118 protein-coding genes and 5 pseudogenes (2 of these 123 only partly in view) are annotated in these 114,960 nt (G+C 40.5%); 20 read left to right on the top strand and 103 right to left on the bottom strand.

All coding sequences use genetic code 11. The features are described from left to right. Positions 1–94, bottom strand: partial view of a class II fumarate hydratase gene (gene fumC / locus HMPREF9625_RS01450; protein ID WP_009535054.1) — the start only. 1,271 nt of this gene lie to the left of the window's left edge; the window shows 94 of its 1,365 coding nt (coding positions 1–94); the start codon lies at positions 92–94; its stop codon lies off the left edge, out of view. A 258-nt stretch (positions 95–352) separates the two neighbouring features. Here fumC and HMPREF9625_RS01445 point away from each other — a divergent pair, with 258 nt between their 5' ends. Together HMPREF9625_RS01445 and HMPREF9625_RS01440 are read left to right on the top strand one after the other, a co-directional pair. Further along, positions 353–916, top strand: coding sequence for a TetR/AcrR family transcriptional regulator (locus HMPREF9625_RS01445; RefSeq protein WP_009535055.1), 564 nt, complete (start codon positions 353–355; stop codon positions 914–916). 92 nt (positions 917–1,008) lie between these two features. Next, a pseudogene (locus HMPREF9625_RS01440) lies at positions 1,009–1,770 on the top strand (EFR1 family ferrodoxin). 36 nt (positions 1,771–1,806) lie between these two features. On the opposite strand, the gene HMPREF9625_RS01435 reads toward HMPREF9625_RS01440, so the two are convergent. Continuing rightward, positions 1,807–2,583: an EFR1 family ferrodoxin gene (locus HMPREF9625_RS01435; RefSeq protein WP_009535058.1), complete on the bottom strand. Its 777-nt coding sequence runs from the start codon at positions 2,581–2,583 to the stop codon at positions 1,807–1,809. A 373-nt stretch (positions 2,584–2,956) separates the two neighbouring features. Here HMPREF9625_RS01435 and HMPREF9625_RS01430 point away from each other — a divergent pair, with 373 nt between their 5' ends. From HMPREF9625_RS01430 to HMPREF9625_RS11615, 4 genes are all read left to right on the top strand, one after another. Next, a complete protein-coding gene (locus tag HMPREF9625_RS01430; protein ID WP_009535059.1) occupies positions 2,957–3,472 on the top strand; it encodes a hypothetical protein in 516 nt (171 codons plus the stop codon). Positions 3,473–3,480: 8 nt separating this feature from the next. Further along, on the top strand, positions 3,481–3,684 hold the full coding sequence (locus HMPREF9625_RS01425; RefSeq protein ID WP_009535060.1) for a helix-turn-helix transcriptional regulator: 204 nt from the start codon (positions 3,481–3,483) through the stop codon (positions 3,682–3,684). Between the two features lie 383 nt (positions 3,685–4,067). Next, positions 4,068–5,708, top strand: a complete 1,641-nt coding sequence (locus HMPREF9625_RS01420; protein ID WP_009535061.1) for a DUF438 domain-containing protein — start codon at positions 4,068–4,070, stop codon at positions 5,706–5,708. Next, complete coding sequence (locus HMPREF9625_RS11615) at positions 5,705–5,992, top strand: DUF4491 family protein (RefSeq protein WP_009537886.1); 288 nt, start codon at positions 5,705–5,707, stop codon at positions 5,990–5,992. The genes HMPREF9625_RS01420 and HMPREF9625_RS11615 overlap by 4 nt, the downstream gene beginning before the upstream one ends. An 87-nt stretch (positions 5,993–6,079) precedes the next feature. Here the strand turns inward: HMPREF9625_RS11615 and HMPREF9625_RS01410 are convergent, their stop codons facing one another. The 3 genes from HMPREF9625_RS01410 to HMPREF9625_RS11260 form a co-directional block, all read right to left on the bottom strand. Continuing rightward, positions 6,080–7,459, bottom strand: a complete 1,380-nt coding sequence (locus tag HMPREF9625_RS01410; protein WP_009535062.1) for a Sapep family Mn(2+)-dependent dipeptidase — start codon at positions 7,457–7,459, stop codon at positions 6,080–6,082. Positions 7,460–7,629: 170 nt separating this feature from the next. Next, positions 7,630–8,013: a hypothetical protein gene (locus HMPREF9625_RS01405; protein WP_009535063.1), complete on the bottom strand. Its 384-nt coding sequence runs from the start codon at positions 8,011–8,013 to the stop codon at positions 7,630–7,632. 18 nt (positions 8,014–8,031) lie between these two features. Beyond that, complete coding sequence (locus HMPREF9625_RS11260; protein WP_009537887.1) at positions 8,032–8,214, bottom strand: hypothetical protein; 183 nt, start codon at positions 8,212–8,214, stop codon at positions 8,032–8,034. Positions 8,215–8,380: 166 nt separating this feature from the next. Between HMPREF9625_RS11260 and HMPREF9625_RS01400 the strand changes: the two genes are divergently transcribed. Both HMPREF9625_RS01400 and HMPREF9625_RS01395 read left to right on the top strand, forming a co-directional pair. Beyond that, positions 8,381–8,653 (top strand): type II toxin-antitoxin system Phd/YefM family antitoxin, encoded by a 273-nt coding sequence (locus tag HMPREF9625_RS01400; RefSeq protein WP_009535064.1) that lies wholly within the window; start codon positions 8,381–8,383, stop codon positions 8,651–8,653. Then, positions 8,634–8,951, top strand: a complete 318-nt coding sequence (locus HMPREF9625_RS01395; RefSeq protein WP_009535065.1) for a type II toxin-antitoxin system RelE/ParE family toxin — start codon at positions 8,634–8,636, stop codon at positions 8,949–8,951. The genes HMPREF9625_RS01400 and HMPREF9625_RS01395 overlap by 20 nt, the downstream gene beginning before the upstream one ends. Positions 8,952–9,026: 75 nt before the next feature. Here HMPREF9625_RS01395 and HMPREF9625_RS01390 read toward each other — a convergent pair whose 3' ends face one another. The 10 genes from HMPREF9625_RS01390 to HMPREF9625_RS01355 all read right to left on the bottom strand — a co-directional run bounded on the left by HMPREF9625_RS01390 (position 9,027) and on the right by HMPREF9625_RS01355 (position 17,050). Beyond that, positions 9,027–9,845, bottom strand: coding sequence for a hypothetical protein (locus HMPREF9625_RS01390; RefSeq protein ID WP_242822660.1), 819 nt, complete (start codon positions 9,843–9,845; stop codon positions 9,027–9,029). Positions 9,846–9,915: 70 nt separating this feature from the next. After that, positions 9,916–10,503, bottom strand: coding sequence for an SMI1/KNR4 family protein (locus HMPREF9625_RS01385; RefSeq protein ID WP_009535067.1), 588 nt, complete (start codon positions 10,501–10,503; stop codon positions 9,916–9,918). A gap of 269 nt (positions 10,504–10,772) precedes the next feature. Continuing rightward, complete coding sequence (locus HMPREF9625_RS01380) at positions 10,773–10,955, bottom strand: hypothetical protein (protein WP_009537882.1); 183 nt, start codon at positions 10,953–10,955, stop codon at positions 10,773–10,775. A 126-nt stretch (positions 10,956–11,081) separates the two neighbouring features. Continuing rightward, a complete protein-coding gene (locus HMPREF9625_RS01375) occupies positions 11,082–11,939 on the bottom strand; it encodes an ADP-ribosylglycohydrolase family protein (RefSeq protein WP_009535068.1) in 858 nt (285 codons plus the stop codon). Positions 11,940–11,942: 3 nt separating this feature from the next. Next, the gene (locus tag HMPREF9625_RS01370) at positions 11,943–12,206 is read right to left on the bottom strand and encodes a hypothetical protein (protein WP_009535069.1); all 264 of its coding nucleotides are present in this window, start codon (positions 12,204–12,206) and stop codon (positions 11,943–11,945) included. A gap of 17 nt (positions 12,207–12,223) precedes the next feature. Then, complete coding sequence (locus tag HMPREF9625_RS01365; RefSeq protein WP_009535070.1) at positions 12,224–13,543, bottom strand: 5-methylcytosine restriction system specificity protein McrC; 1,320 nt, start codon at positions 13,541–13,543, stop codon at positions 12,224–12,226. Next, a complete protein-coding gene (locus HMPREF9625_RS01360) occupies positions 13,518–15,614 on the bottom strand; it encodes an McrB family protein (protein WP_009535071.1) in 2,097 nt (698 codons plus the stop codon). Before HMPREF9625_RS01360 ends, HMPREF9625_RS01365 begins: the two co-directional genes overlap by 26 nt. 30 nt (positions 15,615–15,644) lie before the next feature. Beyond that, positions 15,645–15,884 (bottom strand): hypothetical protein, encoded by a 240-nt coding sequence (locus HMPREF9625_RS11255; protein ID WP_154650191.1) that lies wholly within the window; start codon positions 15,882–15,884, stop codon positions 15,645–15,647. A 253-nt stretch (positions 15,885–16,137) separates the two neighbouring features. Then, positions 16,138–16,305 (bottom strand): hypothetical protein, encoded by a 168-nt coding sequence (locus tag HMPREF9625_RS11735; protein WP_242822662.1) that lies wholly within the window; start codon positions 16,303–16,305, stop codon positions 16,138–16,140. Positions 16,306–16,636: 331 nt separating this feature from the next. Beyond that, positions 16,637–17,050, bottom strand: a complete 414-nt coding sequence (locus HMPREF9625_RS01355; RefSeq protein ID WP_009535072.1) for a hypothetical protein — start codon at positions 17,048–17,050, stop codon at positions 16,637–16,639. Between the two features lie 205 nt (positions 17,051–17,255). Between HMPREF9625_RS01355 and HMPREF9625_RS01350 the strand changes: the two genes are divergently transcribed. Continuing rightward, entirely contained in the window at positions 17,256–18,281 is a 1,026-nt protein-coding gene (locus tag HMPREF9625_RS01350; RefSeq protein WP_009535073.1) for a DUF3137 domain-containing protein, read from the top strand. A 66-nt stretch (positions 18,282–18,347) separates the two neighbouring features. On the opposite strand, the gene HMPREF9625_RS01345 is transcribed toward HMPREF9625_RS01350, so the two are convergent. The 8 genes and pseudogenes from HMPREF9625_RS01345 to HMPREF9625_RS01300 form a co-directional block, all read right to left on the bottom strand. Continuing rightward, on the bottom strand, positions 18,348–19,064 hold the full coding sequence (locus tag HMPREF9625_RS01345; RefSeq protein WP_009535074.1) for a hypothetical protein: 717 nt from the start codon (positions 19,062–19,064) through the stop codon (positions 18,348–18,350). A gap of 2 nt (positions 19,065–19,066) precedes the next feature. After that, positions 19,067–19,735, bottom strand: a complete 669-nt coding sequence (locus HMPREF9625_RS01340) for an ABC transporter ATP-binding protein (protein WP_009535075.1) — start codon at positions 19,733–19,735, stop codon at positions 19,067–19,069. A gap of 223 nt (positions 19,736–19,958) precedes the next feature. Beyond that, positions 19,959–21,266 carry a sensor histidine kinase gene (locus HMPREF9625_RS01330; protein WP_009535076.1) on the bottom strand — a complete coding sequence of 436 codons (1,308 nt, stop codon included), beginning with the start codon at positions 21,264–21,266 and terminating at the stop codon, positions 19,959–19,961. A gap of 23 nt (positions 21,267–21,289) precedes the next feature. Beyond that, the gene (locus HMPREF9625_RS01325; protein WP_242822659.1) at positions 21,290–22,042 is read right to left on the bottom strand and encodes a response regulator transcription factor; all 753 of its coding nucleotides are present in this window, start codon (positions 22,040–22,042) and stop codon (positions 21,290–21,292) included. A gap of 374 nt (positions 22,043–22,416) precedes the next feature. Next, positions 22,417–23,370, bottom strand: coding sequence for a beta-galactosidase small subunit (locus HMPREF9625_RS01315; RefSeq protein ID WP_009535078.1), 954 nt, complete (start codon positions 23,368–23,370; stop codon positions 22,417–22,419). Then, positions 23,354–25,258 carry a glycoside hydrolase family 2 TIM barrel-domain containing protein gene (locus HMPREF9625_RS01310; RefSeq protein ID WP_009535079.1) on the bottom strand — a complete coding sequence of 635 codons (1,905 nt, stop codon included), beginning with the start codon at positions 25,256–25,258 and terminating at the stop codon, positions 23,354–23,356. Before HMPREF9625_RS01310 ends, HMPREF9625_RS01315 begins: the two co-directional genes overlap by 17 nt. A gap of 96 nt (positions 25,259–25,354) precedes the next feature. After that, a pseudogene (locus tag HMPREF9625_RS01305) lies at positions 25,355–26,023 on the bottom strand (MFS transporter); the annotation flags it as partial. A 1,089-nt stretch (positions 26,024–27,112) separates the two neighbouring features. Continuing rightward, positions 27,113–27,619 carry an EXLDI protein gene (locus HMPREF9625_RS01300; RefSeq protein WP_009535082.1) on the bottom strand — a complete coding sequence of 169 codons (507 nt, stop codon included), beginning with the start codon at positions 27,617–27,619 and terminating at the stop codon, positions 27,113–27,115. A gap of 728 nt (positions 27,620–28,347) precedes the next feature. On the opposite strand from HMPREF9625_RS01300, the gene HMPREF9625_RS01295 reads away from it, so the two are divergent. Both HMPREF9625_RS01295 and HMPREF9625_RS01290 read left to right on the top strand, forming a co-directional pair. Beyond that, positions 28,348–29,370, top strand: a complete 1,023-nt coding sequence (locus HMPREF9625_RS01295) for a hypothetical protein (RefSeq protein WP_009535083.1) — start codon at positions 28,348–28,350, stop codon at positions 29,368–29,370. Positions 29,371–29,394: 24 nt separating this feature from the next. Then, entirely contained in the window at positions 29,395–29,874 is a 480-nt protein-coding gene (locus HMPREF9625_RS01290; protein WP_009535084.1) for a hypothetical protein, read from the top strand. 222 nt (positions 29,875–30,096) lie between these two features. Here the strand turns inward: HMPREF9625_RS01290 and HMPREF9625_RS01285 are convergent, their stop codons facing one another. The 4 genes from HMPREF9625_RS01285 to HMPREF9625_RS01270 form a co-directional block, all read right to left on the bottom strand. Next, positions 30,097–30,933: an HNH endonuclease gene (locus HMPREF9625_RS01285; protein ID WP_009535085.1), complete on the bottom strand. Its 837-nt coding sequence runs from the start codon at positions 30,931–30,933 to the stop codon at positions 30,097–30,099. Positions 30,934–31,007: 74 nt separating this feature from the next. Beyond that, positions 31,008–31,571: a hypothetical protein gene (locus tag HMPREF9625_RS01280; protein ID WP_009535086.1), complete on the bottom strand. Its 564-nt coding sequence runs from the start codon at positions 31,569–31,571 to the stop codon at positions 31,008–31,010. A 110-nt stretch (positions 31,572–31,681) separates the two neighbouring features. Then, positions 31,682–32,329: a DUF6652 family protein gene (locus tag HMPREF9625_RS01275; RefSeq protein WP_009535087.1), complete on the bottom strand. Its 648-nt coding sequence runs from the start codon at positions 32,327–32,329 to the stop codon at positions 31,682–31,684. A gap of 328 nt (positions 32,330–32,657) precedes the next feature. Continuing rightward, positions 32,658–33,128, bottom strand: coding sequence for a GNAT family N-acetyltransferase (locus HMPREF9625_RS01270; protein ID WP_009535088.1), 471 nt, complete (start codon positions 33,126–33,128; stop codon positions 32,658–32,660). A gap of 368 nt (positions 33,129–33,496) precedes the next feature. Here HMPREF9625_RS01270 and HMPREF9625_RS01265 point away from each other — a divergent pair, with 368 nt between their 5' ends. Then, complete coding sequence (locus HMPREF9625_RS01265) at positions 33,497–34,132, top strand: L-2-amino-thiazoline-4-carboxylic acid hydrolase (protein ID WP_009535089.1); 636 nt, start codon at positions 33,497–33,499, stop codon at positions 34,130–34,132. 147 nt (positions 34,133–34,279) lie between these two features. Beyond that, the gene (locus HMPREF9625_RS01260) at positions 34,280–34,783 is read left to right on the top strand and encodes a hypothetical protein (protein ID WP_009535090.1); all 504 of its coding nucleotides are present in this window, start codon (positions 34,280–34,282) and stop codon (positions 34,781–34,783) included. Between the two features lie 74 nt (positions 34,784–34,857). Here HMPREF9625_RS01260 and HMPREF9625_RS01255 read toward each other — a convergent pair whose 3' ends face one another. From HMPREF9625_RS01255 to tnpA (HMPREF9625_RS01195), 13 genes are all read right to left on the bottom strand, one after another. Beyond that, the gene (locus HMPREF9625_RS01255; RefSeq protein ID WP_009535091.1) at positions 34,858–35,265 is read right to left on the bottom strand and encodes a type II toxin-antitoxin system VapC family toxin; all 408 of its coding nucleotides are present in this window, start codon (positions 35,263–35,265) and stop codon (positions 34,858–34,860) included. Then, positions 35,249–35,497, bottom strand: a complete 249-nt coding sequence (locus HMPREF9625_RS01250; RefSeq protein WP_009535092.1) for a type II toxin-antitoxin system Phd/YefM family antitoxin — start codon at positions 35,495–35,497, stop codon at positions 35,249–35,251. The genes HMPREF9625_RS01255 and HMPREF9625_RS01250 overlap by 17 nt, the downstream gene beginning before the upstream one ends. A gap of 209 nt (positions 35,498–35,706) precedes the next feature. Further along, positions 35,707–36,423, bottom strand: a complete 717-nt coding sequence (locus HMPREF9625_RS01245) for a lysophospholipid acyltransferase family protein (protein WP_009535093.1) — start codon at positions 36,421–36,423, stop codon at positions 35,707–35,709. 181 nt (positions 36,424–36,604) lie between these two features. Next, complete coding sequence (locus HMPREF9625_RS01240) at positions 36,605–37,330, bottom strand: TraX family protein (RefSeq protein ID WP_009535094.1); 726 nt, start codon at positions 37,328–37,330, stop codon at positions 36,605–36,607. Between the two features lie 57 nt (positions 37,331–37,387). Continuing rightward, positions 37,388–38,755, bottom strand: a complete 1,368-nt coding sequence (locus tag HMPREF9625_RS01235; protein WP_009535095.1) for an FAD-dependent oxidoreductase — start codon at positions 38,753–38,755, stop codon at positions 37,388–37,390. A gap of 226 nt (positions 38,756–38,981) precedes the next feature. Next, positions 38,982–39,752 carry a HEAT repeat domain-containing protein gene (locus HMPREF9625_RS01230; protein ID WP_009535096.1) on the bottom strand — a complete coding sequence of 257 codons (771 nt, stop codon included), beginning with the start codon at positions 39,750–39,752 and terminating at the stop codon, positions 38,982–38,984. A 96-nt stretch (positions 39,753–39,848) separates the two neighbouring features. After that, a complete protein-coding gene (gene ltrA, locus HMPREF9625_RS01225; protein ID WP_009535097.1) occupies positions 39,849–41,093 on the bottom strand; it encodes a group II intron reverse transcriptase/maturase in 1,245 nt (414 codons plus the stop codon). 517 nt (positions 41,094–41,610) lie between these two features. Next, positions 41,611–42,738 (bottom strand): metal ABC transporter permease, encoded by a 1,128-nt coding sequence (locus HMPREF9625_RS01220; RefSeq protein ID WP_009535098.1) that lies wholly within the window; start codon positions 42,736–42,738, stop codon positions 41,611–41,613. Beyond that, positions 42,731–43,618, bottom strand: coding sequence for a metal ABC transporter permease (locus HMPREF9625_RS01215; protein ID WP_009535099.1), 888 nt, complete (start codon positions 43,616–43,618; stop codon positions 42,731–42,733). The genes HMPREF9625_RS01220 and HMPREF9625_RS01215 overlap by 8 nt, the downstream gene beginning before the upstream one ends. Beyond that, on the bottom strand, positions 43,611–44,327 hold the full coding sequence (locus tag HMPREF9625_RS01210) for a metal ABC transporter ATP-binding protein (RefSeq protein ID WP_009535100.1): 717 nt from the start codon (positions 44,325–44,327) through the stop codon (positions 43,611–43,613). The genes HMPREF9625_RS01215 and HMPREF9625_RS01210 overlap by 8 nt, the downstream gene beginning before the upstream one ends. A gap of 15 nt (positions 44,328–44,342) precedes the next feature. Continuing rightward, entirely contained in the window at positions 44,343–45,344 is a 1,002-nt protein-coding gene (locus HMPREF9625_RS01205) for a metal ABC transporter solute-binding protein, Zn/Mn family (protein ID WP_009537974.1), read from the bottom strand. Positions 45,345–45,704: 360 nt separating this feature from the next. Continuing rightward, a complete protein-coding gene (gene ltrA, locus HMPREF9625_RS01200) occupies positions 45,705–47,099 on the bottom strand; it encodes a group II intron reverse transcriptase/maturase (RefSeq protein WP_009535102.1) in 1,395 nt (464 codons plus the stop codon). 637 nt (positions 47,100–47,736) lie between these two features. Next, positions 47,737–48,192: an IS200/IS605 family transposase gene (tnpA, locus tag HMPREF9625_RS01195; RefSeq protein ID WP_009535103.1), complete on the bottom strand. Its 456-nt coding sequence runs from the start codon at positions 48,190–48,192 to the stop codon at positions 47,737–47,739. A gap of 286 nt (positions 48,193–48,478) precedes the next feature. On the opposite strand from tnpA (HMPREF9625_RS01195), the gene HMPREF9625_RS01190 reads away from it, so the two are divergent. After that, on the top strand, positions 48,479–49,096 hold the full coding sequence (locus HMPREF9625_RS01190; protein ID WP_009535104.1) for a uracil-DNA glycosylase family protein: 618 nt from the start codon (positions 48,479–48,481) through the stop codon (positions 49,094–49,096). Here the strand turns inward: HMPREF9625_RS01190 and HMPREF9625_RS11250 are convergent. Further along, positions 49,093–49,197: pseudogene (locus HMPREF9625_RS11250) on the bottom strand (acetamidase/formamidase family protein); the annotation flags it as partial. The gene HMPREF9625_RS01190 and the pseudogene HMPREF9625_RS11250 overlap by 4 nt on opposite strands. A gap of 68 nt (positions 49,198–49,265) precedes the next feature. Next, positions 49,266–49,506: pseudogene (locus HMPREF9625_RS11045) on the bottom strand (IS256 family transposase); the annotation flags it as partial. A gap of 147 nt (positions 49,507–49,653) precedes the next feature. Between HMPREF9625_RS11045 and tnpA (HMPREF9625_RS11690) the strand changes: the two are divergent. Further along, positions 49,654–49,839 carry an IS66 family insertion sequence element accessory protein TnpA gene (gene tnpA / locus HMPREF9625_RS11690; RefSeq protein ID WP_408634634.1) on the top strand — a complete coding sequence of 62 codons (186 nt, stop codon included), beginning with the start codon at positions 49,654–49,656 and terminating at the stop codon, positions 49,837–49,839. Here tnpA (HMPREF9625_RS11690) and HMPREF9625_RS01185 read toward each other — a convergent pair. The 15 genes from HMPREF9625_RS01185 to HMPREF9625_RS01115 all read right to left on the bottom strand — a co-directional run bounded on the left by HMPREF9625_RS01185 (position 49,765) and on the right by HMPREF9625_RS01115 (position 65,966). Then, entirely contained in the window at positions 49,765–50,496 is a 732-nt protein-coding gene (locus HMPREF9625_RS01185) for a tryptophan synthase subunit alpha (protein WP_009535105.1), read from the bottom strand. The genes tnpA (HMPREF9625_RS11690) and HMPREF9625_RS01185 overlap by 75 nt on opposite strands. Beyond that, positions 50,496–51,644: an iron-containing alcohol dehydrogenase gene (locus HMPREF9625_RS01180; protein WP_009535106.1), complete on the bottom strand. Its 1,149-nt coding sequence runs from the start codon at positions 51,642–51,644 to the stop codon at positions 50,496–50,498. The genes HMPREF9625_RS01185 and HMPREF9625_RS01180 overlap by 1 nt, the downstream gene beginning before the upstream one ends. Positions 51,645–51,717: 73 nt before the next feature. Beyond that, a complete protein-coding gene (locus HMPREF9625_RS01175) occupies positions 51,718–52,509 on the bottom strand; it encodes a BtpA/SgcQ family protein (protein WP_009535107.1) in 792 nt (263 codons plus the stop codon). Beyond that, a complete protein-coding gene (locus tag HMPREF9625_RS01170) occupies positions 52,499–53,266 on the bottom strand; it encodes a nucleoside phosphorylase (protein ID WP_009535108.1) in 768 nt (255 codons plus the stop codon). The genes HMPREF9625_RS01175 and HMPREF9625_RS01170 overlap by 11 nt, the downstream gene beginning before the upstream one ends. After that, positions 53,263–54,207, bottom strand: a complete 945-nt coding sequence (locus tag HMPREF9625_RS01165; protein WP_009535109.1) for a carbohydrate kinase family protein — start codon at positions 54,205–54,207, stop codon at positions 53,263–53,265. The genes HMPREF9625_RS01170 and HMPREF9625_RS01165 overlap by 4 nt, the downstream gene beginning before the upstream one ends. Beyond that, positions 54,200–54,769, bottom strand: a complete 570-nt coding sequence (locus tag HMPREF9625_RS01160; RefSeq protein WP_009535110.1) for a cysteine hydrolase family protein — start codon at positions 54,767–54,769, stop codon at positions 54,200–54,202. Before HMPREF9625_RS01160 ends, HMPREF9625_RS01165 begins: the two co-directional genes overlap by 8 nt. 81 nt (positions 54,770–54,850) lie before the next feature. Further along, positions 54,851–55,753, bottom strand: coding sequence for an ABC transporter permease (locus tag HMPREF9625_RS01155; RefSeq protein WP_009535111.1), 903 nt, complete (start codon positions 55,751–55,753; stop codon positions 54,851–54,853). Continuing rightward, on the bottom strand, positions 55,741–56,835 hold the full coding sequence (locus HMPREF9625_RS01150) for an ABC transporter permease (RefSeq protein WP_009535112.1): 1,095 nt from the start codon (positions 56,833–56,835) through the stop codon (positions 55,741–55,743). Before HMPREF9625_RS01150 ends, HMPREF9625_RS01155 begins: the two co-directional genes overlap by 13 nt. Before the next feature lies 1 nt (position 56,836). Then, positions 56,837–58,375: an ABC transporter ATP-binding protein gene (locus HMPREF9625_RS01145; RefSeq protein ID WP_009535113.1), complete on the bottom strand. Its 1,539-nt coding sequence runs from the start codon at positions 58,373–58,375 to the stop codon at positions 56,837–56,839. A 49-nt stretch (positions 58,376–58,424) separates the two neighbouring features. Then, positions 58,425–59,612 (bottom strand): BMP family lipoprotein, encoded by a 1,188-nt coding sequence (locus HMPREF9625_RS01140; RefSeq protein ID WP_009535114.1) that lies wholly within the window; start codon positions 59,610–59,612, stop codon positions 58,425–58,427. Between the two features lie 26 nt (positions 59,613–59,638). Further along, positions 59,639–60,370, bottom strand: a complete 732-nt coding sequence (locus tag HMPREF9625_RS01135) for a GntR family transcriptional regulator (protein ID WP_009535115.1) — start codon at positions 60,368–60,370, stop codon at positions 59,639–59,641. A gap of 182 nt (positions 60,371–60,552) precedes the next feature. Next, complete coding sequence (locus HMPREF9625_RS01130) at positions 60,553–61,440, bottom strand: acetamidase/formamidase family protein (RefSeq protein ID WP_009535116.1); 888 nt, start codon at positions 61,438–61,440, stop codon at positions 60,553–60,555. A 52-nt stretch (positions 61,441–61,492) separates the two neighbouring features. Beyond that, the gene (locus tag HMPREF9625_RS01125) at positions 61,493–62,764 is read right to left on the bottom strand and encodes an ATP-binding protein (protein ID WP_009535117.1); all 1,272 of its coding nucleotides are present in this window, start codon (positions 62,762–62,764) and stop codon (positions 61,493–61,495) included. Positions 62,765–63,070: 306 nt separating this feature from the next. Continuing rightward, positions 63,071–64,348, bottom strand: a complete 1,278-nt coding sequence (locus HMPREF9625_RS01120) for an O-acetylhomoserine aminocarboxypropyltransferase/cysteine synthase family protein (protein WP_009535118.1) — start codon at positions 64,346–64,348, stop codon at positions 63,071–63,073. Positions 64,349–64,484: 136 nt separating this feature from the next. Beyond that, on the bottom strand, positions 64,485–65,966 hold the full coding sequence (locus HMPREF9625_RS01115; RefSeq protein WP_009535119.1) for a DUF2828 family protein: 1,482 nt from the start codon (positions 65,964–65,966) through the stop codon (positions 64,485–64,487). Between the two features lie 555 nt (positions 65,967–66,521). On the opposite strand from HMPREF9625_RS01115, the gene HMPREF9625_RS01110 reads away from it, so the two are divergent. Next, positions 66,522–67,598 carry a WYL domain-containing protein gene (locus tag HMPREF9625_RS01110; RefSeq protein ID WP_009535120.1) on the top strand — a complete coding sequence of 359 codons (1,077 nt, stop codon included), beginning with the start codon at positions 66,522–66,524 and terminating at the stop codon, positions 67,596–67,598. A gap of 112 nt (positions 67,599–67,710) precedes the next feature. On the opposite strand, the gene HMPREF9625_RS01105 is transcribed toward HMPREF9625_RS01110, so the two are convergent. The 17 genes from HMPREF9625_RS01105 to HMPREF9625_RS01025 form a co-directional block, all read right to left on the bottom strand. Then, positions 67,711–68,766 (bottom strand): hypothetical protein, encoded by a 1,056-nt coding sequence (locus HMPREF9625_RS01105; RefSeq protein ID WP_009535121.1) that lies wholly within the window; start codon positions 68,764–68,766, stop codon positions 67,711–67,713. A gap of 20 nt (positions 68,767–68,786) precedes the next feature. Next, the gene (locus HMPREF9625_RS01100) at positions 68,787–69,203 is read right to left on the bottom strand and encodes a YjdF family protein (RefSeq protein ID WP_009535122.1); all 417 of its coding nucleotides are present in this window, start codon (positions 69,201–69,203) and stop codon (positions 68,787–68,789) included. 531 nt (positions 69,204–69,734) lie between these two features. Beyond that, complete coding sequence (locus tag HMPREF9625_RS01090; protein WP_009535123.1) at positions 69,735–71,048, bottom strand: ATP-binding protein; 1,314 nt, start codon at positions 71,046–71,048, stop codon at positions 69,735–69,737. 207 nt (positions 71,049–71,255) lie between these two features. Further along, on the bottom strand, positions 71,256–71,867 hold the full coding sequence (locus HMPREF9625_RS01085; RefSeq protein ID WP_009535124.1) for a helix-turn-helix domain-containing protein: 612 nt from the start codon (positions 71,865–71,867) through the stop codon (positions 71,256–71,258). A 218-nt stretch (positions 71,868–72,085) separates the two neighbouring features. Next, positions 72,086–72,349, bottom strand: coding sequence for a SemiSWEET family transporter (locus HMPREF9625_RS01080; protein WP_009535125.1), 264 nt, complete (start codon positions 72,347–72,349; stop codon positions 72,086–72,088). A gap of 217 nt (positions 72,350–72,566) precedes the next feature. Continuing rightward, positions 72,567–73,538, bottom strand: coding sequence for a ketopantoate reductase family protein (locus HMPREF9625_RS01075; protein ID WP_009535126.1), 972 nt, complete (start codon positions 73,536–73,538; stop codon positions 72,567–72,569). Further along, positions 73,535–73,930: a hypothetical protein gene (locus HMPREF9625_RS01070; protein ID WP_009535127.1), complete on the bottom strand. Its 396-nt coding sequence runs from the start codon at positions 73,928–73,930 to the stop codon at positions 73,535–73,537. The genes HMPREF9625_RS01075 and HMPREF9625_RS01070 overlap by 4 nt, the downstream gene beginning before the upstream one ends. A 64-nt stretch (positions 73,931–73,994) precedes the next feature. Then, the gene (locus HMPREF9625_RS01065; RefSeq protein WP_009535128.1) at positions 73,995–75,224 is read right to left on the bottom strand and encodes an MFS transporter; all 1,230 of its coding nucleotides are present in this window, start codon (positions 75,222–75,224) and stop codon (positions 73,995–73,997) included. 1 nt (position 75,225) lies between these two features. Further along, positions 75,226–76,233: a CPBP family intramembrane glutamic endopeptidase gene (locus HMPREF9625_RS01060; RefSeq protein ID WP_009535129.1), complete on the bottom strand. Its 1,008-nt coding sequence runs from the start codon at positions 76,231–76,233 to the stop codon at positions 75,226–75,228. Further along, positions 76,230–76,835, bottom strand: a complete 606-nt coding sequence (locus tag HMPREF9625_RS01055; protein WP_009535130.1) for a TetR/AcrR family transcriptional regulator — start codon at positions 76,833–76,835, stop codon at positions 76,230–76,232. Before HMPREF9625_RS01055 ends, HMPREF9625_RS01060 begins: the two co-directional genes overlap by 4 nt. 318 nt (positions 76,836–77,153) lie before the next feature. Further along, positions 77,154–77,654, bottom strand: a complete 501-nt coding sequence (locus tag HMPREF9625_RS01050) for a hypothetical protein (RefSeq protein WP_009535131.1) — start codon at positions 77,652–77,654, stop codon at positions 77,154–77,156. A 198-nt stretch (positions 77,655–77,852) separates the two neighbouring features. Beyond that, complete coding sequence (locus HMPREF9625_RS01045) at positions 77,853–78,773, bottom strand: ABC transporter permease (protein WP_009535132.1); 921 nt, start codon at positions 78,771–78,773, stop codon at positions 77,853–77,855. 1 nt (position 78,774) lies between these two features. Continuing rightward, a complete protein-coding gene (locus tag HMPREF9625_RS01040; RefSeq protein ID WP_009535133.1) occupies positions 78,775–79,686 on the bottom strand; it encodes an ABC transporter ATP-binding protein in 912 nt (303 codons plus the stop codon). A 24-nt stretch (positions 79,687–79,710) separates the two neighbouring features. Beyond that, positions 79,711–79,881 carry a hypothetical protein gene (locus tag HMPREF9625_RS11245; RefSeq protein ID WP_154650190.1) on the bottom strand — a complete coding sequence of 57 codons (171 nt, stop codon included), beginning with the start codon at positions 79,879–79,881 and terminating at the stop codon, positions 79,711–79,713. 118 nt (positions 79,882–79,999) lie between these two features. After that, the gene (locus HMPREF9625_RS01035; RefSeq protein ID WP_009535134.1) at positions 80,000–80,434 is read right to left on the bottom strand and encodes a DUF3021 family protein; all 435 of its coding nucleotides are present in this window, start codon (positions 80,432–80,434) and stop codon (positions 80,000–80,002) included. Between the two features lies 1 nt (position 80,435). Beyond that, the gene (locus tag HMPREF9625_RS01030; protein WP_009535135.1) at positions 80,436–80,870 is read right to left on the bottom strand and encodes a LytTR family DNA-binding domain-containing protein; all 435 of its coding nucleotides are present in this window, start codon (positions 80,868–80,870) and stop codon (positions 80,436–80,438) included. Between the two features lie 88 nt (positions 80,871–80,958). Then, positions 80,959–82,110 (bottom strand): low temperature requirement protein A, encoded by a 1,152-nt coding sequence (locus HMPREF9625_RS01025; protein WP_009535136.1) that lies wholly within the window; start codon positions 82,108–82,110, stop codon positions 80,959–80,961. 144 nt (positions 82,111–82,254) lie between these two features. Between HMPREF9625_RS01025 and HMPREF9625_RS10980 the strand changes: the two genes are divergently transcribed. Beyond that, positions 82,255–82,845 (top strand): thioredoxin family protein, encoded by a 591-nt coding sequence (locus HMPREF9625_RS10980; RefSeq protein ID WP_009535137.1) that lies wholly within the window; start codon positions 82,255–82,257, stop codon positions 82,843–82,845. Between the two features lie 427 nt (positions 82,846–83,272). Here HMPREF9625_RS10980 and mgtA read toward each other — a convergent pair whose 3' ends face one another. From mgtA to HMPREF9625_RS00975, 9 genes are all read right to left on the bottom strand, one after another. After that, on the bottom strand, positions 83,273–85,960 hold the full coding sequence (gene mgtA / locus HMPREF9625_RS01015) for a magnesium-translocating P-type ATPase (RefSeq protein ID WP_009535138.1): 2,688 nt from the start codon (positions 85,958–85,960) through the stop codon (positions 83,273–83,275). 175 nt (positions 85,961–86,135) lie between these two features. After that, positions 86,136–87,626, bottom strand: a complete 1,491-nt coding sequence (locus tag HMPREF9625_RS01010) for an ABC transporter ATP-binding protein (protein ID WP_009535139.1) — start codon at positions 87,624–87,626, stop codon at positions 86,136–86,138. Continuing rightward, positions 87,623–88,351, bottom strand: a complete 729-nt coding sequence (locus HMPREF9625_RS01005) for an energy-coupling factor transporter transmembrane component T (RefSeq protein WP_009535140.1) — start codon at positions 88,349–88,351, stop codon at positions 87,623–87,625. The genes HMPREF9625_RS01010 and HMPREF9625_RS01005 overlap by 4 nt, the downstream gene beginning before the upstream one ends. 11 nt (positions 88,352–88,362) lie before the next feature. Beyond that, entirely contained in the window at positions 88,363–88,956 is a 594-nt protein-coding gene (locus HMPREF9625_RS01000; RefSeq protein ID WP_009535141.1) for an MptD family putative ECF transporter S component, read from the bottom strand. A 101-nt stretch (positions 88,957–89,057) separates the two neighbouring features. Next, positions 89,058–90,803: an ABC transporter ATP-binding protein gene (locus HMPREF9625_RS00995; RefSeq protein WP_009535142.1), complete on the bottom strand. Its 1,746-nt coding sequence runs from the start codon at positions 90,801–90,803 to the stop codon at positions 89,058–89,060. Beyond that, entirely contained in the window at positions 90,796–92,574 is a 1,779-nt protein-coding gene (locus HMPREF9625_RS00990) for an ABC transporter ATP-binding protein (RefSeq protein ID WP_009535143.1), read from the bottom strand. The genes HMPREF9625_RS00995 and HMPREF9625_RS00990 overlap by 8 nt, the downstream gene beginning before the upstream one ends. A 162-nt stretch (positions 92,575–92,736) precedes the next feature. Then, positions 92,737–93,342 carry a TetR/AcrR family transcriptional regulator gene (locus HMPREF9625_RS00985; RefSeq protein WP_009535144.1) on the bottom strand — a complete coding sequence of 202 codons (606 nt, stop codon included), beginning with the start codon at positions 93,340–93,342 and terminating at the stop codon, positions 92,737–92,739. 81 nt (positions 93,343–93,423) lie between these two features. Then, the gene (locus HMPREF9625_RS00980) at positions 93,424–94,635 is read right to left on the bottom strand and encodes a sensor histidine kinase (protein ID WP_009535145.1); all 1,212 of its coding nucleotides are present in this window, start codon (positions 94,633–94,635) and stop codon (positions 93,424–93,426) included. After that, positions 94,632–95,339, bottom strand: coding sequence for a response regulator transcription factor (locus HMPREF9625_RS00975; protein ID WP_009535146.1), 708 nt, complete (start codon positions 95,337–95,339; stop codon positions 94,632–94,634). The genes HMPREF9625_RS00980 and HMPREF9625_RS00975 overlap by 4 nt, the downstream gene beginning before the upstream one ends. 167 nt (positions 95,340–95,506) lie before the next feature. On the opposite strand from HMPREF9625_RS00975, the gene HMPREF9625_RS00970 reads away from it, so the two are divergent. After that, positions 95,507–96,235, top strand: coding sequence for an ABC transporter ATP-binding protein (locus HMPREF9625_RS00970; RefSeq protein ID WP_009535147.1), 729 nt, complete (start codon positions 95,507–95,509; stop codon positions 96,233–96,235). Continuing rightward, positions 96,232–97,749, top strand: a complete 1,518-nt coding sequence (locus HMPREF9625_RS00965; protein WP_009535148.1) for an ABC transporter permease — start codon at positions 96,232–96,234, stop codon at positions 97,747–97,749. The genes HMPREF9625_RS00970 and HMPREF9625_RS00965 overlap by 4 nt, the downstream gene beginning before the upstream one ends. A 446-nt stretch (positions 97,750–98,195) precedes the next feature. Here the strand turns inward: HMPREF9625_RS00965 and HMPREF9625_RS00960 are convergent, their stop codons facing one another. From HMPREF9625_RS00960 to HMPREF9625_RS00950, 3 genes are all read right to left on the bottom strand, one after another. Continuing rightward, positions 98,196–98,552, bottom strand: coding sequence for a VOC family protein (locus HMPREF9625_RS00960; RefSeq protein ID WP_009535149.1), 357 nt, complete (start codon positions 98,550–98,552; stop codon positions 98,196–98,198). Continuing rightward, positions 98,549–99,235 (bottom strand): MBL fold metallo-hydrolase, encoded by a 687-nt coding sequence (locus tag HMPREF9625_RS00955; protein WP_009535150.1) that lies wholly within the window; start codon positions 99,233–99,235, stop codon positions 98,549–98,551. Before HMPREF9625_RS00955 ends, HMPREF9625_RS00960 begins: the two co-directional genes overlap by 4 nt. Positions 99,236–99,409: 174 nt before the next feature. Beyond that, positions 99,410–100,336 (bottom strand): DUF1848 domain-containing protein, encoded by a 927-nt coding sequence (locus HMPREF9625_RS00950; protein WP_009535151.1) that lies wholly within the window; start codon positions 100,334–100,336, stop codon positions 99,410–99,412. Between the two features lie 405 nt (positions 100,337–100,741). Between HMPREF9625_RS00950 and HMPREF9625_RS11355 the strand changes: the two genes are divergently transcribed. Continuing rightward, positions 100,742–100,900 (top strand): hypothetical protein, encoded by a 159-nt coding sequence (locus HMPREF9625_RS11355; RefSeq protein ID WP_009535152.1) that lies wholly within the window; start codon positions 100,742–100,744, stop codon positions 100,898–100,900. 14 nt (positions 100,901–100,914) lie between these two features. Here the strand turns inward: HMPREF9625_RS11355 and HMPREF9625_RS00945 are convergent, their stop codons facing one another. From HMPREF9625_RS00945 to HMPREF9625_RS00870, 17 genes and pseudogenes are all read right to left on the bottom strand, one after another. Next, the gene (locus tag HMPREF9625_RS00945) at positions 100,915–101,904 is read right to left on the bottom strand and encodes a GNAT family N-acetyltransferase (RefSeq protein WP_009535153.1); all 990 of its coding nucleotides are present in this window, start codon (positions 101,902–101,904) and stop codon (positions 100,915–100,917) included. Between the two features lie 183 nt (positions 101,905–102,087). Further along, on the bottom strand, positions 102,088–102,891 hold the full coding sequence (locus HMPREF9625_RS00940; RefSeq protein ID WP_009535154.1) for an ABC transporter permease: 804 nt from the start codon (positions 102,889–102,891) through the stop codon (positions 102,088–102,090). Next, positions 102,884–103,783 carry a metal ABC transporter ATP-binding protein gene (locus tag HMPREF9625_RS00935; RefSeq protein WP_009535155.1) on the bottom strand — a complete coding sequence of 300 codons (900 nt, stop codon included), beginning with the start codon at positions 103,781–103,783 and terminating at the stop codon, positions 102,884–102,886. Before HMPREF9625_RS00935 ends, HMPREF9625_RS00940 begins: the two co-directional genes overlap by 8 nt. A gap of 278 nt (positions 103,784–104,061) precedes the next feature. Continuing rightward, positions 104,062–104,490 (bottom strand): hypothetical protein, encoded by a 429-nt coding sequence (locus HMPREF9625_RS11350; RefSeq protein ID WP_009535157.1) that lies wholly within the window; start codon positions 104,488–104,490, stop codon positions 104,062–104,064. Positions 104,491–105,027: 537 nt separating this feature from the next. Beyond that, positions 105,028–105,642 carry a superoxide dismutase gene (locus HMPREF9625_RS00925; RefSeq protein ID WP_009535158.1) on the bottom strand — a complete coding sequence of 205 codons (615 nt, stop codon included), beginning with the start codon at positions 105,640–105,642 and terminating at the stop codon, positions 105,028–105,030. A gap of 44 nt (positions 105,643–105,686) precedes the next feature. Next, positions 105,687–105,908: a hypothetical protein gene (locus HMPREF9625_RS11435; protein WP_009537929.1), complete on the bottom strand. Its 222-nt coding sequence runs from the start codon at positions 105,906–105,908 to the stop codon at positions 105,687–105,689. A gap of 489 nt (positions 105,909–106,397) precedes the next feature. Continuing rightward, positions 106,398–107,387 (bottom strand): GNAT family N-acetyltransferase, encoded by a 990-nt coding sequence (locus HMPREF9625_RS00915; RefSeq protein ID WP_009535161.1) that lies wholly within the window; start codon positions 107,385–107,387, stop codon positions 106,398–106,400. Positions 107,388–107,423: 36 nt separating this feature from the next. Next, positions 107,424–107,594, bottom strand: a complete 171-nt coding sequence (locus tag HMPREF9625_RS11600) for a Fic family protein (RefSeq protein ID WP_334290485.1) — start codon at positions 107,592–107,594, stop codon at positions 107,424–107,426. Between the two features lie 329 nt (positions 107,595–107,923). Beyond that, entirely contained in the window at positions 107,924–108,109 is a 186-nt protein-coding gene (locus tag HMPREF9625_RS11685; protein WP_408634642.1) for a Fic family protein, read from the bottom strand. A gap of 149 nt (positions 108,110–108,258) precedes the next feature. Then, entirely contained in the window at positions 108,259–108,846 is a 588-nt protein-coding gene (locus HMPREF9625_RS00910) for a DUF6037 family protein (RefSeq protein WP_009535162.1), read from the bottom strand. A gap of 2 nt (positions 108,847–108,848) precedes the next feature. After that, entirely contained in the window at positions 108,849–109,661 is an 813-nt protein-coding gene (locus HMPREF9625_RS00905) for an endonuclease/exonuclease/phosphatase family protein (RefSeq protein WP_009535163.1), read from the bottom strand. Between the two features lie 130 nt (positions 109,662–109,791). Beyond that, positions 109,792–110,309, bottom strand: a pseudogene (rlmD, locus tag HMPREF9625_RS11230) (23S rRNA (uracil(1939)-C(5))-methyltransferase RlmD); the annotation flags it as partial. Between the two features lie 77 nt (positions 110,310–110,386). Beyond that, positions 110,387–111,814, bottom strand: coding sequence for an AlbA family DNA-binding domain-containing protein (locus HMPREF9625_RS00895; protein WP_009535165.1), 1,428 nt, complete (start codon positions 111,812–111,814; stop codon positions 110,387–110,389). A gap of 413 nt (positions 111,815–112,227) precedes the next feature. After that, entirely contained in the window at positions 112,228–113,211 is a 984-nt protein-coding gene (locus tag HMPREF9625_RS00885) for a DUF6788 family protein (RefSeq protein WP_009535167.1), read from the bottom strand. 227 nt (positions 113,212–113,438) lie between these two features. After that, entirely contained in the window at positions 113,439–114,023 is a 585-nt protein-coding gene (locus tag HMPREF9625_RS00880) for an MptD family putative ECF transporter S component (RefSeq protein ID WP_009535168.1), read from the bottom strand. A 10-nt stretch (positions 114,024–114,033) separates the two neighbouring features. Then, positions 114,034–114,738: an energy-coupling factor transporter transmembrane component T gene (locus tag HMPREF9625_RS00875; protein WP_154650187.1), complete on the bottom strand. Its 705-nt coding sequence runs from the start codon at positions 114,736–114,738 to the stop codon at positions 114,034–114,036. Next, positions 114,728–114,960, bottom strand: partial view of an ABC transporter ATP-binding protein gene (locus HMPREF9625_RS00870; RefSeq protein ID WP_009535170.1) — the 3' end only. It continues 1,285 nt past the right edge of the window; the window shows 233 of its 1,518 coding nt (coding positions 1,286–1,518); the start codon falls outside the window, past its right edge; it ends in the stop codon at positions 114,728–114,730. The genes HMPREF9625_RS00875 and HMPREF9625_RS00870 overlap by 11 nt, the downstream gene beginning before the upstream one ends.

Here is a 114,960-nt window from a genome sequence, read left to right as displayed (position 1 = left end):
AATTCTCAAAGCTTCTCTGGGTTTGTGCCCCCCAGTATTTCTCCACCGGAACCTGCACTTCCCCCATGGAATCGTGTTCTGTTCTATAGTCCATTTCTTTTCCTCCATACAGCATTTACAACAGGAAAATTACTTCGGATAGATTTTATCAAAAAAATGGCTGAGGGAACAGGCTGGATTCTATCTTGTCCCACATTTTCCTCTGCCAGTTATCTTATATTTTTTATACTTTCAGGGGAAAATATGTCTCTATCGCTAAGTTTTATCCTATAAATTTTTCCATCTTTACATCATTTAGATTGAGTGCTATAATCTAAACAGTGTATAGATTGAAACAAAAAAGGAGTGTGCTTTGAAATCCGATACATACCATCATGGGAATTTAAAAGAAGAACTAGTGGAAAAAGGCTTGGCCTATATCAATCGATATGGTCTGGAAGCTCTTTCCATGCGTAAACTGGCAGATTCTACAGGCGTCAGTCCTGCCGCGCCCTATGCCCATTTTAAAAATAAGGAGGCTTTTCTGTCCGAAGTTCGTAATTATGTGAATCATCGATTTTATTCGACATTGGTGAAAGCCACGGAAGATTGTTCCAACCCTTCAAGAATTCTTTTCAATTTGGGAAAAAGTTACGTCCTCTTTTTTTATGAAAATCCTCTATATTACCGGTTCTTGTTTTCTATAGAAGATATAGATATAGAGAATTATCCGCCATTTGTATTATTCAAAAATATCGCAGAAAAAGCATGGAAAGAAAAATCCGAGAATTGGGATAGTACTTCTCTTCATGCAAAAGTTATTGCGCTCTGGTCCTTGGTGCATGGTCTGTCTTCCATCGTGACCATGAAAGGGGCTGTAGACATGGATCATCTTGAAGCGGAAGTAGAGCAGATTCTTGACTCCATTACTGTATAAGGGAGAAAGCAGAATTGATTTCCAACTCCATTCATGTATAGGGAACAAAGTGAAACAGATTTTCGGCTCAAGCAATAATATGAGGAGTATAAATGGTAGGGGTATTTTTAAGTGGTACGGGAAATACAAAGCACTGCATCCAAAAATTTCTTACTGCACTGGATTCCGATGCGAAATGTGTTCCCATTGAGGATAAAGAATCTATAGATGCCATCCGAAAAAATGATGAGATTATTCTTGCTTATCCGACACAATTTTCCAATGTGCCATTTATGGTAAGAGATTTTGTCATTCGGCATAAGGATGTCTGAAAAGGGAAAAAGATATTTTTAATAACCACTATGGGAGCATTTTCCGGTGATGGAACAGGGTGTCTTGCCAGAGTTTTAAAAAAATATGGTGCAATTATCCTTGGCGGTTTGCAGATTCGTATGCCGGATGCGGTTTGTGACAGTAAATTACTGAAAAAGTCTTTAGAAGAAAACCGAAGAATCATCCATGAAGCGGATAGAAAAATCGAAAAGGCAACAAACACGATTAAACAAACCGGAAAATATCCCCGGGAAGGCTTAAGCTTTCCGGCTCATCTCGCAGGATTATTCGGACAAAGATTATGGTTTTATAATAAAACCACCGGGTATAGTAAAAAACTCAAAATCAGTGATGACTGCATTGGATGCGGATTATGTGCCTCCATCTGCCCCATGGGAAATCTACGCATACAAAACGGCAAAGCCGTCAATCTGGAAAAATGCACCATGTGTTATCGTTGCATAAGTTCCTGTCCCCAAAAAGCCATTACACTTTTAGGAAAAGAAGTCATCGAACAGTGCCGGTATGAGAAATATGTTTAGGATGCAAAAAAGTTTATTCAAAGCACAAAGAAGAGCTTACATGCTCTTCTCTCCTACGTATTTTTGATAAGTATATTGTCCATGGGCGTTGGTCGCCTTGCCGTTCCCATAATATATGGCATGTTTCGGGCAACGGTGAAGACAGCCCAGACACATGGTGCAGTCCTCCTTCACCCAAACCGGCTTTTTGTTCTGCATTTCAATAGCCTGAACCGGGCATTTCTTAGCGCAAAGTGTGCAGCCGATGCAGGCATCGGACACAGAAAGATTCTTGGTCTTTCGCATCTTACCGTCATAAAGCTTTTTCGCCATCCTTCCTACAAATTCGGGCACCGTGAAATCCATCTCTTTTCCTTTTTTCTTTTCGGAAAGTAATACCTTAAGCTCATTGATTTCCTCTTCCGCCTGCTTTAAGCTAGTTTTAACCTTTTCCGCATTGGATAAGTCAAAAATCACAGTCCAAGTATCCGGCATACGAATATCGAATTTCGCATCCAAGGCTAAACCTTTTTCTTTTAAAAGACTATCCGCAATCGAAGAGGCTGCCCCCGTTGTCGTCCCGAAGGTCCCCACATAAAAGCTGTAGGGCTTTGTTTCATACCGAAGCTTCAACTTTTCCAAGAACGCATAAACAATACCGGGCAACCCCCAAGCATAGGTGGGACTTAAAATTCCAAACCTTCCGTCCTTAACCGTATACTCATAGCTTTCTGCCTTGCAGGCTTCCTCAATGGATATCATTTCTTCCTGCGGCTCTTTAATTTTCTCTGCTACATGCTTGGTATTTCCGGTAGCTGAAAAATAAAATAACATCTTCCTTACTCCTCACTTTGTTTCTTTATTAATGCCCTATGTTCTTCACTTTTAAGCAAACGGTCGATATGCGCTATCAGAATACCGTCTTTAACTGTAAAGATTCCTTTTTTGAGTCCATATCTATGCTTCCCTTCTGTTCATTTGTTTAAACAGTTTCATTGTAGCAGAACTTTTGAAGAATAGATGATCGGTAAAGAAAATCGAGACGGATACTTCTGAAGAAAGTTTCCTATCTAATGTCTTTTTGTAAAATATACTTGACATTCTAAAACGAAGGTGTATATTTGTTATGTAAAGTATTTACGACATTTTGTAACACGTGTTGCCTCCTCCAAAAAGTGAGAATGCAAGAAAAGGAAAGGAGTTTTCAATGAATTATTTCAACTTAGGAATCGCTGTAGGTGTTTTTGCAGGTTCCTTCTTAGTTCTTTTTCGTAACAGATTGAGTAAGGAACAACAGGATTGTTATGATGAAAGGCAGGTAATCGTCCGCGGGAAGGGCTATCAATATGCTTTTTTTACCACCATGGGACTCCTCATGCTTTACGCCGCCTTTGCCGATAAGTTGGAGAAGTATTTGGACGCAGGAATTATCCCCCTTGCCATCCTCCTCTTCTCTGGACTGATTCTGATGGGGTACTGCCTTTTCCATGATGCCTTCTGGGGGCTTAGCAGTAAAAAAAATAAAACCATTGGTGTTACTGTATGGGCTATGTTCAGCGTACTGAATGTCCTAAACACCGTAGAGAATATCTCTCCCGATAAAATGTGGGTTGCAGGAAGGCTCAGCAGCCGTTTTATGGTTCCTCTCCTTCTCAGTATCTTTTTTGCCATTGCCCTGATTCTCATGCTCATGAAGAATCGAATGAAGAATGATGAAGAGTGAGGTGGAAAATGAAAAATCTACGTTTAAAATCCGCCCGGGCGGGAAAAGATCTGTCTCAGCAGGAGCTTGCAGATCTGGTAGGTGTCAGCAGGCAAACCATCAATGCCATAGAAAAAGGGGACTATAACCCTACCATCCGCCTCTGCCTTGCCATTTGTCATGTACTGGGGAAAACATTGGATGAATTATTTTGGGAAGAAGAGGATAATTAGCTGTAGAAAAAAAGGAGCTATAAAAAATCAAAATATTTTCCTACTCATTATTTTTTAAATCAGTTAGCCTTGTCTACCTACGCGGTATAATTCTGTTTTTAAGAATTAGAAATAAAATCTTCATTATGTAGTACATTAATATTTTTTATTCTCTCTTTCAGCTAAGTTCTGTGAAGATATTTTTCCATAAGCTATAGCTATGGCTTTAGAGAAAATCTATGAAAATCTCTTTAGAATTTGATATGGAATTTTTATTATTTTTCTTTCTTCTTTTTTGCTATGATGTTATAAGTTAGAATCTTCTAACTAACTATGCGATATTATTTTTTCCTTTCTGATCTTATCGGATCAGCAGATAGGAATATTCCCTGAAGGAGTAAGCTATGAGAGAGAATTTTCAAAATATTGATGCTAAGAAATTAGAAATTGTCCATGAAATTAAATCCGCCTATGATGAGGGAAAGATATCTTTGGAAGAAGCCAGAAAATCCCTTAAAGATAGAGTACAACACCTGGCTCCCTATGAAATTGCCATTATCGAGCAGGAAATGGTGGTAGAAAGCGAAGACGAGTGCATTAAGGAAGATATCCAAGCTATGCTGGAGGTCTTCCAGGATGTTTTGGTCACAAAGGATCAAGAGCTTCCGGAAAATCATCCCATCTCCTGCTATCGTAGGGAAAATGCCAAAATGAAGGAATTGCTCCTTTCCGTGGAGGATTTGGTGCAGTATCCCCTTATTAAAAACCAATGGCTGGAACTTTATGAAGAATTGTTGAAATTCAAGATTCATTTGTCCAGAAAGCAAAACCAATTATACCCGGTTTTGGAGAAGAAAGGCTTTACCCGTCCTACCACCACCATGTGGACTTTGGATGACTTTATCCGGGATGAGATTGCAGAGTGCTACAATCTTCTCTTAGAGGATAAGGAAGAGGAATTTATCGGAAAGCAGGCTGAGCTTGTGGCGGATGTGCGGGATTTGATGGACAAGGAAGAAAATATCCTCTACCCTACCTCCTTGGAAATGATCAACGAAGAAGAGTTCCGTTATATGGCTGAGGGAGACCAGGAAATCGGTTTTGCCTATATTAGCGTGCAGGCAGATAAGTCCGGCAATTCAGCTTCGGCTTCCTCTTCTGCCTCAGCTTCTACAGCCGGTGCTCCCCTCTCCGGTCTTTCCTCTGCTCCCGGCTTTGCAGAAGAGCTTGCCGGTCTATTAGGAAAGTATGGCTTTAATAATAAGGAAGAGAAGCTGAATGTTAGCACCGGTCAACTTACCTTGGAGCAGATTAATCTGATTTATCAGCATATGCCTGTGGATCTTTCCTATGTAGATGAAAATGAACTGGTTTGCTTCTACACCGACACCAAGCACAGAGTTTTCCCCAGAAGTAAAAATGTCATCGGAAGAGATGTGAAAAACTGTCATCCAAAGGCTTCGGTACATATCGTTGAGGAAATCATTAAGAAGTTCCGTTCCGGAGAACAGGATAAGGCGGAGTTTTGGATTAACAAGCCGGACCTCTTTATTTACATCATCTACTATGCGGTTCGGGATGAAAACGGAAAGTTTCGTGGTGTGCTGGAAATGATGCAGGATTGCACCCATATCCGTTCCTTACAGGGCTCTCAAACTCTTTTGACATGGGAGCAGCAGGAAAAGGGAGAAAGCAAGGAGACTTCTGAAGACGAAGACAAGAGGGAAGGCTCAGAGACTTCTGAAGATGTAGGCAATAAAGAAAGCGCAGGGTCTTTGGGAAACGAAGGAAATAGAGAAAGCACAGGGTCTTTGACAGCCGGCAAGCTGACGGAAATCACCGAAGATACCTTATTAAAGGATATTTTGGAAGCGGATCCCAATGTAAAGACTCTCCTTTTCCGATTAAGTGACCGCTTTAAGGCCTTAAACACTCCTCTTGCTCGTATTATGATGCCGAAAGCCACGGTAAAGAATATGAGTGAACGGGCAGAGGTGGATTTGGATACCCTGCTTCGAGAGCTTAGGGAGTATTTTAAACTATGAGCTTTCAAGGTTTACTCTTAGGCTTGGTTTGCTTTCTCTGCATAGGGATATTTCATCCCATAGTGGTGTATGCGGAGTATTACTTTAGTAAAAAAATAGCTTGGCTTTTTTTCTTAATAGGTCTATCCGCCTGTATAGCCAGTCTTTTTCTCCCTTCTCTTTTCCTCTCCGGAAGTTTGGCCATCTTTGGCATCTCCTGCTTTTGGAGTATTCATGAATTATATGAGCAGGAAAAGAGAGTGGAAAAAGGATGGTTCCCGAAAAATCCAAGGAGAAAATTTTAGCCATAAAAATACCGACCTCCCAATCGTTAGATTATTGGTCTAACTTTTGGGGGTCGGTACAATCTGTCCCCTGTTTTTCAAATGCTCTTATTTTTCACATGCTAAATCATAAAGCACATTGGTATAAATTGCACAGGCGAGAAGCATCGTCTCTATTTCAAAGCCCTCGTCCGCCTCATGCTCTGCGCCAACCCATGATGCATATTCTCTTGTCGGGAAAATCGGACCGAAGGCGGCAAAATTCTCAAAGCTGCGCGCATAGGTACCTCCGCCGATACGAAGAGGCGGTGTATAGGTATCTCCGCTAAAGGCACGGTAGTGCTTCAGACAAGTTTTAATGAGTTCACTGTCCGGATTGTTCAGAAGCCACTTGGAATCGTCTACTAAGGTCGTATCGATATGTAAGACTTCCTGAATGATGTCCGCACTTCTTTTTAGCAAATCACTGCCTTCACATTCATTCGGATAACGGTAGTCCAAGGCAAAGTAAACCCGGCCATTTTCAATATTTGCCTTACCCAAGTTAAAGGTCAAGGGGCCCATGTAGGCACCGTCATAATCCACCTTCAGGCCGACACCGTACGGATCCTTGAACAGCTTCACAGCATTTAAACTGAAGGCATCGTTATAGCAGCTTCCGACAAATTCAAACATCTTCACCGCCGCATTCACACCCATGTAAGGGCGAGAAGCATGGAAGGGTTTTCCATCAATATGATAATGCGCGCCCTCCTCATCCTGATGACATTCTCCGCTTAGTCCATTCGCAAGCAGGAACTTTTCAAAATACTCTTTTTCGAGCGGCTTATCCACAATTACATCCGCCTTACCGATTACTACATTAAAAGCTGTGCCGGACTGCATAGACTTTATGCAGGAATCAATTTTCCCTTCAGCGCTAAAGTCCAGAATTCCCTTTTCCGCGTAGATACAGGGGAACTCCGCATCCGGTACGATTCCCATAATAGGATTCTTACGCACCTTCTTATAGTAAAGGATGCCGGCAGAGGTATTTTCCTCATCCGTACCCAAAATCATCTGGATATTGTGCTTTAGCTTATAGCCCTTATCCTTTAATATCTTCATCGCATAATACGCCGCAATGGCAGGGCCCTTGTCATCACAGGTTCCTCTTCCCATGATATAGCCGTCCTTAATTTCTCCTGCCAAGGGATCAAAGTGCCAGCCATCTCCGATGGGAACGATATCCATGTGTCCCAGTATGCCTACCGACTCCTCTAAATTACCGTACTGAATTACACCCGCATAGCCATCGACATTTTCCACCTGAAAGCCGTCTCGCTTACCGATTTCCAAGGCCTTACCCAAGCACTTTGCAATGTTTGGCCCGAATGGAGCCTCCTTCGTTGCCGCATCGTCATCCCGCACGGATTCAATCTTTATAAGTTCTCGCAAGTCAGCAATCATATTGTCCTGATACGCCCGTGCTTCCTCTAAAAACTTCATTGTCTGAAACCTCCTTTGATTCTATGGTTTGGTTCTCTTTGATTCTTTTCTGATTTTATTGGTTTCACTTCTTTAATATCATCTTTGATTCTGTTGCTTAGCTTCTTTGATACTATCTTGATTCTGCTGTTTTCCATTATAACTGAAGGCTGTGAAAAAACACTTCTTTTTTAAAACCCGGAAGGATTTTTACATCTATGAATATTTCCGTCGTTATCTTCGTTTTCTCCGCAAAGTCTTTTTAATTCCTCAAAGCTATAGTCCCGATAGACCTTTCCTCGTTTCAGTAGAGATTCAGCCGTTTCCGGCAGGGCTTTCAACAGAGTTTCCGGCTGAATTTCCTTCGGTAAAGGAATCAATTCTCCATCCGCATCTTCCGCCTGATGTGCCATGAAAATAAACTCTCCCCTTTCCCAGTCCATGGCAAAGCTATTCATCACTTCTGTAGCAGGCACTTGCAAGAGACTTTCCTCCTCAGAAATCATATTTTCATAGAGAAATTCATACAGGGCTTCCTTACCGATTTTGATCACTCTAACGGTGTTTTTCTTCATCCTTTTCCTCCCTCATCTTTATCCAAAGATAGCTTCCCTAATTCTTTTTAAACTCTCTTCATTTTCCAAATACTCATGCAAAAAGGGATACGTAAAGAAGCTCATGGGACGAACCTGCGTAGGACTGGCTACATCCCGAAGCTTGCTTTTTGCCCAACGTTCTACCACTTCCAATCTTTTTGCCCAAGATACCGATAACAAATACTAGCTTGCTCGTAATAAGTTCCCGACGAAGCCAAATACTGTACAAAAAGATAATTTATTGTATCACGACTTGTTCAAAATATAACTATCCCCCTTGTCCTTTCTCCTATTTATGATAAAATAACGATATTATTATGATAGTAAAGCAAAAAGGAGAACCCCTATGATTAATATCCGTCCGGTTTCTGACTTAAGAAACAAATTTCCTGAAATTGAAGATGTTGTTGTTAATTCCAATGCTCCAGTATTTCTCACAAAAAATGGGTATGGAACAATGGTTTTAATGAGTCTTGAACAATATTCCGCCTTGACCGATGATACAGAAAAAAAACTGGATGAAGCAGATGCCCTTGCAGCAAGCTCTACAACTCGACTCTCTAAATCTGAAGTTTTTGGTTCTGCAAGGAGAAGGATTAATGAACAAGCCAAAATATAACTTAAGTTTTCTCCCAATCTTCCAAGAAGATTTATACGAAGTAACATACTACATCACCAATGCTCTCAAAAATCCGGGTGCAGCTCACCGATTGCTTGATGATATTGAATTCGCAATCAGCAAACGACTAGAAATGCCTCTTTCATTTCCAAAGTACCAATCTTCTAAATTAAGAAAGCAAGTTTACTACAGAATCAATGTAAGAAACTTCTCGATTTTCTATGTAGTAATAGGCAATACAATGGAAGTAAGAAGATTATTATATGCAAAGAAAAATATTGATGAATTGCTGAAATAAATTTTGTCTTAGCATTTTTTATATCAACTAGCTGGAGCATTCCGAACTTTCCCTTCGTCCTTTCCTCCCTCATCTTTATCCGAAGATAGCTTCCCTAATTCTTTTTAAACTCTCTTCATTCTCCAAATATTCATGCATAAAGAGATACATAAAGAAGCTCATGGGGCGAACCTGGGTAGGGCTGGCCACATCCCAAAGCTTACTTTTTGCCCAACGTTCTACCACTTCCAATACCTTTTCTTTCTGCCCAAGATACCGATAGCAAATACAAGCTTCCTCGTAATACAGCTCTCCAAGATTCAAGTCCTTGATCCTTTCATAATAGTCCACTGTATCTTTGGGGCTACCCTTCATATAAAGTAAATTAAGAAGCTTCATCTTATCAAAGTCTTTTCCCGTATTTAGTTTAAACTCTGAGATTAAGTCCGTAGCGGTTTTTAACTCTTTTGGAGGTTGATAATCTCTGCTCCTTGATTCCGGAAAAATATCCTTATGAATATACTGCAATAAAATCTCGCAATAATTATAGCGTTGGCATGAGCCCTTAAGGCACTTCTCTTCCTCTGCTTCCATTAGCCTACTTTGCTCTTCATGAAGAGCTTTACTTACTTCCGCTTCCCGTCCGATTTTCTTTGCCGCAAAGCACATGGCCATCATATATTCGTTAGCTACATTAGAATAATACCACTCATCCCAGAAAGGCATTAGAAGGAGAGTATGGCTTACCGCCTCTTCATACTTTCGGTCAAAAAATTCCACTCCGGCCCTTACCGCAAGATTTTGATGGGGAAACTTCTCTTCAAAGGCATCAAGCTTCGGCAAACTTTCATAGGAGCCATTTTTGATTTCCTCACAAATGTCTCGGTACTTCTTCGGTAGTTTTATTGCTTCCATAAGCATCCCTTTCTCGGACAATACCCCCGTTATCAATACTGTTCCCAAAATATTAAAATCCGGATTCCCCTCAGTCTATTGTCTGTAAAATATCATCCACGAACTCCGAAACCCCTGATGCTGCATAAGTCACCTCATCCGGATCATGGATATAGCAAAGAATCTGCCCCTCTCTTCCCTCCTTATCCGGGTCAAAATCCAGCATCAAAAAACAACTGTCACAATACTCTGCAAAAGGAATCCATTGCCTATGAAAAAGATAGGGCTTAATCCTGCTATCCCGCATTTTCTCTATGTCTTCTTCAGTGAAAAAGTCCGGAAACTCTGTCAGAAGAGCGTCTCTGTTCTGAAAATATTGTTTTGTCTTCTCCATCTGCTCCAAACTCATCAGGTTAAATGACATTTCCACGTCATGAATTACTGAAGGTAAGACACTAAGATATTTGCTTCCGTTTTTATAGCTGTAAAGCTCCTTAATGTCTTTCGGTAGCTTGATGTTGAACTTCTTCTCAAAAGACTCTATCTCATTCGGCGAAGCCCCGGGAATCTCTTGATACTCCTCCCAATATCCCTCTTCTATCGGATCGTCCAAGTCCAGTTCCTCAAAATTCTCTACTACGTACTGTTCTATTCTCTTTATCTTCTGAATAAGGTCCATTTCTCCTCCTGCTTTCTTTTGTCATGAAGATTCGACACAAAAACGCTTACCTGCTTAAAACGATAGTAATTATACTATATCTGTCCTAAAGAAACAGGAGTTCAATTGCATTTACCCTTACGATTCCCAAGGAAGCGAAAACTCTAGATCAACTATCTGAAGCTGATTTAAATGCAAAGCTCTCCCCTCTCGTGTCAAGCAACTGACACAAAATTTGTTGTCTATTTTTAGACAGCAAAAAGAGAGTGATTTCTCACTCCCGCTTGCCTCTATTTCCATATGATTTTTTGAACTATACTACCTTCACAGATACCTGACTCAACATACTTTTCCATAAGTTCTCGTGTAAGCTCATTATCTGTTACTACTTCTGTTTCGTTAGAAGATAGTTTTATCTTTTCTTTGGGCTTTACTTCTGCTTCACCATATTTTTCTTTAATAAGTGCGAGCACCTGTTCTTCTAATTTATCTACCCTTGAATTTTTATGTTCTACATTATTACACTTACAGTTTTCTTTGTTTCAAACATAAACATTCTCCTCAGTTTTATTTTCTGCTTTAACAGTAAATATCGATAGTCAACCTCTCGGAATGAACTTCTTCCATCGCCTGAGTACATCCTTCAGTGGCTCGTCCAAATATGAATATGCCTTGTTCTTAATCCAGTCCGGGATGCCGTAAGCCGCCTCCGCTATGCTCCCGGTAATTGTCGCCAGCGTGTCGCTGTCTCCGCCGAGAGATATAGCGTTCCGGATAGCATCCTCAAAGTCAGTGCTTTCCAGGAAGGCAATGATAGCTTGAGGTACGGTATCCTGGCAGGTTTCATTGAAACGATATGTAGGACGGATTTCATCAAGCGTTTTGGAAAGGTCGTACCCGTATTCGCTTTCAATATGCTCCTTGATGCGTTTCTTGCATTCCGCAGGATCATCATTGATAGGCTGCTCGTAGTCGCCGTAATATCCGCCGAAGTAGTATCTGCACATGAAAATTGCATCTGTCGTTGCCATCGCACCCTTGATACCTTCGGGATGGTTATGTGTTACTTCAGCAGACAACCTTGCTCTGTCCCTGCCATTGGACGGCCACATTCCCGTCCGGGCGCAGAAACCGCAATCCATCATCCATGCGCAGGGTGAAACCCGCATGGCCGAGCCGTTTCCAAAGCTGTTATACGGCTCACGGTTATCGGAATTGATCCACATTCCAAATCTGCCACCATATCCCACGTCAGGGTACATCCGACCATATTTCTTCATGGCATCGATGAAAGCATCCTTTTCTCCGCCATTCATAACAGCCTCTGCAACAGCGCAGGTCATGACGGTATCATCTGTGAAAAAGCAGTCGTCACGAAATAAAGGAAAATCCTTTGTTTTAATATTGTGCCATTCGTAGACCGAGCCTACGATGTCACCGACTATTGCTCCAAGCATATATCAAAACCACCTTTCTTGCATTGCTCCGAGAAATTCATCAGTAAGCGGATAATCGGCACTCTCAGGCAAAATGGCGTCAATACCGCAGTATGGACATATAGCTGTCACTTCTTCATCTTCGTCCTGTTCAGGACACCATTCCTCAATCTCAGCTGGAGAGAATATCTTGAGACAATAGAAGCAACCGCATTTACTGTTTTTCTCAAGCACATCTCTATTGAATCTTGCCGCCTCGTGCGCAGCGGTTAAATCATATTTATCCATATTCCTCTCCAATCATATTACCTCGTTGTAAATACCTGTTTGAATTCCTGCTCGTGAGTTTTCATTTTTGTAACAAACCCAGCATAATCCGTTGAATCCACAGGAATTTTTAAGCCATGCTTGGTAATGCTAATATCATCACGCGGCGATACATTTGCTTCATAGGTCGAGCCGCGATTCATCCACAGTTTCATATCATCAGAGCCTTCTGCCTCTGGGTAAAGATAGTATCCCGCCTTGGCGTCAAAACGGAACATATACGCCAACACCTGCAGGTAGTCCCGATTTCCGATGTTATCAAGCGGCTTGTACTTGGCATCTGCGATTATTCTCACTTTATTGTCTCGGCTGATAAAGTCAGGATAGATTAAACCTATGTTACACGCAAAAAGTCGCTGGGCTCCCTTACCGCCTTTGTTCATCGGGTGATAAAAGACATCCTCTATTAGGGAATTGACATACTCCTCCCACAGCCATGCGCCGTCAAACAAAATGCCGTATATCTGCCTTGAACCGGAGCCAATCTGGTGCTTCTGATGTCGAAGAATCAAAAGGCACAGCCTCTGCAATGCGAGATACTCCCGGAAGTATGCGTGGCGCACGGTATTCTTCTTGTTCTCCTCAATGATTTTCTGCCTGTCATAAGGCTCATATCCGGGCGTGGCATCAATAACAAGTTTTACCTCATCCTTTACTTTAACGAGGAGATTTCTACCATAAGGTTTCCTTTTGATAAATTCTATGGTATGCCGTACCAGCTCCATCAGGCTGTTATCATAAGAAAATTCCCTCTGTGAGTATGCGACATTCCCCGTGAACGGTGTATTCTTCTCTATGTGCCTTGCAATATCGATAGCGCCCTTTACATTTCCGTCATTGTAACTATGCCGAATGTATTTTTTGAACAGACCTTTCCGCATGGCTGTTTTCAGATAATACGGAAACAGGAATAGCAGAAAATTGAACAGACGGCTATCCTGATTGGCATCCGACTCCAAATCGACAATATTGGGAAAGTCCATCACTCTGTCGAGAAGGTACTGGAAGAAAAAGTCATCCTCCTCACCTCCGAAACGTGACTCAATAATAAGGCGCTCGTCTCCACAACCGAGAAAGCCCATCACATTTCCAGAACGATAGCTGTCGTTAACGCTCTGGATTATCATTTGATCCCGCGTAATGTCCTCAGCATCCTTAACGATTTCAGGGAAGACAAAGACGCCTTCCCGTTCAAGCTGCTCCAACGTCTTATCCGCAATCTTGCCCGTAAGGGTTCCTATATCAGAAAAAGAGTCTTTCTTCTGCTGCGAGTTATCCTTGATCTTGTGTAGTTTCATTCGCATCACCTTCGGCAGGCTTTGTATAGCCATACGCTTTCGCAAATTTGCTCATAAGCCCTTCCTCATCATACATACCCCGGATGTATTCCTGCAGGAGCGGCTGCAGATAGTCCGTCCAAAGCTGGTCGAAGTCGAGCGTCTTCAACTTGAGGAAGTAGGATGCGCCAATCTGGTAATTCTCGTTTAAGTCCTCTACAGCTGCGATTTCCTTATTGAGTGCAGCCATTCTCCTAATGGCTTCGGCTTCAAGCTCCTCATTTTCAAGAGATGCAAGCATCTCAAGACGCTCGTCGGCACGGAGCTCCACAAAGCGGAACCTTCTGCGCATTGCAAAATCAAAGCTGTCCACAGAGCGGTCTATATCGTTCATGGTGCCGATGATGTAAACATTCTCCGGGATATAGAACTTTTCATCTGGGTCGGAATGCAGATTAGCATATTGCGTAGAAATTTCACCGGCTTTGCCACGATATCCAGGATCGATAGCAAAGAAGAGCTCGCCGAAAATCTTTGAAATCTCACCACGGTTGATCTCGTCAATAATGAAGATGTACTTCTTCAGTTCTTCCTGCTTTGCCTTCGCCTTGGAGGCAGCACTTTTCTTTGCCCTGATCGCCTTATAAATAGCGAAGTCGTAGGAATACGCCTGTGTAGCAAACGACTTTCCGAAGAAGGTCGTAATATCCTTAATCTTGTCGAACTTCTGCCCGGACTCCAGCATCCTCCGTACCTCATCCAAATTGAGGGTAAGACGATTAACAGTAGCATTACCGGGGATGGAGATATTGATATGCTTGTTATCAACGCTGGTAATCGTAAACTCATTGCCGTTAATCGTTTTAAAGCTATCCACGCCGAGCTCGATACCGGAGAAAAACTCCGTCATGGACTCCTGCACAGAGAGTTCCTTTTCTATCGTTTCCTTCGACTTCTGGGAATCCTCGTAGTTCTTTCTTGCACGGGCAACGAATTTCTTGAAGATGCCATCCTGCAGTTCAAAGCCCATAGTCCCATCGTCATTTACCTTCGGTCTCAAGCCTTCGATAAAATCAGAGTAGTCATAACTCGGATGGAACTGCACAAACTCCACCTGTTTCTTCTGCTCATCTGTGAGCAGTGTATAATCGTCGAAATAACCGTTGCTGATAATATCAGTGGCGATTTCTTTTGCAAGGTATGATTTTCCAGTACCCGGCGCGCCTCTGAAAATCAGATTTTTCGATGCTATCAGCATGGAAGAGAACGGATTCCGATAACCCTTGAACTGCTGAACGAGTTCTTCCTGTGCGGCTGCTTCTGTCTCCGCAACCTCGGTTTCTTTCTCATCTTTCTCGCGGTAGGTCAGAATAAACTGATCCCCAGGCTTTCCAAATCGCTTCAAACATTCCTGAGCGAAAATAATCGTAGAGAAGATATTCCAGCAATAGATAACGAACTGTCTGCCGTTGTCATAGCCATATGTCAGGTACTCTATGGTGTTACGGTGCTTCTTAAATTCCTCCACGCTGGAGAATATCCCGCGGATCATATCGCTATCCGGATTGTATTTGCAGATAGGAAAGCTCTCCTTATCCTCAACCGACATACCGGATATCTGCTTTTCAAAAATCTGGAAAGCGATTCGGGGCATGGTTTGATTCGAGTTTCTCCTTTCGCCTTTGCTATAAGAACGCTTAACCATTTCCCCGTTCGCCTTTTTGAAATACACATCAAGAGGCTTATAATTGTCGCCAAGGCTCAAGTTGTCCATTGTAAAGCGCTCATCAGTGGATTCCACACTCTCGGCAGTTACAGACAGTTCAAATTTCTCCTGCTGCTTTGTCTCTATTGTAAATTCTTGTCCTTCAAGGTAGCTCTTTGCCTCCACGGCGCTAAAGCCCTCTGTGGAAATATCCGTACCGTTTGCTATATGGTCAGCCACGTCCACCACATACTTCAGCGGGTACCGCTTTCCGTCCTCGGTCACAATTTCATACTTCGTGCTCTGGTTATGAAAAGGCACGCCGTTCTCATCGATATACTTTAAGGCGTCGATGATGTCCTGTTTTTTGATTTTTGGAATAGCCATGCTGCACCTCCATTATTTCTTCTTTGCTTCTTACTCCGTTACAGTCTCTTCAATAAACAACTCCGGCGTATTGAAATGAACATCCGGCAGTTCTCTCTGCACTTCCGAGTCTGTGCATTTTTGAATATCTGTCCAGCGTATTTTGATGGTTCCATCATCCTGCCGGATTATATAATCATCCTGGTGATCACGAATGTATGTAGCCGATTCACGAGAAAAGCCATATCGTTGCAACTGTATGATTATCTCATTTGTGGTTCCGTACTCCACATACTCATACCAGTTGCCCGTGGCAAGAGAATCCTCACCGTTGATTTACTTGTACTCAGTAGAGAACCGCAGAAAATAATTCGAGATGCTGTCCAAGAAAATGTCCGGACCCCCGAGTCTGAAATTTTTTCTGTAAATGATGGTCTTCTATGAAAGTTACGTTGCTTGAGTAGCACAAACTGCTGTTCAAGCGTTGGTTACTATCTAACAAAAATCAGTTGGAATGTCAAGGGCGCTCAGCTCTGCTGAGTGTTCAGTTTACCCTTAACAAGACAGCTGATTTTTTGTTATTCAGGAATTCGACCGAATTGAAATTCATGTTGTTTAAGCTTTCCCATAAACCAAGAAATTCAATTGTATCTTTTCTTCTCATCCAATTTTTAATTGCATCACTTGGTTCATCGCTTTTATATCTAGCAATATCCGTTAGACTTATATAGTCGTTTTGAAAGTCTTAAGTATAAATCCTTTGGCTTCAATCGTCTCTTTTTTCACCTTAGACATATGAGTTCCTCCTTTATGCTGATGTACTGTTTACAACATTTATTTTCATAATAACTGCTCTAAACAGCATACCAACGATTCATTTTTTTGATTTTAAACTTTGGTAGAAGCTCTAAAACCCTTGTATTTACTTGACTATTTGCCTGTGTCATTATTATGACACGAAACCCACAGCTATGATCAATCACTCCGTAAGAAGGGGCGTCCGTTTAATGAAGTCTTTGACTTAATCATGTAAGGGACTTCTCTTACATGTCATTCCACTGTAGTTCTTTCGGATTTTCCAGAAAAAAGCTGCTGCCATCAAAATCATTACATAAGCAAATTCCTTTTTCCTCGATACGCACGCTGCTATACCACTGTCCCAAAGAAGCGTATTGTCCGTAATGAATATTAATCAGCATACTGCAAATCGGACTCCAACTGCCTTTCTCCACCGTCTCCGCCAGTAAATAATAGGCATCTAAAAACAGGAGATTCCGCCCATAAAGCCAAAAGGGAAGCGACCTTTCAAGTAGCGGAAGCTTTGCGGAAAAAATCCCGTCTCCATGAGGTGCTTCCGTTTCATATTGAAAGTCTATTTCACTGCCGAAATAAGCGATGCTTCCCCCGTTAGGGCCAAGGTTTATCGGAACTCCCTCTTCCGCAATGAAAAATTCCATAATTTTTCCTCCACTTCCCAATCTAATCGAATCAAAATTCCAGAAAAAGATAATTTATTATATCACGAATAGAACTCTCCTGTGTTATGCTTAAAAATCTCTAGAATAATTTATTTTTTACCATTACAACAAAAGTAATGGTAAAAAAAGAAGTATTCTTTATTTAAAGCATTTATGATACGAGTAGAAAGAAAGGAAATCGAAAATGGATTTGAGCCAAGAAGAACTAAAGAAAATAGATGAACTTCAGAATACTACGCGGTTTCAACATAGCTGGAAAGCCATACGGAATACCATCACTTGGAAAGAAAGAGTACAACATTATTTTGCTAGGAATATGGTTCTTTTGTTTCTTTGCTTTCTTTTTGGTGGCGGTTTAATGCTCCTTACCGATGAAGGTGCTCTTCCCCGCAGTGAATTTATAGATGCACTTATGATGCTCCTCGCCAGACTGGGCATCTTTCTTGTGGTGCTTCAGATTCTTAGTGTCCTACTTTATAGCTTGATTGGTTCCGGTTGGGAAGCAAAGCAAAGAGCTAAGCTCCGCAAGCTTTATGAACGAGACATTCTTGCAACGATACTGCAAGTCCTTTATCCTTCTTCAGAAATCGATACGGAACATGACATGTCCCCGAACAATGTAAAAGAAGTGGTTCCCAGTTCAGAATACTATATCCAATCCGGAATACTCAAGCTCAATGATGAAAGAGATCTCAAAACAGTGGATTTATATGCGTATAGTGTCATAAAAGGAAAAGACGGTTACGATGATGTAACCGACTTTCTCGGACAGGTCTACTCCATAAAGAACACATTCTCTTTAAAAGGAGAATTGCGGATTGTTCCGACAGAGCATTTCCTTCTCTTTGAAACCCAAGGGGGCTATCCCGGCACCATGCAAGACGGGAAGAAAATCGATGTAGAAGACATACAGCATAACGAACACTACAACATTTACTGTACGGATGAACAATCTACAAGAAAATTCTTAACTCCCTCTGTCATCGAATGGTTTAACAGCATGACTTCGGACTGCAAGTTTTCCTTCTATAGCAACGAAGCTCGAATTTATTTTGCAAATTATAACGATCGCTATTCCTTCGCCGTGCCAAAAGACAAGAAAAGTCTTCAGGCATGGCGAATAGAAGAAACGGCGATTAAGCTGAAATATGCCGTATATTTCGCAAACGAAGTGACGGAGATGCTACATAAGAACGAAGGTTTTTCATAGGACTCCGCTTTTCTTTGCATAGAAACTCTTTCTTTGTATAGAATTTTTTTCTTTGCATAAGATCTCTTATTTTGCCTTACTTAATTTCACCTTGGGAACAAGGAAGTACAAAGGAATGATATTCAGTACAAAGCTTGTTATAAAGAGCAGCATATCCTTTAGCTGAATTCCATTTCCGGACAAAATCGCATTCATCATATTCGTGTAATAATAGCCCGGGAAAATCCTTTGTACTTTGGCAACAAGGGAAATAAACCCGCTTTCCGCTCCGAAGCTTGCGAAGGGCATAATGGTCAAAGCTGCCAGAATAATGACCGGAAATCCCACCGTATCAATGAGTTTCGCATCCAATCTCACACCGAGCACAAAGCCGATAATACTGAAGTAAATGCCCATGACAGTCAATAAGAAAAACTGAATTCCCAGCTTTCCGTTAATCGGGAATTTGGCAAATATCGTCGCAACGCCTAAAACCACAACAAAAATCAAGGTATTTAACACGATTTGTACGAAGGTCTGGTCCAAAAGATAGTTTTTTATGCCGTAGTTGGAAAATCGGGATTCAAAGGAATAAAAACCGATGTCAGAGGAGATTCTTTTACTAAAGGTTGCCAGACTATTTCCGATGATACCGATAAACACGGCAATCCCCAGCATAATATTCGGTAACATATCCGCCTGAATATTGTATAAGAACATATACCATGCCAGCGGAAGAAGGATCGTAAACAAGACAAATCTTCTGTTTCGTAACACCTGCTTTAATTGAATCATACTAATCATTTTTAGGCCTCCTTTTCAACCTTTTCTCTATAAAACTCTTCAATCGTTTTCCCCTGCCGATGAATCTCTTCTACGGATTCCGTTGCAGCAATCCGTCCATTTTTTAAAATCATCACTTTTGTAAAGAAATGATCAATCTGGTTAAAATCATGGGTAACAATCACGGAAGTATATTTTTCCTTCTCGAGAAGCTTCCAAAACCGGTCTACGGATTCCAGATCCATTCCGGTGGTTGGCTCATCCAGAAAAATCAGCTTCGGAGAATTTAAAATGCTGAGCAGTAAGGAAAGCCTTCTCTTTTGCCCGCCGGAAAGACCGCCCACATATTGCTTTTTAAAATCCTGCAAGGAAACTTTTTCCAAGGCTTTATCCACATCTATTGCAATTCGATTCATCGCACTTTTTAGCTGTACTAAATCCGAAACTGTCAAATCATCGATCAAAATATCGCCCTGGGGCATCATGCCGATTTCTGTCTGATAATCCAGTGCCGTCTTCACAGTACCGGAATTTGCCTCCAGCTGACCGGCAATGATTTTCATCAGCGTACTCTTTCCCGCTCCATTGTTCCCCAGCAAAGCGACCTTCTCTCCTTCTTCTATGGAGAAGGAAACACCCTTTAATACCTCTTTATTTTTAAAGGACTTCTTGATTTCATCTACTCTAAACATCTCAGTGAACCTCCCTTTCTTTTTTGTTTACGAGGCTCATTATAGAACGTGTGCCGAAAGAGAAAATAAGCTTGTCGCAAACGGTACTTATTTTGTCGCGAACGGTAATTTTCCAGAAAAAAACAGACTGAAAGAACATCATATAGCAGCGAAAAAAGTTTTTTGAAAGGAGTATCGCACAAAGAAGCGCACGAAAATAGACCTTAGACAAGGCTTCCAAGGTCTATTTGCAAAACTGAATGGTTTGAGAAAAAAGATGATTGGCGCTGCGGGTACTGATTAGAGATTTCGGATATTTTTCCAAAATCGCACGCACGTTATAAAGACCAAGTCCTCTGCCTTCCCCCTTAGAGGAATACCCCTTTTCGAAAATAGGAGAGAGCTCCAGTTTTTCCGCCTTTGTGCTGTTTTCCACCACCAAAATGAGCATTTTCTCCTCACGAATCAAGGCAATGGCGATTTTCGGTGCTTCAGCAGTAAGACAGCCCTCTATGGCATTGTCACAGAGAATAGAAAGAATCTTGATGAAATCCAGCAGCTCGATTTGAAAATCATAAATCTCTTCTTCTATCTCTACAGAAGTCTCTATCCCCTTACTCTGGGCCTCAAGGAGCTTCGCGGATAAGACACTTTTTACCGCATCATTTTCAATCCGGCTTAATTTTGCAAGGTCAAATTTACTGCTGTAAAAGGGCTTTCCGCTATCTTTTAGAACCGTATTATAAATGTTTTGAATGCTGTCAAAGTCTTTCCGCTCAATTCCCAGCTTCAAGCTGGTTAAGATATTCATATAGTCATGGCGAAAACTGCGAATCTCTCCGTATAACTCCTCCACATGATGGCTGTATTCGGAAAGCGCCTTTAGCTCACTGTCCTTTTGCTCCAGCACTTCCGCTTCCAGTCTTTCCTTGGAAACGGCATTGATATATAAAAGCACCACGAAAAAGATAATGATATAGAGATTATTCAGCTGTCCCCGAAGGCTGTCCGCCCAAGAAAAGTGGTCACGCAGCATCAAAAAGGCTGTAATCAAAACAGTGTAAACCATCATCGAGAGATTGATTGGCAGTAAAAAGCGGCGAAAAAAACCACGCGCAAAGCCTTTCTTCAGCTCCTGAAAATTGATTCTCAGGGATTTTATAAGGACAAAATAGAGGGGGAAAACCAGAAGTTCAATCAGAAGATCATATCCGCCGATACTCGCCTCATTGTAAACGGAAATGCCGAAGAACGGAAAGACATAGAAGGCCAGCATCCTTCCCAAAAGGCTTTCTAAAACAATAGGATAAAGACCGTAAAACAGCTTCAGTCCTCCGTCTTTCTCCCGATTTCGATAGAAGCTGTACAGCACGAAGCTCACAAAATACCCGAAGAAAGCAAGAGGCGGAAAAAAGAAAAACAGTAGCTCAAAAAGAACCGGAACAAGAAGAAAAGACCAAAGAGGCATATTTTCATCGCTAATCTGACGATAGAACAACATCACGTTGACGATTTTCACATATTCAATTGTCAGATTGATCATAGATTCCATACCTTCTCCTCTCTGAAAATATTTTACTGCTTCATCTGCTTCATCCGTTCCAAAAGTCCTCTATACTTCATACGGGAAATCAGACAGCTCTCCTGATTCTCGAATACCGCCATTTTCTCCTCCTTATCAATCTTTACAATGTTTTCCGGATTGACCACAAAGGAGCGGTGACATTGGTAAAGTCTGGAATCCGCCTTTTCCAGGTCGGAAAGCCCTGCATAGAACTCGATTCTTTCCTCCTTGGTATGTAAAATCACCTTATGGACGGTAGGCGAAGACTCAAAATACAAAATTTTATGAAAAGGAACCTGCACTCTGGCCATGGCCGTTTCAAAACTGAAAGAATCCTCCGATACAGTAGCACCAAGTTTTTCCAACGTGTACTCAATAGCCGACTCCACACGCTCGGAAAAATGTTCCTCATCCAAAGCTTTGTCAATAAAATCCAGTGCCGAAACCTTATAGCGAAAGGTAATCGGCATAAATTCCGAATGGGTTGTCACAAATACGATAGTGGCATTGGGATCTCGGCTCCGAATTTCTTTCGCAATATCCAGCCCCTTCTTTTCCTCTCCTCTAATCTCAATATCCAAAAAGAAAAGCTGATGAGAACCTCTTTCCGTTATCGCAGTAAGAAGCTGCCCGGCATTTCCAAAGATTTCCGGTGCCTTACAAGATAAGCTCTTCCTACTAATCAGTTCCTTAATCACCTTTTCAATGCGGGATTGTTGTATTCTTTCATCCTCTAAAATAAAGATTTTCAGCAAGTCTCTCACTCCTATTAATTAAATTCTTATGGCAATTTCCGAGTTCCTATTAAATAATCTATAATAAAAAATATGTGAATTTTAATTATAAATGGCAAAAATCCGCTATTTCCCAAAAGCTGCTGCTATACGCTTCAAAAATAATCGGTTTATTTTACCATGCTTTACCTAAAATAGAGTAAGTTTTTTCGGTAGTTTGACAGTTAAATCGTTCCAAAATCTCCTCAGGCCTTAGATTGAAGAATGTTTCCGGATAAAGAAAACAAGAGCTCATAAATGGTGTAATTACGCCGTTTATGAGCTCTTGACTCTCTACACCAATAACACTCGTAATATCTCCTTCTGTCCATAAGATTAGGAATAGCATGCTATGTCATTTCCTATCAACAAATATAGAACGAATAGTCGATATCTTTTTCTGCACTGATATGATAAGCATCTTCAACATCGGTTCCCCAACTGTCTATGCCACCAACACCACGAACTGCACCATAAATACACAACACCGTTCTTCTCGCCGGCGGTAATTCCTCATGATGTAAAGCATTCTCAATTTCACTTGCAGTATACGGCAGGCATGAAAAATCGAATTTGGCGTCTGCCTTTTCGATCCGAAGCGTGTGATTAGATACATCCGTTTTGCTGTTGTCCAGACTTGTACGGCGTGTAACTTCAAGCCATTCCGTATCCATTCTCATACCACATTCCTGAGGCACAATATAAGGGGTCAAGCTCAGGTCGGTAACTTCAAATACACCTTGTTGCGCACCCGCTTTTCGATCCGGATACGTCTCTCCTGACAAGCCTTTATAAATATACTTTTCTGCAAGTGTGGGCATAATAAACCGCATGCCAAAAACCGGAAGTTCCGGAAGATCCTTCTTTCCATCATAGTGCACATCTACTTTGATTTTTCCGGAAGTATTTACGGTATATGATACCATAACCGTTGTGACGGGAACAGAAATGGTCTTATACAGATACTTGACCGTAATCTCATTTGCCGATACATCTCCACCATAGCTGTTGTTATCCGGTGCCTTACAATTCTGCACCGCTCCATCCATAATGACCGTAATGTCCTGACAATCAATAAACATATCCGCTGCTAGCCAATGACCACTTTTAATGTGAAATTTGCTTCCTCTGTCGTTATCTGTCAAAGCCCTCCAAAATGTAGGCTTAGGGCACCGAAATAGCCATTCATATCCATCCTTCACTATCGATTCAAGCCCCCCCTGGGCATAGGAAAAAATGTAACTAAACCCCTCTCCATGTACGCCAAGAGTAAAATCGCCATATACCACCCTTAATTTTTCATTATCTGTATAAGCCATAGTAATACCTCACTTCCTGCATTGCCGGTTTCTCTCTACGGTCTGCGAATAAAATACCATTTGCAGAAAATTCATAATCGGCAGGTCGATCTTCAAAATCACCGCCATAACGGAGAACATCCTTCCCTGTAACCGGATCTTTTACCAAGATTGCCTGATCTATGAAGTCCCAAATAAATCCGCCTTGATACAGGTCGAATTCATCAATCAGCTTCATGTAATCCCCAAGGCCGCCCATTGAGTTCCCCATATCGTGCATAAACTCGCATAAAATGTACGGCTTTTTCGGTTTATCACTTAAATATTCCGCTACATCCTTGGGGTTTGCGTACATCCTACTCTCAATATCTGAAATTGTATCTTCGTATGCTCTATTATAATAGGAACTTTCATAATGAACTAAACGTCCATCCTTCTTATCCTTAAAATAAACGTTCATAGCCTCGATGTCATCGCCTGCATAGGACTCATTTCCTAGAGACCAGAATAAAATCGAAGTATGGTTTTTAAAAGTTTCAAAGCTGGTTCTTGCACGATCCATAACAGCTTCTTTCCACTGGGGAATAGACCCCGGCACGTTGCAAGACGGTTCAATAGCACCGAGCTTTTGAAAACTTCCATGGCTTTCCAGATTGCACTCTGCCATGACATAAATTCCGGCTTCATCGCAAAGAAAATACCAGGGAATTTGATCCGGATAATGGCAGGTACGTACGGAATTGATATTATTTTTCAAAATACATGCTATATCGGAATGCATCTCCTCCATTCCGATGCATCTTCCGGTCTTTGGGCTCCATTCATGACGGTTAACCCCTGTGATGACGAGACGCTTTCCATTTAGATAAATGACCTTATCAATGATTTCTACTCTTCTAAAGCCAATATCATACGGTACAAGCTCCAGTAACTCTCCATTCTCGGCATTTATTAACGCAATTGTTGCTTGATATAGATAGGGGTGGTGATTATCCCAAGAATGAATTGCCCCAACATCCGTATATATTTCTCCCGTGAGGTTTCCGTTTAAGCCTTGTAATGGAACACTGTTCTCCGCAACCACATTCCCTTCTCTATCTCTCAACACAAACTGCGCATGGACAGTGACTTGCTTTCGAGCAGATACTCTCATGCTCACCGCTACACTTCCATGTTCATTGTCCGGGTTCAATACAGGCTTAAACCACACATCCTCCATATGGACATCCGGCACTGCTTTCAACGTAACATTTCTAAAGATTCCAAAGAAACGGAAGAAGTCCTGATCTTCCAAAAATGCTGCTGTACTCATTTTATGAACTTGTACGGCAAGGATATTATTTTTTTCACGAATATACGGTGTAAGATCAAACTCAGAGGGTGTAAAACTATCCTCAGCGTAACCCACAAACTGACCATTAATCCACAAATACATCGCTTCCTCTACTCCTTCGAAGCAAATGCGGATTCTTTTTCCAAGCATCGTCGGTTTTAAATCAAAATGTTTAAGATAAGAGCCCACAGGATTATAGCTCGCTTCCGAAAACATTCCTTCCTCTGCTCCCGTGCTGTCCAGGCTATACGCACCTCGGTGGTACTCTTTGCCTTCCCATGGATACATGGTATTGATATAGCGAATCTTATCATATCCGGCTAATTCGATATGCCCCGGCACCATGATTTTATCAAAATCGGAAGCATCAAATCCCTCTTCATAAAAGTTGCCGGGCCTACTCGCTGCATTTTTGCTAAAAGCAAACTCCCACTGACCATTCAGTGACTGTGATAAAGGATTATCCGTTTTTCCCATATCCGCATAATCCATATAGTATGAATGGTCACTATGTGCATCCAATTGATTCACACGAAAAATTTCCGGATTATCCAACCATTTTATGCAAGCGTTCATAGGGCTCCTTTCTTTTTTGCAAACCTCTGGCTATAAGGAATGGCTTCATTATCTTCTTGCTGACTTAGCTCCGCGGTGATTGCAGGACCCGTCATATCAATGTCCCTCTATTTGTGCTTTCAGCTTCTGATTTGCCTCTTCAACATTCATTTTAGACATGATAAAAGTTATACATAATGACAAAATCATCGGAATCCACAAATACATGACATAAAGCATACTCAAACAGGATTCCGGTTGTACGGCAGACTCTTTAACAAAACCGCTGGCTTCCAGTAGCCATCCGCAAAGAGCAACTCCTATGCCACCTCCAAGCTTGGTTCCAAAAGATGTACAGGAGTACATCGTTCCATCAATATGCTTGCGTTTTGTAAGATAGGTATATTCAGAGCAGCTTGCTACAACTGCCCCCATGTCTCCTTGCCAAGGCGCCATTCCCAGTGCGGCAATTGCAGTAAAGGTCAGCATCAAAGGCACACTTCCCATATAGCCGGCAAAAATCACACCAACACGACCTGCCGTACCTAATATATAGCCGGCAAGATTCATCCGATATAGACCATTCATCTTTTCAACCAGCATCGGTGTAATACACATGGCAATAATAACCGGAATATTAATTGCCCAAGAAAACACGGAATACAAATTCTCATTCTTAAGAATATAAATCATGTAATAAATACCCATATTCAGCATAGCAGAATAAATCTGCTGGCAAATATAAGCCATGCAAATCATAAGATAATATTTATTGGTAAGATATAGCATTAAAAATGACGAAAGAAATGCATAAACTATATTTCCTGCCAAATCACCGGACCCATAACCAACCTTGTTATACCACTTCAAATACTTTTTTCGTCCATTAGATATTATGTCCTCCTTCGTCTTTTTGTATATACTATAGATAATCATCCGTCATAGAATAGCATATAGAAACAAGTGAAAAAAACAATATCCTAAATCATTTTAAACAAATCCGGTAGTTTGACAGTTAAATCGTTCCAAAATCTCCTCAGGCCTTGGATTGAAGAATGTTTCCGGATTATGAAGAGTGAATTTCAAGCCAGACCGGTATATCTCAGTAGAAAAGATCGAATCACGGCACATTTGGTTTTAGAACGGATTACGAGATTGTATCTCAAAGAGAAATAAAAAAGATTTTAACCGCAACGAGAAAGTAGAAATATTGCTAGAATTTAAAAAGAAAACAAGAGCTCATAAATGGCGTAATTACGCCGTTTATGGACTCTTGACTCTTTCGCAACTGTCAAACTCGGTATGATATCAAGAAAGCTCTATATCGTCAAGTTGTGAACGTGATGCTGGATAGCGTTACTAGATGTAGATGTCGGGATTTTGCCCCCAAAATAGAAAAAATATTAAAAATTGTTTTATTCCGGCCTGTTCGCGATAGGCTTTGATTTTAGTAATCAGCGCCATCTCATACCCCCCTTACTGCCCATGATGTAAAATAATACCGCCCTTAGTATGGTTACCGCGTATATATATTGCCCCTTAGTAGCGTAGCCCTTATATGCGGTTCAATAATTTTTGCTGATCCCAAGCTGAGAAATGCTCTCAATCCCGTCAACGGAAAAAATGATATTCTACAATTCCGGTACGAACAGACCCGTCTAAGAGTCGCTCCGCTTTTTTAATATCAATTTTTGAACATGATTTACATTAACCGCGAGGAGAAAGACGATAATCCCGAACACCAGATAAATATACCATAGCAATGTTAATTAAAGCTTCCTTCTTTTCATCTCTGAAACCCATATGATATATAAACACAAAGCTATCTCATTATTTGCCTGTTATAGTTCTATAAATCTAGTATTTATACCTAATCTAAATATCCAAAAACTCATAAGGCTTTTCCGAAAGAGAAGATTCGCAGCACTCGGCAAGATACGCATCCTTCTCCTTTAGGCTCTCTATGTCCGGATATACGTTTAACACTCTGTCCCCCAGATTCCAAAAATCATGTGACCAAGACTGCGGGTTTTCCCATACGTGTGGATTTCCTTTCGCCCAATTCGGAAGCTCCTTGCGAACCTTGGTTGCCACTGCAAGCTGCCCTTTTGCAGTTTTATAAATCGTGTCAATCCTTATTCCACCGTCTACCGGACGTTCTACACGAGTAATCTCCATACCATAGAACATTACCTTTCTTCTTACCCCTTTTTCATAGAGGTTTAACTCAATCTTGTCATATCCTTCGCTTTTGTTGCATTGAACACTTAGAAAGTCCTGAAGTGCCTGTATCACAGCGGCAGAAACACTTCCGGCGTACTTGGCAGCATCATCAAATAAGTGTAGATCTGCTTCTGCAACATAAATATTTTTTGTGGCCATAACCATACCTCCTTATTTTTGTAACTTGTATCTGAAGTTTTAGTATCTATATGATTATGAACATAATTATAATCATATAGAGGTATTTCGTCAAGATAGACTTTCTTTCCATCATTTCTCAGTCATACTTGAGACTCCTATTGATTCGGTCCTTTGTCTCTCGACTACTATGACCTCTGCTGACTTCTGTGCGTTCAGTATTGCTTTGGATAATGGTTACCTCTTTCAAGGCTTAACACACAGACCTCCCTAGGTACCACACGTTTCTTCCTCTCCATCTATCTGCCTCATTTATCATGCATGATTTCGTGTAGTTATTGGACTTTGGCTTGTGTTGCAGTCTTATCCTTCCCACTACCGGGCGGATTCGGGACTTTAACCCGTTAGAAACGTGCGCCGCTAGGCGCACAACAAGAGCTCATAAATGGCGTAATTACGACGTTTATGGGCTCTTGACTCTTTCGCAACTGTCAAAGACGGGATTTTACCATGCTTTACCTAAAATAGAGTAAGTTTTTCATTGCGTGCTTAGTATTTTTTATTTTTAGATTTGTGTTTTTCATTGTTCACTTTGCAGTTTATCTCATCTCATCTTCATACTATATTTTCTTTCGTCCCCTTCATAAAAATGCTATACTGTTCCCGTTAATAGATGATAAATGTCATAAGTTTCACTCGCTTACGACACTGCTTAAGAAAAACACTCTATAGGAAAGGAGAAAGAAAAAGTGGATTCTTTTCGATTTGCATTATCTTTCGCTCTTATGGTATGCCTTTCTTTTCTCCTTACCTTTTATATTTATTTTCGGCTTTTATACGGCGTAAAGAAAAACCGGGAAGTCCCTCGGTGGATTTATAAATTCGGGAAGGCTTTTCAGGGAAGAGTGTATGTGGAGTATGAAAATGCAACGACTTCCACAGCTCTTTGGGATGCCAATATTTTCCTTTTTTTCTGGCTTCTTTCCAATGTTCTAAGCTTTGCTTTTTTGTATTACAAAAGCGGAAACTACTATGCAGCTGTCTATCAATGTTGTAAGCTACAGTTCCTTATTGTGCTTTTAGCCATGATGCTTCATTCCCTCTTTCAGTTTTTTAGAATGACTTTTCATTCTTCCAGGGAAGCCCGTCGTTGGTATTCCACAACCAATGCACTTTCTTGGGTAGCCTTCTTATCCGGCTTCCTTTTGGCTTCCTTTGTCTCTACCATGGGGTTTCCGGAAAGCCCCCTAACCGCACAAATTGACGGAACGAAACTGATTGTCGGCAGCACAAAGGCCTCTTCGCTTATCGATGCAGGATTTTCTTTTGCAGGGAAAAGCGCTGAAAGTAAAGTCACCAACAAAAGAAATGACCCCTTTTATTACGGTGAATATCTGGAAATTACAAAGGACGGAAAATCCTACGGTTTTATGAGTGTGACTCCTACTTGGAAGGACGAGGATGCATTAAAGAATTGTACTATTACCTATTATGAAATCCCCGGAGATTGCGCCCAATTAGCAGAAGTCCAATTTAACCGGGTGAACTTAACTGCACTCTCCCTTTCCGACTTTCAAACCAAAAAAATCACGGATATTTTCTCTTTAAAACCCGCTAACTATAAAGAAATTCAGAATGAGAGCTATTATGTTTTGACTATGCAAACAAAAGACTATGCATTATGGAAAAACTATAGTCTTTATGCATATTTTGATACAAATGGCGTTGTATTCTACTACGGAACCCGCGCTCAACAATCGATTTGGGAATGATTCTATCAGTAAAGGATAATAAAAATGAACTTTTTTAACTTTGAATTCTTTTTCGGCCTTATTGTTTGCCTCTCTTTTCTTCTCACCTTTTATATCTATTTGCGACTTCTTATCGGCGTAATAAGAAAGCGGGAAGTCCCTCAGTGGATTTATAAATTCGGGCAGGCTTTTCAGGGAAGAGTGCATATTGAATATGAAAATGCAACGAATTCCGCCGCTCTTCGGGATGCCAACTTATTTCTCTTTCTTTGGCTTTTGGTCAATGTTTTGACCTTTGTTTTTCTATACCATAAGAACGGAGACGCTCATGCCGCTCTCTATCAATGCATGAAAATGCCATTTGCTACGATCATCATGGCTTTAATAGTCCACCCAATCTTGCTCCTTCTTAGAATGCATTTCAGTTCTTCCGAAGACGCTTATCATATCTACTCCACTACCAATGCAGTTCGCGGAGCGGCATTTTTTTCCGTCTTCCTTCTGGCTCTTTACGTCAATATGTAGAACTTCCGTACAAGCCCGCGAAACACTGCGAAGTCTGAAATGAGCAATGGCATTGGCTAAGCATACAAACTGCTAACTATTTGTTATGGAAAACCATCCCTCGGCATAACTTTTCATGCAGATTATTCTGTTTCTCACTACATAATTTACGCCCAGCATACGATATGGGAATAAAAGGAGTTGTAAAAAATCATAACTTCTTTTATTTTTACCCCCGTTTATTCAGGTAGACTGTTTTGCGATCTTTAATAATAAATCCACTTCTTCTTTTTGATTTAAAATGTGCATTCTACGATGACAATTTGGGCATAATGCTACAGTATTATCAATCGTATCTGTTCCTCCATTTGCCAACCAAATAATATGATGATTCTCTAAAAATGGTTCTCCATCCATATCCTTGAAGGGTGCTAATTGTCCGCACAACTGACATTTTCCTGCTGCCTTTTTCTTAGCATAAGCTGCAACATATGCATTTCTAACAGATACCATGGTCTGATGCATCTTTTTCTCCACCTGAACAGAAGAATTATGCTCTGCTATTTTTTTTAATTCCGATAGTGTTAGCTTTTTGGACTCATTTAATGCAATTTTAAAATTACTTTTCTCCTTTTCAAAGCAATATGCTTTTAAGTCAATAGTTTTAGACTTCCGTCTAAAAATCCTATGATTAGGTTTAGAGGACAGCTTATCAAATTCATACACTCCCATGAAACGAATCCCATCCACAAAGCGTACAAAAGTAACTCTCTTACTACTTTTAGCAATATCGCTAAAGCCAATTTTACCTTCCATATCTTTCTCTATAATAGTGTCCCCTTCATCTTCCAAAGAATTCACCCACCTAGAGTCCTTCTGTCCAACTAACATTTTCGGAGCCCAAAATGCAGTGCTTTTTTCATTTAATATTAGAAAGCACTTTTGAAATCCTTTGTAGTTCTTTCCAAAACATGTATTTAAAATACTAACAATCGTAGAAAATACAGGGGATTTGTCAGCATCTAGCATCTCAAAAGCTTGAGGTATTTTATAGAAATTATTATTTATTGTCTCTATCATATAATTCAACTCCAGATTTATTCATTCTTTTCGAAAAAGTTATTACTTACAATCTCATGCCTTTAATTAAAGCATTAATATCCTGCTTCAACCAATAAGAAGGGAAGCATAATCCCTCCAAGAATCATCCAAACAGCAAGGTTAATGCCAAAAACAGACAAGAAAAACATAGCTATAGATTTTCCTTTTCGAATCTGTACGGTAAAGCTGCTTAAATCCACAGGCTTTTTGATAAGGAGGTCTCCTATGGAAGCCTCTATTCTATCTCTGACACTTCCTTCTCCATTTATGGAAAGGATATAATTTCCCTCCTCTTCTACCTGAAAGGAGTAGAGCTCCATTCTTGCCATTTTAAAGCCGCTTACCGTAGTCCGCATCAGATTGGGAGCAAGACTGACTCTGTTCCCTGTCTCCTCCTCTACCAGCTGGAAACCGATTTTTCCAAGAGGAGATTTCGTGAATCTCTTCCCGCTAAGCCAAATCCCGTATTTTCCCTGAGGAAGATGAACGCTTCCCTCTTCCTCTAAACAGGGCATTTCAAAGAATAGCTCTGCCTTCGCAAAGCAGATGCTTTTTCGAATGCTGAAAATCAATAACGCAATCCCCATTGGGATCAATAAAAAACATAAATTTCTCATCTTGTCTCTCTTCCTAAAATGCTATCTTTACTGTCTTTCGTTAAGTATACATAATGTCTTTGCTTGAGAACGGCATAATGTATTTCTCTAAGAATGCATGATGTCTTTGTTTAAGAACGCATAAATAGTATAAACGTCAATCCCAAGATAGCACAAATCGCAGTGATTATAGATAAAATTTTCCCTCTCTTCCAATATCGCACCGTAATATACAGACCATCCAATATATCAAAGCCGGGAATGCACTGGAAAATAATGTGTAAGATACATTGTCCCAAAGTCCAGCTCTTTTCTTTTCTGCTCAGTAAAATCAGGCAAATGGCATAGCTAAGTCCTGCTAATCCCGCCATAAACGATATTCCGAGGAAAAGTGGTGCCACAACTAAGCTCATGGCGAAGAAAAAGGGAGCAATGAATAGGGTGGCCGGTAGCACCAGCATCACAAAGGAAAGCCCTATTCCGCCAAGTAAGACCACAAGAAAGATTGCCAAAAAAATCAGTACGGCAGGCAGAGAACTGTATTTAAAGAAAAGGAAAGCCTTTATGCACCGCTCACTATCCCCTCTTTTAAAAATTTTAAAAGCCTCCACAATCTGAGTGATTAAAAAACCGGTAAACACAAGGGCAAATAGGATATTCAATAAGACATAAAGCTGTATACTGAAAACAGGGTTTGCCGGAAGTAGGATAATAAAAGCAATCCAAGTGTATAATATAAAAATATGAAAGATTCTGAGAATCCATGAAAAATGCTTCATAATCTCTACCTCTAGCTTTCGAATGTATTGATAATTTCTACTGCCGATCCGGCAATTTTAGACCTATACTTACCTGCTCTGATCATCTCTTACTTTGCCTATTATTATCTTACATTGCCCAACTGCTATACTATTTACTTTATTTCTCAAAAAACATCCTAGTATTTTATGTTATGGAACGCAATAAAATAATCATAGCGCACTCTACCTTATTGAAAGTTTATACATCATTTTTAAACCAGAGTGTGTTTCCAAGATGGACTTTTATCCGGAAACGGGACAAACAGAATAGAACGCCGGTTGAGAAATCCGAACTTAAAACTTATCTTTAATCTTTTTCATAGAAGACAATGTCCATACGATCATTAATCTTATCCATTCTTCCGGTCAGATGATAGCCCATCTTTTCGTACAAATGAAGATTTCCTGCTTCTTGCAGTATTGTGTCCAAGCACCAGTGATGGCAACCATGTATTTTCTCTACCGCAGAAATTGCCGCTTGGGCATATCCTTTATTCCTATACTCCGGCATAATCCAGATTGGAGAGATTCGTTTTCTACTAGTATCTTTCTTGTCAATCACACGAATGACTCCAACATTTTCATTTTCAACAACAATAAAATAGTAAACAGTCCAAGGCTGTTCGTACCTTGCAATGATTTTCTCCAGCCCCTCTGCACCGGGACTCATATCATAGTCTTGATATTTATCCAATAATTCCGAGAAAGCCTTTATTTGCATTTCCCATATGGCTTGCAAATCCTCTCTAGTAGCAGTCTTTAATGAAACCGTAGCCATTAGATGACCTCCCTCTATATGCGGTAATCCCTATTACTGTTTAACTCCATTATACAGGTAAATCTGCGAAGTTTACAAAACCAAAGTCATTACCTATGGTCTATTAAGAAATAAGAAGCAACATAGAATTTATAAAAGTTAAATATCCTGTCTTAAACAATCAGGATGAAGAAACGAAAATTCAACATAGACAAAATGGCTGAAAGTGTTAAGCTACTATTAGTTAAACACAACTAATGCAATATTTCTTGTTCTATCATTATGTTATCTCATTATGTTTTATTCCTAGAGTTATGTAGCTCATACGGTTTGTACTAAATAGCAGAACCTGAACTACATTGATGAAGAAGTTTAGCGAGGTGAGTGTAATGAAATACAAAGGAATCTATTTTAACTTATTCAGTTTATTCTTGAAAAAACCGATGATAAAAAAGTTCGGAAAGGATAAGACGAGGGAAAGCTTACAAAAAGGACGTATCTTATACCGGGAAATGCTGGAGAACACGGAAGATGTCGGAGAGAAGAACCCTATGGCGCACAATATTTACTCCGCCTATGTTTTTCTGGCAGTATGCAGGGCCGGTAACTTTTCGGTGGAGGATTTTAGAGAAATAATCGCTGCATTTATGGACAATCGCATCATAAGAAAAGCCATGAGCTCCATAGATTTTAATAAAGAGACGGACATGAAGAAATTTGCCGAAAGGATGCATAAGGCGGAAGAATGGGCGGAGGCGCATCCGGAATATCAGGACAAAACCTGGGATTTTCATTTTGATGAAAAGCGACATAAGGACGGCTTTTATTATCACTTTACAAGATGCCCTTTGGAAAAATTCGCAAGAGAAAATGGCTATCTTGATTTATTACCTTTGTGCTGTGACATTGACCACATCGCGGTTGAACGAAACAAAGGAGTATTGCATAGAGAGCAAACGCTGGCGACAGGAGGCACAATCTGTGATTACTGGTTCGTGGGGAATCAAACGAAGAATCCGCTCTAATAATCCAAAGAGATAATGGGTTCCACTAGGAGAAATGCCCAAGCGTGATGTGGCACGCTTCGCGAGCGATACTCGTTAAGAACACAATCCTTCATACCTTTGAGCGATTCCAATACAGAAAAAACTATAGAAGGGAGCTAAGATTATATGGGCTATTATTTGTTCTATTTATTCTTTGCCTTTATCATTTGCCTTGCCTACAGCTTCTCTTTTTATCTTTATCTTCTTTTGGAGTTTGCCGTTAAGCAGAAAAAAGAAGTACCGGATTGGTTTTATCGTATCGGGCAGAATATGCAGGATCGAATTCACCGGGTTAAATTAGAAGATAGGACGAACTATGACGGACTAAAGCGGAGCCGTTTTTTTCTTCTCGGAATGCTTCTTTTAAGCTTCTTTACCTATCTGTTCTTTCACTCCCAAAGCCATGCTATTTCTTCCGCACTTTTAAACTGCGGAAAAGCACAGTTTGTCATCTGCTTTGTGATGAAAGAACTGACACAATATTGGAATTTAGGATCCTCCCCGAAGGAAAAGAGAAGTTATTATTCCCCAAGTTTTGCCGTAAGTGGATGCTTCATCATCAGCTCCGTTCTGCTACTTCTTTTTTTAGTAAGCATGGAACAACTACGGTTTCACATTTCCTTTCCATAGATTTATTCCCCAAGTCCTTTTCAATCATTGCCACCTTATTCGGGCGTCAAGAACCCCAAAGGAATCCACACCCCTCACAACCTTGACAAAAACTCTGTCGCGGTCAGTGCTGTAACATCACTTTCCCTAAAGTCCCTCTCATTTCTTGTAATAATATAATCAGCATGAATCCTCTTCGCTGTAGCCGACTGAATGGCATCTTCAAAATCATCCCATTGCATTTCTGCGGCCGAACTCATATCGCTTACATTAAGATTCTCAAATATAAAAATGAGCGAAAGTTGCTTTAAAACTTCGTTTATTTTCTCTGCATCCAATTCTTTTCGCATCACATAAACCAGATTGGCAAAAGTTAGAGCTGAAACATACCCCTCCACCTGCTTCGTCTCACAGATCTTCCAGATTCCAACAGAGTCTTTGAAGTAGGGTGTTCTTCTCTGAAGCACATCCAGAAGAATATTTCCGTCAATTAGTAACTTCATACTTCTCCTTCAAACTTTTTTCTCTCGCCTTATCTATATCCGTATCACCTATCAGTATCCCTACAAGAGAATCCGTTAAATAAGATATCGCCCTTTCTCGCGGAATAAATCGGCCCACCTCTTTACCGTTTTTTGTGACAATAATCTCACTGCCCTCCTGAACCATAGCAAGATACCTGCCAAAGTTGTTCTGCATCTCTGTTGCTGTAGCGGTTGCCGTATTTCCTATCATAGTATCACCTCTCTTTTATATTAGCTAATACCAATATATACTTTTTTAGCTAAAATTCAAGATTTCTCTCATAAAAAAGCACTGCAAAAATGCAGTGCTATCACCTTCATAGAAAATTAAACGAAGAATCTGATCTTCTATTCATACGTTCTAAAATTACTCCTTCAGGTACAGCAAATAATCATTTTTAAAAAAAGCCAATAATGCCATCATTGGTGTATACGTTGCTCTTCATAAATCTGAGCAATCACCGTATGTACGTATTTTGCCATCTGTACAGTATTATTCAGTTCAAGTGCTTTTGGATTAACAATTTCCCCAATACGAATGCTCACATTAGCCGGGCGAAAGCTATGAAAACGCTCATAACACTCCTCTGAATTATAGAATGAAACTGGAACAATACGTGCATTTGCCTTAAAAGCCATTTTAAAACTACCGGGTTTAAATTCCTCCACACTATCTTCCTTCGTTCTTCTCCCCTCCGAAAAAATAACGACTGAATACCCGTTTTCTATTCTTTGAATGCCTTGATTAATAACTTCTATTGACTTTTTGATATCATCTCGTTCTAAAAACAAGCATCCTATATCCCGAAACCATTTACCAATAAATGGAAATTTTTTAATCTCACTTTTTCCAATGAAAATCAATGGTTTCTCCATTATTGCAATCATTATTAAGCTGTCAAAATTACTTCTATGATTTCCAATATAAACCATGGGTTCATCATATATGGTACAGCCTTGAATATCCATTTTTACGCCTAATAATTTGAGCATTTTTCTTGCTATTTTTTTCAAGCTATAAAAATTTGCATCATGTTCAGTCTTCTTGTCCTTGTATTTCAAATGATGAATCAATCTTACCGGATAAGAATATAACATAGCTCCAACAAAATACAAAAATGCAACAATCAATCTCATAGCTATCTCCATTCCAGCACATTCAACAGGCGGCACAAATAGTAATAAAAGTCTCCATAACTAACTAGCGAAAGTCTAAATTTCAGTATCGCATAAGTAAAAACTATCTTTAAAATAAAATAAGTAAACGCTAATCTACTAAATATTGAAAGGCTATTTTGAAAAGCCTAGTATTAAAAAGCTATATATTGAAATACAAGCGTAAAAGCCCCAGTATCAAAAGATGCACCGGATAGAATGCATAATTCAGCCACTTGCTCTGTTTTCCTCTTTTCCCATTATACGTTAAGCATAATCCAAATCCCAGAAAAGAATAAATCTCCTTTATGATAGACAGAAATCCAAGCCCGGCTCCCCAAAGGGGTTTTTGATAGAAAATATAAAAAAGATAAGCCACTATTACTGCATGGAAATCATAGTCCAGACTGAGGAACATCGCCAAAATACTAAAAATCCCCACAAGAAACAAAGAAAATCCGTACCATAAAATTCTGTTCGGAATTTTCCTTTTGAAACTGTCGATGATCCAAATACAACTAAGACATAATGCCAAAGTAAACATCATATTATTCCAATTTGGATTAAAGAAGACTTTTGAGGTAAATAAATCAAAGGGCACTTCGGAAAGAACGCCAAAAAGGAAAAGATTCAGAAGGTACTTTCTCCGATTTTTCGTCTTAAAAAATCCCTCCACTAAAAAGAACATAAAGAGGGGAAAGGCAATCCTCCCCAGAATCGAAAGCAGATTCGATACCTGAAGCAAAAAGCCTTTCCCTTCTAAAATTGGTACTAGCAAAGCATTGTTTACATGGTCAAGAAGCATGGAAAGAAACGCAATATATTTTAATTGAGCGCCATTAAGGATTTGGTACTTTTTCAAGCGATTTTCCATGGGCTTTGGAGACATAATTTTTCCTTTTTTCTATTTTTCACAACATAAACCATGCACTAGTCTCGTCGAACTTTATTTTACCGCTCCGAACAAATCGTTCAGCGCTTCCGCCATGGTCGGGTGGGTGAAAATCTGGTTCGCAAGCACCGTGTAAGGCTGCTTCGTCATCATCGCTAAAACTACGATATTGATCACTTCGTGGGACTCTTCACCGAACAAGGTCACGCCCAAAATCTGATTGTTTTCGGCATCTACAACTGCCTTGTACAGTCCGGTTTGATTTCCGAGGATTTTCGCCTTGGGAATCGCAGTAACCGGTAAGGTCGCCACCTTGATTTTGTAGCCTTTTTCTCTCGCTTCTTTTTCACTGAGTCCCACTCTGGAAAATGTCGGATGAAGAAAGGCGGAGAAAGCAACAGGCTGACGATTATTTCTTCCGTAGCTTCCCTGATTATCCAAAAAGCTCTTCACAATTCGGAAATCATCCAAGGAAATATAGGTAAATTGCGGGCCTCCATTAACATCTCCCATCGCGAAAATGTGCGCCTTATTGCTCTGCAGGTGTTCATTTACCTTGATAAATCCTCTTTCGGAAACTTCCACACCCGCATTTTCCAAGTGCAGCTCTTCCGTGTTCGCCTGTCGTCCGGTCGCAACGAGAAAGGCATCTACGGAAAGTTCTTTCTTTTCTCCATTTACCGTGTAGGAAAGGTGAACTGCCTTTTCATCCTGCGATACCTGCTGAAGCGCCGCGCCAAAGAGGAAGTCCACACCTAATCCCTGATAAGATGCCAATACTTCCTTCGCTACATCCTCATCTTCTCTCGGTAATATCCGGTCTCCCTGGTCAATGATGGTCACATTTGTACCGAACTTCGCATAGCTCGCCGCAAATTCCAGTCCGATAAATCCGCTTCCGAGAATCGCCAAGCTCTTTGGGAATTCTTCCAGATCCATCAGCGTTTCGCTGGTATGAATGCGTCTTCCGACTTCCAAGCCGGGAACACTTGGGATAAACGGTCTAGCACCGGTATTGACAAAGATGCGCTCCGCATAAACTTCAGATACCTCGCTGCCATTTCTAACCTGCACGGTATGCTCATCTTTAAAAGAAGCCAGTCCGTCCAGCACTTCAACATTTTCATTGCTTGCCACCTTGTCGTAATTTGCCTTATTCAGCTTAGCAATCAATGCCTTCTTCTGTAAAACGGCATTTTTATAGTATTCCGCATCACTCTCTCCGCTGAAGCTTCTTCTATCCGCAGCTGTCGCCAGAAACTTAGAGGGAATGCAGCCTACATTGATGCAGGTTCCGCCGTACATCAGAGGGGATTTTTCCACCAAAACGGTCTTTTCACCCTTATTTCCCAGATAATTCGCGAGGGTCTTCCCCGCCTTACCGAATCCGATAATCAAGTTTTCTACTTTTTTAGTTGTCATGTTCTTCTCCTTTAAATTTTAGTAATGTAAATATCAAACGCATCAAAATCAGCGATAACTCACCTACAAAAAAGTGATTCTCTTTTGACCCGTTAAATTTTTAAATTAGGAAATGTCAACGTATTAATCATAAAGCGTGAATGGGAAAAAGCCATATTGAAAGTATGAAAAGAGTATTAAATCGATATAGCTCAATAAATATCTTTTATCCATGACTTTCCATACCTTACTTCAGCAAAAACCGTACCGCAGAGCATCTTGCTTTTTCAATTTGCATTTCGTCTTCCGCTTCCAACGCAGACGCACTAAGCCATTTTTTAGAAAATAAAGTTTGTGCCGCTTCTATCATGATGCCGGAGGCCTGTAAATCCTTTTCTTCTTCGATTGCTTTTGCAAAATCTTTCTTCGTTTCTTCTTGTAAGATTTCTCCATTTACCCTATGGAAAGACATTTGCATAAGGCTGCTCGCTGCCCACGCTCGGCAAAACGCGTCCCGGTCTTCCAGCATTTTCCTTGTCAAAAAAGGAATCTCCCGCTCCCCGGCCACCCAGCCCAGGGCAATTAGGCATTTCTCACGAAGGAAATCCTCTTCCGTTTCGATAAATCGAAGGAGAAAGGGAAGGAGTTCTTCACAGTAAGAAGAGAAATACTCTCTATGTCTTCCCTGCGAAAGAATTTCCGCAAGAAGATAAGCCGTAAACACAGCTTCCCTAAGCTCTTCGGAGGCTTCCTCCCGCTGAAGCAAAGCATCAGGTATTTCCACTTGACCAAGTCTTCCGAGTAAAAAACGAAGCCCCTCTTCTCCATGTCGGTCAAAACTGCTTTCCAGTCGTAGATTTTTCTCCTCTTTCCAAGTCCGACAAATCAGTCGGAAATGCCCCTCTATATCCGAAGAGGCCCCTAATTCCGCAATGAATCTGATTCGTTTTCCATCCGGAAAGTTCTCCTTTTCAAGTGCTTTATAGGTCTGTTCAAAATCTTCGGTTTCGTTGGACATCACACGTCTCCTTTTCCCTCTAAAATCGAGTAGGAGGCGGTGACTAACCGCCGTCCTCTCACAGCACTGTACGTACGGTTCTCGTATACAGCGCTTTCAATAGTTGATGTGCACAGACTGATATGCTGTGGTTAAATCGTAAAAGCCACTGTTTATCAGTCTTTCTTTTGTCATTTCCATGTTCATGACAACTGTATGTGTTGTAAACCAATAGCCTCGTCTGCTGTTTGCCGTTTTCCACCCTAGGTCTTGAGGAACTCCCATGACCCTCAGGTTTCGGTATCTAGTTCTCACACGCTTCCATTGTTTCCATATACACATACGTATTCTGTGATAGAGCCATCCGTTAATGTCGTTCATGTTATTCTTCATGCTTGCAATTCCATAGTAGTTAAGCCATCCTCTTGCATATACCTTGATTCTTTCAAGACTCGGCTTGATTGACTGACAGCACTTACGGGAAGAAAGCTCTTTCAGTTTCTCCTCAAGATACCTCGTACTGCTCTCTAAGAGTCTCTCTGATGCCTTCCTGCTTTTCGCAAGAAGGACTATGTCATCTGCATACCTTATGCATGGGACACCTCTTTTCAAAAACTCCCAGTCGAACTCATTGAGGTAGATATTCGCAAGCAAAGGGGATAGATTCCCTCCTTGTGGCGACCCTTCCTCTGTTTCAATAACCACTCCATTTTCCATTACGCCACTTTTCAGATACCTCTTGATAAGTTGCACCACACGTTCATCTTTTACATTTTTCCTCAGAAGGTTGATAAGAATCTCGTGGTTGATTGTATCGAAATATTTCGATAGGTCTAGAACTACCGCATATGTGTAACCCTGTTCAGCGTACTCCTTGACCTTTAGTATCGCTCCTTTTGCGTCTCTGTTTGGGCGGTAGCCGTAACTGCCGTCTGCAAAAAGTGGTTCATAGATTGGCACTAACTGCTGTGTTATCGCCTGTTGAAGTGTGCGGTCTATCACCGTTGGTATGCCAAGCTTTCGCACACCACCATCCGGTTTAGGAATCTCAACACGCCTTACGCGTGACGGAGTATACTTTCCACGATAGATACGTGTTGTTAACTCTTGTTGATGTTCCTTAAGATAAGGAAGTGCCTCTTCGATAGTCATTCCATCAACTCCAGGTGCTCCCTTGTTTGCCTTCACTCTCTTATACGCTCTGTTAAAGTTATCTTTATGCAGTATCGCTTCTAAGAGCTTCGGCTGTGCACTGTCTCTTTCTTTCCATATCAGATTGAATGACCTACGCGCTTTCACATACCCTTCATGTTCCGCACTATCTCTTTGCGAACAGCCATTGTTTTCAATGTTTTCTGCCATAACCAGTCATTCCTCCTATCTCAGTCATACTTGAGACTCCTACTGATTCGGTCCTTTGTCTCTCGACTACTATGACCTCTGCTGACTTCTGTGTGTTCAGCATTGCTTTGGACAATGGTTACCTCTTTCGAGGCATATCACACAGACCTCCCTAGGTACCACACGTTTCTTCCTCTCCATCTATCTGCCTCATTTATCATGCATGATTCCGTGTAGTTATTGGACTTTGGCTTGTGCTGCAGTCTTATCCTCATGCATAACCTCATATGAGATTTCTGTTCGTCAGACCAGAGATTTGCCCATGAGTTAGTATCTTCCTCATATCCAGCTTCCTTCAGATTCGAGGTCACCCTCGACACCCTTGCCTTCGGCTATATCCTTCCCACTACCGGGCGGATTCGGGACTTTAACCCGTTAGAAAGGTGCGCCGCTAGGCGCACCTTTGAAGAGCCCTCCGATAATTCGGAGGGCTTTATCTATCTCTCAATTAAATCCTCTACCTCACAGCCGAGGGCTTTTATTCCTCAATCTCCACAAACTTCTCTCTGCCTCTCTCGGTCAAATCATAAATATTCTTATCTATATCTATCCTTATAAACCCTTTTTTTATAAGTCTTCCTGCTATTTTATCAACCTCGGCCTGCTTCCATTTGAGATGGTTCTTGATTGAGCCTAATCCCAGTTCCTCACTTTCCTCCTTTTTGCCTGAATGATTACCTATATGGTTGAGGAAAAGTCCTAGTTTTAACTCACTTTTTCTCTGTAATCTTATAAATATAGCAGTAATCAGCCCTTCTCTATTAAACAAAAAGGTAAGTAAAAATGTAACTCCTGCGGCTGCAGCTGTCATTCCAGACATAGATACATTCATAAGAAGCGAAAACACATAGCCTATAATAGAATTGATAACTGCATAGCCAACCGAAATGGCTATCATCACCTTAAGGTCTTTACTTATAAGATAGGCCGCTGCCCCCGGAGTAATCAAAAACGAAACTACCAAGATAGCCCCAACCGCATCAAAGGCAGTAACTGCTGTAAACGATGAAAGTGTCATCAATGCATAAAACAGGGCTGCCGAGGAAAATCCCGCAAGCGTTGCAAACCCTCTGTCAAAGGTAGTTACCTTAAGTTCCTTAAAGAAAATGATGACAAAGAGTAAGTTTATCACAAGCAATATTCCCATCTGTACAAATGCCTTGGGCAGGTCGATTCCCATAAATTCTATCCTGTTTAACGGTGCAATGATGACCTCTCCCATCAGCACTACGTCTGTATCCAGATGTACATTCCTAGCAAATTTCGTAATCAGAACTACTGCAAGGGCAAAAAACATCGGGAAGACTATACCCACCGCATCATCATTTTTTACAAGTCCTGTTCCCGAAAGTAATTCTACCGCAAATACTGTAATCACGCCAAATGTCGCCGCTCCCACTATTAAAAACGGAGAACCCACATCCTTTACTATGAAAAATGCAATAACTATGCCCAGTAAAACCGAATGTGAAATGGCATCTGAAACCATTGAAAGCTTCCTTAAGACCAAAAACGGGCTTAACACCGCACAGGCTACAGCAGTTATAAGAAGTACAAAGTAAGACTCGTAGGATATGGCAAAATAAGATAATAATGACTCAATCATTTCCTCCATGCCTCCTCATCCTAAGGTTCTTTATCATCCCATGCGGCCCTATTACAAGAGAAATGATTGCAAAGCTTCCCATTATGAGTATTATGGTTGCCCCTGTGCTCATTCCGTCATAAGCAGTTGAAATATAAGTACCGATAAGTGCTGAAACTCCGCCAACCACACCCGCTATTATAAGTACCCTGCTAAATTTATCGCTCCATTGAAGAGCTGTAATTGCGGGTATTATAAGCAAAGATGAAATAAGGATAGCTCCCACAAGTTTCAGTCCTGTTGCTATTATTCCCATCGTCATTACAAGAATTATGCCATAGAGTAAAACCGCCCTTATCCCAATGGTGCTTGCATATATTTCGTCAAATAAAAATAACTTGATTTCTTTGTAAAATAAAACAAGTAAAACCAAAGCAGGAACTCCAATATACACTATGAGCTTCACATCGTCCTTCATAATGTATGCGGCCTGTCCAAAGATATAGCTTGAAAGCCCTGACTGAGCAGCCTCCTTATAGTTGCTATTACCCTGAATATAGCTTTTTAACACCATTCCCACTCCAAAAAATGACGACAAAACCACTGCAAGTATCGCATCTAACTTAAGCTTTGAATTCTCCTTTATGACCTGAATGAGCATAAAGGCTGTAGCACCGGATGCTACCGCTCCCAGCGTTAACAGCACAGGCTCCCTTTGCATAAAAAGCATAAAAGACAGGATTATCCCAGGGAATGCAGCATGTCCTATGGCATCTCCTATCAGCGACTGTCCCTTAAGTACTGTAATACAGCCCACAGCCCCTGCTATGGCTGCAAGCAAAAATGTACCGCTTCCAACTATGATAAACGTATAGCTTGTAAGTATATCGATGTTAAACATTTTTCATCATCGCCTTTTCTAAATTTTCGTTTGTGAATGCCTCACTTACCCTGCCTTCAGCCACTACCTTTTTGTTGATTATAACCACATGATCAAAATATTCCCTTATTGTGGCAAGGTCGTGATGGACTATCACAGCAGTTTTCCCCTTTTTTTGCTCTTCTTTTATAAAATCAATTATTACCTTCTCCGTAACCTTATCTATGCCAGCAAGAGGCTCATCCATAAAATAAATCTCTGCCTCCTGTGCTATCAGTCTTGCTATAAATACCCTCTGTCTCTGCCCTCCTGAAAGCTTGGATATCTGCCTATTCTTAAACTCATACATACCTATCCTTTTAAGAGCCGCCTCCGCTTTTTCCCTATCCTCCAGCCCGGGATGCCTAAACCAACCTAGATGTACATATCTGCCCATAAGCACCACATCCATAACGGTGGTTGGAAAGTCCCAGTTTACCTCAGAAGTCTGCGGAATATAGGCTATTTTCTTCTGGACTTTTTTAATGGGCTCCCCCATAATAAGAATCTCACCTGCAAGCTTATTTTGAAGTCCCAATATCCCCTTTATCAAGGTAGATTTACCTGCACCGTTTGGCCCAATAACGGCTGTAACCGAGCCTGCCATTATATCTATATCACAATCCTTTAGCACAGGCTTGTCGTGGTAGGCTATAGTCAAATCCTCTACCTTTACAATCACCTCTTCCATGCCTACCCCTCCTTCTTACTTTAAGTTTTCAGTGATTAACTTTATATTGTGTTTATACATATCTATGTAAGTATCACCACTTTGCCCCTCGGGTGCAAGCGAGTCGGAAAACAGCTCATTTCCCTCACCACTTACAACCTTTACATCAAAGCCCTTAGCCCTGCAAGCCTCTTTAAGCTTCTCCATCCTTGCCGGGTCTGTGGTAGATTCTGCAAAAATAGCTTTCACCTTATGCTTCACAATAAAGTCAACAGTCTTATCTATATCTTTATTTGCGACCTCTGAATCTGTGCTAACCCCTTGAGGAGCTACAACTTCAATACCGTATCTTCTTGAAAAATAATTAAAGGCATCGTGTGGCGTAATCAGGTACCGTCCGCCTTCAGGAATCTCTGCAAGTGATTTTTTATTTTCTTCATCAAGAGCTGACAGCTTTTCTAAGTAAGCTTTTGTATTTTTATCTATTTCATCTTTTTTCTCAGGTAAAAGCTCAGAAAGCTTTGCACTTGCATTCTCGGTGGCTTCTTTGTAAAGATCTATATCAAACCAAAAATGCGGATCTATTATTACCGCCCCATCTTCCTCCATCTTGCCAATCTTGTCCTCTGAAAATGTGGATGCTACTGCATATCCCTTCTTTTCAAGTACCTCCTGCATCTTCCCCTCAAAGTGAAGTCCGTGAAAAAGCACCAAATCAGCCTCGGCAATCTTCCTTAAATCCTCCGGCTTTGCCACATAAAGATGTGGATCTTCTCCTGCTGGTATAATAAGCTCTTTATCTACCATATCGCCTGCAAGCTGATTTACCATATCATATAAAAATGAAGTAGTAACTGTTACTTTTTTCTTTGTCATTTGGGAGTCAGTCTTTCCTGAACCTCCCATCGCACCGGAAATCATGGTACTTTTAGAGCCTTCATCTTTCTTAGAAGTCATTGTTTCTCCCTGACTTCCTGTTTTCCCACAACTTGTTAATAGTATAATTCCGAGTAGTAAAAATAATAATGTCTTTTTCAATTTCTTCTCTTCTCCTTTTTCAGTATAAATTTCAAGCTTGACGTTGGTTAGTCTAAGCTAACCAATGGATAGTATATAATTAAGGGAGAAGATATGTCAAGGAGGTTCTTTAGTAATGAAATTGATAGTCTGTGCGAAAGCCACTTATTTCGTGTAAGTCATCAGTTATCTTTTCTCTTTTGTATAGCGGCATAAAGCCCCGCCCTGCATCGCTGCAATATATGGTTTTACTTTGGTAAGCCCTCCGAAGAATCGGAGGGCTTATTTATCTCTCAATTAAACCCTCTAATCGAGTAGGAGGCGGTGACTAATCGCCGTCCTCTCACAGCACTGTACGTACGGTTCTCGTATACAGCGCTTTCAATAGTTGACGTGCACAGACTGATATGCTATGGCTAAATCGTAAAAGCCACTGTTTATCAGTCTTTCTTTTGTCATTGCCATGTTCATGACAACTGTATGTGTTGTAAACCAATAGCCTCGTCTGCTGTTTGCCGTTTTCCACCCTAGGTCTTGAGGAACTCCCATGACCCTCAGGTTTCGGTATCTGGTTCGCACACATTTCCATTGTTTCCATATACACATACGTATTCTGTGATAGAGCCATCCGTTGACCTCATTCATGTTGCTCTTCATACTTGCTATTCCATAGTAGTTAAGCCACCCTCTTGCGTATACCTTGATTCTTTCTAGGCTCGGCTTGATTGACTGACAGAGCTTACGGGAAGAAAGTTCTTTCAGTTTCGACTTAAACTTCTCCCAAGACTTTGCATGAACTCGGACATATATGCCACTTCTGTTCCTTCCCAGTGCAAAGCCAAGGAATTTAAAATTTCGGATTGCAAATACACTGACAGTACGGCTTTTCTCTCGATTCACTGTGAGTTTCAGTTTCTCCTCAAGATACCTCGTACTGCTCTCTAAGAGTCTCTCTGATGCCTTCCTGCTTTTCGCAAGAAGGACTATGTCATCTGCATACCTTATGCATGGGACACCTCTTTTCAAAAACTCCCAGTCGAACTCATTGAGGTAGATATTCGCAAGCAAAGGGGATAGATTCCCTCCTTGTGGCGACCCTTCCTCTGTTTCAATAACCACTCCATTTTCCATTACGCCACTTTTCAGATACCTCTTGATAAGTTGCACCACACGTTCATCTTTTACATTTTTCCTCAGAAGGTTGATAAGAATCTCGTGGTTGATTGTATCGAAATATTTCGATAAGTCTAGAACTACCGCATATGTGTAGCCCTGTTCAGCGTACTCCTTAACCTTAAGTATTGCTCCTTTTGCGTCTCTGTTTGGACGGTAACCGTAACTGCCGTCTGTAAAAAGTGGCTCATAGATTGGAACTAATTGTTGTGTTATCGCCTGTTGAAGTGTACGGTCTATCACTGTTGGTATGCCAAGCTTTCGCACACCACCATCTGGTTTAGGAATCTCAACTCGTCTTACTGGAGACGGAGTATACTTTCCACGATGGATACGGTTAGTTAACTCCTGTTGATGTTCCTGAAGATAAGGAAGTGCCTCTTCGATGGTCATTCCATCAATTCCAGGTGCTCCCTTGTTTGCCTTCACTCTCTTATACGCTCTGTTAACGTTATCTTTATGCAGTATCGCTTCTAAGCGCTTCGGCTGTGCACTGTCTCTTTCTTTCCATATCAGATTGAATGACCTACGCGCTTTTGCATACCCTTCATGTTCCGCACTATCTCTCTGCAAACAGCCACTGTTCTCAGTATTTTCTGCCATGACTAGCCATTCCTCCTTTCTCAGTCATACTTGAGACTCCTATTGATTCGGTCCTTTGTCTCTCGACTACTATGACCTCTGCTGACTTCTGTGTGTTCAGCATTGCTCCTAGCAATGGTTACCTCTTTCAAGGCTTATCACACAGACCTCCCTAGGTACCACACGTTTCTTCCTCTCCATATATCTGCCTCATTTATCATGCATGATTCCGTGTAGTTATTGGACTTTGGCTTGTGCTGCAGTCTTATCCTCATGCATAACCTCATATGAGATTTCTGTTCGTCAGACCAGAGATTTGCCCATGAGTTAGTATCTTCCTCATATCCAGCTTCCTTCAGATTCGAGGTCACCCTCGACACCCTTGCCTTCGGCTATATCCTTCCCACTACCGGGCGGATTCGGGACTTTAACCCGTTAGAAACGTGCGCCGCTAGGCGCACAACAAAATCATAACCACCCGTCAAACGGGTGGTTTGCTCGGGGGCTATAAGCCCCTGTTACTAGGCCAGCGTCTAAAGGCGCTGGCTTTCATTTTGGGCTATGGGAAGTTTGCTTTGCACCTTCCCACAGCTCCATTCAAGCCATATTGCGCTTGACTCGTCGCTACCCCATAAAGGGGTATTGGTACCACTTCACATCAACCCTTAAAAGGGTCTTCATACTCCTTAACACTAAGTTTATCCAGAGCGATATCATGTTTCTCTTGCTCTTGAATATACTTTTTTATTGTGGCTTCATTTAGTCCAACCGTACTGACATAATAGCCTTCGGCCCAAAAGTGTCTATTCCCGAATTTATATTTTAAATTTGCGTGTTTATCAAATATCATTAACGCGCTCTTTCCTTTTAAATATCCCATAAATGAAGAGACACTTATCTTGGGAGGAATACTAACTAAAATATGTACATGGTCAGGCATTAGATGTCCTTCTATTATCTCCACTCCTTTGTATCTGCACAGCTGGGCTATTATGTCCCGTATATCTGTCTTGTATTGATAATATATTATTTTTCGCCTATACTTCGGTGTGAAGACAATATGATATTTACACATCCATTTAGTATGTGCTAATGCATATTCTTTCTTCGCCATAAATCACCTTCCTTTTCTGCAATATAGCTTGAACAACTTTATTGTATAAGGAAAGGTGATTTTTGTATAACTAGCGTTCCCCACCCGCATAGCGGGTGGTTTATTGTATCAGAGCTAACATTTTTCAAATGTCAGCTCCGATACTGGCTAAAGTCCATTAACGAGATATCGCACGCTTTGCGCACGATACTCTTTATGAATGAAAGGAATTCTATTGCTTTCTTCCTATGCTGAAAGGTGTTATTCTTGTATTTTAGGTGATATTTTAAAAAAGGACTACCAAAATATGAACAAACAGAATTCCGCTTTACAGCAAATCATCGCAGAAATAGAACATTTACCGGAAAATCAAAGCTATACCGAACGGGGAATTCCGCCTATTTTTCAGTTTCATAAAGAGGCAAAGATTCTTTTAGTCGGCCAGGCGCCGGGAAGAAAGGTAGAAGAATCCGGTATTCCCTTTCATGACCTTTCCGGAAAAAGGCTGATGGAGTGGATGGGGATTTCCGAAGAAATCTTTTATGGCACGTCCATTGCCATTGTTCCCATGGACCTTTATTATCCCGGAAAGGGAAAGGGCGGAGACCTCCCTCCCCGAAGCTTCATGCGTAAATATCACGATGAACTTGTGGCATTACTTCCCAAGATTGAGCTTCGAATTTTAATCGGGAAGTATGCCATTTCCCACTACGATAAAAAAGGAGCAAAGCTTTCCTTAAAGGAACTGCTTTACTCCTACTCTATAGAGGACGAAGCATCCTCCTTGGAAAGCTGCTCCTCCCCTATCGATTTCCCACTGGTACATCCCAGCCCTTTAAATTATGGATGGATTAAGAAAAATCCCTGGTTTATGGAGAAAAATATTCCCCTTCTGCAGAGACTGGTGAAGGAGAGAATAAATTAAAATAAGCTCTTCATAATCTTCTTCGACACACACATCATCACGGTTCTTTCCGGATCCACCACCTGACAAAAGCGCAGGTCTCCTACGGCACTGAGAAGCATCATAGGACAAAACGTGTTGATGGCTAATTCCAATTAGCAAATGTTTTATTTATTCGATGAAGGTCGCTCTACACAATAGCATCACCCCGGATGGATAGGCTTTTTTCTAATTTTTGCTTCTCATTCATCTTTTTATATAGTCTGGTAATACTTTTGTCTGTAGGCATTACATTTAATATTTCAGATGAAGAAAACGGCTCCAGAGGGTACATATAGAATCCAGAAGACCGTTTTTATTCGTCTTTCTATAGATAAGCCTCTATGGTCTCTCAGCATTTCCCTATGTCGGGAGTTAATACCATCTTCTATTCAGTCATTCGTAAATGGCAATAACCCGTCATCTTTTTTCTCTCCACAAAAATTGAGATAATCATGAAAAGTGTGAAAAGTTGAACGCACTTTTTCCACTTTACAAACTTTTTCCACTTTGCACACTATCTCAGGGAGGAATTCAAGATGAACACAAAACTTTCTACAAGCAGGATGCGAACAGGGCAATGGGCTGACATTATTAAAGATTGTAAGGAGAGCGGTCTAAAAGTAGATGACTACTGTGCACAGCATGGCCTATCCAGAAGTGCCTACTTCTACAAATTCTCGAATTTTTTCTTTCATTTTAGGAATATCTCCATGCAACTTTAAAATAGTACTTCCGATAAATGCTGCGTCCCCTCCGGCTTCTCGCACCATCTTAATATCTTCACTATCTCTGAGCCCTACACCGCAGTAAATAGGACGGTTAATGCCTTCCGATCGTAACTTTGCAATACAATCTTTTAGAGTCGTATACTTAGGATTAACATATCCCTGTCCCTCCATCGGCTTTGCTTGTAAGTAAACAAAACCATTGGATTTTTTTGCATTTTCAATCTCCTCCGGTATCATTTGATACTGCACATAGTTGGCAACTCGGATACCGTCTTGAATAAGTGCCTCTTTGACACAAGCATTCTTACTCCCCACCAAAATCAAATCAAAGAACTTATTCTTGATTAGGAATTCCTTAAATTGATTTAGACCAATTTCCTGAATAGTATCTTCATATGCAAGAACGATAAACTTAATCTCCGGATAGGAAGTCTTCAGTTTAACCATTTCTTCCATATATTTTGCATAATCAGAACAGTTATTCAAAGCTTCCTGCATTCGAGATGCGATATACTCTCCCTCTAAATAAGGATTACGAGAGGGAAAATCTATTTCTATAATCTTGCATCCTGCATCTATATACTCTTCTGCAATCTTAGAACTATCCTGAAGACTTGGATATCCATTGGACAAATACAGAATTGTTTCCATTATAAATCCCCCTTATAAACCTTTCTAAATAACTCTTTCATCTCTTCCCGGTTGGGAATAATAGGATTCGTTTTAGTACAGCCATCCAAAAGAGCTTCCTCCGTCATTTTTTCCAATTGTTTTTCGTATTCTGTCGCATCCGGAATTAGCTCCTTTAGAGATCCGGCAATCTTTAACTCTCTATTCTTATTTCGAATGACTTCAACTAATGAGTCGCTTCCCAGCTCTTCCGAAAAAGATTTGTACCTGGACTTTGCTTCCTCATCCTGCATATTATATTTCACAATATAGGGCAAAATAATTGCATCTAAAAGTCCATGTGCTAAGTGAAAGTGTCCTCCCAGCGTATGTGCCATTGAATGAACAATTCCTAAGGATACATTCGTAAATGCAAGTCCTGCCACCATAGATGCATTCAGCATTTTTTCTCTTGCTTCTATATTTCCTCCTTGCTGATATACTATCCCAATATTTTGAATAATATCCTTAGCAGAAGCTCTTGCCAGTATATCACTAAGATAGTTCGCTCTCTTGGAAACCATCGCCTCTAATGCATGGGTTAATGCATCCATCCCGGTTTCTGCTGTAATATGGGCCGGCATGGATAAGGTTAACTCTGGGTCACAAATGGCAATATCCGGCATCATCTCCATATTTCCAATACCGTGTTTCATTCCACTGTCATCACTAATTACAATGGAGCGCGATACTTCACTTGCCGTTCCGCTGGTGGTAGGAATACAGCAAAGAACGGCTTTTTTGCGCAGTTTCGGAAACGTATTAGGCGGACAAATATCCGAAAGTTCTTTTAAATCCGGATTTTCATAATAAATCCACATTCCTTTTGCAGCATCCATAACAGATCCACCGCCCAATGCCACAATTAAATCAGGTTGAAACTCCTTCATTTTTTCTGCACCTGCGATTACTGTTCGAAAACTTGGATCCGGTTCTACTCCGGAGATAATTTGAATTTTAGCTCCGCTCTCCTTCAAATAATTCTCTACTTTCCCAAGACCGCCATTTTTGATTATACTATTCCCTCCAATTACAATACTTACTTTCTTATATTTGAAGCTTTTCATATGTTCTAAGCACCCTGCTCCAAAGAGGAGCTCAGATCCTGCCAGTTTCATTGGTCGCATCATAATATTTCTCCCTATATACCTTCTAAATCATATTTTCTTTCTTCTAAAAATTTTTTAAATACAAAGTTTGGACTTATTTCGCTAATACTAAATCATGTGTCAATGCATAACTTACCGGATTCGAAATTAGTCCTCCTTCTTTTAAGCCGGAACCCACAATACATCCGTCAGCTATTTCTAATTGCTCTCTAATGTTTTCTTTTTTCACCCCGCTACCGGCCAAAACCGGAACCGGTACAATTTCTTTGATTTTACGTAAGCTTTCAATCGGTGCCGCATCTCCAATGATTGCTCCCGTAATAATAACAGCATCTGCACCATTTCCAACGGCATCTCTGGCACTATCAATCATGCTCACTGAAGAATTTAACATGTGAGCATGTTTCACTTGAATATCCGCAAGTATCTGAACACTTTCCAGCCCCATCTGCTTTCTATACTGCAAACATTTTCTGGCACAAGGGTAAATGATACCATCTGAAAATAAAACTGTGTCTACAAACACCGGTACACGAATAAAGCTGGACCCTACCAAGGAAGCAATAGAAAGCGATGCTTCGCAGTCATTAAATGCCGCATCTATTCCCAGCGGAATATGAATTCTTTGCGACACCTCTCTCGCCACCACCGCCAACGCAGCAAGCTGTGGTTTCTCCAAAAGAGCAGAAAATGGAACATCACCCATATTCTCCACTATAACTGCATCTACCCCTGCTTTTTCCAAAGTTTCAGCATCCATAACTGCCTGATGAACAATCTTTTCAAAATCCCCCGAAAATCCTACTGTTCCGGGTAGTGGAAGACAATGCACCATTCCAATTACAGTTTTTGATCCTCTGGTCAGATTCAATTTTCTAAATTCCATGATTATTGTCTTCCTTCCTCTGATAGCGATAAATACCTTCCAGCGCAACCTTGCAAAGTAAATCTTCTGCCTTTTCTCTCTCTTCTCCCAAAAGTACTTTTTTTAGATTTTCCAAAACTGTCGTCATAGTAAGAATGCAAGTTTTGACTCCCATGAGCTGGCCAAGTGTTAGAAGACAGGACGACTCCATATCAATTCCTGACACCTTTATTCTCTTTAATTCATCAAAAATTGGCGACAAATCTCTTCCAAATTCTCTGGAAAATCCAGAATCATGCATTTGACTATAAAATCCATCCATTGTACAAGTAATCCCATTTTGGTACTCACTACCAAAATCCTTAACTGTTTCATTATAGATTTCAACCAAAGAAAAATCAGGAACAGCCGGATACCCCTGCTCAACATAGGTCTCACTGGTTTTCTCTCTTCGAATAGCTCCAATAGGGATTAAGAATTTTCCCAGAAGTTCATCTCGCAAAGCCATTACCGTTCCCATTCGGACTGCAACCTTCATCCCTGCTTCATACATTTCTTCCATTGCAATGGCCGCTGTTGGGGCTCCCATTCCGGTAGAACTAACAGTGATAGGTACGCCTTTATAAGTTCCGGTATAACTGTTAAACTCTCTTCGAAAACCTAAAGATACCGGATTATCCAAATATTCTTTTATTCTTTCTACTCTAAAAGGGTCTCCGGAAAACAGCACATATGGTGCTACACTCCCTTTTTCTACCCCCATATACAAAGTTTTCATTGGATTTTCCTCCCCTTTTTTTCCAATTCTTGACTACTGGGAATCTTCATACAGCATCCCTTCTCTTGAATCACAAAAGAAGATAATGCTGTTCCCAGTTTCAAGCAATTCTCCGTAGAATAGGTTTTTAAATAGCCATACAAAAATCCTGCCATATAAGCATCTCCGGCACCGGTAGCATCCACAAAACGATCTATTTTTCCAACTCCAACATGGTACTTTTGAATTCCATTTTCTGTTTTTTCATAGCAAACACTACCTTTTTCACCCAGTGTCACGATGATAATCTTTACCTTTCCAATATTAAAAAGCTTCTCTAAAGAGCTACATCCAAAAAACTTCTCAATGATTTCCTTTTCCTGCTCATTCAAAAAAATAATTTGGCTTTCACAAAGAATCTCTTTTAAAAAATCCACCGGGAAAGCATCAAAATCATCTTTCATACCAAAAACAATTGGTAAATTATATTTTTTGCACTGCTCCAGAAAATACTGATTATCCTTTTTACTGGCCACAGTCATTACAGCAGTCCTTGAATTTTGAAAAAGAGAATCCTCTAACGGAATTGCATACTTTTTATCCATAGCTCCAGGATAGTATAAAGTGATATGTTGTTGCTTAGAATCTTGAATTAGATAAGAAGTAGAAGTAGATTCCTGCTCAAGCACCTGAATGCCCTCCAATGGCACACCTCTACTTTCCAGAAAAGACTTAAATCCATTATCTATCCAATCTCCCCCCACTCTCAAGACAGGGAGCGCTTTAAATCCCAATTGATTTACTGCAACAGCAATATTGAGACCACACCCTCCATAATAAATTTTGGTATTATCCTGATTCTCAATCAATGATGTATATCCAATAGAAATAGGTGAGGAAACCTGAATCAAATGATCCATACTGACATAGCCACTTGTAATTAGATCATATTGCTTATCCATTAGCTTTTTCCTCCTCCAATCGGAACCATTCATCACTCTCCATAACTTGACCAAAATATTTTTTTATATCCTGCAGGTTAACTTTATTCACTGTTTCATCATTTGTCGCCACACAGTCAGAGAACACTATGGGGTTATAATCCAGATAAAATGCATCCGTCACTGTGGCACGTATGCAACAGTTCGTTTTAGTTCCCACAATAAGAAGATTTTCGATGCGATTTTGCCTCAGTACCAAATCAAGGTCCGTGGCAAAAAAGCCACTATACCTTCGCTTCCGAATGACATAGTCCTTCTTCTCATCTATTTGTAACATTGGATCTATTTCTATCCCAAAGCTTCCTTCAATACAGTTTTTTCGCATACCGGCAATCCTTAGGTCTATTTTGTCTTTTCGATTCCAGTGTTGTAAAAAAATGATAAGATATCCCTTTTCTCTGCATTGTTCTAAAACTTTGCATATTTTGGGTAAAATATTTCTATTTTCCGGATAAAAAACTGATCCTTTAGGATCCGTAAAATCCCTTAACATATCCACAATTAATAAAGCTGTAGTGTTCATTTAGGGCTTCTCCTTTTCAAATAGTGTAAATATGGGCAGGAAACATCTTAAATTACTATCTCCATATGCTCATATACTTCATTAAAAGCCTCGTAGCTTCGTTTTATGCTGTTTTAAACTTGATGCAAAAGACAGAACCAAAATCATTACCAAATAAGGAATACAGTCAAAAAGTCCAGCTATATTTCCTGAATAAACACTCAAATTCACTGCTAAGGATCTTGCGAGTCCAAACAAAACAGCATAAAAAGCGGATTGAATTGGTTGACCTTTGCCACAATAAATTGCTGCAATAGCAATAAATCCTCTTCCTGCTACCATATCCTTCGTGAATAGCCCTAAACGCTCATAAGCAAGATTCATACCTCCTAAGGCACATCCTATTGATCCCAGCAGAATTGCCATATATTTATACCAATCACCTTGAATTCCTATCGCCTTTACAGCCTCTTCATTTTCTCCTACCACACGAACATAAATACCAAATCGTGTGTGAAACATGAGAATATGGATAAGAAAAATCAAAATAAATGCACAATAGGTTAGAATTGGATGCCCGCTAATAACCCGGATAAGAGGAATACTTCTTATAATCGGAATAGAAATCTTTAAAGAATTAAGGTTAAAATCAGGCAATATAATATTAGGAGAGTTAAACATCACCAACACAAAACCTGCAACTGCAATAGAGATCATGTTTAGAGCGAGCCCCACTATAATCACATTTCCTTTCATAGTCACTGAGAAGAAAGAAAAAACAAGGCTATAAAGTAAGGTAGAAAATAAAGTAAATATTACTGTAAGTATTAAGTTGCCTGTTAGAAAGAAGCTTATTACTGATACTAAAGCTCCATTCAGCATCATTCCCTCTAAAGAGATATTTAAAACATTGGCTTTATAAGCGAATATCCCTCCAAGTACACAAAAGATTATAGGAGTACTATGATAAATGCAGTCATACAATATGTTCTCTAAGATTTGCATAGTTCAAGTCCCGCCTTTTTCTTAAATAGCCTGTTCCATAACTGAAAGGATTGTTTCTTTTCACATATAAACTTCACGCTGAGAAACAAAACAATCATTCCCTGCATCAAAGAAACAATCTCCTTGGGAACGGAAGAATACATGTTGATATTATCCGCACCAATTTTTAAACCGGCATAAAATATGGCAGCAATACCAATTCCAAGCGGATCATGTCCGCCCATAAGGGCTATTAACATACCATCCCAACCCAGACCGGGGCTACCGGAAAAGTCCAAGGTATATCTATATTGATCCTCCATCATCCAGCCTGCTCCTGCAAGTCCGGCCAAAGCCCCCGAAAGAATGAATAGAATACAAATCTTTCTACCAACTCTCATCCCCATTGCTTCAGCAAACTCAAAACTCTTTCCCATTGCTTTAATTTCATATCCAAGCTTTGATTTTTTCATTACAATCCATAGCACTAAAAGTACCAACAATATAATAAATATAAATGCCGTTAATCGGGATCTTCCAAAGATTCGAGTATACATCGCTTGGTCTTGAATTACCGGTGTACATACATAGCCATTTCCGGTATCACGAAATACATTGGTAGCCAAATATTCTATAGCCTTTGCAAGGGCATAATTGAGCATCATGGAAACTACCATCTCATCAGCTCTAAAACGAATTTTTAAATACGCAATACTCATCGAATAAAGAACGGCAAATGCAACGCCCACAAGAATGCATACGCTTTTTAAAAGAAAACCTGATCCAATAGGAAGGTTTGCCCCTACAATCCCACTAGCAAAGGCACCAATAATCAATGAACCTTCAACTCCCATATTATATAGATTGGCCTTAAAGCAAACTGCAATCGCTAACCCTGTTAGAATCATCGGGCCTGCATAGTGTAAGGTATTCTGCAAACCAACAGGTGTAAAAAAAGATTTTAACAAAAGAATTTTATAAACCTCTAAGGGATTTTCATGTATCAGGAGAATAACCACTCCTCCCAGAAGGAAGGCGAATATAACCGGCAAAACCGCATTTAAAATATCTGATAGACTTTTCTTAAAAAAATTTCTATCCATATTACGCTCCCTCCTCTCTTATCCCTGCCATAAGTAGACCTATTCTCATCATATCCACTGAATTAGGATCTATGTTTCCCGTTATCATTCCCTTGTGCATTATAACAACCTGGTCGGAAAGACTCATAATTTCAGAAAGTTCGCTGGAGATTAACAGCACTGCATTACCCTCGTCTCGAAAACGAAAAATTGTATTATGAATAAATTCAATAGAACCAATGTCTACTCCTCTAGTTGGTTGACATGCAATAAGCAATTTAGGATTGTGACTTAGCTCTCTTCCTACAATTATTTTTTGTGCATTTCCACCGGATAAAGAGCTTATATTTCCATTTTTGTCTCCCACACGGACATCATACTCTTGAAGAATCTTATCTCTCCTGGACAGAATTTCTTTTTCTTTGAATACACCAAATTGTGATAAAGCTGCATCATCATGATAGCCCGCAATGCAATTATCCGCTATGCTAAGCTCAGATGATAATCCCTGGGCATATCTATCTTCAGGAATAATGCCCACTCCCAATTTACGCAATTCTTTTGGCCAAAATCCGGTAATGTCTTGTCCCATAAAGCTAATCCGTCCGGATGTTGACTCCATCATACCCGTTAAAACTTTTACCAGTTCAGATTGTCCATTACCTTCTACTCCGGCAATTCCGAGAATTTGTCCTTTTCTTACTTGAAAGGAAATATGTTTTATGCAATCTCTTCCGAAAGTATCCTTCGTGGAGAGCTCCGACACTTCATAAATTGGAGTGGATTCTGAAAAAGCCTTTCGATTCTCTTTTCTCTCTAAGGAAACTTCTCTACCAACCATCATTTGTGCCAATTCTTCTTCACAAGTATCCTTCGTGAGACGGTGTCCAATTACCTTCCCCTGCTTAATCACAGTAACACTGTCCGACAATGCCATTACTTCCCGTAACTTATGAGTAATGACAATAATTGTTTTCCCTTGATCTCTTAAGTTTTTTAATTGTAAAATTAAATCATCTACTTCCTGGGGGGTAAGCACCGCAGTTGGCTCATCCAGTATCAAAGTGTCCACATCTCGATAGAGCATTTTTAAGATTTCTACTCTCTGTCTCTCTCCTAGAGAAATATCTCTTACCCTACTATGAGGATCCAGTGTGAAATTATACTGTTCTATCAAGTCCTGAACTATCTGAGCCTCTTTCTTCCTGTCTACCAAAATACCTTTTTTTATTTCTGTGCCTAGCAAAATGTTTTCATACACCGTTAAGCTAGGCACAAGCTTGAAATGCTGATGTATCATTCCGATACCATGGCGAATTGCATCTGAAGGGCTTTTGAGCTTTACATCCTCTCCATTAATAACTATTCTGCCTTCTGTAGGCTCTAAAAGGCCGTATAGCATATTCATAAGAGTAGATTTGCCTGCGCCATTTTCTCCCACAATACACTTAATCTCTTGCTTACAAACAGATAAATCAATGTGGTCATTAGCTACAAAATCTCCAAATCTTTTCGTTAAGCCAATGGTTTCTATGGCTTTCAAAGAACAATTCTCACTCATATTTCAGTCCTTCATCCTTTAAAACTCAATTTTGCACCCTTTAAAAGTCCTACTTGAAGTTAATGTTCGGACAGCTACTTTCATCAAAAGCATCTCCATTTTGCTTATTAGTAACCACAATTTTTCCGCTTTCAATCTGACTTTGTAAATCCTTTAAGCTGTCCTTAATCTCAGTCCATTTCTTTTGAGCCTCATCGGTTTTTTCTATAGCACTCTCAAAAGTTGCAAGGTCAGTAATAGAAGTTGCTCCACTCTTTAAATCATAAACCTGAATCAGATCCATATCTTGCAGCTTCCCATTCTCAATTGCATCCGTAATCGTTTCCACTACTACTTTTGTATTCTTAATGACTGATGTAAGAATATAACCCGGCTGTTGTGCATCTTTATTGGCATCCACATGAATCATTAATTTCTTTTCTTCTTTCGCCTTTGAAGCAACACCATCCCCTACTGCACCGGCAACAGTATAAACAATGTTTGCATTATTAGCATAAAATGTTCCTGCCACTGCACTTCCTCCGGCAGTATCCGCAAATCCCGCATCATACTTAGAAAGGAAATCATATTTAACGCCCAAATCTCCGGCAATTTTTTGAGCTCCCTCGATAAACCCTACACTAAATACAGTGATTCCATCTGAGTCTGTTGCACCAATAAAGCCCAGTGCTCTTCCCTTATCCAATGAATTAAAATTGTAATTACTTCCTAAAAGTACATCCGCATTCTCATTAACCAAAACAGATAGAGCTCCAGCAAGATATGAAGATTCATTCACGTTGTATAGTATTGAAATTACATTCTTATGAATTGCCTCACCTTTATCATTTAAATTTGGTGTTGCATTAAAAATAACAAAAGTAGTTTCAGGATACTGTTCTGCTATTGGCTTAGCTCCTGCCTCTCCCTTAATCAAAGCATCAAAGTCATAGGCCATAGAAAAAATCAAATTATATCCATCCTCTGCCAATGTTCCTAAAGTATTTCCTATACTCTCAGTGGGCTCCACTACCTTGTAGGAAACACCGTATTTTTCTGCGCAATTTTTTGCCCCTTCAATAGCAGACTGATTATAGCCGTTATCATTTTGGCCTGAAGCATCGCAAACGATGGCGATTTTCACGTCCGACTTTGCAGCCTTTCCTTCTCCGCTTTCCTCCACTTTCTTTCCCCCGCACGCTGCAAGAATCAACATGCAGAGCAAGAGAACATACGCAACAATTGAGTTTCTTTTCATATTTTGCCTCCTTTGTATAGTTATGTTTAAGACCCTTTTACTTGGTCTATATAAAACTTATAATGATCTGTTCGATAGTAGCATCTAAAATTCTCTATGGGACTTTCTCTTCCGTTAAGTATGCCGTAAGTTGTACAACGAAATAAAATGACAGGCATGTTATTCCCAATTTCCAGATATTTTGCAACTTCTTCGGTAGGAAGAACTGCCTCAATAGTTCTCTTGGCTTTGCAGATAGATACTCCATAATCTTTTTTCAATACATCATAAAGGGATTGTTTCGTGAAGTCATATTGCAAAAGCTTGGGGAAATTTTTTTCCGCTAAATGCGTAATTGTATAGTTTAAAGGTTCCTCATCAGCGTAAGTAACTCTAGCTAAGCTATACATATTTTCCCCTGTGGGAATGTTTAGATTTTTTGCATTCTTCGGATCGGAGGGAAGTAAAGAAAAATCTATTGTTCTTTTGGAAGGTTTTCTCCCCATCCTTTTAACATCTTCTGTACAGCTACTAAAATTAAATAAATTATGGCTTTCTGTATCGCCTTTTACATAGGTACCTTTCCCTTGAATACGATACAAATACCCTTCATTGACCAATTCCTCAATGGCCTTTCTAACCGTAATTCGACTCATTTTATATTGGTCCATCAATTCCCTTTCACTTTCCATAAGGGAACCTTCCGGATATTCTTCTTCCTGAACTTTTCTAAGAATTATATTTTTCAGCTGATAATATTTAGGAGATTTTCCATCCATTCTTCGCCTCCATCTTGTTATGTTGTCATAACCAGTTTAGTGTCATAATAACTGATTAACGTTTATGTGTCAATCAATTATTAGTGATTTTGTATAAATAATTATTCTCTTTCTCAAATATACATGTTCGAATATCACATACTCGTATTACATTATTGAGAAAAAGCTGGTGAAAGACTTTTCTATGCAAATAAGCTCTTCATGACCTTCTTCGGTACGCACATCATCACGGTTCTTTCCGGATCCACCACCTGACAAAAGCGTAAGTCTCCCACGGCGCTGAGAAACATGCCGGCTTCGTTAAAGGAGAGCCCCAGATTCTCCTGTACTCTCTCATTCATGATGCGTACCGCATGGAAAATCGCTTTTTCTATCTCTTCATGGGAGTAGATTACACCACAAATTTCCTCATTTTCCAGCATAGGTGTTTCAATGCTTATTCCCTTAATCACGGACAGTCTTACTTTCACATCTGCGGAAATTTCCACACCGCTGACCATGATTTCTCCGTCTCCCATCGCCGCGTGCACATCACCCAAGGAGAAAAGAGCACCGTCATGAAATACGGGAAAATAAAGGCTTGCCCCTTCTTTGATTCGCTTGTTGTCCATATTTCCGCCGTGGCAGCCCGGTGTCCCGCAGTTGATAGAACCATTTTCCGGCGCAACACCGATAACGCCAATCATAGGCGTAACATCAAAGACAAGCTTGTCGTTAAAATGAACCTTTCCCTCTTCCACCTTAATCCGTTTTACGGACTCTTCTTTCACCAAAGACCCCAAAACACCGTTTTCCGGAAGGGCGCACATCACCCCCTGCTTATCCAGCGTAATTTCTAGGATTTCCACCTTGAGAACATCTCCTGCCTTTGCATTCTCTACATAGACAGGGCCGGTTGCGGGATTGATACGATCCCAGTTCAAAGCGCCGATGCATGTTCCCTCTTCGCTAAGCTGGTTATCAAAGCAGTCGTGGGTACGGAAAAGGACGGTTTCTCCGTCCACTACTTCTGCAACACATTCATTTTTAGCGTCAAAAGCAAATACCTTTTTGTTTTCAATAATTTTCATAGCTTCTTCCCCTCCATAAAACCACAACATATCTTACGAACTTTTTATGTCATTAATCTTTCAAGCAGGTAATTGGAACAACATACACGCCATCTTCTCGTCTATAGGCAAATGGAGCTACTCCGCACAATACCATCAGAAATGCCGGCTCTTTCATTTTATCGGTATCAATTTTATTTGCCAATTTCAAAAGACTTTGTGCGCCTTCATTAATCAACTTGTCTCCACCTAATTTCACCTCTATCAAACCATAACTTCCATTTCTTAAATGAAGAACCGCATCACATTCAAGACCGCTCTTATCTCTATAATGATATACATTGCCATCTAATACATCTGTATATACCCTCAAATCTCTAATACATAGATTTTCAAATATTAAGCCCATATATTCCAAGTTATTGATTAAATCCGTGGGACCAATTCCTAGAGCGGCTGTAGCTATTGAAGGATCTACAAAATACCTTGTATCAGATGTTCTTATGGCAACCTTAGATCGCAGATTCGGATTCCATGCCGGAGAATCTTCGATAACGAAGATTTTCTTTAATGCATTTAAATATCCATAAAGTGATTCCTTATCAAAGGTTTCTATATCATTACTGATTACATCCGCTCTAATTGTTTCCAAAGAAGACTGTGTCGCTACATTCCGAGCATAAGACCTCATAACACGTTTTGTTCTTTCCTGATTTCTTTTTAAATTATCCACTCTGGAAATATCATCCTTTACAACTGCATCATAATAATCAAACGCTTGCTTTAAAGCAATTTTTTCACTTCGATTCAAAGCTGTCGGCCAGCCGCCTCGACATATTAAAAAAGCAATTTTTTCAATACTATCATGATTTACAGCGGAGATATCTTTCCCATCAAACAAATCCATTAATGATACTTGCCCACTGGAATCTCCGGATTCATATAAAGACATGGGTCTCATTTGCATGCGTACGATACGCCCGGTTCCTGTATGCATACTTTCATCCAATCCAGCAGGAACCGATGACCCGGTCAAAATAAATTGTCCGAATTCTCCCCTCTGATCAACCTCATAACGAACTGCATTCCAAAGATTACTGGAAATCTGCCATTCGTCTATCAGATGAGGAACTTCGCCTATAAGAAGATTTAAAGGATTTAGTTTCGCCATTTGCTGATACTGTTCCGTCTTATCAGGGCTATCCATTTCAATAACACTTTTTGCTACATGTTTTGCCGAAGTTGTCTTTCCACACCACTTCGGCCCTTCAATTAACACAGCCCCTTTCGACTCTAAGTGTTCTAACAAAAGTCTATCCGAAACCCTCGGATAATATTCTTTCATTATGATTCCTCCTACTAGTAAAATCCTATTGGTAATATAATTCAAATCACCGATAACTTTCGGTATACAAAAACTAGATTATTTATTTAGAACGAAGGTTTATAAAAACGAGTATTTGGCTTTTATATTTCCGAGTATTTGGCTTTTATGTTCCCGAGTATTTGGCGTATTTATATGAAGTATAGTCTAAGATGAATTTATCCGTCAAGATATAATAAGTCCTAGAAAAAAGGCCAACAAAATAGGCAATTCCCCATTTCATCGGTCTTTCTCTAGTTTGTTTTTTTATGTAAAAAATTCAGAGTTTTATTTTTCTAATGCCTGATCCACATCGGCAATAATATCCTGCACATCTTCAATGCCTACAGACATTCTGATAAGGTCAGGCGATACACCTGCTGCCAGAAGCTCCTCATCGTTCATCTGTCTATGAGTGGTGGATGCAGGGTGCAGCACACAGGTTCTGGCATCCGCAACATGAGTAACGATAGCCGCGAGCTTCAGAGAGTCCATAAACTTTACAGCCGCCTCTCTTCCTCCAACTACGCCGAAGGAAATAACACCGCAGGAGCCCTTTGGCAGGTACTTTTTAGCCAATTCATGCTGGCTGTCCTTTTCCAAGCCGGAGAAGGAAACCCAGGATACCTTCGGATGCTTTTCCAAATGCTTTGCTAAAGCCAAGGCATTTTCATAATGTCTTTCCATTCTTAAGTGCAAGGTTTCCAGACCTACGCCGAGGTAAAAGGAGTTTTGCGGAGAAGGAATGGAACCTAGGTCCCGCATGAGATTGGTCGTCATTTTCACAATGTATGCTGCCTTACCGAAGCTCTCCGTGTAAATCGTTCCATGATAGGTTTCATCCGGAGTGGTGAGGCCGGGGAATTTCTCGCTGTACTTCGTCCAGTCAAAGTTTCCGGAATCCACAACTGCACCGCCAACAGAGTTGGCAGAGCCGTTCATATATTTGGTGGTGGAGTGTGTCACGATATCCGCTCCCCATTCAAAAGGTCTACAGAATATCGGAGTGGGGAAGGTATTGTCTACGATAAGAGGAACGCCGTGCTTATGCGCTGCCTTAGCAAATTTCTCAATGTCCAAGATTTTCAAAGCTGGATTCGCCAAAGTTTCTCCAAATACCAACTTTGTATTGGGGCGGAACTTGGAATCCAGTTCTTCTGCGGAAATATCCGGATCCACGAAGGTCGTTTCAATGCCCATATTTTTCATGGTCTTTGCAATTAAGTTGTAGGTTCCTCCGTAGATTGCGGAAGAGGCAATCACATGATCTCCTGCAGTGGCAATATTGAAGATGGCATAGAAATTTGCCGCCTGACCAGAAGAGGTTAGAATAGCCGCAACCCCTCCCTCCAACTGACAGATTTTGTTTGCCACAGCATCATTCGTGGGGTTTGCCAGTCTGGTATAAAAATAGCCGGACTCCTTTAAGTCAAAAAGATCTCCCATTTGCTGAGAAGTCTCGTATTTAAAGGTTGTGGATTGCACAATGGGAACCACTCTGGATTCTCCCTTTTTCGGTTCGTACCCGCCTTGTACACAGATAGTATTGATGTTGTAATTTGCCATAGTTACTACTCCTTTCGCTTGTTCCGCCTACTATATAGTTCGGGGGCTTACATTGTCAAGGGAAAGGGAAAATGGACACATAAAAAAAGCGGAAAACACTGTTCTTTTTCAGCACTTTCCGCTTTTTGCATTCTCTCTACGCACAGATCCTTTCGTAGCGCTCGGAAGACAGCGTTTTCAGCATAAAGGAATAAGGATCTAAAATCCCCTCGGACAGCATGGAAAAGATTTGCGGAGAGGCGCCGGACACTAGGGCAACTCCCTGCTCATTTTTCGTGACAGGCTGCTGCTGATTTCTGCTGTTCACGTTCCAAAATACTATTTGCGGAAGTCTGTAGCCATGCTTTGCAAACTTCTCTTTTGCGCACTCAAAATTCGACATTTCCGCATGGTTCGCACAATAATCGAATTCCATGTCCGAAATAATATAGAGTTTTTCCGGGATTTCCTCCTGCTTCGCCTTGTTTTGAATAGCTGTTTTCAGAATTAAGTCAAAAGTTCTCTGTAAATCCGTATTGGCACACTCATTAAAGCTTACGCAGTACGTAAGTTTATCTACAATATCTCTGCCTTGCACCTCCACCAATCTCGGATTTTCAGAAAAGGTAATAAAATGATTATGGAAACAGCCCTTGTTGTGCTCCGCAAAATAAATCCCCAAAGACTGTGCCACTGCTGCCGGCATGTACCCGGATCCCCAGTTACAATACATGGAACCGGATCCATCCACTACGGCAAGAGCATTTTCCGCCCCTGTATAGTCGGGAAGTGCCTTCCAGGTGACGTCCATCGAACGGCATTCTTCTTCCGTGATTTCCGCTTCCACTATATTTTTATGAATAATGGATGCTGCGATATCATAGGGCGTCAAGGTTCCCGTATTCATTACAGAAGGATTACTTTCCGCCTTATCCAAAAAGGCAGAGTATCTCTCCCTGTCATTTCTGAGAAAAGCCAGTCTATACTTATACAAGGCTTTAGAAGGCTGCTTTTCGTAAGAGAAGGAATAGTCCTTCTCCCGAAGATAATTCTCCATCAGTTTTATTTCTGCCCGCAGTGAAACAAGGACTTTACGATACTCTGCATCGCTAAATCCCATTGCTTTTGCCAGTTTCTTGGCACTTTTAACGGTGTCTGTATTGCTGGTATTCACGGAAGGAAGCCATTTGGCCAGTAAAGAAACACCATCTCCGGTTTTCAGGGCAGCAAGATCCTTATCCAACTGCTCTTTTATGAAGCTAAGCATCTCCTTTTCACACGGCCCGTTGAGAAGGGAAAGCAGGTCGTCAAATCTTCCGTACTCGGGAACATGCATAATATTCTTTCGAACGGAGTCCGCCTCATTAAGAGAAAGCCACTTCAATATAGACCGAAACGCTCTTCTCTCCCCAAGGCCACCTCGTATGTCTCTTGCGAAGAAAAGAATCTTCATTGCCATATTTCTGTCTTCCGTATAGGCCTTGATAAATCGGGAAATGATTTCATTGTCCTCAGCATTTCGCAAAGCCCCAATGGTAGCAAAAAGATCCAGACAGTAAGAATTTGTGCTCCTGTTGGTAAGAGCGCCATTCTCCGTATATGTCAGATTCTCTTCTTTTCTTAAGTCCTCTAAAAACATTGCTCCTACCTCCTTTTAAAAAGAAACAGCCACAAGATACTTTATAAGGTAAGGGGTATTCGCCCCTTCCAGCAGGGGGAGTTGCACCCCCGAAGCGCCGGGACTTTAGCCCTGCTCCGGCTATCTCAGCCAAATATCGCCATGACTTTGTTTGCTGTTAGTATCTTTCCGACTGTTTCACTTTACCTAGGGGATATCCCTAAGCGATACAAGACACACCGGATTAAACATCCGCATTTGATCTAATTCCAAACATAATTGTTTGCTGTATGTGTCTTTCGTGCCTTTATGATATATCGATTTTCAGGATATAAAAAGCTGAGGAATATAAATATTTTTCAGCCCCTAATTTATTGTATAAATTATATATTTTCGTTATATTATAAATAATTTGCATATCCATTTTGGAGTTTAATAATTACTGAAAGGTCGGTTTACATTGTTTTTAAATGAAGTTTCGATTGTGACTCGGATTCTCGATTAAATATGTTTTTAAGCATATTTAAATAATGCATTCAAGGAAATGTTTATGTATCTGTATGAATGGAGGAGATCATGACAGAAAAGTACAAAATATATATTCCGGAAGAGGTGCGATTACGGCTTTTGAATGATGCGGAACTCTTTGATTTTTATAAGAAGGACGGCTCTGTAAATCTGAATGGATTTTTGAAGGAGCTTTTACTCCAATATTTTGATGAATATCGTGAAACAAAGGAAAGGCTACTGGATACTATTTTGTCTGACCTCAGTGCATTTTCCTCTATTTCCCGGGAGGACGCCGATGCCATCGCGGATAAAATCATGAATACGTATCTCCGAAGACCGGAACGGGATATCCTGCACTTTACGCAGGATGCCCTTGCAAGGCAAACTGCCGCAGGCTTCGGGAGAAACACTCGTTCTGCATTAAAAATAGAGCGAAACGCTGCCATCACCTTGACGGTCAGCGGTCGCTCCTTAAATATTATGTGTTCCATCGAAAGCAATATGCTCTCCCGGGTTTCTCTTTCTCAGTATCTTAATGACTTTTTCAGCTCCTACCTATCTATTTCCAGAAAAGACCGTGAGAGAATTCTCTTTCAGGATATCTTTGAGGAGTTAAACACTGCCATTCGAAAAAATAGTATTATCCGTTTTACTTCCACTTCCGCTCCAAACGTTATTTTTACGGTTCAACCTTATTGTATTGCCGCATCCAAAGAGGAGCAGTGTAATTATCTTCTTTGCTTAGACAACGAAACCGGCATACCCAGATCCTTCCGTGTCTCTAGAATTCGTGCCTTATATAGCTCTTCCGATAAATTCATTCCGAATGAAAGCCGAAAACTGGAGCTCCAGGAAATTGCCAGAAGAAGTCCTCAATCCACATCCAAAGGAATTGAAGCCGAAGTCCGCTTAACGGAAAAAGGCCTGCAAAAGTTTCATTTCATTACTAAAAACAGACCGGATGTATCAAAAAAAGAAGGAAATACTCTTTATTTTAACTGGCCAAAAACACAGTTGGAAGAATATTTCCATCGCTTCGGAAAAGAGGCAGTGATTCTTTCTCCGGATGAATGTCGGGAATCCATGCGGCTCTTTTACAAAAAAGCATGGGAAGCATATAGGAAGAAGGAGAAGGGGGAATAAAAATCAATAGGCTTTTCTATGCAGGACAGATCTGAATATAGGGCGAATTTAGATCCCCCCATTTTCAGACCAATCCTACATAAAGACTCTTCCTTTTTGGATTTTATTCTCTCTACTCTATCCCTTCTATCTTACAAAGCCCGATTTCTTTCAGTCCTCTATCATACAGGGCAATGAGGCATAGCTCTCCACAAATATTGTATAAGCTATGCTTCGTCATCCCCCTTGGCATGACAATATCCAAATATTCCTTTGTTCTTAGGGAAAAGAGCTTTTGCTTTCCCTTCCAATCGTCATTGTTAAAAAGCGGTGTGAGAATAAGATAATCCGAATGGGTGAAAGTTCCATTCACCCCGGACTTTTTTCCGCCCGCCTTCAATTGCTCCGATTCCAAGAGCTTTTCCTTTACTTTGCCCTCAGAGGAGATTTTTGCCAGAGCATAATAATCCATTCCCCATTTGTTCACTGAGCCTGTGCTTTCTCCCGAAGTAAAGGCGTAGAGTTCATCATTCTCCATTTTTAAACTGTCGATTTTCGGAGCATCCTTCGTCCTGTCATCATGGTGGGTAAAGGCATTTTTCTCTATTTCCGAAAAGCATTTCCACTTGGCTTCTTTTTTTACAGGATCAAAGTCTAAAAGGGCAAAACATCGGGACAGACCGTAATAAACGTCCTTTTCAAAGCAGACAGGAACCAGCCTTCCGTCTGAAACAGTCTGAAAATACCGCACTCTTGCATTGTCCGGTAGTACTTTGCTAAAGGGCAAAAATCCATTCTTAATCGGGATGATTTCCGGTGAAGAAAAATCTCCGGTAAAATAGAAAATTTCTTTCTTCGCTTTGATTACCCCGAAGCTGTCCCCGAAGGAAAAAAGCATCGGCTCATTTTCCCGGTCCAGAAAGTCTTCCCCAAGCTCTATTTCCTGTATGCCGGTTTCGGATAGGGCAAGAACAGAGTAGGCTCTAGGAACTTCTTCCTTCCTTGTTAAGAGGAGAGCCCTCGCACCTTGCTCCGGACAGGCATGAGAAATAAAGGCATTTCCTTCTTCTATGGAATCAGCGCCTTGCTTTACAACGCTTCCTCCGGAAAGAAAACCTGTGCTATACACATAGGTATATGCATTTTCCGGCTTGTATTTTTGTATAAGGCTTAGTTTTAAAGCGGCCATGCTATTCCTCACTATTTTCGTTATCTGCCTCTGTGTTTTTCTTTTTTCCTCGCTTGCTTCAGCATAAATTGCCGTTCTTCCTCGATGCGTTTTTGTTCTCTGTTTTTTTCTTTACGCTTTTGTTTGTTCTCTTCATGCTGTAAACTTAACGCCTGTTGCGACTTCGTCCCGATGCCAGCACGCTGCAATTGTTTTTTGACCTCTCTTTGTGTTCTTTTCGGATTCTGTTTTCTTTCCTTGACTTGCGTTTTGACTTCCGGACTGAATTTCAGCTCATAAAAATGGTTTAAGATAAAATCACGTACCTCAAAGTCCTTGGGCTCTGCACCGAAAGTTACCTTCGCAACAGATAGGCGATTTCTCTCTGTTTTCTCAAAAACGCCCACCCAAAAGGTTCCTTCAAAAAGCACTGTCATTTGACAAGTCATCTTGTCCATATTTGTCCCTCCAAAATTACTTTATGAACAAAGAATGGACAACCCGGAGGGGAAGGTTACTTACCACAAGATTCTGTGACGGCCGGGCTACCTACCGGCTCTGGCATAGCTCTTTGTATGCGTTGCGTTTTTATCTTTGCTGTGTACACAATTGATGAAATTTTTTCCATCGCCTTCTATCATAACGATGGAAAAATATATTGACAATGCTCTCTTTTTCTTTTGTATCAACTGACAAAATCTTTACTCTATTCAAGATGATAGAATCGTTTGCAATGGAAGTTCTTTACAAAAGATATTTAGTACCTCTTAAAAACAGGAATCGAATAAGAATAAACTTTTTCAAGGGACTTTTTCTCGGTTATTACAACTTTTCCAAGGGACTTTTGAATTTTTTACAACTTTTACAAGCTACCTTTTTTGATTCAAGCAAACAAACCCGAAAAATTCCGGTGGAATTCCACCTTAATTTCTCGAGTTTAATACCATAAAAAAAGTATCGTGGGCTTTCCACACGATACTCTTCATGAATTAAATCAGCAAGCTATTCCCATCCAATAAAAATTCCTTAACTCCCATCATCAGATATCCGTTTTCGTCATAGCGAGGCTTCATACTTTTTTCTACGATAATGATTTTCTTAAAGGAATCCATGGTGCGCTCAAAGGATTTGCATTCCTGCTCATACTTTTCCTTATCGGGAATGGCATAGGCAGACTGAATATAATACTTCTTACTTCCTAATGTAGCGATGAAATCGATTTCCCTCTGCACTCGAATCTCTTTCCCATTTACATCCTTCTCTCTGGATTCCACGGTTCCCACATCTACCTGATACCCCCTGTATCGCAATTCATTGTAAATGATATTCTCCATGATATGGGTTTCTTCAATCTGCCGAAATGACAGTCGGGCATTTCTAAGACCCAAGTCTTCAAAATAGATTTTATAAGGGGTTCCGATATACTTTCGCCCTTTCACATTATATCTTTTTACCCGAGTAAGCATAAACGCTTCTTCCCCATAGGTGATGTATTTATCCACTGTTGCATCACTGATGTTTGTCCTATGAACAGAATTCATCGTTGCGGCAATTTTCCTTGGATTAGTAAGGGTGGAAATGCCTGAGGCAATGACGTCAATTACTTCTCCCAAGGCGCTTTCATCCTGTACCGAATATCTGGCCACGATATCCCGAAGATACACGTTCTTCATTTGGGATATCAAATAATTGCTTTTCTGCTCTTCCGTACTCATCAGGGCAACCGCCGGAAGCCCTCCGTAAACGGAGTAATCATCATAAGCCTCGCTTTTATCTCCCTCTTTGAATGTATAGTATTCGGAAAAAGATAAAGGCAGCACGTGTACTTCATCCCCTCTTCCCTCAAATTCGGTTAAAATGTCCTTTGACAGAAACTTGGAATTACTGCCTGTTACGTAAACATCAACATTTTGCTTCCGAAGGAACCCATTCAGCACTGACTCAAAGGCTCCCAGCTTCTGCACCTCGTCCAGCAAAAGGTAGTACATCCCTTCACCACGAATTTGTGGCATCAGCCAGGTAAGAAATCGGGAGGGATCTACCTTACGCTCTTCTTTTTCATTATCCAGTACGATGGGATCTTCTCCAATCTTTAATAAATCCTCCGCTGTATCAAAGGCGAATCGGATAATGTGGCTCTCTCCTACCCCTTCCGAAAGTAAATGCTTATAAAATAAAGTATTCAGCAAATACGACTTCCCGCAGCGTCTGATTCCGGTAATCACTTTAATGAAGCCGTTGTGTTTTCTGACAATTAGACGATTAAGATACACATCTCTATTGATTTCTCTATTGATTTCCATCTTGATCTCCATTTCATATTTTTGCCGCAAACGGTACTTTTATGAAATAGTGTACTCATTATTTGGAGAATTCGCAATAGATCCATTTCATATTTTTGCCTGAAGCGGTACTTTTATGACATAGGCAAAAAAATCAAAATGAGATAATAACTTTTGGTAGAAGAATCACTGCGCTGTTAACAGCATTTCTATAAACCACACATGATTTTATTCTCCTCCCAATACCTTTTTCTGCCAGCTTCGTTTACCGCAGACAGGACACTTCATATATCTTGCCCGACCCTTGTGCATGGATAGAATGACCTTACCGTAGGAGGGCACATAGCGATGATGACAACACCCGCATTCATAGTACCCGGCTTTCTGTTCAATACCAACTGCGATAAAGCTTACCAGTAAAATCATCATAAGGGCAAAGGCGGAGAGTATCATTCTCAGCCAGAAAGGCATCACCAGGAAAGATGCCAAAAGGATTAAGACTGAGCCGGAGAGCACTGCCGAGAATCCCAGCCAGTATTCCAGCTTAAGAGCTCTCCTGTCCCTTTCCTCCACTTCTCGTCTCATTGCGAGAAGGTTCTCATCTAATTGCTTACTATAGAATTCTGCCATGATTCTTTCGCCCGACAGGAGTTCGTTTACGTTGATTTTCAGAAATCCACAAAGCTCCAGCATGATTCCGGAATCCGGCATAGACTTTCCGGTTTCCCATTTGGATACCGCCCGGTCACTGATGCCAAGCTTTTCCGCAAGTTCCGCCTGGGTCATACCCTCTTCCTTTCTGCAAGATGCTATAAATTTTCCGATTTTGATTTGATCCATATCGGACACCTCCTTTCACGGCATAAGCTTACAGGAAACCGCCGAAAATGAAAGGAACCGGCGGTTGAGTTTTGCCTATTCTACCGGCGGTTGAATCTAAATTCTTCTCTATATTCAGCTTCTTCTCTTATTAAGACTAATTCCACCGAAATGGCAAGTAATAAAAAACCGGCAAGCTTCTTAAAGAAGTTGCCGGCTCTCATACTCATTACATGGGGTTACAAAGCAGTAAGAAAGGTTAATCCCCCTAAAATCACTCCCGCTGAATTAGGAATAATGAGAATCCAGTCCTTTTTCGGTTCTTTGGTCCACCCATAAATAACCCAAATCAGGCAAGAAATTGCAGCAAATAACGGTTGAAACGGTTGTGCTTTGCTTCCTTGTAAATTGGCGTAAATTTGCGGGATATAGGCAATAAAAACAAAAATTCCAAGAAACGCTCCAATAGAACCTACAAAAAGATTGATTTTTTTCTTAGACATCTGCTGACTCCTTTCAATTGTACTTGTCGTAAAGTTACTAAAAAATGTCAATTAGTTCCTTTTGTAACTGACGCCGTGCCAATTATAAGGGATTTTTGCTTTTTGTCAAATATTTTTTATAGATTCTCTGCATCCAATGCAAAAATCTCCTTTATTCAGGTAATTCCCAACTTACTCCATCTTTCCCTAACCCCTTGATATAACGTGCCTTTTTTCTTTACAAAGGGCTTGATTCCCAGATGGAACCTAAAACTTCTATATTGGAATAAAATATCGGCAGTTCGAGATGCTTTAACTCCCCGGTCTCATAAACACATTTGCATCCATACAACATATCCCCTACATCGCTATGTAAAGTCATAATTCTTCGGGTAAGTTCATTCGTTTTGAACATTCGTTTCATAAGAATTCCAGCAAGGGCTGTCGGAATCCTATACGGGAGAAGTTCATCTTTATAGAAGCTTAAGTCTACTCCTCTAGCCTCAACCACCTGAATGGTTTCTCTTATTGCCTTTACTGTAATAGACAAGGCATGGGCATCATTCATCAGGTTAAGAGCAAGCTGTGCCGGGCGTTCAATTTTCCCTTCCCGGGCAGCAGAAGAGGTGACACCTGCATTGATGGCCATATGAAGCCATATCCACTCCACCATATCGTGCGGAATCTCCGTTTTCAAATCGGCAGAAGCGAGAAGAGCTGTTAAAGCTTTGTAATTGGAAATCCCCGATTTTCCCTCACCTTCCAGCATGATGTGGTCAAAGAGAACACAATCCAAAGTATTCCCCGCAAGGCTTCCGCCGGCAGTAGGGAAGCCGATAATATAAGGATAAGCACCCACTATTTCATCAATCTCTTCCCGACTATTCCAAAAGTTACAAAACAAAATCAAGCTTCCTGTAATATGGTTTTGTGAAAGTGTCGCTATAGCATCCTTCACTTTCCCGCTTGCCACGCTCAAAATAATAAAATCATACTCTGTACTCGGCTCGGCAAGATTCACCTTGTATTGATCCGCTTTTTCTTCTCCTTTTTTGTTGTAGCGTCCGTCTAATAAACTGATGTTTAGACTTGCCGGCGCTTTCGATTTTTTCTCTTCTCTCAGCAAATGTTCAACTTGATGCCTGGCTTTTTGAAACACATATCCGTACGTTGTGCCTATGACGCCAAGACCTACTATGCATATTCTCATAAATTCTGCCTTCTCTCTTCTATTTTCCATCCGATCATCCAAGCAAGAACCAGAAGATAATTCTCCACAGCACCGATTAAATTTACAATTTGATGCATCTTGAGATAATGGACAAAATGATTGCTTCCGATACCGATTCCTCCAAGGATTAGAGCAAGTAAAATGGACTTTAGATAGGTCCAATTGTAGTGCCTATATGCCGTAATCAATATGACTAAAACGGCAATATTCCAAAAGCCGATTTCTCTCTGCCATCCTGTAGAAATGCCATATGCAGCGTGCCTTCCCATATATTCCGGTGCGAAAATCTGTAGGATCGCCGCACCGGATATCGCTATGATGAGAATGATAAACAGCACGCGCAAGAAAAGATTCATTTTTTTCTGATGCATTGACTAAGCCTCCTTAAACTCACAGATTGCCTTAGACTTCTGGAAATTACCTATTACTATTCCTCTACTCCGTTCTCTTTTCCAGTTCTTTGATAGCCGGAAAACGAAGAAATGTGACTGCCACAAGGGAAAGAAAGACTCCCGAAATTCCAATCATCATTGCTGCTCCCCGTCCGACACCCATTCCGCTCAGACTCCCAAGACCATCCGCGGCTAAGCCGGAAACTGCATAGGCAAGAACATATCCCACCTGAGAAAGAAAACCTATAAATCCCCAAGCTCTACCCTGTAAAGCATCCGGTATATTTGTCCTGCAAAGATAATCCATGCAGTTGTTGCAAAGAGGCAAGGTAGCAAAGAAAAAGAAACCAAATATACTGATGCTGACCAGATTTTCAAATATTGACATACCGATCATAAAGATTCCCGCCATAAAAAAGGAGATTTGAAGAACCTTTCCATATTCTTTCTTAATGCCGAAACCTCCGAGAAGTATTCCCGATGCAAGCATTCCACTTGCACATAGAGTTTCTATAATGCCAAGCACTTTAGAATCCGCAAAAGAAAGAATCATCGGCTCAACAAGAATTTGCAAAGTCCCCAGGAATAGGGTAATCAGAGAAGAACAGAGGACAAGTACAAAAACGCCTTTTTCTATATGAATCGCACTCCAGCCTTCCTTTATGCTTTCCAAAAAGGACTGCTTTTCTGTAGGCTGTATCGCCTTGATTCCTTGCCTTACAATAAAAGTCGTCGTAATCGTAACAAAGAAGGTGGATACATCAATGAGCAGCAATAGGGAAATGTCATGATACGCCAGCAATAGGCCTGCTATAACGGGCGAGAACAGATATCTGGCACTCCCTGCCAAAGACACTAATCCGGAAGCTTTGGAAAACTCCTCCTTGGATAATAGATCTGTTATTGTTGCTCTGTAAGAAGGATCTAAAAGGGAGGAAAATATGGCACTAACGAACACGCCTATACATATCTGAACGAGGTTTGCTCCCCCACGTATCATGCAGAGGAAAATGTAAAGGATGCCAAGTCCTGAAAAACCGTCTCCAATCATCATAAGAACTCTTCTATCGTAACGATCGGCCAACACTCCTGCCGGAACAGTGAAAAGAAGGGTAGGCAGAAATCCAAGTAAAGTCACCAAGGCCATTCCTGCCGCACTGCCTGTTTTTTGAAAGACATAAACCCCAAGTCCAAAAGAAGTGAGTCCGCCACCTATGGACGATATGAGCTCCCCAATCCAAAGAAGGAGGAACTTTTTCATTCCCGAACTCATCTTAATTTCCCTCCCCAAATCGTGTTTTCAAGAGTCTTCCAACGTGCTCCGTTCCAAAAAACATTTTCTTATTCAGCAATACAATAATCGCCGTTACAATGAAAATCACAATGGTTTCCACACACTTTGTCTCCGCCGTCATCGCGATTTTTTCCTGCATAAAGTTTACAAACAGATGGAAAACCATGCAGGCCAGAATGGAGCGGTCGCTGACCAGATACACCCATGTGATGATATATCCCATGAGGATAGCACCCACGAAGAAATTAATGACAAACAAGGGATTAACCATGAGTCCTGCCTGATATGTCCCCTTGATAAAGAGCAGGGGAAAATGCCAGAATGACCACAAGATTCCAAAAATCAGGGATTCAATAAACCAGTCCATATACTGCCCTATAGAGTCTTCACAATATCCCTTCCAACCTACTTCTTCAATAATCGAAGCCAGTGTAATGGTCACAAAAGCAGATCCTATTCCCACTCCGGTAAAGGAAAAATCTTCCGTAAAGGAAAACTGCTTTAGGGATTGTCCGAACAAAAGGGATAAAAGTATAGAAAAAACAATAATCAGTGCATATATAACCACTGCCCAAAATACATTCATCCACTTCACTTTATAAAAGCCTATAATCTTTTCTTTAAGATCTCTCTTCAAGTCCTCACATCCGGATACAAGTACAAATACTGTCGAGACTACTGCCGGCGCAAGGAGACCCAGCAACATCAATACCGCAGCCTTATCTTCGGAAATAAAGATTGCCGGTATCCAGAATATCCATGTGAAAAAATAAGCGCAGATAAAAAATAACCACGGTCTGTATCGATATTCATCTTTATCCTGCATGAACTGTCCTTTGTTCTGTGCTTTATTCTCTGCTTTATTCTGCGCTTTATTCTGCGCTTTATTCTGCGCTTTATTCTGCGCTTTATTCTGCGCTTTATTCTGCGCTTTATTCTGCGCTTTGCTTATCCCCTTGCTAATTATCTCGCTCATCCCCTTGCTCATTCCTTTGCCCCCTCTACTAAGACCTGGCTAATAAATTGCATAGTTCCGGATTTTGCCCCCAGAGACTTCTCCAGCATATCGATATACACCTCTACATCTTTTTCACCAAAATTTCCATAATCGAACATATGCTGACTCGTAACAAGGAGCATCTTTACTCGCTCTTCAATATACGTACACGAAAAGATCCCCTGTGCTATACCTTCTTTAATAATCTCTGCTAGAATCGGCACCGCCACCTCTACAATTTTCTTGCAGATTTTATCGTGCATGACGATATTTTCTTTTCTTTCCAGAACATCCGTAATCACCGCTTCCTCTTTCTCCGGACGAAAAGCATTTACAACCGAAACCAATTTTTCGGGTATAGAAAGCGGTGCCTGAAGAAGCTCCTTGGCTACGGCACTCTCCTTCTCTATCATCATTTCAATAACCGCTTCCAGCGTTGCCTCTTTGCTCGCAAAATAATAATAGTAAGTGCCTTTTGCGATACCGGCCTTAGCCACTATCTCGTCAATGCTGGTATTCTCATAGCCTTTTTCTATGAACATGCGATAGGCAAGCTTTAACAGTTCCTGTTTTCTTTGTTCCCCTTTTTTCATATCCGCCTCCATTTTCTATATCCGACCCGTTTTTCCTATCTGCTCCGAGCTCCATATTTGAGCTTTTGCTCCTATTTGATATTTTTCGACTATTGGTCGGTTTTTATGATAAAACAGGGAAAATCAGTTGTCAAGTTTTTTCGACTATTGGTCGGTAATTTGTTCGAAACGCATTTTTTTAAAACTTAATTCTTTGGAAATTTGAAAATCAAAAAAAGCACCTGCAAAAATGCAAGTGCCTGCCTTACCTTCTCTTCCGTGTCCTCCCGTTCATCATAGCCGTCATAAGGGGCAGCCGGGCCTTTCAAAGGCTCTTTTTTAGTCTTCCCTATAGACAATGATATATACCTTTATATAATCACTGTCTTCCATAATAGTGAGCGGAATTTCCAAGATAGCTTTTCCTGTCCTTCCCTTATAATAGTCCGCTCTCTCTTCGGCAGAGTAGAAATACAATGCAGCGGAATAGCTGTGCCCGGCCTCTACGGAAAGATTAAAGCTCAACTTCTCCGTTCTGACATTCCTTGTCTTAGTGCCCACCGTTTCCGTGGACTCAAAGATTCCTTCAATCGTATGCTGACCGGGAGTCACCGTCACGATGATTTCCAAATCTTTTCCCGTAGTAAACGGCACATTGACAAGACTGCTTCCGTCGACCTTAACCTGTTTGCCATAGAGGTGAAGAATTGCTCCATTTCGATTGTTTGCACTAAACTTCTTCACCGAATTCACTCTCTTCTTGAGTATGAAAAGCATTATGGGAAAGGACAATGTCCATAACAATGTCATTACAGTAGAAATAATCATGGTTTTTGTCATCATTTCCATTCCTCCTAAAATTCCCCTCATTTCAAAGGCAAGATCAGTCATTAAAAAACAAATTCTAATTAAAAAATTCAAAATTTATTATAAATTTACTATAATGAATGTCAATCGGAATAGTAAGGATGCCCTGTAGGGCTATTTATCTACTTTTACCACTTTTCTAAAATAGAAAAATAAGTTCTTTTCTCCGGCTTAGTTTTTCTTATAGCTTACGGAATAAATCATAATTTGCGCTACAATACAGAATAGTATTACCCCTAGGATATATTCCAGCATTTTATTCATATCAAGATACCCATGAAACAGTTTTGCTTGAAAGGTAAAGTATTCTTTCAGGCTAAGAACAAACATTCCCTGATCCACTCCTTGAAGGCTTGTATTGATATGCTCCAAGAGCCCGTTAAGCAGTATATTTCTCAGCATAATCGTTATTTGACTCGCAGGAAATAGGTTGCATACGGTTTGTACTCCATCGGAAAATTGCGAAATCGGAATATAGGCTCCAATCACAAATCCCGAAGCCGCTGAGAGTATTCCAAAGAAAGCTTCGCAAGCACTTACGGTTTTGAAAAACAAAACGATAATCATAAATATTGCGCTTGCCGAGATAGAGCCAAGCGCAACGACAGAAAAGGCCTTTACAACTTGACTTATATTCAAATACATATTTCCTTGCATACTAATTCCAATAAGGCCGACAGCCAGAATTATACTGTTCAAAAGTATTGAAGTAAGCACGGCCGATACAAAATAAGCAAAGATAATCTGTTCCCTTTTCATAGGTGTTGCCAGAATATCATAATCCACTTTATTCGCTCTATCTTTTACGAGTACAGTAATACAACTAAAAGGAACTGAAATCATTGCGGAGCCTAAAATGCCACTCAGTAAAAAAAGATTTGCAAACATATCGATATCCTTTTGGGGAACCATAGAAGCCGGTCCCGGATACTGCTCCATTGCACTTTGTATCGCACTAACAAAGGTGCCTTTCAGGAATAATAAATACAGTACAAGCACAATAATGGATGTCAGCAGAGAGAATAGAATGCTCTGCCAATCCTTGAAAAACAGCAATACATTTCTCTTGATAAATCCCAAAATCCCCCTCATCTTATACCTCCAGCTTTCTTCCTGTTAAATGCAAAAATACGTCATCCATACTGCCTTTTACAATTTCATAATCTCTGATTTCATTTCGATTTGTATAGAGGAACTCACTGAGATGGAACCCCTCTTTTGATTCCAATGGCACAATGTAGTGATCCGCTTCATAAGAATGCTCTATGCCTTTCAGCACAGCTTCATTGTCACTACATTTCTCTGCATACCAAATCAGTTTTGTATTCGTGTATTTCCTTTTTAAAGCCGCCGGTGTGTCCTCCGCTACAATTCTTCCCTTATCCAGGATTACAACTCTGTCTGCATCTCTTACTTCTTCCATATAATGTGTTGTAAGAAATATTGTCATTTGTTTTTCTTTCCGAAGATAATCGATATACTCCCACACCAGTTTTCTGGACATGGGGTCCAGCCCGGTTGTGGGCTCATCCAAAAAGAGAATCTTCGGATTATGTAAAAGCGCTCTGATAATATCCACTCTTCTTCGCTGTCCTCCTGATAATTGCTCATATTTTCTATTCCAGATGCTTTCCAATTCGAAAGCCTGCATTAAAGGATGCAAGCACTCCAAAATTTCTTCTTTGTGCATTCCGTAATAGGAGGCTCTCGTCAGCAGATTTTCTTTTACTGTCAATACTCCGTCCAGAACCGAGTTCTGAAAAACAATGCCTATTTTCTCTCGAATCTTATCATCCTCTTCTCCAAGCTTGTGAGAAAAGACCTCTACCTCTCCCTCTGTCTTTTCAAAAATGGTACAGAGGATATTGATGGTTGTGGATTTCCCTGCACCATTCTCCCCGAGAAATGCAAAAAACTCCCCCTCTTTCACGGAAAAGGAAATATGATCCACCGCAGTCGTTTTACCATAGTTTTTGCTTAAGTTCTTTACTGTGATTGCATTCATCCGATTCGCTCCTTCTTGGCACCTCTATAGTTCTTTTTGTAAGTCTATCCTATAGTTCGTCTTATCATTCAGTCCTATAGCCCCTCGCGGTTCCAATTTGTCCTGTGGTTCCATCTTGTGGTTCTGTCCTGTAATTCTTCCCACAATTCTGCCCTGTTGTCTTAACTTGTTATTCTGCCTCACCGGTTTTGACATAAATCAGCTTATCAACTTGTAAGCATAAAAAAAGTGCCACCCTACCAAGCTGCATTTACAGCCTACTGAGTTGCACTTTTTCCATGAAAGGCTTTATTTTCATGAAACGCTTTATTTCTTATTCCGAATCTTGCAGATCTTTAATAGCTCCATTGATTTTAATCTCATCTACCTTTGCCATCCATGCTGTTGCACACCAGACAAAGAGATAAATGAGGCTGTACATAAGACAAATGATGCGTAAGTTGATGGTTTGTCCGAACCAATGAAAAAGGCTTGCACACAAAACCACGATTCCGAGAACCGAGACAAAGTGGATTCCGATTCTGATCCGGACTTCGCTTTTCTTCAAACTATCCATATCCAAAAGAAAATATGTCGGTAAGGAGGATAAAAATCCCGTGAGGCAAATAGAAAGAGGGTCACTCCATTGCAAACTTAGGGTCTGTACTCCTGATACAAAGTGCTGAATAAACATCAGAATTCCAATTCCAAAAAGAATGGCTGTTGAAATCATTAAAGTCTGACTAAAAATAGTTTTTACTTTTTGCATATCATAGTCCCAGCCTTTCTTTCAGTTCTTTCACATACGTTCTTGCAATGATGACACGCTCTCCATTCAAAAGTTCTGCCGTCATTCTTCCGTTAAGTTCTGCTCGCACTGACTTTATTTTCCTCATATTGATAATCATTGCCTTTGCCGCTCTGAAGAAATTCCGGCTTAGCGTATTTTCCAGTTCATATAACCTATATTGGACTTCCAAACAATTATCCTTTGTATAAACAAAGGTTCGTTTATCCACGGATTCTATATAATAGATTTTATCAATGGGACAGAGAAGCGTTTCCCCATTAGAGCGGGCAGTGATAGCAGGGTCACTGTTTTCAAGAGCATTTACGGCAGTTTGAACACTCTCCGTCACTTTGACAACACGGAGCAGCGCTTGCTCTTCTTCATAGGAATTTACTTTTTGAATCTCCACCTTCACTATGTCACCACCTAATAATTCTACTTTCTCCCATTTTAGATTTTAGGTACTTGTACCACTTTTCTAAAATGGAACATATTCTTTTCCTTTACGGGCAAATAATTTCTTTCTGTATTTCTTTTGGAAAACGTCGCACTACAAAGGACATAAAAAGTGCCGTTTCCAAAATAATCGTCAGGGTACAAAGGACTGTAATCACCGGAACATTGGACTGGAATATGAAGGAACTGCCAAGGCCTAATAGATAAACAAGCACAAAAGGAATCATCAGTTTTTTATCCAATTTGTGGCTCTTTTTATTTAAATGCGCATTGTTAAACACACCAAGATAAAAGAGGAATAATCCTAAAAACATCATAATCACTCGGGCAATGCCCATGGCATCATTAGCATAGTCCAGGTCAATCGTACAAAGGTTTAAACCGAACCACACAAAATAATGATTGTAAGTCAGTCCTGCCCCGCTTTGACAAGGAAGATTCTCCTCAATGGCATGGTCAAATTCCGTAATGTAGAACAAAAATAAAGCTACTGCCTGAAGCATTATCATAACGGAGTAAAACGAAAATTTCTCTATTTCGAAGAAATCCGCTGCGGCTATCAGCATTTCCCCAAGGGTAATAATAGTAAGGAGTGTTAATCTTTCTATAAGGTGTGGCATATTAATGGGTACTCTAGCCATGTCTTTTCGGAAGAAGCTGGCACCCAAAATACTTAAAATAAAGCCAAAGCCGGTCAATAGGATGCGGCCGATACCGGATAAAAACAGGCTGGAAATAATTCCAATCAATCGTATAATAAGGAGCTTTTGGAAATCAAAAATCAATTTTCGGTCCTTTTCACTATTCTTGTTTTGCGTATAAGCGTAGATATATTGTAGAAATTGTATGACAGCAATCCATAGAAGCGCCAGTGTAAAGGCTGTCCAGCTTTCCTCCATATCGGAACTGACATTTGCCGCCATAAAGACTAAAGCCGGCATTTGGAAAACCGTCATACTGATGATATGCAAAAGATTATGTTTTCCGTAGCGATTCATATACACGGTCTGCACATTCCATACGTTGATGAAACAGACAAAGACTACGATATAAATGATAATCTCTTTCCAGCTAAAGATTCCCTTATCCAGACTTTCTAAGACATGGGTAATCTTGGAAATTCCGAAGACAAAAACCAAATCATAAAACAGCTCGGTAAGATTAACTTTCTTCGCTTCTTCTATTATTTTCTCTCCCATACCACCCTCACGTTTCCTTACTTTTGCTTTCTTCTTTTATAAATAGCTTTTTTCTCGTAGAAACTTACATTTCGGAAAAAAGCAGACTGTATTATAGCATGCTTTATTTTCCTTTTTCATCCTTTTTATTCATCAGGATGAGATATGGGAAAAATTAGTGGAGCCGAAATTCTGGTAACGGCTCTGAAGAAAAATGGTGTTAAACGTATCTATGGGGTGGTTGGCATTCCTGTTACTGATTTTGCGCGTTTGGCTCAAAATGAAGGGATCGATTATGTAGGCTTCAGAAGAGAAGACGCAGCAGTTAATGCTGCGGGAATTCCAACTTCAATCGTCTTGAATCTTGCGGATACCTGTAAGCTTCTCAAATTCAAGAGAGAAGTATGGTATGATGATGGTGAAAGTATGAGAGATGGTGGTGAAAGTATTAGAAATGATGGTGAAAGTATGAGAATCGAAGTAAAACAATACGGCTCGGAGACCTGTGCGCCTTGCGTAGCAATCAGACGCAAGCTCGAGGAATGGCAGCGGGCGCATCCTATGGTGAATTATAGCTATCTCCCGATTGAAGATCATCAGGAGGAGGCGGCTCAGAAAGGGATTTTATCGGTTCCGACAGTCATAGCCGTGATTGATGGTACGGAAGTCGTAAGAGAATCGGGCTACTTTAGCTTGGACAAAATGCTTGCTCGACTGGAGCGATACATGAAAATGGCGGGAGAGACAGAATTATGATCGGAACAGTGACAGTGAGGAAAAACAATGCTTAAGTCGGAGGAGATAAGAATGTTGAACGTATATTGCTACAGCCGCTGCAGCACCTGTAAAAGGCATCCAACACTATGCTTTCTGCACCATATCTTTTGTACTCCCCTAAGACAGAAAGATAATTCCAAGGAATTGTTTTGTGAATACTTTCTGTAAACTCCGGTGGAATATCAACAAGTAGATCTCCTGTCTCGGAGAGTTTCACTTCATGAGGTATGCAGAATCGACCACCCCAATACCATTCTCCTTTATCACTACATTGTCTGGTAACCGGCATATCCAGCTTATACATGAGCTGGATATGCCTGCCTTGTTAGCTATTAAGGCCTTAGACAAATTAAATAGAAAGGATATTGCTGTTTTCACAATGGAACTGGAATAGTACTTGCTTGCCTTATAGCCACTCCCCATATTTCTTAATATATAGCTTCTTCACCGTTTCGATGGTAAAGCTATAAAGTGCAAGAATAAGAAGCAAATACACAAAATACGCCATGGGCATCTCCGTAAATACCGTGTTTTTCAAGTTATCAAAAAGATAGGGAATGGAGATGGCTGCAAAAATGCCCAATGCCGAAGCAAGCGCCAGTCTGGAGTCGCACTTGGAATCCAGAATCGGTCGCTTCGATGTACGGATGAACTGCACAATCAGGATTTGGGAAATCAAACCTTCTACAAACCAGCCTGTCTGGAAGTAGTTCTGCATGGAAAGGCTGTTATAGCCCAAAAGGAACCAAAGTACCAGGAAGGTCATCACATCGAATACGGAGGACACGCCGCCCATCACGTTCATAAAGGACACCAGAGATGCACTGTTCCACTTATGGGGTTTTTGCAGGAATTCTTCGTCCACATTGTCCCAGGGAATCGCAATCTGCGTAAAGTCATAGATGAGATTCTGAATCAAAATCTGCAGGGGCAGCATGGGTAAAAAGGGCAAGAATATCGAGGCAATCAATACGGAGAACACATTTCCGAAATTACCGGATAATGCCATTTTCATGTATTTCAGGATATTTCCGTAGATTCGTCTTCCCTCATAGATACCGTTTAAAATGACGGTTAAGCTCTTCTCCAAGAGGATAATGTCCGCACTGGCCTTGGCAACGTCTGTGGCATTGTCCACGGAAATGCCTACATCCGCATCATGAAGACTGGGCGCATCATTTACGCCGTCTCCCATATAGCCCACCACATGTCCGTTTTTCCGAAGGACATCCACCACTCGCTGCTTCTGCATAGGAGAGAGACGGGCGAAAATGTCTTTTTTCTCTACAACGGCGGAAAGCTCTTCCTCACTCATCTTTTCCAAATCGGAGCCGGTTACCGCATTTTGTTCTCCTACCTTCATGCCTACCAGCTTACATACGTGCTCCACCACAACGGGGGCATCGCCGGAAATGACCTTTACCTGTACGCCTGCATCATACAGTCCGTGAATAGCTTCCTTGGCGTCCGGCTTGGGCGGATCCAGGAAGGCAATAATGCCTAGGAAGGTCATATCCGTTTCGTCCTCCGCATGGAAAACAGCGGTGTCTCCTGCATTTTTCCTCTTTGCGGCAACCCCAATGACGTGCATTCCCTCATGATTTAACTTCTCGGAAAGGGCATTGATCTTCTGAAGGTCTTCTTCGTGAATGTCCATGTATTCCTTCTTCACCCGAATACGGCTGCAACAGGCCAGTACGGATTCCAAAGCGCCTTTGGTAATCAATACCTCATCCTGGGGTTTGGGAAGAATTTCTTCCGTCTCCTCTCCCAAATGTTCTCCTCCCGGATTGGAAATCACCACACTCATTCTACGACGTTCAAAATCGTAGGGAATCTCATCGGACTTCACATAGCCTCCGGCGTATTTTTGCACATCGCTTTCCGCACCGTAGGATAGGATAGCCCGGTCAATGAGGTTCTTTACCCCTGTAGAATAGTAGGCATTCATCCATGCATAGTTCAAAACCACATAGGAATCCTCTCCATTGACATTGATATACTTCTGCAAAACAACATTGTCCATGGTAAGGGTTCCGGTCTTATCGGTGCACAGCACATCGATGGCTCCTAAATTTTGAATGGCGGACATGTTCTTTACAATGGTCTTCTTCTTTGCCAGGAACTTTGCCCCTTTAGCAAGGGTTCCGTTCACAATCATCGGTAACATTCCCGGGGTAATGCCCACCGCAACGGAGATGGAAAATAAAAAGGCTTCCAACCAGTTTTTCTTCACAAGACCGTTAATAAGCAATACAAAAAGAACCACCACAATCATGTAGCTAATCAGGATTTTGGTTATCTTCGATAGGCTCTTATCAAAATCGGTTTCTTTCTTCTGTGTATGGATGGTGGAAGAAATCTTCCCCAGATAGGAATTCTTTCCGGTCCGCACCACGATGCCGACTCCGGTGCCGGAATTCACCGTGGAACCGCCTAAGCAGAGGTTGTTTAATTCCGCTGCATTAACAATTCTCTGATCCACTCCGGTATATTTTTCCACCGGAATGGATTCTCCCGTAAAGGCGGAAACCGAAAGGAACAAGTCTCTGCTCTCCAGAAGATAGAGGTCTCCGCAAACGATATCTCCTGAGCCGATAAGCTGTATATCCCCGGGTACCACCTCTTCCACCGGCACTTCTCTTATTTCCGTGCCGTCCTTTCCCGGAATCCGGATTCTCACCGTATCGTGCTCCATCTCCTTTAGCTTCTGCATGTCCAGATAGGAGCCGTAATCCTGGGTAAATCGAATCACCGCACTCATACAGGCCAGTGCCAGAATAATGACTCCGGACAGAATATCCCTTTCCACAACAAAGGTAACGATAGCCAAAACAAGCAGAACAATAATAAAAGCATCGGTAAAACTGTGAAATAAAAAATAGAATACGCCATGCTTCTGCATGGCGGAAAGGTCATTATAGCCGTATTTCGCGAGTCTTTCTTCCCGTTCCTCGTCGCTGATTCCATTTGTCGTGCAGCCTAATTCCTGTAAGACCGAAGAAGCTTCTTTTCCGGCAATTTTCTGAAACTCTTGCTCCACACCGGCGGTCTTTGTCGTAGGGTTCAATTTCTTCTCGTTGTTTAAAATCATATCTTTCACCCTCCTTTTACTTATACAGGGATATCTTAGAACTTTACACAAGGCGAGTCAATTTAATATGATTTTTATTTCAGCCTGATATACCTGCTTGCTCTTCCTACAACTTTTATCCCTTGGTAAGCATTTTATCCCTTAAAATAGGTCGGATTTTAAGGGATAAAGCAATCTATAAGGGAAAGAACAGCACTCTATCACATACCTCCTCTAAAAATTCCATGTCATGGGAGATAATTAAAATCAGATTCTTTTCCGCTTTAAACTTGTTGATGTTCTTTGCAACGACCTTCATGCTTGCATAATCGAGTCCGCTGGTCGGCTCATCCAAAAATATAATTTTCTTCTTGGAAAGTAAGGCGGATAGAATTACGACTCTCTGCTTTTGACCCCCCGATAAACTATGCGGATTTTTTTCCTTTAATTGGTCAATTTGCATATCCGCCATGCAAGTACACAATTGTTCTTCCTCCTTGAACGCCGACGTCAAGCGGATTTCATCATAAACGGAGTCAGTAAACAACTGGTTGTTGATTTCTTGCATAAGCAATAAGCTGTTCTTCCTTCTCTTTGGTACGGAGATTCCCTCGTTATTTTTGCAAATTTCTCCTGTAGTTTGCCTTGCAAGGCCGCAAACAACTTTAGCAAACGTCGATTTTCCCATTCCGTTTTTTCCAACGATTCCTACAATTTTCCCCCTTTCAAAGCCCAAACGATCGATTCTGAAAATAGTCCGCTCTTTTCTTTTATACAGTAAATCCTTTATTTCCAGTTCCAATGCATTTCCTGATGAATCTCTAATTACTGCAAAATCCTCTCTTTCCACTTTAAACAACCGGCTTACAAAGCTTCTTTTCTCTATATCCGTGTGTTTTTCTGAGGCGGAAAGCAGTATAGCAGATTTTTCTTTCCATGCATTGCCGGAGAAATCCGTGTGCCGAAGCCCTGTTCTATATCTTTCTTCCTCGGATAAGTTTTGCATTTCTTCCATGCTGTATTCTTTAGTGATCTTTCCATTTTCCAGATATACTGCTCTATCCACAATTTTTTTCAAATACCAAAGCCTGTGCTCCGCAATGACAATCGTCTTCCCTTCCTCCTTCAATCGTTCCATGAGTTTCGAAAGCTCTATCATCGAATCCATGTCCAGGCTGGAAGAAGGCTCATCAAAAACAAAAATCTCCGGGTTTAAGGCATAGACCGCCGCAATAGCTATTTTTTGCTTTTCTCCGCCTGAAAGTGCAAATATATTTCTGTCCATCAAGGCTGAAACATGCATTGTCTCCTGTACCTCTTTCAGTCTTTTCTGAATCTTCTCCCTTTCTACTCCATAATTTTCCAGCGCAAAAGCAATTTCGTCTGTCGTATTTGTCGTGTAAAACTGCGTCTTGGGATTCTGAAAAACTGAGCCTACTTTCTCGGAAATTTTGTAAATTTCCGTTTCAAAGGGATTCATACCGGCAACTTCTACGCTCCCCGTTATCTTCCCCTGATAAAATTCCGGAATGATTCCATTGATTATTTTCAAAAGGGTAGATTTTCCGCAACCGCTTTTTCCGCATAAAAGGATACATTCCCCCTGATGAACCGACAAATCGATATTTCTAAGTACAAAATCCTCCTCCGTACTGTATTGAAAACTTAAATTTTTTATAGTAATCATAGCGAATACCCCAAAAAGTGCAGGAAAAGAACGATGCCGAGCGCAAAAGAAAATAAGGACAGAAGCATATAATCCCCTGTCTTCATTTGGATTCTGTGCCTGCATGTCTTTGCTACCGGGGCATCTATACCTCTTACAATAGCCGATTGAGAGAGTTCGTCCCCGATTTCCATCACACTCACAAATAGGGGAACAAAAAAATATTCTATAGTAAGTAAAGGTCTATGCACAAAATTATAAAAGCCAAAGCTGATTCCTCTTGTTTTCATTGCCATATGAATATTGGACCACTCCTCCTGTATCGTGGGAAAGCACCGGAAGATAACAGAAATCATAATAAGGGCATCCTTCGGGACTCTCAGCCTCTGTAATGTCGCCACTGCAAGGGATGAGCTCGTTGAGCTTAAAATCCATTTTCCGATAATCACAGAGGGCAAAAACTTTCTCATAATAACGACCAGAAATAAAATGAGGCTTAGAAAAAAGGGATGTCCCAAATTTACAACGATGGTTTCCACCACAATACTCAGTATAAAAAACACGATATACCGTACCGAAGACCTGATACACCCGCTACTGATCATCACGAATAGACAGAGCAGAGTTAAAAAAGCCTCATACGCTATGCTGTTTCCAAGAAAGAGTAACAGATTTACCAGTATTAACACGATGAGCTTTGTTCTAAGGTCATAACGGAGTGAAGGCGCAAATCTTCTCCCTTTCATAAGTGCCTCCATTATGAAAGAACCCCAGCAGACTGTAACTTCTTATAGAGAATCTTCTTTGTTAAATAAGAACCTGCCAGGGAAAACAAAAAAGTACCTGCCATCATAAGCGGTAACATCCAAAGCGGCGTGAACGCTCTTACCGTATCGCAAAAGCTTTGATCCAGTCCCCCATGCTGTACGCTCCTAAAAAAGGCTTCTCTCATAACCCAGATAGGAAGGAAGCCTCCAAAGAGATTGAGAGAAAAGAATAAATGACTAATGGCATTTTTCTTAAAATCTTCATAATTGCCCGTCTTCGCAACCCATGCAGCGAGAAGTCCTGCCGGTACGGACACTAAGGGGGCAATCGGAATATGTCCTGTTGCTATCAAAAGAAGACTGGGAAGCACCGCAGCTATCAGAATCGCTATAGCCGATTTTGTTTTTGCAAGAAGCATGTGATACGTTGGCGCCGCAAATAAAGCTACAATCATCGGCATCAATAAAAACAGAATGGGAATTGGCATGGAAATCGCCCCAATAAATACATAAGTAACAAGATAAACGGTGATGAGAACCCCTGCCGTGATTGCATTTTTTGATGATTTTTTCGTTCTCGACATAATAATCCTCCTATACTGTAATGGATGCGTAAGATTACAAAATGGTACCCCAGTTCACGTGCATAAACATATTTGAGCGCTCTTTAGCAGTTTATGAGAGTTTAGGGCTCCGCATGATGTACTGTCTTCGTAATTTGCCAATTCTTTGCTTTCTCCTGATAGTCCCATAACTCTTTATACATTCCTCCTTGAACAAGCAATTCTTCATGCTTTCCCTGTTCTACAATCCTTCCCTCCTTAAGAACCACAATCTTGTCGGCAGCCACAACATTATTTAGCCTGTGCGCCACTACGATAACGGTTTTATTTTGAATCAAGTTGGAAATCGCCTTCTGTACCGCTTCTTCATTCTCCGGATCCAGTGATGCAGTGGCTTCATCCAGTAATATAATGGGCGCATTCTTTAATATCGCTCTTGCGATCGATATGCGTTGCTTTTCTCCACCGGATAAGGTGGAACCGCCTTCTCCCACCATCGTTTCAAAGCCATTTTCTTTTCGCATAATGAAGTCGTACGCCCCGGCCATCTTGGACGCTTCTATGACATCCTCTCTTTTTGCCGATGCATTCCCAAACTGAATGTTGTTATAAATAGTATCTCTAAAAAGCAGGGCATCTTGAAAAACAATGGAAAACTTCCGAAAGACCTCATCCGGAGCAGCTTTTGCAATATCGCTATTGCCAATCTGAATCCTTCCTTCCTGCACATCATAAAATCTTGCCAAAAGTTTAAGCAAAGTAGTTTTACCGGAACCAGAGCTTCCGACCAGCGCGAGAAATTCCTTCTCTTTAATCTGTAAAGACAGCTTCTGAATTACCTTTCTTTCTCCATAAGAGAAGGAAACATCGCTAAGTTCTACCGTATTTTCCGCATTCAATACCTCTTTTCCCGTCATCGGCTTCTCTGCCAACAGCTTCCTGATTCTCTCCCCCGAAACGGAAGCGATTTGCAAAGCAGCATAATTTACGAGAGCAAGATCTAAAGGGTCAAATATTCTTGTTCCGACAAACAAAAATAAAAGAAATTTTTCCGGACTAAGACTTCCTTTTAACAAGAGATTCAGCCCTACCAAGCTCATCAAGGGAAGTCCCACCTGTAATACCATGCCGGCTATAGTGATGAGAGAACCAATCCCTTTTTCGTTTTTTATATTGCTCTTCTCCGCCCTTTCAATAGCTTTATGAATCTTTTCTATCGTATCCGGAGTAAAGTTATACGCCTTTACCGTTTTTACCGTAGTTAAATATTCCTCCAAAGCATCCTGCTCATTCCGCTTTGCCACTTCGGTTTTCAAAAGCATCTTTTTTTGAAAATATTGCATCAAGCTTAAAAACAGTATGGAAAGAGGAAAGCCGATGAATGCTGCAACTCCCATTTTGATATCTACAGTGAAAAAGAAGATTACGCATAAAAGAGCAACAAAAACGGAGCTGAAAAATTGTGGTGTCTGATGCGTTGTGGCGATTTCCACTATGCTAAAATCATGCATTAACGTATCCAAAATTTCTGCAGAACTTTTCCCGGAGATAAATCCCAGCGGCAAGCTTCTGAGATGATTTGCAAGCCTGATTCGTCCCTCTGCCGTCTTTTGATAGCCGGACTCATAAGTATCCTTTGTTGCCAGATTTTCAAAAAATAAAGTAAGAAGAAAGAATAATACCATCAAAGCGAAATATTTCCACAAAGAGGCAATGTCTGTCTTTCCGTTTTGACTTGATAGAAAGAGACTTTTCACAATCCGGACTAGACAAATAAAAGGGATCAAATTAGAAATCGAGGATAAAGTATTAAGCAAAACAGGCTTTATAAGCGTTTCCGGTTTTCCTAAAGTAATATTTTTAAGCATGATATAATCCTCCTTCCTGCTTCATCTTCCAGCTTTTCACCTCATCAAAAATCGAAAACATTTTCCGATAAACTCCCTCTTCCTTCATCAAGCTTTCATGGGTGCCTCTCTCCACGATTTGCCCTTCGGAAAGAACGAGGATTTGTTGTGCATTTTTTATCGTGCCAAGTCTATGGGCAATCATGATGACCGTTTTGTCTTTTACTAACTCCGCTAAAGCTTCTTGGAAAAGACACTCGTTTTTAGAATCTGCATAACTTGTCGCCTCATCCAAAATCAAAACCGGTGCATTCTTTAACATCGCTCTTGCCACGGCTATTCTTTGTTTTTCTCCGCCGGATAAAGTATTGCCCTTGCCTAATATTGTTTCATAGCCCTTCTCCAGTTTCATGATAAAATCATGGCATCTTGCTTTTTTAGCCGCTTCTATCACCTCTTCCTTGCTGCAACCTTTTTTTGCCATGGCAATATTTTGAAAAATCGTACCGGAAAGCAAGTCATTGTCCTGAAAAACAAAGGAGATATTTTCCATCAAGGATTTCGAGGGCATCTCTTGTATGTTCACTCCTCCAAGTTTAATCACCCCGTCCGTTGGTTCATAAAATCTCGGAATCAAAACTCCAATTGTTGATTTCCCTGCCCCGGAAGCACCAACTAAAGCGGTAAGCTCTCCTTGTTTTGCGATAAAACTGATATCCTTTAAGACTTGCTCCTTTTCATAGGAAAAGCAGACTTTTTCAAAGATAATGTCATAATTTTTCAGCTTTTCTGTATACTTCCCTTCTGCTAATTCTTTTTCTACGAGGACATCCCAAACTCTTTGTACAACATCTTCCAATAAATTCATTCCTTCCGCAAAATCCCTAAGCTTTAAGCACGGAACACTCATCGCCGGTGCTACAATCCAAAAGAAAAGCACTGTCCTCATCGTCGCCATGTCATTGGGTTTTTTAGTAAGGAGAAGAATGCCGGCCGGAACAAGAAAAGTCGCCACGGAAAGAATGACAACTCGAAAGGCAACAAAACCCGGTCTGATTCTTGCCGTCATAGTCTCGGTAAACTGTCTATAGTGATTAACCGCATTCTCATAATTTTGAAATGAGGAAGTACTGTTTCCGAAGATTTTTACTTCCGGCATCCCTTTTACATATTCATTTGTCGCAGAATTAATCCGGTCCAGTATCTTGAAATTTTCCTCGAGTCCTCCCGATTTCACAATTTTCACCATGATAGATACTTGAATCATGAGTCCGACCGCAATTGCAGTAAGGGTTATCAAAGTGAAAACCACATTCATGCGGAACATGAAAAAGAGTAGGGAAAGAATGAGAAGCAAGGTGGAAACAAGACTTGGCAATTGATGTGCATAATACCCTTCTATTTGATTCATATCCGAGCTTAAGACTTGTTTCAGCTTTGCTTTATGCTCTCCGGTAAAATAGCCAAGCGGTAAGGTAGCAATATGCGATACTATTTTTTTCTTTAAATTGGCAATAAACCTGTAGGAAAACGTATGGCACAAAATACTTCCGATATAGGTAAAAAGATAGGCTGCGAATACCGCTAATACGCCATAAATAGCATAGGAAATCAGGTTTCCCCGAGCTTCCTTTTTCGTTATCAGGCTCACGATAATCTTATAGCTCAGTAAAACAGGTAAAATGTTAAGCATCGCGCCCATAGCAATCAGGATATTTCCGGCAATCAGGCTTCCCTTCTTCGTGCCACATAAACGCACAAGTTCTTCTATGGACTTCTTCTTATCCTTCATGAATCTACCTCCCTCTTCATTGAATATTGTCTGCTTTTTCGACCGAACGAGTTCGTTCGTTTCCCCTAAAACGAATACAAGGAAAACACGTTGCCATGTTTTCCTTGTTCTGCCTTTACTATGATTATTTAAAGTCCGCGTAAAAAAATAATTTTTATTATCTTAAGCAAATATCCTGCCAATCACCTGAAATACACTCGCAGGACTGTGCGGCTCATCCTTCCCATTTTTTGCATCACTGTAAATTGTTCCTATTGCTCCATAAAGAATAAAAGCGGCAATCTCCCTTGCATTTTCTTTTGTAACACCGATATGATTTTCTATCTTCTTCGTTTCGATTCCTTCCAAAATAAACTCGGCGTAAGCCTCGACAAAACGTCCGATGTAATGCGTTAATTCCCAAAGTCTGTAGGAATTATCCGTTATAGAATGGTCTGCTGAAAAATCAAAGCTATGCGTAAAACTACGGATATCCTTGGTAATAAGCTCTCTCAAGATTTTTATTCTCTCTTCATAAGCGATATCCTTGTTTTTCAGTAAATCCACCTTTACTTTCAGTCTCTCTGAAAAATAAGCTTCCATACAGGCTAAAAATATATCTTCCTTGGATTTAAAATAATAATAAAACATCCCGGGAGCGCCATTTACTTCCGCGAGAATATCTCTCACAGAAACTTTCTCATACCCCTTTGACGCAAAAAGCCTCGTTGCGACTTCTATGAATTCCTGCTTTCTCTCCTCCGGAGCTTTCGAAACTCTATTTGCCAAATCATCACCGCCAATCTATTATTGACCGACACTCGTTCAATAACTATGTTAGCACAATCTAACCATGTAGGCAATACTTTTTTATCTCATCTGTATGCGACACAAAAATCCGCCTTGACTTCCTTCTGCAAACTGCACTTTCCATCGATGACGGCTGATCACCTGTTTTACAATTTTTAAACCCAATCCATGCTGTCCTGTGCTGGGCTCCCACTCATAGTTTTTCCGGTTCAGTCTTTCCAGAGCGGCTTTCTCTAAACCGCAACCGTTATCCTCCACATGGAGAAACACGTGGGCTTTCTCATCCTGATATAACTTAACTGTTATCTCGCACCCCTCCGGATTATGTTGCACTGCGTTGTATAATAAGTTCATCAGCGCTCTTTCCATTAGATTTTCATTGAAGCACAGTTCCAAGCTCTGCAAATCTTCCTCAATATCCAAGTTGAACTGCACCCTTTCATCCTCTGTCTGATTCCGCATTTCCGTAATCGTCTTTCGAAGAAAACGGCTCACTTGGATTTTTTCCTTCTCCAAGTTACCATAGCCAAAAGAAAGCTTACTGAAAAGATTCAGGTTCTCTACAAGGCGACGAAGACGAAGCCCCTGCTTCTCAATCCTTAGCGCACGATCTTTGATTTCTTCCGATTCCGTGGTAGCCGCAATCATTTCCGCATTTCCCAGAGCAATCGCAAGGGGCGTTCGAATATCATGGGAAACCCCGGCAATCCATTCCGTACGCTCTTCCTCTTTTTGCTTTGCCCGTTTCTTCTGTATCCATATGGGAACGGAAACAAGAATGACCGCATTGGCGAGAAAAAGAAGCGGTAGAAGCTCTATAAGATTTCGAACAGCATTCTCATCATATTCCAGAGTATATTTCCAAATCTGCTCTTTCTTTTGCCCAATAATCAATAAGCCTTCCGGAACCACATAGGTTCGCACCGGATACCCCTCCAGATAATAACGGGTAAACTTTGCCACATCCTGTAAGGTATAGCTTTTTTGGAGCTCTTTCGGCAGGAACTCACTCCAAAGGATATTTCCTCCATTGTCGAGGAGCATGGCAAATTGCCGAGCCCCGGAGAGTTTTTCGGCTTCCTCTTCCTCTAAGCGGTACTCGTCATTTTCCTTATGTAAATACTCCATAATCTCCTCACTGTCGGGATAAAAAGGCATACCGCTTCGAGATAAAAAAATTCCAAAAAACAAAAGGTCTGCAAACAGTAGGAATATCGTCAACAAAACCACAAGAGCAATCAGCTGCATTTTCCGTTCTCTATTCCCTCTCATCTTCCCATCTCCAATTTATAGCCAAGGCCCCTTACGGTCAGTAGAAATAGGGGTTTAGAGGGCTCTTTTTCTATCTTTTCCCGTAAATGTCGCATGTGCACAAGCAGTGAACTTTCCAATCCGAAATTCCCATCCGGCCAAAGGGCATCGCAGAGGGTATCCGTGGTAACAATTTTCCCCTTATTCCGGTATAGGATAGAAAAAAGTGCCAGCTCCTTAGCCGTTAAAGAAAGCTTTTCTCCTTGTCGTATCACTGTTCCTGCATCAATGGAAACCAGCGATTCCCCAAGCTGCACGCCCTGCTCCTTCTCCTCCAAATGACAGGTTCTTCTCAGCACGGCGGCAATTCTCAGAATGAGCTCTTCCGGGAGAAAAGGCTTGGTAATGTAGTCATCCGCTCCCAGTCCCAAGCCTTGCAAACGAGCCCTATCCTCGTCCCTTGCAGAGAGAAAAATCACCGGAACTTCGGAAAGAAGACCTTCCCTTTTTTGCTGTTTATAAAAATCAAAGCCATTGCCATCGGTCAGCATGACATCCAAAAGAATCAGCTGATAGCAATTCTCTGAAAGCTTCGCTTCCGCTTCTTTACAAGAAGAAGCGACCTCCACGGAAAGATACCCTTCTTTTCTTAATAGTTCCTGCAAAAGTTCTCTAAGCTCTTTCTCATCATCCACCACCAAAATTTTACAATTTTCTTTTTCCATGATTTTGTCTCCTGCTGCCGTCTGTCCTTACCCGTCCTACTATAGCCTGTCTCCCCCTCTTTCCCCATAGTTTTTTTCATTTCTTAAGGTAAACATAAGGTACACACAAGGTTCCCATAAGCTTCCTTCGCTATTCTCCTACCGTAAACAAACACATGGAGGAAAAAATGATGAACTATATTCTGGAAACACAGCATCTTAGCAAAAAAAGCGGAAATACCTACCGTGTAAAAGACCTTTCTCTATCTGTTCCGGAGAAATGCGTTTACGGCTTCTTAGGCCCCAATGGAGCAGGAAAAAGCACTACGCTCAAAATGATTCTGGGCTTGATTCACCCTAGTGAAGGAAAGATTCAGTTTCTGGGAAAAACGATAAATTCCAAGAATCGACTTTCTCTTCTTCAAAAGACCGGAAGTCTCATTGAAAATCCCGGCGGTTACGGGCATTTAAGCGGACTGGAAAATATGCAGATTGTGCAGAAATTAAAGGGCGTTAAGGAAGAAGAAATTGCCTCGGCACTGAAAACCGTCCGGCTCTATGAACAAAGAGATAAGAAGCTCAGCAGTTATTCTCTGGGTATGAAACAACGTCTCGGTATCGCTATGGCCATTTTGGGAAATCCGAAGCTTCTGATCCTGGATGAGCCCACAAACGGCTTGGATCCTGCCGGCATACAAGAAATCCGGGAGCTGATTGTATCTCTTCCTAAAGAAAGAAATATGACGGTCATCATTTCCAGCCATCTTCTCAGTGAAATAGAGCAAATGGCAAGTCAAGTCGGGATCATTCACCATGGACAGCTACTCTATGAAGGGCCTCTTAAGGACCTGGAATGTAACGGAAAAAGTCTGGAAGAGGCATTTCTGGAAATGACCGGCGGAAAGGAGTCTTTATGAACACCCTAAGCAATATCCCGAAAATTGTTTCTATCGAGTTTCAAAAAGCGCGCCATAAGCATTTTCCTTTGCTTTTCCTCGCTGCACTGATTTTAGATGATGCCTATCTGTTTTATGGCGTAAAATCTTCTTCCGAACCATGGTTAAATATCTTTTATGCGCTTCCCATCATTAACACCCTGGTTCTGTCCGTACTTATGGCGGTAATTGCCTCCCAGTCTGTGGACATGGAACACAAAGGCGCTATGTGGAACCTTCTTCCCACCCTGGAAAGCAGAGCGTCTATCTATCTGGGAAAGCTTTTCTTCGGTTTTATTACCCTTGTCCTATTTTGTAGTTTCCAAATCGGCATGGTTCTTATCGGGGGAAAGGTCTTAGGTTTTACCGGAGATATTCCGTCACATATTGTTCCCGTTCTGTTCTTCTCGGAACTTATCGGCGGAATGATTCTTTATCAGCTTCAATGCACACTTTCCCTGCTGTTTTCCAGCCAGTTTGCAGCCCTTTCCATCGCCTTCGGCGGTACCCTGGCCGGCTTATTTCTGGCCTTTATCAGCACAGACATGTGGACTCCCTGGTCCGTTTTCCTTTCCTTAAGCCCTATCGGTATGGACTATGACCGCGCAGCAAGAATCATGAGCCTGAGTCTAAGGTCCATCCCTATTTCCGATATTTTGCTAAGCCTGCTTTACCTCATCGGCACTTTTCTGCTGGGTCTCCTTCTTTTCACCAGCACGGAGCAGGGAGAAGCTTTGTTTTCTCTCCACAGGCAAAAAGTAAGCCGTAGTCTGCACAGCAGCTTGTCCCCAGAATTTATCAAGTTAAAAAGGAACCCCATCTGGATTCCTTTCCTTCTGATTCCCTTGATTTCGGCACTGATTGGAACGGTAAATTTTGTGCAAAATCAGGGTGTCTTACAATATACTTGGGAGGATCTCTGGACTCAACAATCCCTGTTTCTGGGAATGTTTTTCCTGGCTCCCCTCATCGGCATTCTTTGCAGTCTTCTATGGCGAATGGAGCATCAGGGCAGTAACTGGAACCTGATTTTAACCGTCACTTCCCCCGGAAAACTGATTCGGGACAAATGGTTTACCGCAACGCTTCTCGGCACGCTCTGCATGGTCTGGATTACTTTTATTTATCTTCTAAGCGGTAAGATTCTCGGTCTTCCGGGAGATGTTCCTGCCATCTTTTGGATACGAATCCTTTCCGCTGTCCTTTCCATTGCCGCCATTACGGCCCTGCAAAGCACCCTGTCCATGTTTTTCCACTCCTTTGCCCTCCCCATCGCGCTGGCTTTTCTGGGTAGCTTAGCAGGCTTCACACTGACCGTGAAAGGAGCCTACTATGCCCTGCCCTATTCCACGCTGATTTACGGTATGGGCAGCACTTCTATCACCGGAGAGCTGAACTTTCCGATTCTCCTCTTAAGCTGTGCCTTTTATATTTTCGCAGCACTGGGCATCGGCATTCTGTACCTAAAGAAGAGTGATGTGAGAACACATGTCTGAAAGAAAAGGGCTTTTGGTTTTAGAAAATATGGATGTTATTTTTCTTATCGGAGGTCTCTAAATGAGGCTGTAAAAATCAAAAAATTTTCTAAACAATATAGGTCTGAAACGGAGCACGCTCTCGCTAGCCTCGCCACGTAGCGAAAAACTGTAACTATTAAAGAAGTAAGCTCCGATGCAGTATAGGTATGAAATCGAGCACGCTCCCGCTAACCTCGCCCTGCAGCGGTACTAAGCGAAAAACTACAGTACCTTTGTTTTTCGCAAGTACCGGCGGGCTCAGATTGCTCTCTTTCATACCTATACTGCATCTGTCGCTTCAGCTTATTGATGTCTACAGTCCTTCGCTTCGTAGATTTTTGCAAGTACTGATGAGCTCAAATCACTCTCATTTTAGACCTATACTGCATAAACTTCTGATTTTTTACTGCTCCGAATCGGTGACCTTATGGCAAAACCTCCAGCCAGTATCCATCCGGGTCTTCAATGAAATAGATGCCCATGGCTTCATTTTCAAAGCAAATGCAGCCCATCTCCTTGTGCTTTTTATGTGCTTCTTCAAAGTTATCCACCTGAAATGCCAGATGGAATTCGCATTCTCCAAGGTCATAAGCCTGAGGGTGGTCTTTCAGCCAGGTAAGCTCCAACTCAAAATCACCGACATCGCTTTTCAAATACACTATGATAAAGTCTTCGCTGGTCTTCCTTCTCACCTCATGTAAGTCGAGGGCTTCCTCGTAGAATCGAAGGGAACGGTCCAAATCGGATACATTCAAATTCTCGTGAATCATCTTAAACTTCATAGCTTTTCTCCTTTCGCTGTTTCCGTGTTTTTGATCCGTGAGCGGTACTTAGGATATTCTGTAATAAAGCGTTGAATCACATCGGGCTCTCCCCAGTAATGCATCGGAAATATGGCATCGCAATCCACATTTTCAAGGAAATACAGAATCCCGTCAGCATAGTGCGCTTCCAGTCTCGGATCAAGGGGAACGAAGGCAAGGTCAAAATGTCTGCCTTTGATTCGCGAAATCTCCCTGTGAAAAATATCGCGGAGCCTCCGATTATCTTCTTCCGGCTCCCCCTCCCAATACCAATCGTTTAAGTCCCCGGCATGATAGATAGAGCCATCCTTTGTTTTTAGTATAAAGGCAACTCCGCTATCATTGGAAAGCAGGGTCTCAAGCTGAATTCCATGATTCAGCGGATAGCTTTTATCGGCTTCGACAAAGCAATGGCTTATCTCCGACAATCGCTTTTTATCCCGTATATCGCTTGCCAATACCGCTTGATACTTCATCCCCTGCCTGTCGAGCAAGGAAAAAATCTTCGGATTATAATGATCCCCATGGACGTGACTGCAAAAAACAAATACTTCTTTTTTCTTGTTCAGAGGCGGTAATTCTCCCCTGTAATAGTCAAAAATAATATAGCAGTCTTCTAATTCCAGCAAAAAACCGCTGTGGTTTAGATACGTTACTTTCATGATGTTACTCCGTAAAATATTTTGCTTTCTCGCTATGGATATTGTTGCTCTACCTTCCTTGTTTACTCCTTTACTTGCTCCCTTGCTTCCCTGCTTCCTTCCTTACTTCCTTCCGCTTTCCTACTCTATATGCTCTTCAGTATAAGTTGCGCTACATTTACTGTCAACGAGGGACTAAAATAGGCTCATTTGTCCATCCACCCAGGACTGCTGGGGCACATCATGAATACTGTCATTTTTCTCGTAATTCCCGATTAAGAATGGGGATTTCGGATCATGCAGTCGGCTTTGCTTCATAACGGTAGAGGGTTCTGCATTGGCATAGCAATATTTGCAAAGGTGCTTACAGCTGTTATAGGCGCCGATATCGCAGGAAAGATAACAAGCACAGTCTGCTCTTGCCCCCTTCTTTTTGGGAACATGCAAGCGTTTTCCAATGGCTTTCTCATAGTCGCTGATAAGCATACATCCACCGCAATCTGCCCCATACTCAGCCAGTTCATCTCCCTCCGCACAGGGCTTCAAGGCCATGCCATGGGCATGAGCAATCTCAATCATAGACTTTCCCAGTAGAAGTCTGTCTTCCTTCTCAAGCGCCTGAAGCTCCGGAAAGTTCCGCTTCACCTTTGGGTAAAGGTCTACAAAGCTGATAACAACGGTTTTCGTATATCCTTCCAATGCCGTAGCAATCTGCTCAAATGCTTTCAAATGATAGTCTTTGCTATATCTTTCAGACAGAAAAATCGGGTCGTATCGCCACCCGATAGAATTCACTCCCAGCTGCATGGAAAGATGCTTGAAATGCTCTATGAGCAAATGTTTATCCGGCACATTCGGTTCTATATCTTTTCCATAAGGTGTAATGCTAACAAACCAGTATTGTCCATACGACTTTAAAAGCTCCATAAACGGGAACATGGGAGCCGGATTTTTCGTGCAAAAACCAATGACATCCACCACGGAAGGATCAAGACGGTAGCGACTGACTTGATTCGGATTATAGGGATTTCGTACACAAACAAAGCCCTCTTTCAGCCTGTTTGCAAACCATTCCGCATAGAAGGCGGGAATGTCCGTCCTCTGTCCCGTGTTAATAATCAAGTTCAGTTGCCTCCTTTGCTCTCGTGATCCGGCTAAGGTAATCTCTGTGACTTTTCATTCATCCATGGAGCAAAAATAATCTGTCCTTTGTAATAGAAATGTGCATAATTTTGCACATCAAAACATGCTCTTTGCCCAATTTTCCGAATCTTTATTGTCCTTCAGAACCAGTTCCTGCCATATTCCGGCATAATAAATTCCTCCCGGGTCTTTGGCTGGATTCTTGCGTTTACTATCATTTTTTATCATGAAGATTCAATTTATAGAATTTTTCTGATAGAATACCTATAGTTGTACGAGATTTTCAAGCATCAATTCTTTTCCCTATATTATCATTTTGTTCATGGTCATTAAGGGGCAATGAAAAAGATTTGATTTAAATATTAACTAAAAAATGGAGGCATTATGAAAAAGGGTACTGTTTTGATAATAGTCGGATTTATTATTCTTTTAATCAGCGCAACACTTCCACTTCCGATGATGCTGGGACTATCCGGTATAGTGTGGAGAGTTCTTCTTGCTCTGTTGGGAATTGCTTTAATATTTTTCGGTGTCAAAAAGTAGTGAGAAATCTATCTTCACAGTTCTTTTTTTAGCATGATTATTTCGTGTGTTCTGTATTCTTCCATAAATCCATTCTTTAGAAACATTGTGATTGCCGGATTATCTATGGCGAGATCGTCATAGAGCAGTTTTACGCCATTCTGTTTAGCGGCATTGCACAGCAAATCCAATCCAATTCCGCCATAGCCTTTTTTTCTGTATGGAGCATAGACTATGATATCTGCGAGATAAAGCTTTCGATCACTATCGTAATGATAGGCAATCTCTCCAATAAAATGACCGGTGTTATCCTTTAAATATCTGTAATATCGTTTGCCTTCGTGCTTTATAATCCAGTAATCATACCAGCCACGCCATTCCTCTTTCGGAAAAGGAATTGTACCTCCCCATGCCCGGTTATACGACATGGTTTCCATATCTGCCATCATCTTTTGTAGAAACCAAAGATCTTCCAAAGATGGGGTATAAAGCGTAATGAGCTTTCCCCACTCTTCTTTCGTTAGTAGGCTTACGTGTCCCTTTCTTGTTTCGCCCATCTGTGGCACAGGTGCATCTCCGGTAGTCCATTGATACTTGAATCCCAGCTTTTCCTGAACACGCTTTGATTTATCGTTACCATCATAATAACCACACCAGATACGAACAAGGTTCAGATCAAGAAAGGCATGACGCAGCAGCTCTCTTGCCGCCTCCGGCACAAGGCCCTGTCCCCAATAATCAACTCCCAGCCAGTAGCCAAGCTCTGCCTCATCCTCCTTTTCTGCAAGATCATTGTGGTGAAGGCCGATGCTGCCAATGGGAAGTCCTGTTTCCTTTAGCACAATAGCGTAGGTCTCCGGTACCATCAGCACATTCCTAATAACCTGTCTGCTGTCCCCTTCACTTGTGTGTACAGGCCACCCTGCAATCGGGCCTACTCGCGGATCTTTCGCATATTTATAGCATTCCTCTGCATCCGTTTCTTCCCACGGACGGAGGATAAGTCTTTCTGTTTCTAAAATCATACTTTTCACTTCTTTCTCTTCAGAACCGGAATTTCTTCCTGCACCACTCCCGGCTTCGACTCCGCAATCATTAATATTATCGCCACCAATGCTTCATCACTCAGTCTCTTATTTCCATTTTGAAATAAGACCTCACTATTTTAGAATTTAAGGCATAAGTTTTCACCGGATATAGAGTTCTGATTAATGTTCATCATTTTTGAAATTGGTATTACTAAGACAGAATATAGCGAATAAATATGCCACAACTGTGAAAACTAAAACGATGCAAATTGTAGTGAAATCCGGAATGCCGAATGCGATTGTACGCATGGCATCAACTTGATATGTTAAGGGATTAATGCGTGAAATACATTTTAGAATGAATGGCGCATTGTCAAAGGAATAAAATAATGGTGCGGCAAAAAGAATTGGCACCAACAGGGTGTCCATCACAAAGTCTCGCTGCTTATAATTTTTTATCAGTAACGCAACACAAATCAGGATAGAAGCCCAAAACAGCACACTAATCATTAAAAAAACGATGATCATGCAAAATCTATAAAACGAAAAAGATCCACCAACAAAAAAGGAAAGAATATATAAAATGGTAGCTTGAATTACAACTCCTACGATTGGAAAGGTTGCAATTCCGAGTATATAAATTGCCGGATGAATGCCGTTCAGAATCTTTAAGCTTAAAAGTCCCCAACGCTTGTCCGTTATCATGCGATAAACGCATTGGTACATTTCTTTAAATAACGACATGGCAAAAATACCGATTAAAGAATAGGACAGAAAACTTACAGTCGTTCCGTTGAAGGATATATCTCCAAATGTAGCCTGAATACCTACAGAATAAAATAAGAAATATAAAATAGGGGAAATCAAACTACTATAGATAATTTGTTTGTTGGACCAAAGTGCTTTCAGCTCATTATTGACCATTATGGGTAAACCCTTTAGCCCAAGATGCCCACGCTTAATATACATTTGAAATTTACGCATTTTCTGTTGCCTCCTCTTGCATCATGATTTCCTTAAGACCCAAGCGTTCACTACCCATACTTGTAATCGATACTTCGGCTAAAAGCTTTCCAATAATGCAGTTCAAGTCTACAGAAGACTCAATGAAACTTACTGTTTGCTCTTCAAGCTTAGCTCCTTGGTCAATCAGTTCCTCTTTGAGCGCGTCGCTCATTTCGCCGGAGAAGGAAATTGTGATTTCCCTTGTCAATTGGTGAGCGCTTAAAAAATCCCGCATACTACCAAAGTAAAACTGCTGACCTTGGTTTAGAAATAGAATTTTATTGCAGTAATCTTCCAGCATTCCCAAATCATGCGATGAAACAAGAGCCAGTTTCTTTTCACCAAAACATTTCTCTTTCAAATATTCAAATAGTCCATGGGAGTAACGGTAATCCAGACCGGCTGTTGGTTCATCCAAAATCATTATTTCAGGCTTATGAACTAAAGCACGTGCAACTTGAACTCTTTGTTGTTGTCCGCCGGATAGTGAATCGGGGGAACGGGTATAAAAATCTGTAAGATCAAGAATTTCAGAGATAGAATCCGTTGCCGCCTGTGATTCTTTCTTAGAAAGACCGGTCAATACAGCTCCAAGCATAATGTTATCTCGCACATTTAAATACCAATCAATGGATTGCTTTTGCGGGCTTATGCCTAAATCATGATAAGTAAGCTTGGGTGAGCAAGTGATACTTCCGTGTTGAGGACTGTATATTCCAGATAATAGATTGAGTAAAGTGCTTTTTCCGGCTCCATTTTTGCCAACAACAGCAATAAAATCTCCTTTCTCTGCCTCAAAAGAAATGTCACAAATTCCGTTGTGCGTTCCTTCGTAAAAATAGGATACATCTTTAAGCGTCAGCAATGCCATTGTTAATCCCTCCTATTCCTGTTGAGCAAAGTATGTAATTGGTCAAACTCTGCATAAGAATAAATTTTCTTAATATGCTCGTTGATTGTACGAACATTAACGTCATATAGTGCTGCCATTTCCATTTTCATTCATTAATCCGACGCGCTCTTCAAGTTCTGTATACCAAGCCAAAATAACCTGAAGCATATATCTGATAAACGGAATCGGATAATTAAAAGGCAACCGACATCCCGCCTCCTTGATTGGTGTTAGCAGGAGTTCAGATTGAAACAATTTTAACCGGGATATCGGGATAGCAAGCAAAGTATGCCGTTTAACAATATCAATATATGAAGAACAATATGATACAAATCCGGTATCACGCGTTTTTCACTCATAGGAATGATCCTTAGCGTGCCTTGAAAGCAAGCATTGTACCCCTTCAGTTTTCTTTCGGAGGCACCAAAGATAGTGTAATACCAATGGCAAAAAAACTGAATCATTAACCACAATACAAGGATCGTGAACAAAATCCATTTACCTATAGGCTGAAAAAAATAATAACTAATCAGTCCTATGCTATACAGGCAAAGCATGGCAAACTCTGCGCTCTGAATTCCCATTCCTTCAACAAGAATTCGTTTCCCGAAGCGCCATGTAATCGTACATCCCAGAAACCATATCCAAAGCAATATTTGCACGAATGGCATTAATATCATATTCATCCAGAAATCTCCATAGAAAGATTTTTACATACACCACAGTATTTACTGTACCAAATGCCTTAGCACGCAACTCTCCTTGTTCAATTATTTATATTTTTTGATTCTACCCCCCCCAAAAAAAATATGACCGCCTTCATACAGCGTGCCCTGCGAGAAGCTGAGACCCGGGAGCAGAAATGAACTTAGTTAAAACCGCAGAGATTTGCAAAACGGTAAAATAAACTCTGCAATCTACAGAATTGAAAGAACGAGAGCTAATTTTCTAAAAGCTTTCAGTTCTATAAGTTGCAAAGAAAACCTTATTTGGAGAACTCACGGGTAATGTTATGAATTTATTGAAAATCTTTTCTTTGATAGTATCCTCTTCTCCTTTTATCGTCAAGCTATATGAATTTAAACCCAAACTTTTCCAAAACATAGTTTGAATTTCTTTATCATTTTCTTTTTTTGACTACAAAAAAGACGATAGAGTTAAAGTTTTATCGTCTTCCAAAAAGGGTTTAGAGCGACATCTTAAATGAGAATACTAATTTACTCTTATCTACTATTTTCGTAATTCTTGCTTATCTTCTCCCAATCCAAAACTTCAAAGAAATTCTTTACATAATCTCCTCTTAAATTCTTATACTTTAGATAATAGGCATGTTCCCATACATCTAAAGCTAAGATTGGGGTATGCTTTCCCTCTTCCATTAAGGGATTATTCTGATTTGCTGCCTTGGTGGCATACAGCTTTCCTTCCTGATCTACGGAAAGGAATGCCCAGCCTGATCCAAACTGTCCTAAAGCTAGATTCTGCAAAGTCTCTATCAGCTTCTCAAGAGAACCGAAATCCCTCTTAATAGCTTCTTCCAAGGCCGGACTGGGTTTTGTGTCTTTCTTCGGGCTCAGAATAGAAAAATATAAATTATGGTTGTAATACCCGCCACCATTGTTCTGCAAAGTATTTCTTAAGGCTTCATCAGATACAGAAGGCAGAGAAGATAGAATTTCTTCTACAGATTTATCGCTAAGCCCTGCCTTATCCACTGCTTCATTAAAGTTCTTTGTATATGCTGCATGGTGCTTCCCGTAATGAGTCTCCATGGTTAAGGTATCAATGTGGGGCTCCAAAGCATCAAAAGCATAGTCTAATTTTACCTGTTCAAACATAAGTCCTCCTTTATGCATACTCCATTTACAAAACTCGCTCTTATTTATCTTGTATCATCGTTAAATTCCTCTTTATCTCCAATTGTATATTCTTGATTATCATCATATTTCTTAGTAATTAATCGTATCATTTTGCGTCTTAAGAATTTCTCTCCTTGGATATTTGATTTTTCTTTTATCCACGCAACAGCCAATATCAGTAGCATCACAAAGCCAATATATCCTAAAATCGGATACATAATAGATACCAGTTCTCTAAAGCCCATAAAGGATAATGCATATCCTATTACTACAGTAGCAATCAAAACCGGGTAGAAACAAGTTTAACATTTGCATATAAGATACAAGTTGCAACAGTAATGATAATGCTAAGATCGAACTGCTGATTAAGGTTTGAACCGGCTCCGGCAATCATAACAAATCCGACTACAAAGCAAGAAATGATTAAAGCTATATCCAGAATTTTATTCGTAATGGGTCCGGCTATTTGTGAAAGAACTTCAAAGTGATCATTAGATCAGAAAAAACCACCTAGTGTAATGATGATTTTACCAATGGAAATGAGTAAGTCCCCCTAAATGATTGACTGTATCATCAGAAAAAGGAAGGTATAAAATAGACCGCTATAGCTCCAACAGCACAAACCACAAGCACAAAGATAGCTTCTTTATATTCTTTTTTCATCTTTTCTCACCCTCCTATCTTTTAAAACAAGCCACTACTCCAGCTATATCCGCTGTTTCAATTAAATATCTTCACAGTTCTTTTTTGAGCATGATAATTTCGTGTGTTCTGTATTCTTCCATAAATCCATTCTTTAGAAACATTGTGATTGCCGGATTATCTATGGCGAGATTGTCATAGAGCAGTTTTACGCCATTCTGTTTAGCGGCATTGCATAATAAATCCAATCCCATACCGCCATAGCCTTTTTTTCTATATGGAGCATAGACTATGATATCTGCAAGATAAAGCTTTCGATCACTATCGTAATGATAGGCAATCTCTCCAATAAAATGCTCGGCGTTATCCTTTAAATATCTGTAATAACGTTTACCTTCGTGCTTTATAATCCAGTAATCATACCAGCCACGCCACTCCTCTTTCGGAAAAGGAATTGTACCTCCCCATGCCTGGTTATACGACATGGTTTCCATATCTTCCATCATCTTCTGTCGAAACCAAAGATCTTCCAAAGATGGTGTATATAGCGTGATGAGGTTTTCCCATTCGTCTTTCGTTAGTAGGCTTATGTGTCCCTTTCTTGTTTCGCCCATCTGCGGCACAGGTGCATCTCCGGTAGTCCATTGATACTTGAACCCCAGCTTTTCCTGAACACGCTTTGATTTGTCGTTCCCATCATAATAACCACACCAGATGCGAGCAAGCTTCAGATCCTCAAAGGCATGACGCAGTAGCTCTCTTGCCGCCTCCGGCACAAGCCCCTGTCCCCAATAATCAACTCCCAGCCAGTAACCAAGCTCCGCCTCATCCTCCTTTTCTGCAAGGTCATTGTGATGAAGGCCGATGCTACCAATGGGAAATCCTGTTTCCTTCAGTACAATGGCGTAGGTCTCTGGTACCATCAGCACATTCCTGATGATCTGTCGGCTGTCATCTTCACTTGTGTGTACCGGCCACCCTGCAACCGGACCTATTCGCGGATCTTTTGCGTATTTATAGCATTCCTCCGCATCCGTTTCTTCCCACGGGCGGAGGATAAGTCTCTCTGTTTCTAAAATCATTTCTATCCTTTCTTTTTCTTGGGAGCCGGAAGTTCTTCATGCATCACTGTTCACTTTTTTATATTTCTTCCTCCTACTACTTAGCTTATCAGGTATCGTCATTTCTATTTTTCCTGCATTAAGTAAAGGAACAAGATATCTTTCTCTAAAATTCTTGCTATCTGTAAGACCAAGGTAATCCAGCATCTCACGCTTACTACGCGGCATACCGCAAAATTCGATTAGTTCCGCCAGCCTTTGATTCAAGTCTTGGGGGGGTATCTTGGGGGGCGTAGACAGTCCGACAATTTCTGTGAGTGCTTTTCCCTTTCCACTATTTTTAATAACAGTTTAAACTCTCTTGATTTTCCCGAAGACTTTTTGTTACTTCCATTTAAACTTTTGTCGGAAAAACCGACAGAAGCCCCATTTAATTCTCCTGAAGTAAGAATATTTTTGATGTGCTCACTTACTGTAGCATGCTTAACGTCAGACAATACTTCCATTTGCTTCTGTGTCAAGCAAATGGATTCCACATACCCATCCTTGAGAAATGGTCATTCTTCACTATTCAATTTTTGATATTTTTGGTTCTTACTGTTTGGCCTATCAGGTATCGTCATTTTAATTTTTCCCATCTCAAGCAAAGGCTTAATATATTTTTCTGAAAAGTTTCTTCTACCGGCCAGCCCCATAAATTCTTGCACTTCTTTCCGGTTGCGAGGAACGGAGCAAAATTGAATAAGATCTTGTATCGTGACTTGTTCCTTATCTTGTACCCTGACTTGTTCCTTATCTTGTTCCTTTGAAGCAAATTCTATAGATGGCCCGACTATAGCTGTTGCGACTTTGGATAAAGGAACAATAGTAATAAATTTTTTATTAGGCTATTTTACATGCTGTATAAGTCATTAATTTTTTTCAAATTTTCATCACTAGAAATATTTGTCCAACATGAACTAACATTTTTTAATTTGCACATAGCTGCAATCCTATCTCCAAACGCAATTCTCGTTTTTTCTATATTCATTTCACTAACATTATATCCTGTAGGATTATTCCTCCACCCACAAAAATAGATTTTGTCTGCCTCCTCTACCCTCCTTCTTTTGGATGCTACACTTACTACTTCTGAATAATTCGGTTTTTTCTGAAACTTTTTTGGAATTTTATTGTTTAATGCTTCAAATAAATCTATCGGTTTAAAAGTATGGTTTGGATCATATTTTATTTCTAAATATAGAATAAGTTCTTTATAATCCTCTATATAAGTTTTTGCGCAATAGTTTTCATCAATTTCAATTTCAAAAACAATCGGATTATGTCCCAAAGTTGATAAATACAATCTCATGGGTTTAATATCGGTTAAAAATATACAACTAAAGTCTTTAGAGTTATATGTAAATGGAAATATCGCTCTTTCCTCATTTTTTACTTTCATATCTTCATGTAATATTTTAAGTGCAGAAAATTCATACATCTTCAATCCCTCCTAATTTCTATTTCAACTTTTAATATCGCATGATCCGGTAATCCGGATATTTTTTTCTTAGATTCTGCATGAATACTATTTTTATATCTAAGTGTATTCATGAAACTCCAATCATATTCAGCTCTCATATCTATATTTTTTAAATTAGTTACTAAATGATCAAGCTGCACTTTTTTTCCATTTGGCATAACATATGAATACCATTGAGGATATGGGGGTGTGCACAAAATATAGTCTTTCGCTGTTTTATGTAGCGTATTGTTTTCTGTCGTATTCCATGTCTGTCCCCAATATGCATTAAAATCTCCTATACAAATCACATCATGATTTAGCGAAGATAAAGAAGATAAATAGGTATCTATTGCTTTAAACTGAAGTTTAGAATAATTTGAATCATTATTTGATAGATCTTTCCTTATTCTCACGCCAATTATAGATAATTTTCGTCTACGGTATTTAACCTGTATTTCATAAAAATCCGGCGAAAAATCACATTTAAGAATTTCACTATTATTTATGCTGCTAATTCTATAGTTAAAAGTATCATCAAATCCAAATTCGGATTCTTTTAATGCAATTAATATGCCATTTTGCTTTGTGGATGAGGAAATAAACCAATGATAATTGTTCTTTTCTAAGACTTCAAAGTAATAATCAATTCCTCTTGAAACTACAAATTCCGTTAAAACTATAACGTCTGGCTGGCCTTTAATAATTTCCTCAATAACGCAACTTTTAAGATTATATCCGTGATTGCTTGGAATGGTTGCAGCCATTCCTATATTCCATTCGTAAATTCTCATAAAAATATCTCTCCAAATCGTAAATTAAGAATTCAATCCATAAATGTATTGCCATTGTTATTAGACTTCTCCAAACCGGGAAAGTTCTTTGGAATACCTTGATTTCAAGCCTTTTTGTGTGCTTTTAGTTCTACACCCTTAATATCCATGCTACCATCTCCACATGCCCACTTCTCGAAAAATTATCGATTCCCACCTACTTCTCCAGCGCATATCCACCTTCTCTTAAATACTTCATATCTCTCGCCAGGCTTCCCGGGTCACAGCTTACATAGACAATGCGCTTGGGGCTGAGTTCCAATACTGCGGAAAGACAGGCTTCGTCACATCCTTTTCTGGGGGGGCTAAGGAGACCACATCCACCAGATTTCCCACGTCCTTGCCTTCTCTCTTCTGTTCTTCCACCCACTTGGGAAGGACTTCTTCAGCCGCACCCACAAAGAACTCTGCATTATGAAGACCGTTCTTTTCCGCATTTTTCTTGGCATTCTCAATGGCTTCGGGAACGATTTCCAATCCGTAAACCTGCTTAGCCTTTTGGGCAAGAAATAGGGAAATGGTGCCAATTCCGCAGTAGCAATCCCAAACGGTTTCTTCTCCTGTAAGGGCTGCATATTCAAGAGCTTTCCCGTAAAGGCAACGGGTTTCTCTTCCTAATTATTAACTGTTAGTATCCCATTATATGAGCCATGCATTACATAGTCCACATCTATTATACAAGACTTCTATTCATTCAGTTCCCAGTGTCCGCTATTACCACTTCCTACATACTTCAGATTATCTATTTCCTTCAAAGTTCTTTGTATCGTCTTTACACTTACCCCTGCACCTTCTGCAATAGCCTGTCTTGTAATTTTATTATTTAATCTTACTTGTGCTTTTATAAATTCAATCAGTTCATCTCTGCCCTGAGGGACATCGTGAGGGACACTGTGAGGGACATCGTGAGGGACATTCCCTCCACCAACCTTTTGTGTCGCTATCTTCTTCAAAGGAATAATCGTTCTGAATATATCTCCTTCCTCAAATAGCGGATTTTGTCCTGAATAAAGCTGTGTGTACTTGTAGGTATTTCTCATTCCTGAACCAAGTTCATCCGCAAGACCTATTTCTCTGAACACCTTTGATATAGCAGGGTTTTTAGGAAATGGCTCAAATTTCTGCAAGTCTAATGCTCCCACACCATGAGCCAAGTTGCTGTTTTCAACAGTAATTTTCTCATCATCAATAATCATCTTTGCAGGATACCCACTTGAATAATCTCTATGAGCCAGTGTATTGGAAACTATCTCTCTAAGTATCCTATCTCTTGCATTGACATTCACAATTCCGTCCAATACAAATAGATCATTCAAATGCTTTTGCCCAAACTCAATAAGCCTATCATAACTATCAATCAGATTTGTTATGACAACATCTCTATCATCATATCTATCCTTGTTTTCAACTCTGAATATAGCATCAGTTTTGTGCTGTGGAAGAACGGACATAATAGAGTTGTCTTTTCCAAATAGCAAAATAGCAGCTAATGTGATTCCTTCACGCTTTGTTTCCGGATCGGTCAGAATCAAATTGGCACTTCTAAGAAGTTCTTCATTACTCATATTTTCCCAAACATGATTTTTATTTCGGGAAACAGCCATGTTCTTAGCCTTATCAATGACAGAATCATCAAGAAAATCAATATCAAGATTAGGATATACTTTATTTACAAAATAGCTTCCTTGTTTTCGTGCATATAGCTTATAAACAAGTTCAGAATGATCTGTGATATTGATGTCTCCCTCATAAGACCTATCCCAAATTCTTCCATTATGTCTGCACACCTGATAACCTTCAGGAACCTTTATATAAATTACTTTTTTCTCATCTATATCAAAGACTTCAGGAAGCAAATAAAGTGGCGGATACATCTTTTGCGGATTATTGATTGCCGTAGTAAATTCCTTAATAACTTTATCAACTTTCTCTTTACTAACACCAACAATCTCTCTTTTATCATTTACACCAAGTAAAATATGTCCACCATTTCTATTATTGAAAGAGCATACTGTATCAAAGACATCTTTGGTTAAAGCATTGTTGGATTCTTTAAACTCAACATCTATCTTCTCTCCATTTTGAATTAGCTGCTTTATCTCTTTAGAATCCATATCTACCCTCCCATATACACTAAAAACCGTCTTTAATCATCTTAAAACACTTCAACGCATCTAAAATAGCTTCTTCCTTTTCAATTGAACACTGTGGAACTTTCATCCATATCCTTTGTCGCTGAATATATTGCTGAATATAACTGTCTTGTTTTTGATAAGTTCTTGTTTGTCCTATGGTATTTATCTTTTGGTAGCATTGGGTTCTTTGCATGAACAATCTCCCAATTTTTAATTCCTATCGGAAATATTCCGTCGCTATCCGTATCTATTCTATCATGTTTCAAAATTACTCTTCGCGAATTATCTGATAAGCTATATTCAAACGGGATTTTAAGGCACTTATCTCACTGGCCGTCTTCATACTATTAAAAAACAAAGACGGATCATTTTTAGAAAAAGCTGTTAAACCCCTAAAAGCGCTTCCAACAACGCTCTTTTAGGAATGCTCCAATAAGCTCTAGTGGCTCACCTTCATAATACCGAACTAATAATTTTTTAAACTCCGGTACATCCTTTTCCGGTATAACTAATAACCCCATACCTTGTGCAATCAAATAATGATTTGCAAAAATAACTGATGCTCGCTTATTTCCATCTTTGAACACCTGCGTTTCCATACAATACATACATAATTCAATCGCTATCTCTATTGGTTCTTTGTCCCGGCTTTTAATTTCTTCTATTTGCCCGATAACGGCAGATTCAACAGGCAACGGTGGCACATAACTTGTTCCTCCAATCTGTACGGGAATACCACGAATACGGCCTCCGTCATAGAAGAAACCTTCATTAACCAGCTTTGCAATATGACAGAGCATGTGATAATTACTTTCGCTTTGAATAACATCTCTATCCAGAATAAATTCCCAGGCATGTTTCAAGTTAAGAATTTTTTGCACGTCAGTAGCCGATACTCCACTAACCTTTCCGTTCTCTATAATGTCCTCTGTCTGTGGAAAAGTGGTTGCAACACCTTCTAAGACTGCCTGATCATAGATATTGGCTTTCATATTGGCTCTGGCAAAATCCAAGTTCTGTAACACTCTGGTCGAAAGTTCTTTATCTTCATAACCAAGCACCGCTAACTCTTTATTGATTTTACGAAGAGCTTTATTTAAATCTTTTCGTTCTTTAGCATTACGCAAAAGCAACTGATACAGTTCATCTGAATACAAGTCCACATAGGTAGATGTTAGTTTTCCTGCCACTCGTTTTCGCATGTACAAGTATCTTGCATCATTCGATACCTTAATTTCCGGATTTCCATCATATGGCATTAGATTCATTCTCGCCTGTATATCCGCTCTTTGCTGTAATAAATCTTGAATTTCTGAATAATTTGCTCCCATTGCTGTCACCCCTTTCTTTTTAGGGAACTTTTCTGTTTGAATCATACGAAAAAGTTCCCTAATTATCAAGAATTTTTTAGGGAACTTTTTAATGCAAATTTTTCTAATACTTATTCCATGATTTGTGCATAGCTTGCCTTGACTTCAGCACTTGTTAAATTAAGTTCATCAAGCTAAATTTCAACATTTATATGTTTATCGACATCAATTTTGGACAATAATGCCACCGTCTCCATTATTTAACCCATTTTTCCCTCACAAAAAAAGATTGATTAAATCACTCCTGCTTTTTCAAAATGTTTTTTAAGTATCCTTGTTGCAGCGAATGCTCCTATGCAAGCAAGAACAAAAGTTATCAAACCAAAGCCTACTGCCCACGAAACTTTGAAATAAGATAATGCTTCATTTATTTGTGCTTCGCTCATTTTCCATTTTGATGCTCTTTCCACAAAAGAAGCTGTCCCGAATAAAATTACAGGAATTACTGTTCCTAAAAAATCTGCCAATGCAAATGTCCCATACCCAATAATCATTCGTCCCTTGCTCTCATAATTTCCTATAATCAAATCACATATCATTCCACCGATTACAGCAAAGACTGCATGAGGTAAATGTCCTCCTGACAACGCAATTAAACCAAGAAGCGTTCCTGATATTGTAAATACACCCTTCTTTTTAACTTTTACAGCCATAAGAATATAAACGGTAGCAGCTATCATAAAGCTAACTCCTGAAGCAATAAATCCTCCTATAACTGTTGTTGCCATAGCAAAGCTGGCTGCCATGTATATGACAATTCCAATTGCATTAAAAATTCCGATTGTAATAAAATCACGACCATTTAATTTGTTTTTCATCGTTGGTCTCCTAATAAATTTTCTGTATTACTATCACAAGAGTAATCATCAAAGCTCCTAATAATCCAATCAATAAATCCGTTGTTCTAAACCGCAATTCTGTTAATGTAACCCTGTTTTCATCACTATCAAGTCCTCTAATGAGTGCTGAAGCTGACAGTTCATCTGAAATCTTAATCATTCTCATTAAAAGTGGAACAAGCGTATATTCCATATATTTAATTGGATGTAGCAACGGGAAAAATCTGTTTCTTACGATTCCTCGGATCTTCATATTTTCTTTTAATGCCTTGAGTTCTATTTTTATAGTTGGTACAAACCTAAGTAAAACACTAAAAGGTATGCCAATGCTTCTGGGTATTTTCATTCTATTTAATGCTTCAAGCATTTCACTTACGCTTGTAGTCTTTGTTATATATCCACCAAACATAGCAATTAAGGTCATTCTTGATGCAAAGTAAATAAACATATATATTGCAAATACGATGCTTGCTTTGCAAAACTTTCCAAGCCCTAACTCTATGCAGTATAAAAGCGCAAAAAACAAGATAAAGCGTAATGCTCTTTTTCCCATTCCACTGTATACATACAGAAAAAAGGCGAAGACAATCAGTCCGAAAAGTAGAATTGTATCGCTTATAAAAAAGCTGGTAAAGGAAGCAATTGGAAGTAGAGTAAGTTTTATTCTCGGATCGACTGTTTTTCTACCCATCAAGCTCCCTACCTCCTCTCATCTTGTCTAATATGAGAAATTTATTACTTTCACTCATATTCAGAACCTTTTTTATTTTTCCATCTCCCATTACCCAGAGCCTACTCACTGTGTTTGCTAAAAACTCAAAATCATGACTTATTACCAAAACTGTTGTCCCATTTTTCAATTGTTCTTCAATCAGTTTTGCGACGGAAAGCATTGAGTCTTTATCACAACCTGATG

The organism is Oribacterium parvum ACB1 (assembly GCF_000238055.2).
In the GTDB taxonomy this organism is placed as follows: Bacteria; Bacillota; Clostridia; order Lachnospirales; family Lachnospiraceae; genus Oribacterium; species Oribacterium parvum.
This window is presented reverse-complemented; position numbering and strand designations above follow the sequence as displayed.

Excerpts from the sequence above, each read along its gene's own strand:
- HMPREF9625_RS01435 (WP_009535058.1), bottom strand. The coding sequence starts at position 2,583 with ATGTTATTTTATTTTTCAGCTACCGGAAATACCAAGCATGTAGCAGAG.
- HMPREF9625_RS01430 (WP_009535059.1), top strand. The coding sequence starts at position 2,957 with ATGAATTATTTCAACTTAGGAATCGCTGTAGGTGTTTTTGCAGGTTCC.
- HMPREF9625_RS01425 (WP_009535060.1), top strand. The coding sequence starts at position 3,481 with ATGAAAAATCTACGTTTAAAATCCGCCCGGGCGGGAAAAGATCTGTCT.
- HMPREF9625_RS01420 (WP_009535061.1), top strand. The coding sequence starts at position 4,068 with ATGAGAGAGAATTTTCAAAATATTGATGCTAAGAAATTAGAAATTGTC.
- HMPREF9625_RS11615 (WP_009537886.1), top strand. The coding sequence starts at position 5,705 with ATGAGCTTTCAAGGTTTACTCTTAGGCTTGGTTTGCTTTCTCTGCATA.
- HMPREF9625_RS01410 (WP_009535062.1), bottom strand. The coding sequence starts at position 7,459 with ATGAAGTTTTTAGAGGAAGCACGGGCGTATCAGGACAATATGATTGCT.
- HMPREF9625_RS01405 (WP_009535063.1), bottom strand. The coding sequence starts at position 8,013 with ATGAAGAAAAACACCGTTAGAGTGATCAAAATCGGTAAGGAAGCCCTG.
- HMPREF9625_RS01400 (WP_009535064.1), top strand. The coding sequence starts at position 8,381 with ATGATTAATATCCGTCCGGTTTCTGACTTAAGAAACAAATTTCCTGAA.
- HMPREF9625_RS01395 (WP_009535065.1), top strand. The coding sequence starts at position 8,634 with ATGAACAAGCCAAAATATAACTTAAGTTTTCTCCCAATCTTCCAAGAA.
- HMPREF9625_RS01390 (WP_242822660.1), bottom strand. The coding sequence starts at position 9,845 with ATGGAAGCAATAAAACTACCGAAGAAGTACCGAGACATTTGTGAGGAA.
- HMPREF9625_RS01385 (WP_009535067.1), bottom strand. The coding sequence starts at position 10,503 with ATGGACCTTATTCAGAAGATAAAGAGAATAGAACAGTACGTAGTAGAG.
- HMPREF9625_RS01375 (WP_009535068.1), bottom strand. The coding sequence starts at position 11,939 with ATGCTTGGAGCAATAGTCGGTGACATCGTAGGCTCGGTCTACGAATGG.
- HMPREF9625_RS01370 (WP_009535069.1), bottom strand. The coding sequence starts at position 12,206 with ATGGATAAATATGATTTAACCGCTGCGCACGAGGCGGCAAGATTCAAT.
- HMPREF9625_RS01365 (WP_009535070.1), bottom strand. The coding sequence starts at position 13,543 with ATGAAACTACACAAGATCAAGGATAACTCGCAGCAGAAGAAAGACTCT.
- HMPREF9625_RS01360 (WP_009535071.1), bottom strand. The coding sequence starts at position 15,614 with ATGGCTATTCCAAAAATCAAAAAACAGGACATCATCGACGCCTTAAAG.
- HMPREF9625_RS01355 (WP_009535072.1), bottom strand. The coding sequence starts at position 17,050 with ATGGAATTTTTCATTGCGGAAGAGGGAGTTCCGATAAACCTTGGCCCT.
- HMPREF9625_RS01350 (WP_009535073.1), top strand. The coding sequence starts at position 17,256 with ATGGATTTGAGCCAAGAAGAACTAAAGAAAATAGATGAACTTCAGAAT.
- HMPREF9625_RS01345 (WP_009535074.1), bottom strand. The coding sequence starts at position 19,064 with ATGATTAGTATGATTCAATTAAAGCAGGTGTTACGAAACAGAAGATTT.
- HMPREF9625_RS01340 (WP_009535075.1), bottom strand. The coding sequence starts at position 19,735 with ATGTTTAGAGTAGATGAAATCAAGAAGTCCTTTAAAAATAAAGAGGTA.
- HMPREF9625_RS01330 (WP_009535076.1), bottom strand. The coding sequence starts at position 21,266 with ATGGAATCTATGATCAATCTGACAATTGAATATGTGAAAATCGTCAAC.
- HMPREF9625_RS01315 (WP_009535078.1), bottom strand. The coding sequence starts at position 23,370 with ATGGCTTATACAGATAATGAAAAATTAAGGGTGGTATATGGCGATTTT.
- HMPREF9625_RS01310 (WP_009535079.1), bottom strand. The coding sequence starts at position 25,258 with ATGAACGCTTGCATAAAATGGTTGGATAATCCGGAAATTTTTCGTGTG.
- HMPREF9625_RS01300 (WP_009535082.1), bottom strand. The coding sequence starts at position 27,619 with ATGGCCACAAAAAATATTTATGTTGCAGAAGCAGATCTACACTTATTT.
- HMPREF9625_RS01290 (WP_009535084.1), top strand. The coding sequence starts at position 29,395 with ATGAACTTTTTTAACTTTGAATTCTTTTTCGGCCTTATTGTTTGCCTC.
- HMPREF9625_RS01285 (WP_009535085.1), bottom strand. The coding sequence starts at position 30,933 with ATGATAGAGACAATAAATAATAATTTCTATAAAATACCTCAAGCTTTT.
- HMPREF9625_RS01280 (WP_009535086.1), bottom strand. The coding sequence starts at position 31,571 with ATGAGAAATTTATGTTTTTTATTGATCCCAATGGGGATTGCGTTATTG.
- HMPREF9625_RS01275 (WP_009535087.1), bottom strand. The coding sequence starts at position 32,329 with ATGAAGCATTTTTCATGGATTCTCAGAATCTTTCATATTTTTATATTA.
- HMPREF9625_RS01270 (WP_009535088.1), bottom strand. The coding sequence starts at position 33,128 with ATGGCTACGGTTTCATTAAAGACTGCTACTAGAGAGGATTTGCAAGCC.
- HMPREF9625_RS01265 (WP_009535089.1), top strand. The coding sequence starts at position 33,497 with ATGAAATACAAAGGAATCTATTTTAACTTATTCAGTTTATTCTTGAAA.
- HMPREF9625_RS01260 (WP_009535090.1), top strand. The coding sequence starts at position 34,280 with ATGGGCTATTATTTGTTCTATTTATTCTTTGCCTTTATCATTTGCCTT.
- HMPREF9625_RS01255 (WP_009535091.1), bottom strand. The coding sequence starts at position 35,265 with ATGAAGTTACTAATTGACGGAAATATTCTTCTGGATGTGCTTCAGAGA.
- HMPREF9625_RS01250 (WP_009535092.1), bottom strand. The coding sequence starts at position 35,497 with ATGATAGGAAATACGGCAACCGCTACAGCAACAGAGATGCAGAACAAC.
- HMPREF9625_RS01245 (WP_009535093.1), bottom strand. The coding sequence starts at position 36,423 with ATGAGATTGATTGTTGCATTTTTGTATTTTGTTGGAGCTATGTTATAT.
- HMPREF9625_RS01240 (WP_009535094.1), bottom strand. The coding sequence starts at position 37,330 with ATGTCTCCAAAGCCCATGGAAAATCGCTTGAAAAAGTACCAAATCCTT.
- HMPREF9625_RS01235 (WP_009535095.1), bottom strand. The coding sequence starts at position 38,755 with ATGACAACTAAAAAAGTAGAAAACTTGATTATCGGATTCGGTAAGGCG.
- HMPREF9625_RS01230 (WP_009535096.1), bottom strand. The coding sequence starts at position 39,752 with ATGTCCAACGAAACCGAAGATTTTGAACAGACCTATAAAGCACTTGAA.
- ltrA (WP_009535097.1), bottom strand. The coding sequence starts at position 41,093 with ATGGCAGAAAACATTGAAAACAATGGCTGTTCGCAAAGAGATAGTGCG.
- HMPREF9625_RS01220 (WP_009535098.1), bottom strand. The coding sequence starts at position 42,738 with ATGATTGAGTCATTATTATCTTATTTTGCCATATCCTACGAGTCTTAC.
- HMPREF9625_RS01215 (WP_009535099.1), bottom strand. The coding sequence starts at position 43,618 with ATGTTTAACATCGATATACTTACAAGCTATACGTTTATCATAGTTGGA.
- HMPREF9625_RS01210 (WP_009535100.1), bottom strand. The coding sequence starts at position 44,327 with ATGGAAGAGGTGATTGTAAAGGTAGAGGATTTGACTATAGCCTACCAC.
- ltrA (WP_009535102.1), bottom strand. The coding sequence starts at position 47,099 with ATGGCAGAAAATACTGAGAACAGTGGCTGTTTGCAGAGAGATAGTGCG.
- tnpA (WP_009535103.1), bottom strand. The coding sequence starts at position 48,192 with ATGGCGAAGAAAGAATATGCATTAGCACATACTAAATGGATGTGTAAA.
- HMPREF9625_RS01190 (WP_009535104.1), top strand. The coding sequence starts at position 48,479 with ATGAACAAACAGAATTCCGCTTTACAGCAAATCATCGCAGAAATAGAA.
- tnpA (WP_408634634.1), top strand. The coding sequence starts at position 49,654 with ATGAACACAAAACTTTCTACAAGCAGGATGCGAACAGGGCAATGGGCT.
- HMPREF9625_RS01185 (WP_009535105.1), bottom strand. The coding sequence starts at position 50,496 with ATGGAAACAATTCTGTATTTGTCCAATGGATATCCAAGTCTTCAGGAT.
- HMPREF9625_RS01180 (WP_009535106.1), bottom strand. The coding sequence starts at position 51,644 with ATGATGCGACCAATGAAACTGGCAGGATCTGAGCTCCTCTTTGGAGCA.
- HMPREF9625_RS01175 (WP_009535107.1), bottom strand. The coding sequence starts at position 52,509 with ATGGAATTTAGAAAATTGAATCTGACCAGAGGATCAAAAACTGTAATT.
- HMPREF9625_RS01170 (WP_009535108.1), bottom strand. The coding sequence starts at position 53,266 with ATGAAAACTTTGTATATGGGGGTAGAAAAAGGGAGTGTAGCACCATAT.
- HMPREF9625_RS01165 (WP_009535109.1), bottom strand. The coding sequence starts at position 54,207 with ATGGATAAGCAATATGATCTAATTACAAGTGGCTATGTCAGTATGGAT.
- HMPREF9625_RS01160 (WP_009535110.1), bottom strand. The coding sequence starts at position 54,769 with ATGAACACTACAGCTTTATTAATTGTGGATATGTTAAGGGATTTTACG.
- HMPREF9625_RS01155 (WP_009535111.1), bottom strand. The coding sequence starts at position 55,753 with ATGCAAATCTTAGAGAACATATTGTATGACTGCATTTATCATAGTACT.
- HMPREF9625_RS01150 (WP_009535112.1), bottom strand. The coding sequence starts at position 56,835 with ATGGATAGAAATTTTTTTAAGAAAAGTCTATCAGATATTTTAAATGCG.
- HMPREF9625_RS01145 (WP_009535113.1), bottom strand. The coding sequence starts at position 58,375 with ATGAGTGAGAATTGTTCTTTGAAAGCCATAGAAACCATTGGCTTAACG.
- HMPREF9625_RS01140 (WP_009535114.1), bottom strand. The coding sequence starts at position 59,612 with ATGAAAAGAAACTCAATTGTTGCGTATGTTCTCTTGCTCTGCATGTTG.
- HMPREF9625_RS01135 (WP_009535115.1), bottom strand. The coding sequence starts at position 60,370 with ATGGATGGAAAATCTCCTAAATATTATCAGCTGAAAAATATAATTCTT.
- HMPREF9625_RS01130 (WP_009535116.1), bottom strand. The coding sequence starts at position 61,440 with ATGAAAATTATTGAAAACAAAAAGGTATTTGCTTTTGACGCTAAAAAT.
- HMPREF9625_RS01125 (WP_009535117.1), bottom strand. The coding sequence starts at position 62,764 with ATGAAAGAATATTATCCGAGGGTTTCGGATAGACTTTTGTTAGAACAC.
- HMPREF9625_RS01120 (WP_009535118.1), bottom strand. The coding sequence starts at position 64,348 with ATGGCAAATTACAACATCAATACTATCTGTGTACAAGGCGGGTACGAA.
- HMPREF9625_RS01115 (WP_009535119.1), bottom strand. The coding sequence starts at position 65,966 with ATGTTTTTAGAGGACTTAAGAAAAGAAGAGAATCTGACATATACGGAG.
- HMPREF9625_RS01110 (WP_009535120.1), top strand. The coding sequence starts at position 66,522 with ATGACAGAAAAGTACAAAATATATATTCCGGAAGAGGTGCGATTACGG.
- HMPREF9625_RS01105 (WP_009535121.1), bottom strand. The coding sequence starts at position 68,766 with ATGGCCGCTTTAAAACTAAGCCTTATACAAAAATACAAGCCGGAAAAT.
- HMPREF9625_RS01100 (WP_009535122.1), bottom strand. The coding sequence starts at position 69,203 with ATGGACAAGATGACTTGTCAAATGACAGTGCTTTTTGAAGGAACCTTT.
- HMPREF9625_RS01090 (WP_009535123.1), bottom strand. The coding sequence starts at position 71,048 with ATGGAAATCAATAGAGAAATCAATAGAGATGTGTATCTTAATCGTCTA.
- HMPREF9625_RS01085 (WP_009535124.1), bottom strand. The coding sequence starts at position 71,867 with ATGGATCAAATCAAAATCGGAAAATTTATAGCATCTTGCAGAAAGGAA.
- HMPREF9625_RS01080 (WP_009535125.1), bottom strand. The coding sequence starts at position 72,349 with ATGTCTAAGAAAAAAATCAATCTTTTTGTAGGTTCTATTGGAGCGTTT.
- HMPREF9625_RS01075 (WP_009535126.1), bottom strand. The coding sequence starts at position 73,538 with ATGAGAATATGCATAGTAGGTCTTGGCGTCATAGGCACAACGTACGGA.
- HMPREF9625_RS01070 (WP_009535127.1), bottom strand. The coding sequence starts at position 73,930 with ATGCATCAGAAAAAAATGAATCTTTTCTTGCGCGTGCTGTTTATCATT.
- HMPREF9625_RS01065 (WP_009535128.1), bottom strand. The coding sequence starts at position 75,224 with ATGAGTTCGGGAATGAAAAAGTTCCTCCTTCTTTGGATTGGGGAGCTC.
- HMPREF9625_RS01060 (WP_009535129.1), bottom strand. The coding sequence starts at position 76,233 with ATGAGCAAGGGGATGAGCGAGATAATTAGCAAGGGGATAAGCAAAGCG.
- HMPREF9625_RS01055 (WP_009535130.1), bottom strand. The coding sequence starts at position 76,835 with ATGAAAAAAGGGGAACAAAGAAAACAGGAACTGTTAAAGCTTGCCTAT.
- HMPREF9625_RS01050 (WP_009535131.1), bottom strand. The coding sequence starts at position 77,654 with ATGACAAAAACCATGATTATTTCTACTGTAATGACATTGTTATGGACA.
- HMPREF9625_RS01045 (WP_009535132.1), bottom strand. The coding sequence starts at position 78,773 with ATGAGGGGGATTTTGGGATTTATCAAGAGAAATGTATTGCTGTTTTTC.
- HMPREF9625_RS01040 (WP_009535133.1), bottom strand. The coding sequence starts at position 79,686 with ATGAATGCAATCACAGTAAAGAACTTAAGCAAAAACTATGGTAAAACG.
- HMPREF9625_RS11245 (WP_154650190.1), bottom strand. The coding sequence starts at position 79,881 with ATGTCAAAACCGGTGAGGCAGAATAACAAGTTAAGACAACAGGGCAGA.
- HMPREF9625_RS01035 (WP_009535134.1), bottom strand. The coding sequence starts at position 80,434 with ATGCAAAAAGTAAAAACTATTTTTAGTCAGACTTTAATGATTTCAACA.
- HMPREF9625_RS01025 (WP_009535136.1), bottom strand. The coding sequence starts at position 82,110 with ATGGGAGAGAAAATAATAGAAGAAGCGAAGAAAGTTAATCTTACCGAG.
- HMPREF9625_RS10980 (WP_009535137.1), top strand. The coding sequence starts at position 82,255 with ATGGGAAAAATTAGTGGAGCCGAAATTCTGGTAACGGCTCTGAAGAAA.
- mgtA (WP_009535138.1), bottom strand. The coding sequence starts at position 85,960 with ATGATTTTAAACAACGAGAAGAAATTGAACCCTACGACAAAGACCGCC.
- HMPREF9625_RS01010 (WP_009535139.1), bottom strand. The coding sequence starts at position 87,626 with ATGATTACTATAAAAAATTTAAGTTTTCAATACAGTACGGAGGAGGAT.
- HMPREF9625_RS01005 (WP_009535140.1), bottom strand. The coding sequence starts at position 88,351 with ATGAAAGGGAGAAGATTTGCGCCTTCACTCCGTTATGACCTTAGAACA.
- HMPREF9625_RS01000 (WP_009535141.1), bottom strand. The coding sequence starts at position 88,956 with ATGTCGAGAACGAAAAAATCATCAAAAAATGCAATCACGGCAGGGGTT.
- HMPREF9625_RS00995 (WP_009535142.1), bottom strand. The coding sequence starts at position 90,803 with ATGCTTAAAAATATTACTTTAGGAAAACCGGAAACGCTTATAAAGCCT.
- HMPREF9625_RS00990 (WP_009535143.1), bottom strand. The coding sequence starts at position 92,574 with ATGAAGGATAAGAAGAAGTCCATAGAAGAACTTGTGCGTTTATGTGGC.
- HMPREF9625_RS00980 (WP_009535145.1), bottom strand. The coding sequence starts at position 94,635 with ATGAGAGGGAATAGAGAACGGAAAATGCAGCTGATTGCTCTTGTGGTT.
- HMPREF9625_RS00975 (WP_009535146.1), bottom strand. The coding sequence starts at position 95,339 with ATGGAAAAAGAAAATTGTAAAATTTTGGTGGTGGATGATGAGAAAGAG.
- HMPREF9625_RS00970 (WP_009535147.1), top strand. The coding sequence starts at position 95,507 with ATGATGAACTATATTCTGGAAACACAGCATCTTAGCAAAAAAAGCGGA.
- HMPREF9625_RS00965 (WP_009535148.1), top strand. The coding sequence starts at position 96,232 with ATGAACACCCTAAGCAATATCCCGAAAATTGTTTCTATCGAGTTTCAA.
- HMPREF9625_RS00960 (WP_009535149.1), bottom strand. The coding sequence starts at position 98,552 with ATGAAGTTTAAGATGATTCACGAGAATTTGAATGTATCCGATTTGGAC.
- HMPREF9625_RS00955 (WP_009535150.1), bottom strand. The coding sequence starts at position 99,235 with ATGAAAGTAACGTATCTAAACCACAGCGGTTTTTTGCTGGAATTAGAA.
- HMPREF9625_RS11355 (WP_009535152.1), top strand. The coding sequence starts at position 100,742 with ATGAAAAAGGGTACTGTTTTGATAATAGTCGGATTTATTATTCTTTTA.
- HMPREF9625_RS00945 (WP_009535153.1), bottom strand. The coding sequence starts at position 101,904 with ATGATTTTAGAAACAGAAAGACTTATCCTCCGTCCGTGGGAAGAAACG.
- HMPREF9625_RS00940 (WP_009535154.1), bottom strand. The coding sequence starts at position 102,891 with ATGCGTAAATTTCAAATGTATATTAAGCGTGGGCATCTTGGGCTAAAG.
- HMPREF9625_RS00935 (WP_009535155.1), bottom strand. The coding sequence starts at position 103,783 with ATGGCATTGCTGACGCTTAAAGATGTATCCTATTTTTACGAAGGAACG.
- HMPREF9625_RS11350 (WP_009535157.1), bottom strand. The coding sequence starts at position 104,490 with ATGAATATGATATTAATGCCATTCGTGCAAATATTGCTTTGGATATGG.
- HMPREF9625_RS00925 (WP_009535158.1), bottom strand. The coding sequence starts at position 105,642 with ATGTTTGAACAGGTAAAATTAGACTATGCTTTTGATGCTTTGGAGCCC.
- HMPREF9625_RS11435 (WP_009537929.1), bottom strand. The coding sequence starts at position 105,908 with ATGGGCTTTAGAGAACTGGTATCTATTATGTATCCGATTTTAGGATAT.
- HMPREF9625_RS00915 (WP_009535161.1), bottom strand. The coding sequence starts at position 107,387 with ATGATTTTAGAAACAGAGAGACTTATCCTCCGCCCGTGGGAAGAAACG.
- HMPREF9625_RS11600 (WP_334290485.1), bottom strand. The coding sequence starts at position 107,594 with ATGCCGCGTAGTAAGCGTGAGATGCTGGATTACCTTGGTCTTACAGAT.
- HMPREF9625_RS00910 (WP_009535162.1), bottom strand. The coding sequence starts at position 108,846 with ATGTATGAATTTTCTGCACTTAAAATATTACATGAAGATATGAAAGTA.
- HMPREF9625_RS00905 (WP_009535163.1), bottom strand. The coding sequence starts at position 109,661 with ATGAGAATTTACGAATGGAATATAGGAATGGCTGCAACCATTCCAAGC.
- HMPREF9625_RS00895 (WP_009535165.1), bottom strand. The coding sequence starts at position 111,814 with ATGGATTCTAAAGAGATAAAGCAGCTAATTCAAAATGGAGAGAAGATA.
- HMPREF9625_RS00885 (WP_009535167.1), bottom strand. The coding sequence starts at position 113,211 with ATGATTCAAACAGAAAAGTTCCCTAAAAAGAAAGGGGTGACAGCAATG.
- HMPREF9625_RS00880 (WP_009535168.1), bottom strand. The coding sequence starts at position 114,023 with ATGAAAAACAAATTAAATGGTCGTGATTTTATTACAATCGGAATTTTT.